Genomic DNA, 109,619 nt, shown 5'->3' with positions numbered 1-109,619 from the left:
AGCCCTGGCCGGACATCGACAGCTCCGAGTAGAGGATGCCCGGCAGCCGCAGCAGGTCTGTGGCCACACCTGGCGGGCAGTCGGCCTCGATGTCGAGGACGAGTAGCCCGTCAGTCTGGGCTTGGAGGTAGAAGGCGGTGTTCGCGGCGTTCGGTATCGCCGCGGTGAGTTCGTCGAGAGTGAGCAGGCAGGTCTCGTCCAGGGCGAAGGCTCCGCGTAGTGGGCCGGCGTGCTTGCAGCTGGACATGCAGCCGTCGAGCAGGTGCCGTACGTCGATCGGGGCCTTGCGCTTCGGTGGCTTGGTGGGATCGCCGGGGGTCTCTTCTCCGATCTGTCCGGAGATGGTCCACCGACAGGCACTGGCGAGAGTGCGGATCGCGGGGTTGCCGTAGAACTGCGGGAACCAGGCATGAGGGTCGGCTGGAGTCATCGTGGGACGCACGCTCTCGATCAGGGAAGTCAGGAGGAGAAGAGAAAGACAGGACCCCCGTACTGCACGGATGCGAGTACGGGGGTCTCATCGATGGTCAGCGTGGATCAGCCCTGGTAGGTAATCCCCGCCTGCTGGGCCGGGCCGGAGCCGTTCCAGAGGCCGGTAGCCCCGGGCGAGCCCACGGCCGAACCGGCGTCCTTGAGGGAGGCATTCTCGGCCTCAAGACGCGCGAGCTTCTGCTCCAGGGTCTCCTGCTGGGCAGGAGCCGGAGCGGCGACAGGAGCGGGAGCAACGGCGACGGTCGCCGGGGCGGTCTGAACCGGAGACTGCGCGGCCAGGGCCACAGGTGCGGACGCCGGCTGCGGGGCCGGGAAGGACAGGCCGTCCTCCACCTCGGTCGCCACCGGGACGGCGGCGGCAGGGGCAGCACTGGCAGGAGCGGCCTGGACCGGGCGAGGCGTGCCGTTGAGCACGATGCCACGCGCAGCCAATACAGCCTGGTCGACGCCGAAGGCGTTGTAGTAGCGAGGCGCCTCGTGGACGATCACCTGGTCGAGGGCCAGGCCGCGGTTGTTGAAGTCCTTCGGCTTGTAGACACGCAGCACGAGCGTGACGTCGAGGCCCTGCGCGAGCTCCCGGCCGGTTTCGTCCTGGTCGTAGGTGCCGTCACCGGCCGCGGACGGAATCGCGATGATCGGCAGGTTTGAACCCTTGGAGTCGATCGAGTAGTTGGGGCCGGTCTCCGGTCGCAACGTGGAGTTGTAGCGGCGCTCGGAGACGAACTGCTCCTCGATGGTGGGGTTGTTCGGGTCGGCGAACTGGACTTCGGCGTTGGTGATCGTCGCGGTGGTGTGCGGCCTGCCGACGGGGCTCATCCCGTTCTTCACCTTGCGCTGGTCGCTGGCGGCGAGTTCCTCCCCCTGGATGACGCGGGCGAGCACGGCGAAGGCGAGCTGCCCGCGGATGAAGACGCTGGTGTTCTCGGTGAGCTTACTGGCGGAAACGGTGTAGTTGGCCATGGTGGTGCGGTTCCTTCGTTCGGTCTGACGGTCGGCGGTTCAGGGGCTCAGGGGTTCATTGGCGTCCTATCGGACAGGATCCTGACTGCCATCAAATCCCTTATTCTATCAACTTCGATTCGGCTATGAGTAGAATGTTGATGTCGGACAGAATGGATGCGCGCGCTATTCGCAGAGGAGTTGGGGCAGGGATGACGGCTACGATTCAGAGGCCAGTGGGGACGGCGTTGCAGCCGTCGGCGCAGACGAGAGCAGCTGGCGGGAGTCACGCCGGCCCGATGGGCTTCGGCAACGGACCCGTCATCGCCGCCAGCGTCATGGTGGGCGGAGCGGCTCTCTTCGCCGGATGGGGCCTGATGCAGCTCGCGACGTCCGACGGCGGCTTCATCCAGGCGCTGCAGGGCAATCACGCCCCGGTCGAGGCACTGGGGGATCCCGGCGAGAAGAACGCCGGAGGCGGCAGCGCCCAGCAACCGAGCGAGGGCGGCTCGGGGAAGCAGGACGAGAGCGGGGCGAGTCAGGATCCGACGCCCGGTCGCGGCGACGAGGACAAGCCCAACGGATCAGGTGCACCGACCGAGGCAATGCCCGCGCCGAAGGCGAAGCCCTACACCATCAAGCCGGGCGACACGCTCACGGCGGTGTCGGGGAGGACGGGGGTGCCGATCGGCATTCTGGTCGAGACGAACAAGATCCAGAATCCGGATCTCATCTACGCGGGGGCTTCGCTGCTCATCCCGCCGGTGTGACGCCCCAGCACGGTGGGACTGCCGGGTACCGAGCCTGATTCGATGCCCTGATCGCCAGGAGGAGGCGGTCGGGGCATCGTCGTCTTCTCAGGCGGTGTTCTCAACCGGTTCGGGCTGCGCAAGCGCGTCCTCCTCCACGGCGTGGCTCATCAGGTGCCACATCTCGTTGCAGATGTTCTCGGCGGTGACCGCGCCGTCGACGAGGTCTCCGTCGCCGGTGCCGTCGACGAGCAGATTCCTGATCCGGTCCGCGACAGCGGCACGGAACTGCGTGCGGCGTTCCGTGTCGGCTCGGATGTACTCGTCGGTCGCGATCCAGCCGTTCCCGTCGCGTGTGGTGAAGTGTTGTACGACCTCGTCGATGCTCAGCTCGGCCATCGTTGTTCCTTTCGTGGTCCTGTGTGGTCCGGCCGGCGCCACCCAGTCGCCATTCGAGGTCGGGGGAAGGTTCCGGATGTCCAGCCAGTGGTTCACATCCTGGTCGGCGCTGCCGTTTGCTTCTTTGTGCAGGGTCAGAAGTACGATCCGCCCGGTAGGGACAAGGGTCGTGATCTGGAACTCGGCCGGGTCTAGACGCTGGACGACGCGGTAGGGACTTCCCTCAGGGGCCTGGCAGATCGTGGTCTCGTCGCAGTCGACGTCTGCGCCGCGGTCGACGCTGGGACGGTCGCTGTGGAACTTGACCGTGAGGTCCTCCATGCCCAGCGGTTTGCTCATGGCTGCTGCTCCTGGAAGTCGACGGTGCCGAAGACGAACTGCGTGACCTTGTAGAGCTCACCGCGAGGCGTCACCCGGGACCGGCGTGAGCCGGTCCACGGCCTGTCTCCCCACAAAGCACTCGGCCGGGGTTCGACACCCGGATCAGCTGTGCTGATCCTCTCCCCTGTTGCGAAAATGCGGCACTGTAACAGCGTCAGAGATCAGACGACCCCACCGGCAGCCTGGCCGGCGGGGTCGTCTGAGGTACGAGGTCGTGCTCTCTCACGCCGCATCAGTTTCATCGGACTCACCCCGGCCAAACAGGAATCCGCGGACCTCGCCGTTCTTCATCATGTCCTGCAGATGCGCCAGGAACACCGCGCGCTGCGTGGCCCGGCGATCGGCCAAGGGCTCGTACGCGCGCAGTACCTTCAGGTTGACGACCCAGCCGTTCTCGCGAGAGATGGCCTGGTCAAGCTGAGAGTCCGGCGCGACGTCCATGCCGGTGAAGTCGTGGTCGAACTCGGGCGTGATGTCGAGGTGTTGATTCGGCTCGTCGATGTAGAGCGTGTCGACGCCGACCTGCTGGCCGGCCTTGTCGAATGCCACGAGGAACACACGGTCTGCCCTGGTGGTGTTGTCGACGTGGACCGCTGCAACGTTTGTGTCACCGATGAAGTTCGTCTGCGCGAACCGCTCGTACACACGGGTACGAGCCTCATGGCACCACATGATGCGCCGGGCTTCGTCGAAGCCTTTGAACTCGTCAGAGCTGGACGCTTCTGGGTGGGAGTCGATCATCGGTGCGCTCCTTCATATGTGAGATCCGGAAGGTTTGCGTTGCCAGGGGGCGTATCGGCTACGACACATGCCTCGAAGCAGCGAGCCTCAACCGTTCCTATTTGCGGCACGGCAGGAGCAGCTGCTGGCAGCTCGCCTCGTTCCTGCCGCGCGCCGCTCACCAGGGGAGGGCAATTCCTCCCCTGGTGGAAGGCCCGCCACGGGCCTGGTAGTTCGCGACCACCTCGAACGACGCCGACGACCGCTCGCGGATGCACGCCGCCGGGCCCGTCTGCGTCGGGGTTCTGAATGCAGATCGGCCTTGGGATACGGATCGGCATTTCCGCGAATCCGCGTCTACCTGCTGACACGGCAGTACGCCGTTCCAGCGGACTCTTCAGGTGCCCCACGTTCATGTGGTTCACCACGCTGGAACGGGGGACCTGTGCAGGTGCGTGAAGCGGAGTTGCAGAGCTATGCGGGGCCTTGCCGTGAATCGGGTCTTCTGGGGTGTCGCGACGCGGCATACGTGGGTTCTTCGTCCGGCCGGAAACAGTGATCCGGACCGGGGGCATGCTCCACGTAGACGCATGAAAGGCTCGCCCGAAACTCTGCACTGAAGTGCACCAGAAGAACTCGCGGCCCGCCAGGCGCATCACGCACGCGTTGGCGCGCCTGGTCGCTGCTGTTGACTTCACCTTCGCTTCTTCCCCCCGTCGGTGCAGTACCTGCCCCAAAACGCGCAAACCGCAGGTCACGCGGTGTACGCCGACCGCCCAGTTCGTCCGCCATCGCGTTCGACTCGGCGGGCCACGACGGATCCGCGACCCATCGGGCGCCCAGGTTGAGATACTTCCGTGATCTTGCCTTGCACGCCCGAGCGCGTCAACTAAAATATACAGATACGAGCCCCCGACAGACCGAAAGACCGGTACGTGGTTGTGTGTAGTCAGCAGGTCGGCTTCCGGGCCACGTCTGGAAGCCGCCGCCGGTGGTGAGCCGCAGCCATCCCTCGCTGGCCGAGAAGCTGAAGGCCCTCATGACCAGCCGTCGGGGCGCCAACGGCCGCCCTCACACGTCCCGCTCGCTGTCAACTTCCGTGGATGAACTGCCGGGTGAGCACGCCTCGGTGTCTCATGCCGCCATCGCCAATCTGGCCAAGGGTTCCCAGGACAACCCGACGGTGAACACGATCATGGCCCTGTGCGAGGCCTTGGGCGGCGTCCCGCCGGCCTATCTACTGCCGCACGACAGCTACGTAGACCTCGAGGCTCTGGAGGCCTTCGAGAATCCCCAGGCACGCCGCGTACTGTCGCTGCTGCAGGGACTTCCGCAAAGCGAACTGCGCAACGTCATCGCGGACCTGGAACGGCGGCGGGCGGATCTCGGCCTGCAGCAGGTGGGCAACAGCGAGAGTGCCAAGGCAACGGTCAAGCGCCAACGCCGGCGGGGTAGAAATGAGGCTGCACAATACGCGGCCGATGCACTGGAGGGGCTGTAAGTGGACGGCATAGTCTTCGGGACATGCACAGTGGCTGGGGTTTTGGTCACTGCACTCTGTACGCGGAGAGCCGTGGGTAATCCACGGATCTCCACCTGGTCCATCGCCATCGCCTTCGGGGTGTGCACGGTGGGCGTCCTGTTCGCCGTCCCCGTGGTCGCCGCGGCGGCCGAGGACGCCACGAGCATCGCCAACGTCGGAAAGCTCGTGGCCCACGTGTGCGCCATCCTGTGGTGTGCGGCGCTGCAGGTCACGATGGTGGACCTGGCCTACCGGCCCGAGTACCTGAAGTCCGCGATGTTCCAGCGAGGCTTCGCCGCCATGGTCGAGCTCGCGATCATGGTGCCGCTGTTCCTGGCAACGAACCGTCCCGACGTCGAGTTCACGACGGCTCACGTCGACGACCCGAAGATCGCCGCATACTTGCTCATCTACCTCTCGTACGTTCTGATCACCTGTGGTGAGCTCGCCTTCATGTGCGGCCGAACGGCCCGCCGCAATTGGGGCATCAGGCCGTGGAGCGGCGCCGGTTTCGCCCTGTCGTCGATGGCTGCGACCCTAGGCATGGCATACGCCTTCTGCAAAGGGTCCTACATCATCTTCTTCACCCTCAACGACCCCTGGCCTCTGAAGATCGAAGAGACCGTGAGCCCAGCACTCAGCGGAATGGCCGTCATCTTCCTCTTCGCGGGCCTCACACTCCCCATGGTCGGTGTCTTGCGTCAGCACCTTCGCCAGAAGAAGGCCCTGGCCGCCGACTAGAACTGGCGGGTCGCCTCCGGCGATCAAGTCGCGCCCAGCCGGCCCGCCCTTCTCTGAGCACAAGGCAACGTGAACCGCCCCGGGTTCGGTAGAGATCTCAGTTTGGGGTTGTGACCTGGGGTTTCGTGGTTGTCAGGTAGTAGTTGGTCTCGTATTCGGCGGGTGGGACGTGGCCTATCTCACCGTGCAGGCGCCGGTGGCAGTACCAGTCGACCCACTCGACCGTGGCCAGCTCGACCTGGGAGAGGGTCTTCCAGGGCCGCTGTGGCTTGATCAACTCGGTTTTGAACCAGGGCGGCTTCAAGTTCCGTGGATGCGCCGAGGTGTTGGGGTAGCGGCTGGTGGGGGCGGATAGCGGTGCAGGCACGGGCTTCGTGATCATCGTGGTGTCTTACGCCCGTTGATCATGAGGTGCCCGTGCCTGCCGTTGTATCTTCCCCCATCCCCGCCGCCCTGCTGAAGCTGGGTCCGCTGGACGCCGACCGGGTTGCTGACGTGCGCCCGTACTTCGATGCGGTGCCGGATCCGCGCTCGCGGCGCGGACGCTGGTACGCACTCACGGCGGTGTTGCTGATGTGCGCGGCCGCGGTGGTGGCGGGAGCCAGGAACCTCGACGAGCTCGCCGAGTGGGGCGAACGCGCCTCGTGCACGCTGCTGTTGGCCATCGGTATCCGCGGTCATCCGCTGGGATGGCGGCGCACGCCGTCGGCGGCGACGATCGGGCGTGTGCTGGGGGCCGTTGACGGTGACGCCCTGGACCAGGCGGTCGGTGCCTACCTCGCTGACAGGCACCGTGTCGCCGCCGCGTCGGCCGATGCGGCCGGGCCACCGCGGACCATCGCGGTGGACGGCAAGGCCCTCAAGGGCTCCGCCCGCCTGAGTGCTCCCCGCCGGCATCTGCTCTCGGCGGTCACCCACGACCGCGTCGCCACCCTCGCCCAGGTCGAGGTCGGCGCGAAGACGAACGAAACCAGACACTTCAAACCGTTGCTCGCGCCCCTCGACCTGGCCGGCACGGTAGTCACCTTCGATGCCCTGCACTCGGTCAAGGCCAACATCACCTGGCTGGTCGAGACGAAGAAGGCCCACTACATCGCCGTGATCAAACCCAACCAGCCGACCGTCTATGCCCAGTTGGACGACCTGAACTGGTCGGCCGTGGACATCCAGCACACCGCCTCCACCACCGGGCACGGCCGGCGCGAGTCCCGCTCGATCAAGACCCTCGCCATCAACGACAACCTCGGCGGCATCGCCTTCCCGCACGCCAGACTCGCGCTGCGCGTCCACCGCCGCCGCCAACAGACCGGCAAGAAGCAGACCCGCGAAACCGTCTACGCCGTCACCAGCCTCGACGCCCACCAGAGCAGCCCGGCCGAGCTGGCCGCCGCGATCCGCGGGCACTGGTCCATCGAGGCCCTGCACCACATCCGCGACCGCACCTTCGCCGAGGACTCCTCCACCGTCCATACCGGCTCGACACCCCGCGCGATGGCCGCCCTCCGCAACCTCGCCATCGGCACGCTGAAGATCCTCGGAGCTGACAACATCGCCAAGACCACCCGCACCATCCGCCATCAACCCACGCAAGCACTCCAGATCCTGGGCATCCTCAGCAACCCGGACCCTCACGGAACTTGATCAAGCCCTGGTTTTGAACAGGCCGATCGTCGATTCCATGAGGGCGTTGTCGTATGCGTCGCCGATGGAGCCGATCGAGGCCGCGATGCCGGCTGCGTCCAGGTGCTCGGCCAGCTTGAAGCTGGTGTACTGACCGGATTCAACCAGTCGTTGCAACACCAGCTTGTTGAATCAACTGTAGCTGCTTGTTGAACGCCTCTGCGGGTGTCTTCCAACCGAGCGTCTTGCGGGGTCTGCTGTTGAGAGCGTGAGCAACGGCCTCGACTTCCTCGGGGGACCATCTCGAGAGATCGGTGCCTTTCGGGAAGTACTGGCGCAGGAGCCCGTTGGTGTTCTCGTTCGTGCCACGCTGCCATGGACTATGCGGATCGGCGAAGAACACCGGAATGCCCGTCTCAACTTTGAATTGCGCATGGGCCGACATCTCCTTGCCGCGATCCCAGGTCAGCGACCGTGCCAGCTGTTCGGGCAGCGTCGACATCGTATTGGCGAGGGCGGTCTTCATCGTGATCGCCCCATAACCGGCCAGCGCGGGACCGTTCTTGACCGATTGCTTGTGCCGGTAGCCTTCCTCGCGCGGCAGGTGAACCAGCATCGTGAATCGAGTCGACCGCTCGACGACAGTGCCGATCGCGGACCGCTCCAGCCCGATGATCAGTCGGGTAGCGGGGACGCATTGCTGCGTCCCCGCCCCCTCAGAACCGTGCAAGCAGCTTTCACCGCACACGGCTCAAGCAAGCCCCAAAGGCTCGCCGGCAGGCAGAAGTGCTGGATCTGTCATCTCGGCGGCCCCATTCCGCCGTTGACAATGGGTGTGGAGGAGACGGAGTCGTTGACCGTCCGGCGTCCTGCCATCCGGTAACGCGATGTATTGCTTGGAGATCGCCTTCCGGATGACCGCCCGCCACGTTTCCCATTCCTGCGGGCTTTGTGGCGGGTGGTCGGCGTGCAGCAGGAGTCCTCCGCAGATCGGGCAACGGCCGTTTTGTGTCTGAAGTAGACGCACGGTCATAGCGTCGATTGGTAGAGGGGTTCCCTTGCGTCGCCGTTGAGCCCAATAGAATTCCAGGGCAGGGTCGTCCGGGGACGACTTCCCCTTGACCAACTGGTGCCGGACTATCTTCGTCCAGGAGAACTTGAGCAGGTAGGCGCCGCTGTCGCGGTCACCGAACACCCACCGGTCGTTCCTGGATCTGTTGAACCGGCCGAAGTACTTGTCGGATATCCAGCGCTTCGGCTTGTTCGGGTGGCTGTGCTTGGCCCACTTGTAAGCGAGCTTCCACATGTGATTGTCCAGCGCCGTGAAGATCTCGCTGGACACCACCGTCCGGTAATAGGCCGACCAACCCCGCACGATCGGGTTGATCTTCTTGAGTACCGCACCGGCGTTGGCCCCTCGCAGGGCCACCATTTCGGTGCTGAGCCGTTCCCGTATCCGTCTCTGAGCCGCCTTGCTCGGCTTGATCAGCAGTTTGCCGTGATAGCGGCGGACGTTGAATCCCAGGAAGTCGAATCCGCTCTCCGCGTGGACGATTCGTGTCTTGTCCTCGTGGAAGGCGAGTCCTCTGGGCGTCAGCCATGCAGCCAGCCGTTTCTTGACCTGCTCGGCCTGTTCGCGGCTGGTGCACATCGCGACGAAATCATCTGCGTATCTCACCAGCACGGGGCTGCCGCTTTGTGCACTCCCGGCATCTCTGCCGGTGGTGTAATAGCGGACCCCTGCGGCTTCCTCCATTCCGTGAAGGGCCACGTTGAAGAGCAACGGGCTGATCACCCCACCTTGCGGAGTTCCCTCCTCGGTCGGAGCGAACCGGCCGCGATCCACGACCCCGGCCTTCAGCCACTGCCGGACCAGTCCCCGGGCGGGGAAGGTGCCGAGAGCGGCCATGAGCCGGGCGTGGTCGATGCGGTCGAATGCCGCCGTCAGGTCCGCGTCGAGTACCCACGCACGCTGCGGGTTCTTCCCGTTGAGCGTGGAGTAGATGGCCCCGATCGCGTCGTGACAGCCGCGGCCGGGCCGGAAACCGTACGACTTCGGCTCGAACCGCGCTTCCCACTCGGGTTCCAGTGCTCCCAATGCCACGGCTTGCAGGCACCGGTCAACAATCACGGGAATTCCGAGTCCGCGCTTCTTCGTGGTCCCCGGTTTGGGGATGAACACCCGCTTGACGGGCTTGGGAATCCACGGTCGGGCTTGGTGCTGAACCCAGTGGGCCAATGCGGCCTTGGACTGGGATAGCAGCACCACCTTTCCGTCGACTCCCGCCGTCGCGCGTCCCGCGTTGATCTCTGTGACCCGCCGCACGCTCAGGAGCGTGTTGGAGCGGGACCGGAGCATCAGCTTCTGCAGATTGCGGACCTTCTTCAGATCCCCTACCTGCGATGCCGTGAAGATTCTCTGTCGCAGACGCCGTACGTCTTCCTCGATCCGCCGCCAGTCAATCGACGCCCAGTCCAAGTCTTCGCCCTCGGGTCCGTTCACCGGAACAGAAGCAGCCGGAGGGGCCGGGGCCGGTCCGTCCGCTATCTGTATGGTGTCCAACTTGCCCCTCGGTTCCGTCGTCTTTGTCCAGTGATTCTGCACAGGCTCACCCGGCCCACGTCAGCACCCTTTCGGGTCCGGGCAGAGCACCCGTATCCGGACGGTTATGCGGGGCGACCGGCGGAGAGTCCGATCGTCTACCCCGGGTTCCCGCTTCCTTTCGGCTTCCGGCATTTGCTTCTTGGGCCGTCCTGTTCCCGCTGGGGAGTTGAGCCTTCCTTACGGTCGGCTGACCGAGCCAAAGCGGCCCGGACCCTAACGGGGTTTCCACGTTCCACACGAATGAGATACGACCGGGGTGGGTGCTCCCTTTACCCCGAGGCGGCGGTGTCCACCTGGCCGGAGTGACCTCTACCGGCCAGCGCCTGCCGCTTCTCAACGGCTAGCCATGCACCCCACTTACGCATTCCATCGGCGGGGCTTGGGATCACGAGGCATCATCGGGAGTTCATGTACTTCACCCGTCCGGTCTTCCCCTTGCCGGTATCTCCCGGATGGAACGGGAGTCCTTGGGCTTTCCCCTGAGCTTCGCACCACGCCGTTACCGGCATCGCACGTCAAGGGCGGGGACGGGTCATACGGACACGGACCCGTGACTGCACCTACAGCTTCTTCAACTGCCTCTCCAATCGGTCAGTCCACTCAAATTCGTGCAACTTCGTGTCGCACGGTCGCCTTCCCAGTGGCCGGGAACAGCACGGTCCTCGGCCTCGGCGGGCCGTTCGCTGATGAGTGCTTCGGGCGTCACGTGCGCCCAGGTCTTGCGGCGCGAGCGAGCACGCGGGGCGCGCAACGCTCGGCCCGTGCGAAGGCACAGGATCAGCTCCCGCTTCAGCGCCCCGCGGCCTTGGATGTAGAGCGCCTGGTAGATCGCCTCGTGGCTGATGCGCATGGACTCATCTTCCGGGAAATCAAGCTTGATCCGGTGCGCGATCTGCTCCGGACTCCATGCCTGCACCCAGGCGCGGTCCTTGCGGTGGGGCTTGTTCCGGCCCGTCCACGCACCCGTCGCCGGCCCTGCGACCGCCTTTGCGTCGGGCGTGCTGATCTGTCCGGACAGTCGCTCCTGGACGTAGGCGTGCAAGCGCGGATTGGCCACCAGCTTCGCCGTTTTCGGGCGGCGCGCGGTCATGTCAGATTTCCACTGCGCGACCGATGCCCGGTAGTCGAGCTTCCCGCTCCGGGTGGCTGCGTTGCGTCGCAGCTCGCGGGAAATCGTCCCCGGATCTCGTCCGACGTGCCGGGCGATTTCGCGTACGCCCTTTCCCTGGGCTTTCAGGAGGGCGATCTCCTCCCGCTCAGCGAACGACAGATATCTGCCCGAATGCGGCTTCGGATCGAATGGTCGCATGCCGCCACATTGTCGATACCAGCGGTTTGCCACTGCCGGCGCCACGCCGATAATCCCAGCCGCTTCCTCAGCGAGAAGACCATCGGCGATCGCGTCCCAGAACGCCGCCTCGATGTGACGCTGGTACTTCGGATGTCCCGGAGACCTCAACTTCGGGCGCACCGCCCGATCGGCTGCCTGCTGACGACGAACCATCCCACACCTCGCTGGTCACGAGGTGTTGCGACGACCGCTTGAATCCGCCCTGGCTGCCCGCATCGCTGTGATGTATCAACTCGCCTGGAATGTACGGGTGATCATCGCGGTCGCGCTGCCACAGTGCCATCTCCAGTGCGTCCAGGACGAGCCTGGTTTCCTTCGATGTCGCGGCGGACCAGCCGACGATGCGGCGGGAGAAGGTGTCCACGACGAAGGCGACGTAGACGACGCCGGCCCAGGTGGCGATGTGGGTGAAGTCGGCGACCCAGCAGCGGTTCGGAGCGGTCGCGACGAAGTCGCGGTCCACCAGGTCCGGGGCCCGCTCGGCGGCCGGATCCACGAGCGTGGTGATGACCTTCTTGCCCCGGACGGCGCCGGCGATGCCGAGGTCGCGCATCAGGCGTTCGACAGTGCAGCGGGCCACCTCGTGGCCCTGTCGGTTCAGTTCCCGCCAGATCTTCCTGGCCCCGTAAACCCGGTAGTTGGTGGTGAACACCTCGTGGATCAGGGCCTTGAGTTCCGTGTCGCGCACGGATCGCGCCGATGGTTCGGCGAGGCGTTTATGGTGGGCGTAGTAGGTGGAGGGGGCGATCTTGCAGTCGTGCTCGGTGAGCGTTCTGCAGATCGGCTCGACACCGCCGAAGCGGTCCCGGTGCTCGTCGATGAACGCTACGAGCGTGTGTGTGGCCGGTCGAGCTCGGCCGCGAAGAAACTCGCCGCCGCCTTCAGGATCTCGTTCGCCCGCTTCAGCTCGGCGACCTCCTTCTTCAGCGCCTTGAGCTGGGCCGATTCCTCCGTCGTCGTCCCCGGCCGTGTCCCCGCGTCGATCTCGTGCCGCTTGATCCAGTTCCGCAGCGTCTCGCGGGAGCCGATACCGAGCTTCTCCGCGACCGCCTGCAGGGCGGCCGTCTCGGTCGGGTAGTCGCCGCGCACCTCGGCGGCCATGCGCACCGCACGACGGCGGAGCTCAAGCGGATAACGGGAAGGTCGTGCCATGACTCGATCCTTTCATGAAATCGAGTCTCTATTCGACACGGGGCGGTTCAACGAGATCGTCCCGCCCCGCTTGTCTCTCTCACCGCGACGGCAGCGTGGCCCGGTAGCTCACGGGCAGCTCGATTAGTCCGCGGGCACGCAGCGATGGCCGCCAGTGAACTTCCCCCTGGGTCAGCTCGAGCACGTCGAATCGGGCCAAGAGTGCTGCGACGGCAATCTCTGTCTCCACTCGTGCCAGAGGCGCGCCCAGGCAGTAGTGGATGCCATGACCGAGAGCCATGTGGCCTGCGGCGTCGCGGTCGAGGTCCAAGCGGTCCGGGTCTGCGAAGCGATCCGGATCACGGTTGGCGGCGGCCAGAGACAGCAGAACTGTTTCGCCGGCGGGAATCTCTACATCGCCAATCGTGACGTCCTCCCTCGGAAACCGTCGGATGGCGAGCAGCGCCGGCCCCTCGTAGCGGGCGAACTCCTCGACGGCAACGGGGATACGCGTCGGATCTTGCCGCAGCGCTTGCATCTGGTCGGAATGCTGCAGGAGCGCCAGGACCGCGTTGCCGATGAGCTGGACCGTGTTCTCGTATCCGGCAAACAAGATGAGGAAGGCCAGGGACATCAGCTCGTCCTCCGTGAGCTGCTCGCCCTCCCCATCCCGGACGGCGATCAAATCGGAGAGAAGGTCGTCCGCCGGCTGGCGCCGCTTGTGGTCCAGGAGGTCTCCGAGGAATCGCAACATGGCCACGATGGCTTCCTTGGCAGCCTGCGGGCGGCTTGGATCTGGGGCGATCAGGGCGTCCGTCCAGGAACGGAAGTCTGGCCGGTGACTCTCGGGGACGCCCAGGAGTTCACAGATGACGGTGATCGGCAGAGGTGCCGCGTAGGCAGAGATCAAGTCCGTGGTGCCGTGCGGGCCCAAGGCGTCGAGGAGCCGGTTGGTGGTGTCCCGGATCGGCGCGCGCAGCTGGTTGATCCGACGCGGGGTAAAGGCCCTGCCGACAAGACGACGCAGGCGGGTGTGATCGGGCGGGTCCATGTTGAGGAGGTTCGCGTCCAGGGCCGGCGGCAACGAAAGACCGCGGTAGCAGCCCTCCCGTGCATTCGTCTTGTCCAGCGAGAGCCGCGGGTCGGCAAGGGCAGCGCGCACATCGTCGTACCGAGTGACCAGCCACGCTGGCTGCCCGTCCATTCCCTTGATGCGGTGTACCGGAGAGGAGGTGCGCAGTCGCTCGTAGACGTCGTACGGGTGGGTGATCAAATCGTCCGCAAGATCCATGCGGACACCCTAGGGGGCGTTCCTCTACGCCAGTTGCCGGGCTCGGCATTTGAGGCGTCAACGAACCTGGGCTGTGGGTCTCTGCCGGCATTCACATCCCGCGGCAGCGGCTGGCCGGTAGCCCGGCATCGTACGTCGACGGTCTCTCGGGCACCCTTCGCGGTCGTAGTCCGTTCACTGGGCGTGTGCCTGACCGGCGGTCGATACCGCGCCGTGCCTCCAGCGAACGGTCACGTCGATGGTGAGACCTGCGGCGTACGCGGGGCGAGCAGGCTGAAGGACGCGGGTGGCAGGTCCAGGCGCGGGCCCGCGTCGTATCCGGTGTACTGGCCTCCGCAGGAGCAGAAGCTGCCGACGTAAGCGAAGCAGTGTCGGAAGTGCCTCCCGTGCGGGTGGCCGGGCATGGGGTCCATCGGTTCGTCCTTCCGGAGCGGGTGCGGTTGCGGGGTATGGCTGGTGAGCGGCCCGGGGGTCGGGGCAGCGGCTGCTATAGGGCAGTACCGCGCACGGTCGGCCTGATCAGGTGATGCGCTGGATGTGGGCGAAGACCAGCGGCCCGGGGCCGTCGCGGTCGAAGTCGCGCTCGCCGGTGTGGACTCGACGAACCGGTACGTCCCCGGGGTGACGTCGACGATCGTGTCGCTCCAGCCGCGCGTGCCAGGGGCGCCGCCGCGGGACTTCCAGTCCTCGAAGTCGGCGATGGAGTAGGCCCACAGGTCGGTGACGATGACGGCCAGGCGGGTCCGCTCGTTGAGGTCGGCGGTGTTCGTCTCGGGGTCGCCCGGGGTGGCGTCCTCCTCGTCCTCGTTCTCGTCGTCGATGTTGGCGATGACGTAGGTGTCCGTGCCGATGCGGTACAGGCTTGGGCACGAGTTGCCCACGGGGCCGTAGGCGCAGCCGGCGGCGGCCATGGCCTTGATGGCCTGGGCCTGTCCCAGGGCGGAATTGTAGGAGGCGAACGTGGAGTCGTCCCAGTTGTAGATGGGGCGCAGGTCGTCGGTGACGAGGAGCTTTCCTGAGGGGACGCGGAGCGTGATCTCGGTGGTGAAGCCGTCCGAGTAGGGGCAGGGGTTCGTGACCTGGAGGACCTTGTCGGCGACGGTGTAGGAGGGCCGTTCGTCGCAGATCGCGCACCGCCAGGCGACGCGCGAGACCTGCGGGTGTCCGGAGAGGAAGTACACCTCGGCCTCGGGCTTGTCACCGAGCGCCAGACGGTGGCCGTTCTCTTCCAGGGGCAGGATCTCGGGCTTGGTGATCTCGGGCAGGGACGAGGGCAGGGACGAGGGCGGGGTGATCTCGTGGTCCATAGAGGGCTCCTGTTGGGGCTGCTGGGTCGGTGAGCAGGGCGGGAAGAGGGCTGGCCTGGGCGCGACCCTGTCGGCGGGTGCGCTGGCTACCAGGCCAGCTCAGTCGCCGCTGTCGAAGATGAAGGTGTCGACGCGCAGCCAGGTGAGGATCGCAGCGATGAGGGCGATGCCGGCGGCGAGGGCGGTGTCGTGGCTGAGGAGGTAGGTCACGGCACCGGACAGGGCGCCCAGGACGAGACCAAGCAGGAAGCGGTTCATGCGGTTCTCCTTCGGACGGGGTGCGGCCCGGTCCGGCTGGGGGACGGTGCTGTCAGGTGCTGTTCTTCGCGGCTTCCTTGGGGAGACGTTCACCGCTGTGGCACAGTCGCAGGTCGGGGTTGAGGTGGTTGCGCAGGGCCCCGGGCCCTCGGCGGAGAAGCGAATAGGGCCCGTCTCTGGGACCCGGCGGAGTCACGAGGCGGGCTGTGTCGTGTGGTCTGTCAGTGCTCGCGTGGGTCGGCCGGCGTGGGAACGGTAGGGGTTGCGGTGGGCTGCTGAGCGCGCAGCGGTTGCACGGCTGGCCTGTTGCGGCGGGCGGTCAGCTCCTGCTCCCAGTGCAGTAGGGCGTTCCCGTAGTCGCGGACGCGGTCGCGGTGGTCTTCGGAGAGCTGCTCAAGGGTGATCCACCTGTTGGGCGGGGTGTTCCTGGGGCCGGTCTTGTAGACGGCGTCGGCGGGTGCCTCTTCGGCCTTCGCTTCCTGGCACCGGTTCTCGATGAAGGCAGCGTCGAAGGACGCGATGCTGACGTACCAGGCCCAGACGAACGGGTATCCGTGCCACTGGGCGGGACTGCGGGGCTTCGTCATTTCCCCGCCGGTCGGCGTATTCAGTTGGGGATGGTCGGTCACGGCTTCTAGGTGCCTTTCTGATGACGGGATGGTGCCGCACTATTCGACAGCGGGACGGCATGCGGAGGCGGAGGCGGAACTGGACTCGGCAGCCTCGTACTGGCGCCTGAGTTCGGACAGCGGCAGTGGGTAAGCCTCGCCTTTACGGCGCTGCCTGAGTATCGAGACCGGCTTACCCAACAGGTCTCGCATGCCCTGCTCCTGGGCCTCAGCGAACGCGAAGCGCTCCGGCTGGACTTTCAGGGTGAGTTTCCACTGTTTCTGGCCGGCCCGGACGCAAAGTCCGCCGCAGTTGTTGTGCTCGTAGCCAAGCTCGTACAGTAGAGGCGGCTCGATGCCGTGCCACCGCGAGAGGTCCATGAGCCGGGCTTTGGACTCCTCTTTGCTCAACTCCGGCTCCCACCGGTTGCACAGTGGGAATCGGACCTGCCACGGCTTCCAGTTCTGTGCGATGGCACGGGCGCGTTCCCGGTCGCGCTTGGTCTTTTCGATGCCGATGTAGACGAGGGAATCGCTGACGGGGGCGTGCGCCCTCATCCACTTCCGGCACGGGATCTGCTTCAAGTACTTCGTGCAGGGAGCAATCCTGTCGTTGCCGAGGAACCGCTTGTCGCGGAACAGCTCCCACGGATTGCGGCCGTCGGCGACCTTCGTCAGGGGCACTCCGAGCAGGCGGGACGTATCGTCGGCGAAGCGCCAGAGATCCGAGGATTCAGCCCGCGTATCCGCAATCAGCAGGGTCATGTTGGTCGTGCCGTGCTTCTCCGCGACGCGAAGGGCGACGCCGAAGCTGCCGAGGCCACCACTGAACTGAACGACGTGCTGCGTCATGTGTGGTTCCTGTCATCGGGGCGGATGTTCGGTACATCCAGCCGGCACCGTCCGGTGCCTCTCTGGTCAGCTCGTGGACCAGCCTGGTAGAGCCTCCAGACGGTGGCGGCGGTCCTCGGGCTGCTTCCCCTCCCGGATCAGCTTCTTCTGCTGGAGCATCCACCGGTAGATGACAATGCCGTTGATCGACTGGTCGAAGGGCACCTTGATATCGCCGTGCTCGGCCGCCCAGGCAGCGAGAATCTCGAAGCTCACTTCCCACTGAGCGGCAATGCCATCCCAGATCCACTCGGGGCGGTCTTCCAGAGCCTTGGTGTGAGCCTGGGGCAGGATGCCTTTGCGGTACTCCGAGCGCTTTCTGCCGACGGTGTGACCCAGTGCGAAGGAGGTGCCGTTCTTCTCCACCTTGTACGTCTGCGGGATGCGGGCATGCCCGTGTTGGGCGATGAACTCGTCAAGATGCTGAAGGAACGCTTCAAACTTGGCGTCGTGCGCGTGCCACATCCAATTCGGAAGCGCCTCGTAGTAGGCAATCTCCGCGGCGTCCATCTGGCCTGCCCTGTATCGGTTGCGCGCCAGCGTGACGAAGTTGTCCAGCCGGTAGCCGGTCTTCGGCACTGCATGGCCTCGTGGCACGCGGGCATGGCCGTACTCAGCGACGAATCGCTCCAGTTCGGTGCGGCCGAGTTCGCGCTTGAACTCGGCAAGCCGCCATGTCCATCCGGGTTGTGCCTCCAAGAGCGCTGCGCGCTTGGGTAGGAGTTTGCCAGCGGCGTACAGGCTCCGCTGACGAGCCGCCCAGTTCTCCAGGCTTCCGGACTCGGTGGAGGTGGGAACAGCCGTGTGGCCGTGCGTTGCGGCGTATCGCTCCAGCAGCCCGTAGAAGTGGTACCAGTCCTCGGTCGTGTTCTCCAGAACATGTACGCCCAGGGCCGCCACGAAACTGGCATCGATGTTCGTGCTCCCATAGATCTTCACCTTCTCCGGCAACACGGCCCGGGCGACGCCCGTGTTCTCGGCCACGTCACTGCTGAGGCGCCGCCGCGCGGTGGTCAACGCGGCGTCCATGCGCTCGTCCTGGTCACGGAGGGTCGCCAGGACCCGCCACACATGCCGGAAGGCGCTGGCTTCCAGGACGGCCTGCGGGCTCTCGCCGGGGGCGACGTAGACGGGGAGGAGGATCAGCGCTGGGCGATCGTGATCGGGGTGGAGGCGCAGAGCACGTCCGACGGCCTGCACGATGTCGGTCTGCGACGACTTCGGGTCTACCAGGCAGATCCCATCGACGCGGCTGACGTCCACGCCCTCGGTCAGGGTACGGACGTTGTTCAAGACGACTCGGCGGCCGCTCGCGGGGCTGGCGAGCATCGCCAGCTGGGAGTTGCGGGTGGCTGCCGGGGTCCTGCCGTCCATGTGCAGGGAAGTGATCCGCACGTTGGCCGATGTCGCGCCGATCTTCCCGAGGGTCGCCGAGAAGGCCTTCGAGCGGGCTACGCGACTGTGGAAGGCGATGATCTGCCTTAGGTCGTGCTCGTGCATGGCCCGCGACAGCGCGATCTGGGCGGCCACCGTCGCCGCGTCGCTGGACCTGGAGCTTGCGTGTGAGCCGCCGTCCTGGGCGAGCAGGGTCGCGTGGACGTCCTGATCCGAAACCAGGACGATGGCAACTTCGTAGTCGGCAAGCAGTTTCCGCTGGATGGCGCTCCCGAAGGAAAGCTCGTAAACGCGCTTCCCGTACAGCTCTTCGTCGTCCATCGATATGATGTCCGTCGTACCGTCGGAGCCCTCGTGGATACGGGTGGTCGCAGTCAGCGAAAGGCGGAAAACCGCGGGGATCCGCGCATTGTCGAGAACAGCGGAATAGGCCTTTCCTGCCCGGCCGGCAGTGTGGTGAGCCTCATCCAGTACGACGAGATCAATCGGCGGCAACGCGTGCAGCGCATACGCCTCAGCTATTCTCCCCACTGAATGGTAAGTGGAGATCAGAAGGCGCATCCGCGTGGACTGGCGCGGGGCAAGGAAAGCGGCGATCCGCCCTGGCTCAACCGTGACCGGGGCAGCGGCACCACCCACAGCGGAATCCGAGCAGACGATCAGGGCATTCAGGCCGTCGGGGAAATGCGAGGCCCAGCCCCGGTATATCTGTTCGGCAAGAGCGAGGGTCGGCACGGTCACCAGGACCGTGTTCGCTATGCGCGCGTTGGCCGTTTCACGCGCTACAAGGGACTTGCCTGTCCCACAGGCCATAACGACCAGTGCCCGGCCTTCGGAGGTCTCACGAATGGCCCGCAGCGCTTCTTCCTGATGCGGGCGCGGGATCATTCGAGAATCGCTCTTGCGGCCATGCGCTGGTGCACTGCGGTCATTCACATCGGCTCCGTCGGTGATTGCGATGGGGAAGTTGAGGGGGCCGGTGATGCGTGAGGCCCGGTACAAGGGGCGTACTCCCGCGAATTTCGAAGCGCCGCGATACTCGAACCGGTCATGAACCAAGGAGGTGGGGGCGAGGAGCGTCCTTGGACGTAGAGCTCTATGCCGTCGCCAGTGCTCTGGTTCGTAATCCAGACACCATCATTGCTGACGGTCCAGGCGTCGCCGAAGGCCCACATACATATCTGGTCAATGCGGGACTCGGGCGGCCTCATCGACTCCCGGTGTTGCAGTCAACCCTCCTTGGGGTGTTCATAAACGGGCTGAACCGTGTCCAGATCGACTACCTGGCCGACACGAAGGGTGTTCAGTCCGCGAAGCATCGCGATCAATTCCTTACGCTCCGCGATACCCGCGGGGCTCAGGGGCCGGCCGTCCTGTCTGAAGTCGCCCTCTTCGAGGAGCTGCTCCAGTGAGATCTTCCACTCGTTGACCTGGTACTGCGTGATCTTCTGCATGCGAGCCATGAGTCGGTCCCTCCTCAAAAGGGCGTGATGTGGGTTGGATGTCATGCGTGATGGTGGAGTTAGGCGCGGGGGTTCAGTGCCATGTGCCGGCGCAGGCTCTGCCCTGCACCGGCGAGGACGTCAGTGACCTCCTTAGGAAACGTCACGTAGACGAAATTGAGGGATGTCACCTTGTCGAGCAGAAGCATCAAGGCTTCGTGGCGCTGGATGCCCCGGCTCATGAGGTAGAACAGCTCCTCTTCGTCGAGCGCCGGCTGCCCTCCGAGCGAGTTGAGGGTCGCGTCGGGATCCGACGCGAGCTCCATGGGCCGCTCGGCCACGACGTACTCGTGGGGCCAGAGGTGCAGGTCGCCTCCAGGCGTGGCGATGACAGCCTGCTTCGGCGCGATGCTCGCGCCGTCTATCCTGATCGCCCCCGAGTTCAGCTCGTGGGGGCGGGCTCGCCACATGCTGAGGGGCGGGATCCGGAAGCGCGACATGAGCTCGGTGCACGGCTCCTCGACCACGATGATCCAAGCCCCCTCGTCGGGGATCTGTTTGCCATCGTGCTCGGGGTAGTACATCGACGGCTCGGAGCCCATGGAAGCGGCGATCTCCCAGCCGTCGTCGACGGCGGCGCGCTGTCGCTCTGCGTCCCAGGCCAGCCCTTCGGACGTGAACTTGGTGCGACGGACGTCGGCGTACTTCTTCGGAGGGTGAGGGCGCATGAGCGTTGCGCTCCTTTGTCGGTGTCAGGGGATCTGTTCGGGCGTGTACAGCCGGACGTCGACGTTCTAAAGCGCCGTTCCGAGGACTCTCAGGTGGCCGCCGGGCCGTCGCCGGCGCGCTTCTTGCGGGCCGAGCGCCTGGGGGTGACGGGGGGCATGCGGATGCCCTACTTTCTTGATCGTGGGTTCGAACTGGTCACTCGTAAGATCAGCGGGACCCAGGGGCTCCGGGTATGGCTGTCATGTGGTAGCCGTCCGATGGCTGGAAAGGCTTGGCCGCCCGGAGCCCCGCGACGACTCGACCGCCAATTGGGAGATGCGACGCGATCGCCTTTCTGACTCGCGTGGGAGGGGCAGCGGCATGTGGAGGCGCGGTGCGCAGCTAGGGCACGACGACGATGGCTCCCTCGTCGAGCACAGCGCGGATCTGGTCGATGCGCGCTACTAGTCGGTCTCCGTCGTCGGCTCAGCGCGAGAATCGGCAGCATGCTGCTGCACATGAGTGGGCTGGGCGGAGGTCCCCCTCTTCTTCGGCGGCACACCGGCGTCCATCGAGATGGTGACGGCGCGTGCGGTGCTGCCGCTGTCGTCGTCCATGTCAGGGACCAGCTCGCAGAGGTAGTGGCCGGCTTCGATGTCGAGTGCTTCGTCGAACTTCCAACCGGTGATGTATGCGGTTCCGTTGGAGTTGAGCCCACGGACTTCGTAGACGTGCTCGCCGGTCTCGTTGTCGGCGCAACGCTGCAGCATGAGCTTGCGGGCGTCCCGGTCGACAAGGACGATGAGCTTCATCGTTGGCATGTTTCCCGGCCAGCGAGCACCGGCGTGGCCGGGCGTGGGACGGAGCCAGTCCCGTGTGCCCGCGGACAGGGTGATCTGCGAGCGTCCGTTCTCGCTGTGGAGCACGGTGAGCTTCGCTGGTCGCTGCTTGCGCCGCGGCTGGCCCAGGTCGGGGCGATAGATCTCGAAGGGCATGATTGCGGTCCTTTCACAGGCCGGTCAGGAGGGTGTGCCTGGGCCAGCCGACGAGGTGGTGGCACAGACGCGCGATGCAGTCGGCATAGCCCTCGCGACGGCGAAGCCGCTCGTCTTGGCCGCCAGCCGGTCTTCCCACGAGGGGTAGGTCTGGCGGGTGGTGCCCCTGTAGGCCTGCATCAGCGAGCCTCCTTGGTGTCTGGTTGGCGGCCGAGGCGTGTCCCAGCTGGTGCATGGATGGGTCTCATCAGTGTCTTGCTCGGGGCTTCGGCGATCAGCGTCGTCTTCGCGTCCGGCCGGTGGCAGCAAGGCGTCTCCTCATGGACCCCACCGGAACCCGGGGATGCCCATGACGAGACGCCGACGTATCAACGGGGAACAAGCCGGGTACACGAACACCCGGCCTGTTCCGGTATCGGTCCCGCACCCGGGTCGGCTATGCCGACCCAGGCCCCCGAGGTCAGCGCCCGTACGGACCGGACAAGGCCAGGTGAGATGGAGGCAAGAGCTCGTGAGGCGGGACCGGGGCCATCTACCGGTCGTCGTTGTCCCGTCCCGTTGCGAATTGCCGCTGAGCGAGCCCCTGACCTGCGCAGAGGCAAAGTGCGGCGGACGCTGGAGCGGGCCGATACCCACAACACGTTGTCGCTCAGGTCGACTTCCTCGGCCGAGTCCCGCTTGATGTTGTCGCTGAGTCGCGAATGCCCACACCGCCCCTGACCTGCGGCGCTATCACGGAGAGGGGCGCTGCCGTCCTGGCGAGCGGTAAGACACCGTGGGACGGAACGGCGAACGCGGCAAAGTGCAGTGGGACAGCGACAAGATGCGCCGGGACGGGACATGAAATCTTCAGAGCCACCTGTCCCGTCTCATTCGATCTTGCCGCCGGGTGACGGCCTGACCTGCTGAGATGCAACGTTGATTGAGACACCGGGGCCCTGTCGTCTCACTTGACGTTGTCGGCCAGCCGCGTTTCCAGAGCCGGCGCCCGCCGGGCGGCAACTCGCTGACCTGGGCTGTCTCATCTGACCTTGTCCCTGACGTACGAACCGAACAAGGTCGGGTGAGACAGAGGCAAAATCTCGTGAGACGGGACACCACCCGACAGGTGCGTTCGGCCTCCGCCGAACCCTGATTCCGGATACCCTCCCCTTAGCCGGAATCAGACCGGAAGCGGTTCTCAACTACCCGCGCCAGCGGGCTTCCGGCGCACACAACGAGTTCGTCAGGACGGTCCGAGAGTGCTGGGGGAGAAGATGACGCAGGAGATCCGGCACCCCGAGGTGCCCTGGGCGCCCGTCCACGTGACGGCGGGGCATCTGCGGGCGCTCACCCCGCTGGTCTCCGAGGCGGACCGGGACCGCTCCGTGCTCGTCGCCGACCGCGCCGGGAACCTGACCGTCGTCACCCCGGACGCCGCAGCGGCCGGCTGTCTCGCGGGCGAGATGCGGCTGCTGGCCACCCGCGCTGACCTCCTCGACGCCGGCCTCACCGAGTCCTGGCGGGCAGGCCGACTCACCGGTCCGGTCGTCGCGGTATGCACCGCCGAGGCTGCCTCCCTCAACGCCGCCGACCAGGACGCCGCATGAGCGCCCGTCAGCCCGCACACGGCGCGGCGCCCACGGGGAGGCCCGCCATGAGGCGAACCGTCCGCGCGGGCCAGGTCCTGCGGGATCTCGCCCGCGACATGATCGACCGGGACCGGCGCCTGCGGGTTCTGGCCCTCGGCGGCACCACGGGCCGCAAGCCGTTCATTCAGATCGCCGCCCTGGCTTCGCCGTCGAAATTCGAGCTCGTCGAGGAGGCGGACGAGGTCACCGCGGACCCGCGGTACGCCGTGCTGCTGGCCGCGATCACCGCGGTGTACGGCCCCCACGCGACCCCGGCCGACTACGCGCGCGCCGCCTTTCACGCCCTGCCCTCCCCTGCCGTGGCGGCGCCGTGAGCGCGCCACCGCCGCCGTACAGCACCGACTCCGAGCGCGACCGGCAGGTCCGTGCCCGGCTCACCGAGCTTGGCATGGTCGCCGGCATTCCGCTGGAGGAGATATTGCAGCAGCTCGCCAAGGCGAGCGCCTTCGGTGTGGACCTCCCGGCCGACCTCGCGGCGTTGCTCCCTGAGGCCCCCGGGCCGTGCCCCTCGCGAGTCGTACGCCAACGCCCCGGCGACGAGGAATGGGGCGTCGAGACCCTCGTCCACCCGGATCCGGCGGCGCAGCCGCGCCCGTGCAGCGGTGAGAAGGTCTGCCCCTGGCGCCGCGACGCACCCATCGGGCAGTTCCCGCCCGAGGTGTACGTGCACTCCGCGCCCGGCAACCGGCTCACCGGTCTCTCCGGCCGGTTCGGCTGCCACTCCAGTACGGCGGCGCGGCCGCTGCTGTGCGCGGGCTGGCTGCTGGCCGGCGCCGACGGCAACGCCGAGGTCCTGGCGATGATGGACGCCGGCGCCCTGGCTCGCCCCGAGCTGTCCGCCGGCGTCGAGCTGTACGACTCCTACGCCGAGATGGCCGCCGCCAACGGTGTCGACCCCGACCTTCCGGCGCTTCACGCCCGCCCGGCCCCGGCCCAGGACCCCGCCGACCTCGTTCCGTTGCAACGCTTCATCGACGACTACTACGCCGAAGACGACGCGCGGGCCGCCGGATGGACCGGCGCGCTGACTACGCAGCTGAAGCGGTCGATGCCTCTGGACGCCCTCCTCGGCCTGGTGCTCGCCGCCGACGAGAAGGTGCTGGAGCTGCAGCTCCTTCGGGTTTCCGTCGGCCACCGGGGGCAGGGGCACGCGACTCGCGTCCTGGCCCGGCTGTGCGCCGAGGCCGATGCCCGCGGCCTGACCGTGGTGTGCACGCCGACCGACGAGTACGGCGCCGACCGTCCCCGGCTGGAGGCCCTGTACCGGCGCTTCGGCTTCACGCCCGTCGCCCAGGAGCACCGGCTGAGCGCCCACAGCTGGCAGCGCCCGCCTCACACGACGACCATCCGCACGACGCCGCACCAGGAGCCGTAGCCCATGACCTCGACCGACCTCGCACCCGCCACCGGGCGCGCACCGACCGTACGTCACCGTGGCGAGCCGGACATCCTCAGCCCTTCCGGCGCCCGGATCACGGCCTCGGCCGCCCGCAAACTCATCGAGTCGGTGCCGCGCAACTCCCGCGACGCCCGTACGACCCGCTGGCTCTCCTACAGCCAGTGGTGTGACGCCTACGGCTGGGGGAACTCCGAGGGCAACGCGCTTGTCTCCTACCTCTCCGACCTGGGCGACCGCGGTCACCCCTCGAAGACCCTGGAAGCTCACTTCGGCACCCTGCGCGCCTTGCGCGCCGTCCAGGGCACCCCGGTCGCGGATGCCGAGGTCAAGGCGTGCCTCGCCATCATCCGCCACCGTGCGGGGGAGGAGGCCGACGATCCGCTGGTCGAGCCCGGCCCCTTGCAGGCCGACGGCGTCGACCTCGACGAGCTGCGCCTGATGGTCCGCACCCTGGACCGCACGACGGTGCGCGGCAAGCGCGACGCCGCCACGCTGATCGTCGACTGGTGGATGGCCGGCCGCGCCAGCGAGCCCGCCCGGTTCAACCTGCACGACGTCAAAATCACCACGGTCAAGGTGAAGGGCAAGGACGGCGCGAAGGTGTCCCGCAGGGCCCTGATCATCAAGATCCGCCGGTCCAAGGCCGACCAGGGGGCGCGCGGCCAGGAGGTGCGTGTCCTCGCCCAGGGCGACCAGGAGATCTGCCCGGTCCACGCCGCGCTGGAGTGGCTCGACGTCCTGGCCGACGACGGACAGCTCACCCCCGGCCCGTTCCTGCGCCGCATCGACAAGCACGGGAACATCGGCGCGAAGGCCGCCGGCCGCCACACCAAGGACCCGCTCCGTCGCGGCGGCATCACCGCCGACACGGTCAACAACATCATCAAGGCCGCCGCCAAGGCCGCCGAGCTCACCCCTATGCCCACTCCCGCCGAGCTCGCCGACGAGGCCCGGGCCAAGGCGGAGGCCTTCGAGGCGGCCGCGGCGGCGGAGACCGCCGAGGAAGCCAACGCGGTCATCAAGGCGTGGCGCACGGCCAAGCGGGCCGCCCGCGCCACCGTACGCCGTATCACCGGCCACTCGATGCGCCGCGGCTGCATCCAGGCCCTGCTCGACGCCGGCAACCCTCCCGAGGTCGTGGCCGTCCACTCCCGCCACTCGCCCCGCAGCGCCGCCTTCGACGCCTACCGCAACAAGCAGCTCAGCTGGGCCCAGAACCCCACCGCCACCCTAGGCCTGGCGGCCTGACCGGGAACTCTCCTGAGTCTGGTGCCGGTCGGGGAGGTCGCGGAGTTCCCGCAGCGGTCCGTGCTCGCGGTCTCCGGTGTACCACCAGCGTTCGGCGAGCTCGCGCACCTCGGCGAGTGTGGTCTTGGCGTCGTCCCGCTCATCCTCGACGGTGTCGCGTTGACGCGGAGGGCCTGGAGGACACGGCGACGTTCTCCGCGAGCTCGGCCTCGGCCTTCTCAGCGCGAGCGCGCTGTTCATCGGTGTAGGTCTCCAGCGTGGCGGCGAGTCCGACCATGCAGTCGGTGTGGTCGGACACCCTCGTCAGATGTCGCCGGTGATGGTGTCGAGTTTGGCCGGTCCAGGAAGGGTTCGGCCGTGGTCATCGGTCTCCGTTCAGGGCGCGGGCCAGCGCGAGGGCATAGGGGTTGATGACGCCTTCGTCGTCGCCGTCGGCCTGGTCGTCGAGGAGTTCGGCGATGGCGCGGCAGGTCTTGGGACTCATGAGGGCGGCGAGTTCTCCGGAGGGTCCGCCGAGGCCGTTGCGGACGCCGTTGGCGTACCAGTTGGGCCGGTCGGTGAGGGCGGATCGCCAGGCGGGGTTGGTGTCGATGTCGGCCTCGGCGGCGTCTGTGTGCTGGCGGAGCGTCTGGGAGGCAGCCCGGAGTTCGGCGGCGGGAGTAGTCATCGGGTGTGCTCCGGGGGGTGGTGTGGGTGTCGGAGTCCAGTCGTAGAGCCGACCGTGCGGGTCGCGAGTAGCGGTGAGCTGGGAGCCGGGGAGCTGGGCGAGGCTCGTGTGGAGGGTGACCGCGATGTCGGCTGTTCGGTAGCACTCGGGGCCGATGGAGGTGGTGACGATGGCGAGGTCGCCGGTCAGGCGGTCGATGATAACGGGGGCGCGGCGGGTCACGCGGTGTCTCCGGGGTTGGTGTGGGCATCGAGGGCTGCGTGGACGCGGGCGACGGCGTCGCGGCGGCCGGCCATGGCGTAGGGGTTCAGGCCGGTGGTCTCGCTGTTGAGGGCGGCGAGTTCGGTGCGCACGGCGTTGAGGGCGGCCCCGGCCCGCTCGGCACGCTGCTTCTCCTCGCGCCACTGGCGGTTGCGGAGGCGGATCTGCGCCCACAGGTTCTGAATCTGGGTGGGGTCGGCGCCGCTCGCGCGGAGACCACTGTGGAGAACGCGGAGTTCGGTCTCGGCGATCTTGGCCCGGCTGCGCTGCTTCTTGGCGCTCCGCTCGGCTTTCTCGGAGCGCTTGCCGATGAGCCTGGTGAGGTGCGCTGCTGCGGTGACCGCCTCTTCGGCATCCTGCTCGGCCTCCTCGACGCGCTTCCGCAGTTGATCCACCTCGGCAGCGGGGTGGACGTGGGGTTCAGCGGCGGGCGGCGTGAGGTCGTCGCGGAGTGCCTGGACCCGCTCGGGTTCCAGCTCCAGCCAGTACGGCTGACGGTTGGGTCCGGAGAGGCAGACGATGGTGGTGTCGTCGTCGCCGTGGAGGACGTCGCCGTGACCCCAGCGGAGCGGGACCGGGTCGTCGGCGGTGGTCGGGTCCGGCCCACCGGAGGTCTGACCGGTGGCCTGACGGGCGGCTCGGTCGTGGCGCCCCTCGGCGACGGCGGCGCTGAGCGTCTCCTCGGCGGTGCGCAGGATGCCCATGAAGGCGTGGGTGGCGGCGAAGGATTCAGGGTCGGTCTTGAGGTCGTCGATGAGGTCGGATATCTCGTTGTCGTGGATCTCGACGTGGATGCGGCGCTGGCCGTCGATGCGGTTCATGTAGATGCGGTCCATGGCGGATCTCCGGGGTGTGGGGCCGCCCGGGCGACGGGGTGGCCCACGAGGGCGAAAGTCAGGTGTTGTCGGCCATCTGCCGCAGGTCTGCGGCCACGACGACGAGGACGTCCGCGTCCGGCAGGTCACCGTCAGGCGCTTGACCGCCCTGTTCAACCCAGGCATCGGTGAGGGCACCGATGGGTCCGGCGAGGTTGGCGAGGGTGTAGCTGAGGTCCAGCAGCACCTCGCGGAGGGAGCTGGTGTCGCGCAAGTTGTCGATTTCGGCGAGCGCCTGGGAGGTGATCTGGAGCGTGTGGGCCTCGTTGGCACCGAGGTGGTTCAGGTCGGTCATGGTGTTCAGCCCCTGGCGTTGGGCCCGCCCCGTGGCCGAGCAGGGGGCGGGGCTGGGGGCTGGTCCAGCCGCTGCTGGCGAGTGCCGCCCGTAGTCCGTCGCGGATCGAGGCGTCAGGGCAGTGATCGTCTTCATGAGGAAGTCTTCTTCTTGATCACGCGTGCTTGGTGAGCGATCGCCGCAGCGACGGCCCGGCTGTGGGCCGGGCCGTCCGTCGTCGGGTGGGTGTGGGTTAGACCCTCTCGGCAGCCCAGAGGTCGTTGAGGTCCTCGCGAATCTCTTCCTCCAGGGCGGCGAGAAGCGCCTGCTCGGCGTTGCAGTCCCCGGAGACTGCCTCGATGAGGTCGTCCTGGACCTGCTGCTTGCCAGCGAGCACCGAGGGCATTCGCTCGTCCTGCGTGCCCTTGGCGATGAGCCGGTGGATGGTCACAGGCTTCGTCTGGCCCGTGCGGAAGAGCCGGCCGTTGGTCTGCAGGTAGTGCTCGAGTGAGAACGGCAGCGTGTACCAGATCATCGTCGAGCCACCGTGCTGCAGGTTCAGGCCATGCCCCGCGGCGGCAGGGTGCAGCAACATCACCGGGATCTGCTTGGCATTCCACCGGCGGATCATGTCGCGCGAGCCGTCGAAGGCCTGTGCGTCGACGCCGGCCTTCCGGAGCCGCGTGAGCAGCTGCTCCTTGTCGGACTTGAAGTGATAGGCGATGAGCACGGGCTCGCCGCCGTTGTTCCGCACCAGGTACTCGGTCATCTCGATCTTCTTGTCGTGGATGACCTCGTACCGGCCCTTCGTGGTCGGGTCGTCAGGATCCGCGGTGTAGAGCGTGCCCGAGGCGAACTGCATCAGCTTGCTCGTCAGCACCGCCTGGTTCGCGGCAACGATCGATTCGACGCTCTGCGTCAGCTTCCCGTCGTCGTCGGTGTAGGTCTGCACGATGTCCAGGACCAGGTCGCGCTTGAAGTCCTTGTAGGCCTGGAGCAGGTCCGGCGGGAGCGTGACATTGACGTCCTGGATGCTGAGCGCCGGGAGCTGCAGGCTCGTGTTCTGCGCGCTCATCACCAGGTGCGAGATGGCCTGATGGATCTCAGCCTCGGCGTTTGCCGTGGGGATCCACTTCGCCGGCGTCGTGGTGCCGGGCACCATCTTCGGCGTGAACCAGCGGTTGCGGTACGCGGTGATGTTCTGACCCAGCGTCTGGCCCTGGTCGAGCAGGTAGACCTGGCTCCACAAGTCGTGGAGACCGTTAGGGCTGGGCGTTCCCGTCAGCTCGATGAGTCGTTTCACGGCCGGCCGCACCGTTGCCAGAGCCAGGAAGCGCTGCGAGTCGTGCGACTTGAAACCCTGGGACTCGTCGATGATGACCGTCTGGAAGGGCCAGATGATGGTGTTGTGGCCGTTGATGTTCTGGACCGGCAGCTGATCGACCAGACCGAAGCGGCACTGAGCGCAGCCTGCGCCGGAACAGGTTCGGCAGTCATAGGCTTCCCACGTCACCAGGGTCGACTTGAGCAACTCCTGAATCCAGGCGTGGATCTTGGCCTTGGCGGGAACCCGGTTGTTGGCGTTGCCGGCGACCAGAGCACGGTACTCGTCGATCAGTTCGTCTCGGCCCAGTGGCCCCCGGGTCTGGAGCAGACCCAGGATCGCTGTCGCCTCCGGTGAGATGGTCGGGGCAGGCACTGCACCCGGCACTGGCGTGATCAGCTTCGTCTCCTGGGACGGCTGAGTCAGCAGCTCCTGGTTGATGAAGTACATCGTCGGCGGATCCGTGACGACCTCCTGGAAGCGCCTCAGGCGCCTGGCCTTGGAGAGCTTCCTGTCGTTCTCGTCGACGATGAGCGACTTCGTCCGGATGGGGAAGCCCCACTTCTCGATCTCGTCGATCCAGGTGGAGCGGGCGATCGCCACGGGTGCTATGACGAGGATGTGACCCATCGGGCGGATCGTCTGCAGGACACTGAGGGTCGTGAGCGTCTTGCCGGCCCCGACGCCGAGCCACGCGCCGGCGAAGGGATGGTCAACGAGGAAGTCGTGGATCTGCTGCTGATGCGGCATCAGCGAGATCGGGGACGGAGCAGTAGCCGTAGTCATGTCGCTGGTCATCCCTTCTCTTCGAGTGAGTAGTCAGGCATGGAATGCCTCATGAATGAGGGCGAGTCGGGCATGGGCCTCGTCGGCTCTCTGTATTTGCTGCGCGACCTCGGTCTCCAGCTCGGCGACCCTCGCTTCGAGCTGCGTGACGCGCGGGTCGGGCCCGAGGGCTTTTCGCACGCGTTGCAGCACTGACACCGGGTCGACAGGCTGCTCGGCTGCGCCAACCGGTGCTGTCTGGTGCGCGGATGCTGGCTTTTCGCGTTTCGCTTTCTGCGGAGCCTCGGGCGTGGTGTCGGAGGCGGTTCTGGTTGCGGGAACCGACGCGGCACGATCGCGGTGGACTCGCCGATGCGACACCAGAGCAGCCGCAGTGCTGAAGGGCCGTCGGCAGACCTCGTATCTGAAATCCCGTGCCTGGGGCGTGGGTTCGGCCTCCATCTCGGCTTCAGCCGCGCATGATCTCGAATAGTGGCTGATCGAACTCGTCGAAGGTCACCTTCAGCGACGCATCCGCGGGAAGGCTGCCGTCTTGGGCGTCGAACCAGGCGGCAAAGGTGGTGCTGTGCTGGATGAACGCCTGGGCCACCGTGATCTCTTGGGCCGGTCTGGGTCCCTGAGTGGAGTCCGATGATGGAACTTCAGCATGGTGCTCGGCCATGAGCCGGCGCATGTCGGCCCTGGCGTTCTGCGCCGTGCGGTTCTGCGAGGTCAGGTTGGGCGGAACCGAGGCTGTGCCCCCGGTGTTGTTGTGCAGGATGCAGTGACCCTTGGAGGAGATCCGTCCAACGCAGCCGATATCCATGGCCGCGAGGATGAGGCTCTTGGCTTCCTGGTCGAAGGTGGGGAGGTCGGCCCGGGTGAGCCGGCGGAACGACGGGGCCTTGAACCCGTTGGTCTTCGTGCTGCGGTTCCTCATCAGAACCCAAGCTCGCCGTTCTTGACTCTCTGCTCGATCCGGTACGAGGTGGTCTCGGCAGCCAGGAGATTGAACACAACGGCGGCGGCGTGATCCTCGTCGGTCTCGCCAGTGAGCCGCTGCATGAAGTGGCGGAATGCGCTGGCCTTCATGCGCTCCAGTTGAGCAACGGAATCGGCCTTCTCCCAGTTACAGGAGATGCGTTTCTGCACCCCTCGCTCCATGAGCGCGGCGCAGTGGGTGAACAGCGGCTCACCGAAGGGGACGGTCTCCGAGCCGAGCAGGTCGAACTGGGGCCGGCAGGTGTCGGGCCCGCGCAGCATCCCGGAGGAGAGCTCGCCTCGATGGCCGGAGTCTTTGGTCCCATACCGTGGCTGCTGGGCCGCAGCTATGCATTTGTAGGTCATGGTGCTGCTCTCTGTTGGTCGGATGCGGTCTTGAGGAGGTGCGCGATGAAGACGTCGACGCTCGGCTTGTCGTCGACGACGTGGACCTCGGCCCCGTGGCGGCGCAGCTTGGCGTGCGTGAGCTGTTGCAGCTTCCGCAGCTGGCCGCCGGGGCGCTTGACTTCGACGAACACGGTGCCGCGGGGGGCGACGACGATCCGGTCGGGCACTCCCCCGCGGGCTGGTGAGACGAATTTCAGGCACAGGAAGCCATGTGCTCGGCACTGGCTGAGGAGGTAGTCCTCGATGGTGCTCTCGCGCTTGCGAGCCATCAGCGTGGTGCCGTCTCGTCCGAGGAGACCGTCGGCACGCCGTACCTCAGCTCACAGGGCTCGACGAGGCGGAAGCCCGCGGAGTGCTTGTGCATCCGGGAGACGCTGATGGTCGAGCGCCTTGTGCCGTAGTGGGCCCGGACTCGGGCCCTGCCGCTTTTGACGAACTCGACGACGACGCGGCGCTGGTTCTGCCGGGTGTCGAGGTCCTCCCAGATCTGGCCCCGGCGGACCAGGATGCCCTCGCGGGTCGTGTTCTTCTCCTGCTGGGCCTGGGCGTCGTCGTCCTGGGCGGAGGTGTCGGTCGGCACGGCATCGGACGGAAGTGTGGACTGGGGCATGACGCCTCTCAACTCTCTTGTCGTGACAAGCCAGACTCGTTTTTCATCTCAATTATGACTCGAAGTCAATGGCCTATTAGGGTCCATTCGCCAATCACTATGGAAAGCCACAGGGTGCCGGGCTGCGTCGTGTCGACACGGCCCGGCACCCTGTGGTCCGGTGGTGGTGAAGGCGCCGATCAGGCGGCGTTTCTCCAGTTCTTGGTGAACGTCTCGTCGAGCATCCGGGTGTAGATGTCGAGATCGAGCGCCCCGATGAGCTGCTCGTTCCGGGCGGTCGGCAGCGCGCGGAGGTCGTCGTTGACGACGATCACCGACCAGCTCGGATCAATGCCGTTGATCCGGCGGATCACGACGTCCTGGTCATCGGGCAGCAGCGTGAGGCCGTCGGAGGCGCTGGCCTCGCTGCGGTTCTTCGCCCACCCGTGGTGGCGCAGGATCTCAAGCGCGATCGGGTCACGTCGCACCCCGGCGCTGCCGGACTCGCGCCGCTTGCTCTGGCTGGCCGGGTTCACCTTCCATGCGCCGGCGTTGTGCAGGCTCACGGCACCATCGGTGCCGTCGTGGACGATGAAGACCCGGTTGACCATTTGCAGTGCCCGCGGGTTCACCAGCTGCGCATCGCCATCCTCGTTGCCGTCACGGTCGGGCCCGGCGCTGACCGGATCGGCGGCGAACGGGTAGGTGATTGACCCACGCGAAGCGGCGAGGACGTTCTGGAACAGCAGCAGCGTCCGCACTGGGTCGGCCGGGTCGATCGCCTCCTCGATCACCTTCCGGCCCAGCACGGGATCGAACGGCTCGGCGAGAGCCTCCTCTCCCCTGTCGGCGACGGTCTGCAGGTAGCGGGCCAGGGCGAAGTCGATCACGGCTGGGTGGGCCAGCGACTTCGTCGGGGTAGGACCCGCGTGGCAGGCCAGCGTCCCGCCGGAGGCGGTGATAATCGCGCTGTCGGCGACGCTCCGGTCCTCACTGGGCGACTCCAGCTCGAGCCGGTTGTTCGAGTCCTTGCTGATGAGGAACATCAACTCCGGTTCGATGTCGATGCCGATGGCGGCCTGCTGCTCGGCGAGCACTCGGTTGTTGGCGGTCTCATCGAAGCCGTTCTCGCCGCCGACGACGGAGTAAAGGCCGTCGGTGTTCGTCGAGATGATCCGCGCGCCGGCCAGCGTCTGGGCCTGTCCGATCCGCCAGCTGAACAGCTGGCCGATGATCCGCATCGAGATGGTGCGGTTGTTCATCCTGATCGGCGTCCGGTGCGCGGCGTCAGCAGCTCCAGAGGCTGAGTTGAGGATCAGCTTCGTGCCGTTGCGCAAGGTCGCGAGCCGGGCCTTTTCCTCGGCGGAGATCCCCGGCTTCTTCATCTCGAAGCCCAGGCGTTCCTTCTCGAAGAAGATCGTCGTGTAGCGGTCCTCGCCCAGCTCGGGATTGTAGAACGCCCTCATGTTGCGCAGCAGGTTCGGGTAGTAGCTCGTGAAGTCCTCGTGGATGACGAGGCCTGCAGAGGTCCGTGCGAACTTCGGGTGCAGCTTGGTGGACTTGTCGGCCTTCGCGGTGAACAGCGCGGGCGCCTTCCTCGCCGGCTCTTCGCGATAGACGGCCTTGACCGCCGAGGTGACGGCCAGGACTACCTTGCCATCGAGCACGGTTCCGTCGGCCAGGCGTACGTGCATCGCCTCGGTGTCCGGACGCTGAGTATCCAGCAGCTGGGCCGGATCCGGCACTTGGGCCTGCGCACGCGCGAGCTGCTCGGCCTGGTCCAGGTCGTCCTTCCTCGGCTTGCGGTACTTCACCTTCTTCGGGTCCGAGCCCAGCAGCACGAGCCGCTTGTCGACGGTCGTGCCGTCGGGCAGCGCGAGCAGGTTGTGCTGGCGCTTGGCCTCGGCGACGAAGTCCTTCGCGTCCGGGTAGAAGAGCTTGGCGAGGCCGATCATGGCTGCCTGTTCTCGGTGCTCGAAGAAGTCGGCGTCGAAGACTGCCATGTCCGCTTCCGCGCCGTGGATGCCCCCCGTGCTGAACGTGGCGAAGCACGACGACGGAGAGGCGTCACGGTGGAAGTAGGGCACGTTGTTCGGCGTCTTCGGCAGCTCGCGCAAGGACTTGGCCGGGAGGTCGAACAGGTCGCGGTACTCCTCGGAGTCGTTGAAGTTCTGCCCCTCGATCGAGCGGTAGTAGTTGACGACCTGTATGAACTGGCGGTGCGCCTTCGCTTGTGCTGGCGTCGCGGCTGGGTCCTTGGCAGGGTCGGGCGCCACGTTCTCCTCGAAGAAGCGCACGCACTCGTCGAGCACGTTGACCTGGGGGATGCCCTGCTCCTCGGCCACCTCCTTGGCCGGATAGAGGAACGACACCGCCTCGATGTCGTTCAGCGAGGTGTACGGCGCGAGAATGCGGCCGACGAACTTCGCCGAGGACGAGTCGATGGTCAGGCGGTCCCGGCGCACCGAGCCGTTCTTGGCGTAGACGGTCTCGGAGTACTGCGCCAGCAGGCCCGCCTTGAGGTCGAAGTTGCTGGCGTAGGCCGGGTGCTGGAAGAGCTGAGCCAGGCCCAGGCAGTCGGAGACGTTGTAGGCCAGCAGCTCGTAGAGATCCTCGATCGCGGCGATCGAGGTGTCGTGGCTGAGCTTGTCGGACTCCTTGATCTGGCGGCCGAGCATCCCGAGCAGGCGCTTGAGGCTCACCTTGGTCTGCAGCTCGTTGAGACGGGCGACGTCCAGGTGCCGGCCCGAGTGCATCATGGCGCGGCGAATCTTGGCGGCCGGGCCGTCCCAGCCGAGGTAGCCAGGCATGTACTCAATGTGCTCGTTGAACAGCTTGTCGTTGTGCTCGCGCATCTCGCGCGCGGTGGTCGGCTGGACAAGACGACCGGAGTGCGGAGCCGGGAAGGTCTCCATCAGGTACAACGCGAGCATGGTCATGTCGTAGTTCAGCGAGTTGTACCCGGCCAGGAACGGGTGCTTCAGCGGGTCGTACTCGGGATCCGTGTCGCAGACCGGGCGCAGGCTCGCCGGATAGGACGAGACCTCGCTGCGGTCGTTGACCTGGTCCGCGTTCGAGAGACCCATCAACTCGGCGAGGCGGAGGTTGCCCCGCTCGCCACGCAGGTTCCACAGCTCGACGCTCACCGCGGGCAGGCCCGGATTGGAGCGCACCACAGCTTCATAGAGCGCCTGCGGGTCCACAGCGTCGGAGAGCTGCTGGTCGTCGGCGAGGAAGAAGATCTCCAAGTCGTCGACGGCTCTGCCGGGCCGCGGGGTATAGGCGCACAGAGTGAAGACGTCCGACAACGACTCGATGTCATAGAAGGTGAAACGCGCCTTCGAGGCCGTGACGGGTGTTCGCTGTGTGGTCATGGTGGAGATCTCCTTTCGTCGGTCCGACCATCACGGCCGGTGTCTGGGGAGGATGCGCGCGCGGCCTCAGAGGGAGTCGCGAGGAGAGCGCCGGCGCGGGGCACCCATGCGCCGGGACGCCTCACTCATGAGCCGGGCCTTCTCCACGGGATCCGTTGTGATCTATGAGCAGATGGTGCGGTTGCTGATCCGCTGCTCGCGCGCGACGTCGGACATCGCCGTGCCCATTAGGCGGCCCTGGCCGCAGGCGAGTTCGAGTACGGCCGGGGCGAGTTGGCCGAGTGCGCCAGACGTTGTAGCCATGGACGCATCAGTCTTGTTCGTCAGCGGTGTCCTCGGTCGAGGCGGACGCGCCCGTCTGCCGGAGCAGTCCGCGATAGTTGGCCTGCAGCATCGGCTGGGATTTCTTCTTCGGGTCACTACCGGTGTAGCTCGGGTGCATCCACTTCTTCAGCTCGTACTCGGCGATCAGTACCTCGGGGGCGTGCATCATCTGGCCGGGCCGGATCTTGCGGTTCTTGTCCGGGCAGTGCCACAGGGCATCCGGCCGGACAATCGCCACGAGGTCGGTGATGAACTGCTTGTTGCTCACCGGCGAGCCCGACGGCGAGACGTCGGCGAACCAGGCCTTGTACAGGTCGTAGAGAAACGTGAACGGTGCCAGGTCCCAGACCAGCCGCCCGCGGAACTCTTCCCAGAAGGCGCGCACGGGGTCGTTGACCTCCTTGTACTCCGCCAGGACCGCCTTGGTCGCCACGGGCTCGGAGAGCTGGTAGTAGTCCCCCGGAGATGACGCACCGGCGCGGTTGACCGCGTACCAGAAGACGTACTCCAGAACCTCACGACGCTGGAGGTAGTCGTCCTTGATGTACTTCTTCTCGGCTCCGGTGAAGCTCTTGGTGAAGGGCACGAAGAGCTGCCGGCGGTAGAACGACTCGGACTTGTCCTTCACGCGCGGGAACTCGTTCAGGCACTGGACCATGAAGCCGAAGAACTGGTAGGCGATCGGCATCCGGTACTTGCGGTTGATCTGGATGACGTCGTTGGTCACGATCGCCTTCAGATTGGCCGCCTTGTCGATGAAGGTGCCGACATCGTTCTCGTCGACGATGATCGCATTGGCGCGCACCAGCGGTTCGAGCGCGAAGTCCTTGCCGAAGTCCGAGAGCGGAATCGAGGTATGCGCGCCGCTGCCGACGAGGTTGCGCATGAGCGCGCAGAGCGTGCCCTTACCGTTGTTGCCCTGCTCGGAGTAGAACCAGGCGGTCTTGCCCCAGCGCACATGCGGCCGAATGACTGCGCCGATGATCTCCCAGATCAAGTCGGCGAGGCCCTCGTCACCGACCTGGTCAAAGAGCTCTGCGATCCAGGCGACGACTTCCCAATCTCCGTCCTCGGGGTGCGTGATGACCTGCTGCGGAGCGTCGTCCACGTAGTCGACGTCGTTCTTGGTCAGCAGCACGATGGCGGGGTCGAAGGGGTGAACCTGCTTGGGCTCGAAGTGGAAGTCCTTGCCGAAGATCGTGACATCCAGCGGCTCGGTGCCGTAGAAGACGATGCCGTTGCGCGCGGCGATGAAGTCGCGGTTCGTGCTCTGGTGCCGTCTCGGGCTGTCTTCGCGCAGGACGGCCAGGACCTCGGCGAACTCCTTGAGGGTCAGCTGGGTGTTGTACATGCGCGCCGTGGTGCGGATGTTGTCCTCGCTGGTGGTGTATGTCCCACGTGCGCGGCCCGCGGCCTGGTACATCGCCAGCAGGTCGTACTCGCGGTCGGTGTCCTTGGCGTTGGGCGCGATCCGAATCACGTGGTGCAGGCGCAGGAGGATCTGCGCGACCTGCCAGTACGTCAGATACCGCGGCAGGGGGAGCTTCTCGGCGGCCGTTGCCCCCTTGACGTTCTCGGCCTTGATGACGCCGCCCACGATCGCCAGCAGCTCCTTCTCCAGAATGCGAGGCGCCGGGGGATCGGTCGGGTCGATCTGGTCGAGGTAGGCGGCGGTGATGTAGGTGACGATCTCGTTCTGCGGAGCCATGTCATCGCGGTTCGAGAAGTACCCCATGACGCTGGCCAGGACGTCGGCGACGGGGTTGGTGCGCGGTCCGGGGCTGGAACCGGCGGTAGGTACGGATGTGAGGGCATCAGGAGACGTCATGTTGCTGCTTTCTCGATCATGATCGAGTTCCTGCCGGCGATGAGTGGGAAGCCGATTGGACTCGTAATCGAATGGAACGTGATCTTGACCTTATGCCATCCTGCCATCCTTTCGCAACGATTGAACCACTAGTCGATAAGGGAGTTGACTGGCGTCCTGAATGTTGGTGGCGGATGATCTAAAGGGCTGCTAGCAGGGACTGGAGAGGGCGCGCGCAACCGCCGCGGCCATGCCACACGCGTCGCAAGCCTGGACGGGACACGAGAAGCCAGTGACTCCGTGAGGGCACGCGCCCGACAGAGTCACTGGCTCCTTGTGCTCGACCACGCACCCGCGGGCGGCGTGAGCCGCCCGGCCTGCGGTCGAGGTTCGGAGGAGTTCTTCCGACCGGTCGAGAGCCGACTGCCACCGGAGCATCGACTGGACGCCCCCCCCCCCAGGAGGATCCCGAGAGTCACATACCCCCTACACGTATCCGTAGCGTGTACCACTTGACGTGGTACACCTGTTTTCCCAGGTCAGAGTAGTAATTTCGCGAACCCAAGAGCAGCCTGTACCACGTGGCATTTTCTACGTGGTACAGGCGTTTGCCCAGGTCAGACCGGGTCTATATACCCCCCGTACCACTTGTACCAAGAAGTGGAGACTAGATACACGCGCATAAGAGGGCAGACTGGCGAGCTGGAGATGGAGCTGCCTAGACCACTCCGGAATGCGTCCCCTATGTAAACGCTCAAAAAGACGTGGTACTCGTGGTACATCGACGGGAAACGCTGGTTGACCAGAGAAAACGCCGTACCACGCCGACGCTTCCACGTGGTACACCCGTTGCGGGAAAGGGCCTCGCGGCGCAGGTGTTTGCCCAGGTCAGACGCGGTTTTCAGGTGCGTACCACGTCTCCTGGTACACATGGCAGCTCGATGCGCCCCCGGCGACCAGGTCGAGGCGGACTTTTGCGCTGAGCCGCGTGCGGCTCCCAGGCGGCGCGTCCTCCGTGCGCGAGTCAGAACTCTGTCCGAGTCGTTCGTCCATGAGACCCCACTGGAAGCGAGATGGCATTGGACTGACATTCGGTTCTCATTGCGTGCGATCCACGACAACTGCTATCGTTCACGGCAGGTGATCGATGTTGCACTGGAACGTGAAACAGAGAGGCCGGAGGGCATCCCCGTGGGAAGGGAGCTCTCCGGCCTCTTTGCATGTGCTGCTGAGTGCGAGGCGTGGTTGGCGCGAACCACCCAGGAGTAGCCGTGCTTCAGCCTCGCCGGCGTCCCGCATTGGGGGACTCGGGACTGCGGCTACGGGATCGCTCGTCTGCTTCGACGACGTAGAGGATCTCGTAGGAAATCGTGGTGTTGAGGTTGAGCCGGTTCTTGCTCTGGCTCTTCTCCATCGTGATCTTGCGGAAGCCGCGAACAGCCTCAGCGCGATCGAAGAACCGGCGCAGCCTCGCGTTCACACGCTCACGGGCCTGTTCGGCCGTGATGCCCATGTCGGAGACGACGAAGACGTGCGTGTGACCGCGATCGAAGGTGGGCTTCTCACCGGTGTCGAGGTCCAGACGGATCTTCGCACGGCTGATGTCGAGGGCGTCGGGGCGGACGAGCTTTCCTCGTGAGTCGTACGTGCAGGTGCTGACCATAGCCACGATGAGATCCTCTCCTCTCCCGATGAGTATGACTGAATAGTTACTTTCAGTCACACCCCCGGTGGCCGGATCACCCCGGTCACCACGAGCATGCCCGCCGTACGAGGGACCGCCGGCTGAAAGGCCGCCAGGTCCCGCACAGAGGGCACCATCGTTCTTCAGAAGAGGCTGAGGACCTCGCTCACTGCATCGCGGACTCGCCTCCCGCGCCCTGGACTGCGCCCGGCGCAGTCCCGCCGGCGACCCGCCGGTAGAGCCCCAAGGCACAACCAGCGAAGGCCAGGAATAGGAACACCGCGGAGACGGGGTTCGCCAGAGCGCCGAGCGCCTGTGCTGGGACAAGAGCGGCAGCGAGGTTGAAGCCCAGGTGCAGGAGCACGCAGGGCCACAGCACGCGCGTGCGTTCGTAGACCAGGGCCAGGAGCACCGCCAATGGCAGAGTCGAGGCGAACTGCACGGCGCTGCCGTGCACCAGGCCGAACACCACCGCGGTGACCAGCGTGGAGACGAGGATGCTCACCCGCTTGCGCAGCAACGGGTAGATCAGCCCTCGGAACAGGAACTCCTCCCCGGCAGGGGCCGCGACCAGGGTGAGTAGAAGAGTTGCCACAGCCCCGGCCGCGTGCCTGGTTTGGTTCGAGGCGTCGAAGCCGACGGACCCGGCCGCGAAGTAGATCCACAAGGCCAGCGACTGCCCGGCGAGGAAGGCCAGGACCGCACAGCCGACGACGGTCCAACCGAAGCCTGGGATCTCCGGCCTCGGCCGCGGGGCCGGCGCATGCGCGAGCCACCGGGGCCGCTGGATCCTCATCGAACCGACCAGGACGAGGACGAACATGCCCAGGACGGTGGTCGCGACGATCGGCTCTCCGATGAGTAGGACTGCGAAGGTGCCGAGGCCGAGGTAGACCGCGACGGCGACGAACGGCACGAGGACGCACCACCCGATGTTGAGAAGACGCGAAGTGATCGGTGAAGTCGTCAAGGTCTCCTCCTCTACCGGTCTCAAGCAGCCGTGGTGATCTGCTCGTTGATGACGGCCTGGACGCGGGTGTCACCGCGGAAGGTGTTCAGCTGCAGCGTCGCCGTGAAGCGCAGCGTGCCGAGTTCGGTGCGGCTTGCGCGCCGCACGAAGCTCTGGATCACGTCGAACTTCTCCTCGGCAACGTTCCACCACAGGCAGGACAGGCCGGACCGGGTGACCAGGCGCAGGTGCTGCGATTCGGATCCGATCCGGTCCACGCGCAGTCCCAGGGGCTCGATCGCGATCTCGACGACCGGCGCGGTGAAGCCGTGCCCGAAGGGCTTGAGCCCCTCGGTCCGGCGCACCAGCTCGAACAACGGCTGCAGGTCCTCGAGGCCGGCGTCGCAGTCGGCGTCCGGACCGAGTACGAGATCACCGTTCGGGCCATCGGTACTGACGGCGAGCCGGGCTACCTGAGTGGCCTCCTGCAGCACGGCGACGAGGTCACCGAGCTTCTCGGCCTTCGCGATGCGGACGCCGCAGGCCTGCTGGTGCCCGATGGCGCTGAGACCGTCGTGCGGTTCCAGGCTGGTGATGATGTCGAACCACCCCGGCGCGCGACCGGAGCCGCTGACGACATCGTCGGGACTGGCGGGGCGGTTGAGAACGACGACCGGGTGACCGTTGATCTCCATCATCCGGTTGGCCAGCAGCCCGCACATGCCCGGGTAGGCGTCCGAGAAGTACACCCACGGGGCCAGAGGCTGGTCCCGGGCAGTGAGTTCTTCCATGTGCTCGATGACCAGCTGCTTGCGCAGCTCGTTGCCCTCGATCACCTGGTGGGCGGCCTTGAGCTTGACGTCGGCACCGTCGGCGGTGAACACCGCGAAGCACGGCTCAAGCGAGGCCCCCGTGCGGCGTGGGCTGTTCATCGCCGGGGCGAGGTAGAAGCCGAAGAAGCCCTCGTCGAGGTCGTCGACGTCTCGGATCTTGCCGACCTGGGCGAAGGCCTTGAGCGTGATCGCGAAGCCCTCGAAGGCCCGTAGGAAGGCCGGGTGGTGCGGCTCGGTGCGCAGCAGCTGCATCAGGATCGACTGCTCGACGTCGATGGCATCGGGGTCAGCGTCGAACCCACCCCAGGGATTGGGGATCGTCTTCGGCGCGGCGACGCGCAGCAGACGGGCAATCGAGATCGCATCGCGCACCAGCTGGCGGTTCTCGTACAGCACGGGCATGACGTCGGAGACGGTGCCGAGGCCGGCGAACAGACGCAGCAGGTGGATCTCCCAGAGCTTCTCGGGCCGGTGTACGCGGGTGTATGCCTGGATCACCTGGTAGAGCACGTGGGCACCGCAGATCCCGGTGTGGGCGTAGGTCTCGTTGATCCGGCACGGGTCGACGGTGATGTCCGCGGTCGAGCCCGGCGCCAGCTCCTCGTGGTGATCGGTCACCAGCGTCGTCCAGCCCAGGGCACGCGCGGCGGCGATGCCGCGGTGGGAGTTCACTCCCCCGTCGCAGGTGAGCAGGACCCGGGTGTCAGGCCACTTCGCCTGGATCTCGGCGATGTCCTCGGGCGCGAGCTCGTGGCCGCGGCGGTAGTCGGGCAGGTGCAGCTCAACGTCGAAGCCGAGCTCGGACAGGCCGGCGTAGCCGAGGACACCGGAGGAGATACCGTCCATGTCGAAGTCGGGGGCGATGGTGATCTTCTTGCCCGTGGTCCGGGCGTCATGAAGGGCCTCGACCATCTCGGCCAGGTCCAGGAGCTCGTCGTGCTCTGTGGACTCGATCTCCTTCAGGTACTGATCCGACCACCCCCTGCGCTGGCACAGCAGCTCGAAGAGGTCGGCGTCCTCGTCGGTGAGTGAAGGGTCGTCGAGGGTCTGGAGCATGGACATGGTGGGAACCTCTCGATCTGGGTTGCTGGTCGGTGGAGAACGGGGCATGCGAAACCCCTGACGTTGCTGTGATTTTAGCAGTGCGATTCACCATTCCTGCTCGATTAGCAGCGTTTCGAGTCCCATTCGGGTTCCAAATGGGACGCTTATCTCGAATAGTCGCGACAGACTTTCCAAGGTCCTTGCGTATCAGCTACTGTCGCTGGTATGGCCATTCGAAGCATTGTCGAGTCAGATCTCAGTGGTAAGCCGGATGCGGCTACCGTGACCTTCGGCCTGGGTGACACCTGGTACGAAGTCGACCTCACCCCTGAGGAGCAGAAGGGCCTTGAGGATGCGCTGAAGTCGTATCTGAAGGTCAGCCGGAAAGCCGGGAAGGCGGCGCCCAAGAAGCGAGTCGTACCCGAGACGACTCCCGATGAGCGTGACAAGATCCGCGAGTGGGCCAAGAAGGAGGGCTACGACTTCGCAGATCGCGGGCGCATCCCGAAGACGGTCATGAAGGCCTATGACGAGGCGCACGGCATCGATCGGAGCAAGTAGCGCTGAGCCTGGTGTTCGCCTCCCGGCCGACTCCTCTCATCCGTCCTTGAAGGGCCCTGCGGTGTGCTGCAGGGCCCTTCGTGCGTCTCAGAACGGCGGCGGCGACGGATGGATCACGTTGGTCGTCTTGATCCCCGCGGCTCGCGCGCGAGACCTGCAGTGGATGGCGCCGTGCGAGAAGTGCCCCGGCGTATGCGGCATGAGCTGCTCCTGGTCTCGCTGCGGGCATCCGGGCTTCCGGCAGAGGTCGAGGAAGGCCGTGCACAGCACCTGAGCCCCGGCCTCGCGAAAGACTTGGGCGGCGTCCACCATCTCCTGGTTGCGCTGGAAGCCGGCTGTTCTCCCAGGGGTCGACCAGTCGGCGGGGAAGGTGATGATCTCGCAGCCTGCGTCCCGCCACAGCAGCTCGGCTATGGCGTCGGCACCCTTGGGGCAGTGCCCCGAGAGGAGCACCGGCCGGGTGACGTTCTTGGGACCCCAGTCGCGCCAGGCATCGTTGAACGTCTCACGCATGCTCTTCTCGTCGTTCCAGCTGCGGGAACCGGTGACGAGGACGACGTGCGAGAACGATTCTGGAATCATTTCAGCAATCATTCGAGTCTCCTCTCCGTGTGACTCGGTGGTCTCCACAGCTGGAGTCGAGAGCTGTGGCCATGATGTCCGGGCAGGCGTGGGGTCTGCGTGTCGCTGGCTCATATCGGTCGGCTGGTACTGGGCTCAATGATGGCCAGGTCCTTCCCCCGGTGGAGCTCGACGCGGATCTGATCGTCGTTACACATCGGCATGAGGTGGACGGTGTACATCCCGTCATCGCTGTGGGAGACGTGCACTGTGACGACCGTGCTGTCTTCGTCGGTGAAGTCGACGTCGCCGATGTCCTCGGCATCGCCGGAGCGCATCACCTCGGCTACAGCTTCGCTGTTCGACTGCCACAACTTCGGCTCACAGCGGGCTTCGGTGGCGTAGGGCGAGGGTTCGGGCTGGACTGCGTCATGGTGGTGCTTCCTCGTGGACTCGGGTGCGGGTGGCGACCATCGAGTGCGGACCCCGGTGGGGTCCGTGTGATCTCGATGTTCGACCCAGCTCCCGTGCCAGCTGTGCTGGCTGACGACTCAGAGGATCTGGCTGGCGTGGGTTCCCGGATGGATCGCATAGCGAGCCGTCGCACGGGTCGTCACTTCTCGCCTGAGCCGGGCGCGCAGCGCCAGGTGATCCACCACTGCTGCACCCTTTGCCGCCGTCCACATCTGTGGACAACTGGAGCGGGGCAGTGGCGGGGCTTCCTTTCTCAAGCGCAGCGCTGGGCATAGCCGGAGGGAGCGCCAGCGACCGACGGACCGGTGAGCGAAGCGAACGGTGGAACCCGTCGGCTATGCCGACTAACACGTCCTCGGAGCACAGCAGAGAGGCCGAGCGGAGCGAGGGTCCGCAGGACACGTGTTATCAGGTTCCCTTATGCCCTTTTGCTTCCTTGTCGTCGTCCTCGCCGTTCCACGGCTGGAGCGTTAGCGGAAGCCTGGAACATCAGGGGAAACGGTCCGTACCCTCATGACCCGTACCCCTCCCCCCTTTCCGCGCAGCGGGGGTACGGGTCTGGCTGTTTCGCCTGGTCATCGCACCTTTTGGATGTACCTCTGTTTCGACGTCCGTGATAAGGCCGTACCCCCACACTGATCCGTCCTCGTGAGGCACAAGCGAGGCGGGGGGTACGGATCTGCTCCTGACGGGGCGCAGCCCCGGTTGATCGCCCTGCTGCCGCAGGCGGCACAGTCTTCGCCGCGTAGCGGATCCGTCCTCTCGCGACACCGTCGCTCAGGCTGTGGATAACGCTCTGCTCCACCGCTCGCCGCGGCGGCGCAGCCGGCCTCGCCCCATCGCGTTGTGCTGGCTGGCCGCCTGGAACCCGGGCGAGCAGGGCGCTGGGTGCACCAACGTGACTCGACCGTGCCCGGTCCGTTGCTCCGGTGCTGCCGCGGCAGCGTGCCAGGACCTCACGCACCGCGTCCGAGGCGGGCGTTCGGCACTACCTTGTCGACGCACGTTCTGGCCCCGGGCTGTGTTCCGTTTCGCGCTTGCGCGGCGAGCCCGGGGTGGTCCTTCGTGGACGCATCAAAAGAAGAGAGGCCCGACTGCTGCGACCAGCTGCCCATCGGGCACAGCGAGCAGCTCAAGCGTCATCGGGCCGCTGTCGTCTCCCTCCAGGGGCTGCTTCCGCGGCAAATGTCTCTACTCTTCCTCTACCCCACGGGCCTTTGCTGCGGAAGCAAGTCGTTCCTCGCACGCTCGTGGGTGCGGGGACCTACTCCCCCCTTCGCTCCCTCTCCCTCTGCTCTGCTCTGCGCGACTATGACAGCCCGACGACGCCCCTGTACCGACCGTCGCACCAGCGCTGTACCAGCACCGCGCCGACGGCTCGCCGGCGGCTGTGCTGATCTCGCTCCACCGGCGTTCCGTGGCTGCGCTGCTGTGCCCGACGGGCTTCGGCAGGGGGCAAAGACAGGCTTTTCGGCCCCATGAAACAGCAATGAAACAGCGTCTCCCTCACGTCTCCGAGGTGACTCATCGGGGCACATAGGGACGCGACTGGGACACGCACAAGACACCGATTGCCGCCCTTGTGTCTCTCAGAATCCCGCGCGCGTCCTCACGGTGTCTCGCGCGCGCTCCAACAGTGCCGCTCTGGTGTCGCACACAGCGCCCTCGGAGGACACATTCATGTAGGGGTGCCGGGCAGCGTCTCTCAGGAGGCACAGTTGGGACACCGACGGGTCCTTATGCGTACCCCCATGCGGCTTCCCCGGGACGGCGCCGTGACCCCAGGTGTCGCGCAGGTGTCCCGGGTGAGCACTTGCCGCGTCGCAGGTGGGGCTCAGGAGCGCATGGTGCCGGCGGCTTGCACGCGGTCGCCCCAGGCGGGGGCGCTGCGGTGTCTCGTAGGTGTCCCTGCCAGCACTCGATAGGGACATCATTGGCACCGACTCGCGTACCGAATGGGACTTGCATAGGACTCGATAGGAACACTAGGGTGGACTCATGTTGATTCGCATTCGAGAGGAAACGCGAAGGGCGGTGAGCCCATGTGACAGAGCGAGAGGCATCCGACGACCGACCGAATGAAGTGCAAGAGCGAGTGGCAGGGCGAGGTGAGCGCAATGGCGAATCAGCCGGGTGAACCTCGCAAGGTTCGCTGGACCGTGCCTGCTGCCGATACCTCGGTGATCGAGTGGCTCAATGAGCAGGCGGACATCTCTCAGTCGATTCGACTGCTCATTCGGGAGTCCATTCAGCGTGACGGGTACATCGACGTCTTCTACAAGCCCGTCGATCAGCTGCCGCGTCGCGGCCGGCCACCGCTGGAGATCGCCGAGCAGCGCGAGGACGACGAAGCGACAGCCGAGCGCCGTCCGGCCGCCTGGCCGGTTCAGCCGCAGCCCGTGGTCACCGACCAGGCCAACACCGTCGTCGAGACCGCAGCACCAGTACCGGAAGCCCAGCCCGAGCCGGTTCCCGCACCACTTGAGACGGCTGAGGATCCCGCCCCCAGCCCGGCGCCCGAGCAGCCGAAGCAGGCATCCATCGACGAAATCATGGCGAGCACTCGGCGCTGAGTGACGCGGTGACTCTCACTTTCCAGGCAGACAACACAGACACCGAGGGACCGAATTCATGAGCACAAACACCACCGACATCATCACTCTCACCGGCGGCATCGACGTCGGCAACGGCTATGTCAAGGGCGTCATCCAGAACACGAAGCAGGAGACCTTCGACGAGATCGATCTGCCCAGCGCGGTCGTCTCGACTTCCCGTACCTCGCCGAAGGTGCCGCTCCCCGACGCGGATGCGGCCTCCGTGATGGCCGGCGACTTCTACAACCAGATCGACTGCTCGCTCACCACTCCCCTGGTGGCGGCGTCGGACCGCCGGATCTTCGGCCGGGCGGCGCTGAGCGTGCGCGGCTCGAAGTTCACCGAGTTCGAGGTGCTGGGCAAGCACTCCAAAGCCGATCAGGAGCTGAGCAAGGTCCTGGTCCTGGGTGTCTTCGCCGCGAAGGCCCTGCGCGACTACGTCCGCGAGAACGGCGCGCTGCCCGATCACGAGCTGCGCGTGCAGGTGCGCGCCGGCCTGGCGCTGCCGATCTCCGAGTTCGTCGCGCGCCGCCACGCCTACGCCGCCGAGTTCATCGGCCTGCTGGGCAGCTCCGACCCCGCGGTACACCTGGTGACGCTCAAGAACTTCAGCACCCCGGTCTCGGTGCGCCTGCAGTTTGTCGACGTCCAGGTGATGGCCGAGGGCGCCTCCGCACAGTTCGCCATCACCGACAAGGGGGAGCCGCTCGCCCAGGCGCTGCTGGACGATCTGCGCACCCGTGACGCGTCCATCGTCGAGGGCGTCTCTGCTTCTGATCTGGTGGCGGTCCAGCACACCATCGGCGTCGACGTCGGCGAAGGCACCGTGAACTTCCCGGTCTTCACCGACGGGCGATTCAACCCCGAGGCGGCCGCCACGCTCGACGAGGGCTACGGCACCGCGCTCATGAACGCCATGGAGCGCATGAGCGAGTCCGACGCCACGCTGCAGTTCTCCTCGCGCAAGCAGCTGGCGGACTTCCTCCACGCGGAGCCGTCCGTGCTGGTCAAGAACCGTCATCAGCGTGCCGCCGGCTTCGTCGAGGACGAAGCTGGCTACCTGGTCGACGAGATCGCCTCCTCCTTCGGCGATGTTCTCTCGCAGGCCGGCGCGACGACTGAAGTCGTTTACGTCTACGGCGGCGGCTCGGGTCCGATCAAGCACCTGCTGCACCCGGCGCTGCTGAAGGCCGCAGGCGACGTGCCCGTGCTCTACCTCGACTCGAGCTATTCGCGGCATCTGAACCGCGAGGGCCTGTACATCGCGGCTCGCCACGTCGAGCAGCAGGCCCTCGCCGCGAAGCCCGCGGGCAAGCGCAGTAAGGAGGTGGCCTGATGTGTGAAGCACTGGACGCGACCTCGAAGGCTGAAGCTGCCGAGATCAGCAGCCGGATCGAACTGTCGGACGAGATCGTGCTCGGTCTTCTCCACGAGGGGATCAAGAGCGAGTACTGCCAGTCCGAGCCGCTGCGCCTGGGCGGAATGCTCTACCCCGATGCAACGGGTGCGTTGATCTCGAACGAGGCAATCCACCAGTCGTTCGAGCGCTGCTACGCCCTGCTGCGCGAGCACGGGGACGCTGCGTCTCCGCCGGTTCTGATTCGAGAGCAGGCCCGGCGGAAGCTGCTCGGGTTGGATGAAGAGCTTCCGGGCTCCGCCGCGGTCCTCACGGTCGACTCGAAGAGCAGCATCGAGCCGGGGGTATGAGCGGCTACCGCGAGATTGTGAAGTTGCTGGCGGCGAGCACCGGCGCGAAACGGATGAGCGAAGTCTTCGACAACTTCGTCGAGATGGCGGCGCTGGCTCTACGCAACGCCGTGGACGTCCGCGGGAGCGAGTCCTGGGAAGCCCGCGAAGGGCAGTACCTCCAGATCGCCGGCGGCTACAGCAGAACAGAGCTGGACCGCTTCGTGCACGCCCTGGCGCTGGTGACCACAGAGATGGAACGCGATCCCTGTGACGTGCTTGGCCGCCTCTACATGGAGTTGGAGCTCGGCAACGAGCGGCTCGGCCAGTACTACACGCCCTACGACATCGCCCAGCTGATGGCCGAGATGCAGATCGGCTCGATAGTCGAGCAGGTGAGCACTCGCGGATTCGCGGATCTGTACGAGCCCACCTGCGGCGCGGGCGCATTCATCGTCGCCCTGTCGCAGGCGATGCTGGACCACGGCCTGAATCCGCAGACGCAGCTGCACGTGACGGCGGAGGACATAGCGCCGCAGGCCATGCACATGATCTACGTCCATCTGACGCTGCTGCACATCCCCACGGTGGTGCGTCGTCGCGACATCCTCACGCTGGAGACGTTCGACGCGTGGCCCACTCCCGCTCATGTCCTGGGCAACTGGAGCCAGAAGCTCAGGGTGGCCCGGGCGGTCAATGGATCACGGCGGCTGATCAGCGTGTCACCTCAGGAGACCACCGAAAAGCCCGCTGCTGCTCTGGATGTGCAGCGATGACGATCATGCAAGAACGAACCAATCCCTCTGGCATCGAGAGCGACGACGCCCCGGCCGCGCAGCCGCCTGCCGGTCCTCCTCCACTAGGGCCGCCCATGAGCACCGACCCGCGCACCGACGCCGCCCGCCAGCACGCCGCCCCGGCCACCGGCCTCGGCTCCACGAGCGTCGGCGAGCAGGCGGTTGACCCCTACGTACGGCACGAAGCTGCCGACTCCGGACACAGCGAGGCTCTCGCCCCCGCGGATCAGAAGATGGCAGCCGAGTCGTGCCCGGCGTGCCAGCGCAACGAAGTACGCGCAGGACGCTGTGGCGGATGCGACGCCGCCGTCGGTGCCGAAGCGGCGGCGGCCGCGGTGACGGGCATGCCCCGCAACGCGGGTGTTCTCGTGCGCGAAGCAGACCAGCTGGGCTGGAACGTGCACGCGGAGCGCCGCTGGACGGGCCGCCTGTGGGTGCGTGTCCTGGTGATCTCCGGGCTCGTGATGGTGCGCGCCGGAGTGGAGGAGACAGGGCACGTCTGCGCGTGGAACGAGGCGACGGGCAAGTTCGTGGTGTCTGCCTCGACCGGCGGGTTCAAGGCGGTACGCGAGGCCATCAAGGCCGCACGCGTCGTCTCGCGTGAGCACGAAGCCACGGGTCGTACGGTGTGGGGCCGGGACGCCGCGGAATGGCTCCGGCAGATGGACGACGCCGTGGCCAAGGTGAGTACCGCCCTGTGCGACGCGCGGGACGCGTTCAACGCCCTCGACGGTTCCACGCCCACGGGCGCGCGGGCGGTAGACCTCGCCTCCGCCGCCTACGCGGAAGCCAAGACGGCGGAGCGGGCGGCCACCGACGCCGTGAAGGCGGCACGGGCGTGGCTGGCCGAGACCAACGGCGATGACGCGCGCGGGTGCGCGTCGTGGCGGCGTGCGGTCGTGTTGGCCGGGCAGCACGTCAAGGAAGCCGGGGAGGCGATCGCCGACGCCGCGGCGCGCGCGGAGCGGGAGGCGCTTGCCGCTCTCATCATCGAGGAGGCGCAGGAGCGGCTGAACGTCCAGGAGGTCCGTTGGCGCGGGCGGCTGGCCGAGTCGGGCGGCGAGGCGTCGGCGGCGGGGTACGGCGGACTCATCGGGATGTTCGAGGTCCCCTCGCGAGACTGGTGTGCCTGGTTCGACGGCTATACCGACTACGACGGCGTCAGGCACGATGGCCACGGCGATCCGTCGCTGTCATTCGTGGCGCAGAAGGACGCCTGGGCGAAGTCCAAGCGTCGCAGCCAGTCGGTGTATTACCCGGCGCGGTACACCTCCGCAGCACTGATCGCCGGTGACCGGGCCGATGCCGCCGCCGTGGCGTTCACGCTCGCCGTGGTCGACCGGATCGAGGGAAGCGGCGCTGAGAGGCTGCGGCAGGCGGCGGCCGCCGTACGGAAGAACCCCCAGGGGTTCGGGACGGGCAACGAGCGCAAGCACCTGGCCAGCTGGGCGAGGTACCCGCACAGCAGCTTCGGGGAGCCGACCCGCGTGGCCGAATACGCCCACGCGGAGTGGGCCACGCTGGAGAACGCGGTGGCCGCGTACAAGGGCGTCCAGGACCTCGAACGCGCTCTGCACTGGGACATCCACTACGCCGTCGAGCGGGAGAACGCCCGCACGGATGCGTCTCGTTCCGGGCAGGCCGGGCTCGATGAGGCACGTGCGGACCTGGAGAAGTCCGGCAAGACGGCAGAAGCATGGGCGACAGCAGTGGAACGGCTGACGGCGGCCCGCGTCCGTGTGCACGATGCGGTGGTCCTGGCCTCGGGTGACGTGGAACGAGCGCAGGAGTGCGCAGGCCGGGTCCGGGAAGGGGACGCGCTGGCTGGGGACGTGTGGTCGGCCGTCCGCTCGTGCGAGGAGGCGTACGACGCCGTGGCTCGTGCGAAGCGGGACGCCGCCCACTACACCGAGTCAGCGCAGACCTACCGCGATGCGGGTGTGCTGGCTGACTATGTGGCCGAGTGCGCGCGCCTGGAGGATGCCGCCGTCCGCGCCGAGGCCGGCCGTGAGGAAACGTTGAACCTGTACGGCTGCGCGTTCACGGACGCTGCGACAGCAGTGGAGAACCGGCATGAGGGCGGGCTCCGGTAGTGGCCACGTCAGGTTCGGCGGGGGCCAACCTCACAGCCCGCAAAGCTGTCACCATGCTCGCCGCACCCGCCGCCGCAGAGGTGGAGAACAACGGCGCGGACCGGTGGCTCGATGTGAGCAACGCCCGAACCGAACTGCCGCGTATGGGCTGGTGCACAGGGTTGGCCGACGTGCTGGCTGCCACGTACTCGGGTGACCTGCACGCGGACACGTCCGGGATCGTCCGCCGCCGTGAGGGCCAGGGTCGCCGCGTTCGGGCCAACGTGGTCGAGCTCCTGGCATCCGGTGGCTACATCCGCGCCGGTCGACGTGGCCCGGTCACGATCACCCCGGACGGCGTCACCGCGCACCGTTGGTGCTCCGCCGCACCCGATCTGCTGCACGTGGACCATCGGGCCGCCTACTGGGCGCGGGTGCGTGCACACCACACCGGTCGGACCAGCAAGCAGTCGGCGCGGGACCGGGCCCGGCGCCTTGTTCCGCTGCCGTACGGGGAGGAGGGGAAGCGCCGTCGCGCCGCGCAGATGCGACAGATCGAGCAGTGGGCCAAGGAAATGCAGGCCACACGGGAGCGGCTTGCGGCGGAACAGGCGAAGGAGGATGCGCAGGCCGAGCAGGACCGCGCGGCCGCATGGGCGCGGATCCAGCAGGAGGCCGAGGAGCGGCAGGCAGTGGAGGATGACCGCCGCGATGAAGGTCTCGTCATGTCTGAGCACGGCCCCCAGGAGATCGTCACGGGAACGGGCCTGCGGCGGGTCACGGTGACGCGAGTCGGCTCGGGCCTCTGGAACGCGGTGGTCCGGGGAGCTGTCTACGAGGTGTCGAAGGAAGGAGGCGAGGCCTGGCCCTGGCTGGTCATCGCGCCGAACGACACGCGCATCGGCGTCTGTTCGGTGATCAATGACGCGCCGTACGCAGCCAGCGTCCGGGACATCGTCCGCACCCACGCCGACACCTCGGAGCGCCGCGAGAAGTTTCCCGAGTGGCCGCACGCCTGCGCCGTCGCTGAGCCCGAGGGAACCGGACCAGGTAGGTCGGCGGCGACCGACGGCACCTCCGGCGTAGGGCAGCCCGCCAAGGAGCCGGAGCCGAAAGGCTTCAAGGATGCTGCCCGCGCGGTGACCGCTGTTGGCCCTTCATCGCCCGTCGGCCCGCCCGCCGTCGGAAAGGCGTACAGCAGCGCCGCCCGCGCGCGGGCGGTCGCTCTGGACCTGGTCGGATCCAGGTGGGTGGCCGAGTGCGACCGGCATGGCCCCGTCCCTATGGGGCTGAGCAAGTTGGGTGACGCAGTGGCAGACATCGCCGCCGCCTACGTCTACGACATCGAGCAGGATGCGGCCGACGCCGCCCGCGCCCACTTGGACGCGCACGCTCGGGAGGACGCCGACGTGATGGCCCCGGAGGACATCGATGCTGCTCAGGCGCTGAACTTGTCCCGCCACCAGTGGCGGACGCTGGGGTGGATACGTGACGGCAAGGTACGCGAGACCTCCGACGGCTTCAGTGTCTATGACATCAGCCCCGACCGCGCCGACGTCTCCAAGAGGATCAGGAAGACCCTGGTGCCGCGCCTGTGGGCGGCCGGGTTCGTGAAGGTGTTCGCCATCGCCCCTGGCGTCCGCGAGTTCGGTCTCACCGACAAGGGAGCACGCGCGTTGCGTCTGTGGTCCACCGCACTGCGCGTAAGCGCCGTTTCGGAACCGGAGAAGGACACCCGGCACGCGGCCGTGAAGAGCTCCCGCTATCGGTGGCTGTCCGCTGGGGAAACCTGGACCGGCGAGCAGGAGAAGGCTCAGGCCGCAGCGGATGCGGACCAGGCCGCCAACAAGCAGGCCGCCGCGCTGCGGGCAGCTGAGGAGATAGCGGCAGCCGAGCGGGCCGCCATCCCCACCGTTGACGAGCTGACCTTGCTGGAGGCGCTGAACGCTGACGGTTTGGACGCAGGGGCGGCCGCGGTGCTCTCGGCCGCCTACATCGGCCACGTGGTCATCCGTCACCGTCCCGGAGCCACCTCGGCACGTCTTGACGAGGGCCCGGGCCGGGGCGACCGGCGTGTGACGCGCACCTACAACGTCAACGAAGTCGAGAAGCCGATCACGTCGGCAGCTGACGAAGCCGTGGGGGCGGTCGTCGCGAACCTCACCGACGCCGCGGCCGAGAAGTGGCATGCGCTGTGCACTTGGGTTGATACGCGCCGCGGGGTGCACCGGCTCGACCTGGCCGCCGCCATCGACGCCGGCGCGACGGTGCTCGTAACGCTCGCCGAGCAGGAGACAGCTGAGGCGGCGGGCGCCGCGGAGTGAAAGCGGATCGCTCCTGCCGCGGCCCCGGTTGTCGTCAGTCGTTCCGTGTACGCAGTCGCCCCGACTTCCCACTGCTCGACGCGGGACTTCTCGGCAGTGTTGTCGTCTCCGAGCGTGGTACGGGTGTCGCACGGCCACATCTCGTCGTCGGCGACGCAGTGGTCCGAGTCGTCGTGCTTCCGGTGCAGAGCGAAGACGGCCTCATGCTGCTTCTCCAGCTCGGCGACCCGGACCCTCAACCGGTCGCGTTCGTCAACCATCGCGTACATGTCCGCAACCCGCTGGTGTAGCGTCTTCCGTTCCGTCGGCGACAGCATGTTGACCTCGGTGGAGGCAATCACTGCGAACGTGTCCGCACGCTCGGCCTGGGCCGGAGTTATCGGGAAGCTGGTCATCGTGTGCCTTCGTGGGCGTCAAGATTGAGTACCTGCCGGAGTGCCTCGGTGAACTCGTTCACCGTGTGCGGGACGTCGTCCGGGTCGAGGAGGGTTGTCTCCATTACGACCAGGGCGGTGTCACCGTCCGGCCGCCAAGCGGTCACCCCCCGGGTCCCCCACTCGGGTTCCGGGATCTCGGTGACAGTGATCAGGGCGGCCCCGACCGGGGTGATGTCGAGCAGGCAGTCCAACCGGTTGGGCGGGATGACGGCGAGAAGCGGGTGCGGGGTCATCGGGTGACTCCCGTGTCGAGGTGTTCGAAGAACTCCCAGGTCACGTCAGCCCCAGTGCTGTCGAAGACGGCGATGTCCCAGGCGTCCTCGGTCACACCCAGTCGGTGGAGGCGGGGCGCCCACAGGTTCATGTCGACGGACGTGCCGTCGACCGCGTGCGGCCCGTCCGCGTCGTCCCAACGCAGCGTGTACGGCCTCTGGTCGGTTATTGGGGACCTCCCGGGGGGGGCGGGGTGGGCAGGTCGTCCCACCCGAGGTCGACCCCGTCGTCGTAGTCGGAGAGGAGCGGCAGGTCTCGGTTCACGTAGGCCCGGCGGCGCTCGGCGGCGCGCTGCTCGTCGATCTCGTACTGGATCTCAGCGGACATCGGGGGCTCCTTATGGGTGAGGCGGCGTGCAGGGCGCTTCCCTGCATTGCGTTCGCTGTTCTTGACCTTCCAGCGGGCCACGCCGTGCCCCTCTCGACCAGGACCCTGGGACGCGAAGGCGGTGTCCACCGGGTCGGCGACGCAGAACAGGTGCCGGTTCTCCGCCGTGGCCTCAGCCCGGGCGCTTGGTGGCATGCGCGACGGTGTATGCGTCAGCGCGGGCGACCAGCTCGTCGAACGGGACGTCCAAGCGCTCCATGCCGGCGGCAGTCACGACGTCGCCTCGGCCGAGCACGGGTCGACGTGCGTGAGATTGATGGCCGCGCCGTGGCCGTCGACCCACACGACAGCGGTGTGCCCACCGAGGACTTCGGCCTTGCTCCGGGTCCGGGTGACGAGCCGCTCGCCCTGCGGGTCGTCCTCAGGGCGGCACCCGGGGTACGCGACAACTGGAGCGCCCACCGGATACAAGGAGTTCCATCCGGCCGCGACCATAGCGAGCAGTGCCGGGCTGGAGGCCGGGGGGCCGTTGTCCGCGTACGGGACCGACAGGTAACGGGGAACGGGCTCCTCATAGGAGTCGTCGCCCACGGCGGGGGCGGTCTGGTCCTCGGCGGGCCACGCCACCGGCAGACCCAGCGACTGCGCCAGTTGACGCCGCGCCTCCGCGTGACCCGTCCACCGGTAATAATCGTGCTCGCCGCCCTCGACGAACGACCGCAGGTTGCTGACGTACCCTGCGCGCTCTGCGCAGAACTGGGTGGCCTTCTCGGCCAGCGCCTCCAGTTCGGCTACGTTCGGCAGTACGAACTCGATCGCTCGGGCCTGCCACACGTGCACCGGCTCCCGGTAGTCATCACCGCGCGGGGTAATCGCGCCCGGGTCCGAGATCGCGAACGCGATTCGGCGGTTCAGTGGCAGGCTCATCAGCGGGCCGCCGAAGAGGACCACCTTGCGGGCAGCCATTCGAGCTCGGAGATCAGCGAGACGCTTTGTGCGCTCTTCTCGCGTCAGGTTCGTCATGGGGTTCGTGTCACCCGCAGCAGGTGTGGAATTCTGGGGCACGGAGTCCGCCTTTCATCAGGAACAGATGGGGGGTGCATCTCGCGGGCGTTTCGGAGCGAACTCGCAGCTGGCCGGCACGACCCCTTCGAGCCCTCCTTGTCGACGACCACGCCGAGCGACGCCGCGATCTGCCAGAGGAAGTACCGGCGAGCCTCGTGTGGATCGGTTCAGTGCACGGCGTGATGCGACGTGTAGGCGCCGGCCGGCATCGTGTTCAGTAATCGTTCGTCTCGACCAGGTCCCCACAGGTCACAGGGGCCACCAGCTCGTAGCTCATGCCTTCGCCTCCCTACTGACCGACTGACCGGTCTCGGATGCTGATACTCAGTTCGCGCGGACGGTGACCACCAACTCGTCCACGGGCAGCCGACGAAGATGGCATCGGCCTCCCGGCGGACTGTCGGTGCGACGGCAGAACGCGAAGCCGGTGTAATAGCCGACCGGACCGTGTTCCCGGTCGATGTCTTCCAACTCCTCGACCAGGTACTCACGACCCCGCCAGCGGATGAGGTCTCCGGCGGTCACGAAGTTCACGGCCCACATATCGACGGCCAGACGCCGCAGGCCCGGGTCACAGATGTGCTCGGGGTGGAGGTAGGTGCCGATGGCGGAGGGGTGGACCGATCCGATTGACCAGCGAGTCGACCAACTTGGGGATCGCTTTCGCGCTGTCTTTCTGCAGAAGTTGGACCTCGACCATGACGACCCTGCCCGCCTTGATGCCTGCTTGGTCCTCCTCGACAAGGTCTGACGCCCTGTCGCGATCGTCGTCCGGTCCCTGCGGCTCGCGCTGCTTGACAATGCGAAGGCTCAACACAGGCCAGCGGTGACGGGTCACCTCGTCACCCCCTGCTGCTCACGCCACTGGGCGTACAGCTCCGCGGCCGCGGCCGGAACCAGCCACGGGAAGCAATCGGCCCACTCCCGGTAGGTCTCGCCGTCGGACTTCGCGTAGGAGGAGTCGCCGGCCAACCCGGTGATCAGCTCGGGGTTCTCGGTCAGCTCGGCGACGGTCTGCTGACCGATGCGCCCGTGGAGCATGACCTGGTGTCCGAGGGCAGCTACTTCGTCGTCGTTGAAGCACGCCGCGCACAGCCGTACCCGCTGGCCGCTGACCTTGTGGACGATCATGACTTCAGCGCTCTTGCAGGAACCCGCCCCGCAGCGCAGGCATGTGAACCAGTCTCCGTTCGGGGCGTCCCGGTGAATTTCTCCCCACTCTCGGACTATCTCGAAATCGTCGAGAGCCAGGGTGACCTGGGTGAGGGGCCCAGCCACCCGCTTTTGTGATGGTGGCCCAGTTCGACGTAGGCGGAGTGCGGCTTGACCGGTCGCCCTCGGTAGAAGCCACCGTTGGCCTTCCGGAACTGGGTGATCCTGCCGTAGTGATGCTCGGCTGTCTCACTTTTCGTCGTGACGACGACGCGCACCAGGTCGCCCACTCCGAACGGGCGCCGGTGTGCTTCCACGGCCTGGTGCCACTTCTCCTCGCTTTCGGCTATGTACCCGTATCCGGGGCCGAGGTCGCGGAAGGCGTCCTGCATGATCCCGGCGACATTGTAGGAGTTCGGGTTGCGTCCCTCCCTTTCCAATGTCGCGATGATCGCTTCACGCGCGGTACGCCTGCTTCCGTATCTGCTCACAGGCAGCTCTCCTAAATCAGTTCGCACTTTCTCGCCGCATTTTTTGCATATGAGGCAAGAGCCTAGATACCGTCCGGAATGATGTTGAGCAGCACCAAATGGCCGCCGGATAACTCGGGAATTGCCTTTCTCTCGATCACCACCAATGCCGGAACAGGTAGTTGCCGCGCAGCAGCTCGCCGCGGCGGATGAGGTCGCCGAGAACCAGTCTCAACGACGGAGAGAAGGCGCGATCGGCGAAGAACCGGTTCTCGAACACGGCGTTCTCGAGGTCTTGGGTCGGTGGCGGGTTAGCCTCGACGGTGGCTGGTGTGTTCTCGTCGGCGACGCGGATGCTCAGCCAGTACTCCAGCTCAGTCATGCCGGTCTTGAGGACGCTCTCGCCGGTGCGGGAGTCCCGGCCCAGATACATCTCGGCGTCGTCGAGGTCTCCGAGTGCCTGCCGGTAGTCTTCGTCGGAGGCGAACTCGTAGAGCTTCACGCTGTCATTGCCAATGTGCTCGTCGTCCTGCTGGCATCCGCGCAGCGAGCTGTACGGTTTACCGTAGACGCGCTCGGCGATGGCTTCGATCGGGATGTATCCGTTTTCGATGGTTGCATGATCGGCATGTGGCTCCAGCATGTAAATGCTGCGGAGCGTGTACTCGAATGCATCGGGCATGACGGGAGCCTCCTATGGGTGGTTCAGTGGTGGTTACAGGAAGGAGCGCATAGGACTCACTGACCGTCCGCAGGCGCAGATTCAGCCGCAAACTACTCAAGTCAGCACCGTCACGCCGAATAGTCTGGTGGGCCATCTCATTGACAGCCGTTCGCTCCGACGTATGCCAATTCGACGTACTCCCCCGGCATTTCCGGTCAGCAAGAGAAGGACCTCGGCCTGATGCGGGAACACCAGGCCGAGGTCCCGTAGAGACTTGGGCTCAGTGATTCTTGTGAGGCAGTCGCAGCCCGCCCATACCCAGAGCATCCGAGTAGAAGCTGACTTCCATGGCGCTTAGCCCGTCGACGACCTGCTGAGCCGCTTCGCCGAGCTCACGCACGGCGTCACGGTTGTACTTCCCGAGGATCTGCTCCACGCCATGCGACTGCGAGATCTGCAGGTTCAGACGCACGCGGCCGTCGGCTTCGCAGACCGCGGCGAACACATCCAGTTCCAGCTCGCCGGCGTATCCGCCGATGCAGTTGTTGAGCATCGCACCCCAGCGGGAGAGTGTCTCGGCATCTCGGGCGACGACGAGCTTCAGACCGGGGGCTGCTTCCCGACCATCCAACAGTGCGGCCGTCTGCAGTGCCCACGCATGGCGCTGGGTCTGCCTCGCGATCCGCTCGAGGCGTCGGGCTTCCTCGCGTTCGTAGCGCTCACGATCGTGGGCAGCCATCAGCTCGCGCCGACGGTCCCGGATCAGACGCAACGCCTGCGCGCGGAACGTCTCGTCCTTCCAGAGGCCCCAGTCGGCGACCTGGGCCGTGCCCTCGGGAAGCAGTCGGACTTCCCGGTTGTAGTCCTCCATCTCTCGAAGGGCACAGATCTCCTCGACCGTGACGCGCTGGGCCGCACGGCCCCGGGGGTTCTGCCAGCGCTCGATTGCGGGCAGGTCCCGGACCAGGTGTTCGAGGTCACGGGAGCCACGGACCCGGCGCTGCCCGCGGGCGGCGATGATTCCTGGAAGGAGGTCGAGGTCACGGGTGACGGCCAGACGGTGAGCCGTGCAGTCGGCTGCATCGGCCAGCGTGCGCCGCGCCTGGTGGACGGGTTCCTTGAGGATCCGTCGCAGCACGGGCTGCGGAGTCCGGCGCAGGATCGAGCGAATGCCTCGCTGCTGCAGGTATGTGAGCGACCGTTGACGCATCTCCCTTCGGCCGTCGGTTGCTTTCGTGGTGCGCATGGCGTCGATAAGCCAGTCCACGGGCACCAACCCGCGAAAGAGGGCGAACCAGCCCAGGGTGCTGATGTCCAGACGTTCCACCTCGCGGGCCAGCGGCCGGCGGTAGGCGCGCACGCCGAAGAGGTTCTTCGCGACCTGCGCAGGGTCGTGGGCATCGAGGTAGGGAAGGTAGGCGGAGGTCGGCCGATCCAACCGGCCGTCCTTAAGCAGCGGGAAGCGGTCGTTCCAGTTCGGCAGTTCGCCGATGTGTTCGCGGATCGCGGCGATCGCCCTGTCCACAGCGTCGCCGACTCGCTCGGGCTCCGGTCCTTCGAGCCTGCGGGCCTGCGGGTTGCTGCGCATCCAGCTCTGCAGTGTCCAGGACAGTCCTTGGATCCAGGACTCGACCATGGTCTCGGAGAAGACATGGCGGGTGGTGGATTTGCCGGTGCGGCGGTCGATCTCGCGCAGGACGACGAGGTCCTTCTTCGTGCGGGCCATCGCCGTGAGCTTCTCGGAGGTCCAGTAGTGGAATGCCTTGCCCGAGGCGCGCATGCGGTGCACGCGCCTGTAGAGCGAGACGGCGACGGACGTCCGGCCGTCAGGTAGAGCTCGCGCCAGGATCCTCAGACTCATCCCGGAGATCGCGCCTTCGACTGCGGCGACACCCTGCTCGGCGAGGGCGTCGTCGACATACTTGATGTAGAGCAGGGTGTGCTCGGTGCGCTCGGGCATGGCGATCTCCCCCGGAAGATGTGATGGATTCGGCAGTGAGACCCCCGGCGCTGCTTTGCAGCGGAGCGCCTGGCTCACGGCTGTACTCCTGGCGTGGACGTGATCTTTCGAAGGCCAGACCGGATCAGCTCCGCTGATCAGGCAGAAAAAGAGAGACCCCCGCCGGCTGAGCGTCATGCCCAGCCGATGGGGGTCTGCGGAATTCACCTGCCGACGCCCGGAGGTGAGCCCCAGTCGGCTACGGCTGGATGCTGCCGTCCGGCACGAGGAACGCGATCCGGTCTTGGCACAGCTGCTGGCCGCCGTTCGAGAAGAGGCCACTCAGGCTTCCTGCGTCCGTGCCTTCCTGGTCGGGTCCGATCTTCAGCCAACCCCTGGCGTGCGGATCGCCGGTGTAGCTCGGCTTCGACGCATCGATGGGCTTGACCGTGCAGCGCAGCCGCTCAAGGCGTGGCGTCCGGTCTGCCTCATGTTGATCGATGATCCGGATCTCGATGTCGTTGGTGAAAGTCAGACGGCGCCAGAGGAACTGCGGCCGCACGCTTTGTTCCTTCACCGACACGCTCTTGGGCACGACGACGCCGCGGTCTTCGATGGTCGTGTAATCGTAGGTGCCGGTGTTCGGATCCTCTGTCGTAAGGGTTGCCTTGTAGTACGAGCCGTCGGCGCGCTTGACGAGCTTCTGCACAGGGTCCGCGACGTAGACGATCTTCGTGTTCGCCATGGCAGCGCGCTCTTGGGCGTCTTGCTCCTTGACGTGGTTGAGCCAGAGGAACACGCCCGCGGCCAGGGCGGCAACTATCGCGATCGCGATCGCCCAGCTACGCAGGCGGTGATGTCGACGTAAGGGTGTGTTGTACATGGTGCTGGGTCCCTCTCGTTCTGGGCGTAGTGCGGTGATGTCGACAGCGCTGCGCGCGCAGGCGTTTGGCGAAGAAGCCGGCCTGGGCGGTGAAGTGGCCTTGCTGCAGCTCATAGAGCTCGGGACCGACGCCGGGTTGGGCGTGAGGCGGCGCGGCCGTGGGGGCCGCGCACGCTGTGCCCGCGCAGGCCCGGGTACTCCGTGGCCCGCAGCCACCGGCGCGCGCCGACCGCTTGTCGCATGCTGGCCGTGTGACTCCGGACCAACCGGCCGCGCCGCGGTGATCGTGGCAGTCATGGTGCCGCCGCTCAGTAGTCCTTGCGGGCCGCCGCGCGGGACTGTGCTTCGGCGTCACGGTCGGGGATGGTGGCGAGGAGTTCGCCAGGGTTGTCGGCCCTGTCGAGGGACTTGGTACGGGCCGGGTCGGCGTACAGGGTCCACACGTCGCCGCCCATACGGGGCCAATAGGAGAGCTGCCAGAACCGGCGGTTGGCGTAGCTGATCTGCCAGGAACGTGGGCCGGACGGATGCGCGCTCACACCGGCCGGAAGGTCCGGCAGTTCCGGCGCGGTACCGAACGCGCGGTCTATGTAGGCGAGGTGTTCGGCGGTCGGCACGATGGCGACGCGCACCGTGTGCGGCCACCGGTGCCCGTCGGACAGCATCGGCGCCCACTCGTTCCACTGCGCCTCGCTCGTCGCGCTGCCGGCGTACGGCGCCCAGGTCGCGCCGCGCGCGTAGTTGAAGCCAAGCCGCATCAGGTGCCACCCGGCGGCGATCTTCAGTCCTTCCGTGTTCGCGCCGTCGGTGATGGCGTCCAGGTAGATCCCGGCCGGGTCGTTCTCCCGACCGGCTGGGCCGCGCTCCGTGAGCGGGATCATGTGGCGTTCCGCCGTGCTGCCCTCGGCGGTCATCAGCCGCAGCGTGGCGCCCCCACCGGCGAGCGGGTACGCCATCCGGATTTCCGCGACGGTCGGCAGGGCGGAGAGCCGGCTTGCACGCATGCGTACAAGCCGCTCGTCCATGGTGGCCGACACCTGGGTACGCTCGTTGCCCTCGGCGGCCTTCTCCCGCTCGTGGGCAACCGCGCCGACCGCCAGCGCGAGCGCGCCCTTACGGGTGGTGCTGTGGCTGCCGACCCGCCGCCGCTCGCCGCCGACTTCACGCACCATCCAAACCAACTCCGCGTTCCTGGTCACCTGGTACGCGGCATAGGTGCGCGGTGGAAACCGGCGGCCGTTGAGCGTCTCACCGGGAAGGTCGAACAGCCAGCCGTCTACTCCGTATTCGGTGCCCTCCGGCGCACGGCCGTTGGTCGGGGTGTACCGGAGATAGGAGCGGGTGACGATCTCCCGAACGATGCTGCGGGCCGTGGTGGTGGTCATGGTTTGGGGTTCCTTCCCGAGTGCTGCCGTGGTTTCCGCACGCCGGTCGGCGTGCGGTCAGTGCCCCCGCACCGCCTCGAACAGTGAGGGACCGCCAAAGGGCGCGGATCCGGAGGCGCCGTGGCGTTAGAACGGAGGGCAGCAGAGGTGACCGGCGCACACGTGCGCGTCGGCCTCGGCCTCTTCGGCGGCGCGCTTGTGCTCGTACTCGGCCGCGCGCTTCTCGGCTCGTGCCACACACGGCGCGTTGTCGCACCGGCTGTGACCGGTGATCCCGTCCGTGGACCGGTCATAGTGGGTGATCAGGCCGGAGTCTTCGCACGAGGCGCACAGCGGTTCCGGGGCGTGCAGGGTCTCGCCGGACACGCATGACAACGGGGCCAGGGTGGTGGCGAGGTCGATCTTCCGGCCTCGGGCAATCTCGGCGTCCGGGACGTCGATGCGGAATCCGCCGGCCGGGTAGTCCGGGTGGTCGGAGAACACCACGGCGCACATCCAGGTGCCGGAGTGGAGCTTGCGTGGCAGCGGCTCCTCCTCGACACCCTCAGGCAGAGCGTCCTTCCGGAACTCGATCGGCACCACGACGACGCGGTAGGCCTGGTCTGTGCGCGGCTGCTGCCAGGGCAGTTCGACGAGCAGGTCCTTGGGCCACTCGTCGATGGTCACGGGCAGAGTTGACAGGTAGTGGTTCAGCGAGCCTTCGGGGGCCTGGGCCAGCCGGGTCCGCTCCTGCTCTTCGGTCTCGATGAAGCCGATGCGGCTGAGGAAACTCATGATGGTCAGTGCTCCTTGGTCAGTGCTTGTGATGGGGGTGGGCCGCCGGCATGGGTTCGAAAGAAGACGAGCTCGTCGAGATCGCGGCGCACGCCGTAGATGCGTGCAGCCTCCAGATCGGTGAGCTCCTGGTGAACGCGGCCGTCCGGCTTCGTCATCAGCCAGCGGAGGAACACCCCGTCGTCGTCAGTGCCGTTCCGGGGTACGGATGCTGGAGTGCAAGGGCCAGCACAGGACAGCCCCGAGCGCTCCGGCACCGCAGATAACCCAAGTCGCGGTGATGCCCCCGCCGTGGCTGAGGGACCACGCGGCGAGGAGAGGCGCGGCGATGACGGCCAGCGCGAGGTTGCTGCCCCACAGGCCGGCGTACCGTCCGTGTGCTCCAGGTGGGGCAAGACGGCTGACAAGATCTCCTGCTGCGATGAAGAGGATGATCTCCCCGGGTACAGCAGCGGCAGCGGCAAGGCAGTAGCCGCTCCTGGAGTCGGCCAGGCCGGCGAGGCCCATGCCGATGCCGAGGAGGAGGGAGCTGGCGGCGAGCAAGCCGGTCATGGGGCCGCCGTGTGCAGCGCGTCTGCTGAGCCAAGGGGTCAAGAAGGGGGAGAGAAGGAGTACGGCGGCTGCATTTGCCACCTGCGTCCACCCGTACGCGGTCGCGTCGAGGCCGTCCGAGCTCATAAGCATTGGCAGTGCCGTGAAGACACTGCCGGCGCAGGTGAGAGCACAGAGGCTGGCCAGGGAGAGCAACCACAGGCGGCTGTCACGCAGGGCGTGGGAGTAGCTCGGACTGCTGCGGTCCATGCCCGGGCCGGCGCTTCGACTCCGGGGTGGGGGCGGGAGCAGAAACACCGCAGCGAGCCCGAACAATGCGCAGGCGCAGGCGTTGATCCAGAACAGCGTCGGCAGTCCTGCTGTGGCAGCAAGGTACCCACCGAGTGATCCAGTGAGCGCGGCTCCGATGTTGACGCAGAAGTGACGCCACCCGCTCACGAGTACCTGCTGCGCTTTGGTGGGAAAGGTGTCGTCGATGAGTGCCGTGATCACCGGCCGTGCTGCGTCATACACCACTCCGGTGAGGAATGACGATACGAGGAGTGCCACTGGAGACTGCACTTCAGCAAGCACCGGCAGTGTCAAGGTAGCTGTTCCCATGGCGTAGCCGAGCGTCGCGCGTGGGCCGAATCGGTCGGACAGCCATCCGCACCCGACCTGTCCTACGAGCCAGCCGGCGCCGAAGCTGGCCACGATCCAGCCGGTCATATGGGCGGAGAAGCCGAGGTTGTTGGCGTGGTAGGGGAGGAAAGGGTAGGCGAAGCCGAAGGCGCGGATGGTGAAGGTTCCGATGAATGCCGCCCAGATGATGGGCGGCCAGCGGCGCGCCTTGACATCGGGGTCGGGGGCGGTCTGCGGCGTAGCAACGGTAGAAGGCACTGGTGCTCCATCTGTGGTCAGGTTCCCTCTGGGGGTGTGGTCGCGCCTAGGCCGAGATCAGGTCCGCGGAAGGCGGATGGAGTTCGCGACCAAGGCGGCGGTGTCGGCGGCTGTCGCAAGCACCGGACGATGGGTGAGCCGACGACGACGCCAGCCACGAAAGGGGCGATCTGCTCGGTGCGATCGGCACGCAGGTCGCGCACGGCGACCCGGTCGCCGACGAGTAGCAGGCGCACGCCCTTGCTGCCGAACAGCAGGTGGCGTCCGGTGGAGCGGCAGAGGACATGGGGAGTTTCCGGGGGTGCGCCCTTGGCCGTCTCGGCGAAGAGCATGGTCTCCTTCGAGATCGCAGCCGGAGGGAAGGAGGAGCCGCTCAGCGTGTCTCGCTGTAGCCGCACTCGGAGCACGTGTGCGTGACCTTCTTGGCCTTTTTGCTGGCGCGGACGCCGCAGGCGTTCGATTCCATGTCGATGGCGCAGTTCGGGCAGTTCATGGCTCGGCTCCTGGCATGACGAGGATGCTCTTCAACGCCAGATCCGGATCAGCTCCGCTGATCCCTTGGACTCACTGCCTTCACGGGGCGAGTAAGGCGAGCCACGAAGAAGAAAAAACACAGCACCCCGGCGCCGCAGCTGCCCGAAGGCAGAGGGCGCACCGGGGTGCTGGGGAAGTTGGAGCCGCGGAGATCTCCAGGGACGCGCCGCAGGGATCATCTGCAGCACTCAGGAATCGAACCTGTTCCGCGGTCGGTCTGCACGGTGTGCCCACTGGTGCACGCCGAGGATCAGTCAGCGCACTGCGGATTCGAACCGCTCCGTGCAGAAGTCTGTGGTGGGTCTGTTGCCGATCGCCCGGATCAGCTGTGCTGATGACTCAAGAACAGTCGAGGTTTGGCCGGCAGTGGGGTCAGATCCGGTCGAGGGCGTCGAAGAGCAGGTCGCGCCAGCGGGCGCCCCCGGAGGGGGCGGGTTTACGAGCGGTGGGCGGCGGTGTTGGGGCACGCAGCGTGGTCGAGCGTTCCCTTGCCCCGGCAGACGGGACAGCGGGTGTTGAGCATGTCCAGCAGCAGCGCGTTGAGGGCCTGGACGGTCGCGGCGTGGGTGCGCTGGTCGCGGTCGTGCCCGATCGCGGCGGCCTCCAGCATCCTGCGGGCGAAGAGGTCGATGGCATCGCGGACGCCTCCGACGCTGCCCAGGTCCAGGGCGGCGATCGCGGTGTTTACGTGCCGCTGGTGGGGGCGGCGGGCGGGGACTGTCGGGGTGGTGGTGCTCAACACTTTCTCCTATCCAGGCAAGTTGGGTGGATGGTGCCGGGGGTGGGAGAGTCCCTCTGTCTCCGCCGAATGGACCTCGCTCGGCCTGCTCGGCTGCATCAGTACCCGTATCCCCCTAGCCTTCAGGACCACAACCAGGTCCGAAGGCCGACCCCACGCAGGCCCCGAATTAGCCAACAGCATCGGTGCCAGTGCCGGGGGCCACGTCGGAGTCATGCGATGTGATCGCGCAGGGGAAGGTCGGGCCGGACGCGGCGCAGGTCGTCAGAGGTGTTGCGGTGGGAGTCGCTGGCGACGTTCACGAAGCGTGCCCCGCACCCTGTCCCGGGCCTGGGCGTCCAACCCGAGATGTCGGTGTGGCGGAGCGCGTCCGAGAGAGTGGGCCTGTCGCAGTGGCCGCAGCGGGACTCGAAGGCACCGATGTAGAGGGTGGCGGTGGTCTCTTCTCGCTTGCCGGTGAGGTTGATACGAACTCGGGACTTGGGCATGTGCTGCTCCTTCGTGTGATGAAGGTGATGGGGCCCGTTCTGTGAGCTCGACCAGGACCGCCTGGAGGGTTGAAGTTGTGTAGACCGTTAAGCGGTCGGAAAGGGCAGCTGCTCGTCCACGGCGCTGGCGCGCGCGACGGCCGGAGCGGCAACCTCGACCGGGGCGGGAGCCTGGGCCTGCAGGTCCTGGTTCCGGGCCTCGGCGTTCTGCACGCGCTCGTTCAGGCGGGCCTGGGTCACAGAGCGCGGCTCCAGGAAGGTGATGTCCTCGGAGATCACCTTCAGGTCGAAGACCTGCTCGCCGCCCCTGGAGTACCGGTCCATGCGGAGCGTGTAGCCGACGGCGACGAGGTCACCCTTGTGGATGTTGGCGTAGGGGCCCAAACCCTGGGTCTGTGCGCGAACGAAGGCCTCAACGGGCACGGCGTCCGAGTCACGCTGGTTCTGCGCGTTGGTGTAGGCGCGGTCGGTGAAGACCGTGAAGAGGACCTTCTTGGAACCGTCCTTGTTCTCGAAGACCTTGGGGTCGTTCGCGAGGCGGCCGATGAGCTGTCCGTTGTTGCGGGGGTTCGACATGAGTTCTTCTCCTCGAATACAGCACAGCGCCCGGATCGATGTCGTCGTCCGCGCGCAGTTGGGTGGGTTGGGCTGAGATATTCAGGTGTCTGTCATGCCACCATCCGGATTGGCTTCGCCAATCAGATGATTTTCTCTTTCAATGCTCCATCCGAATCAGCTGCGCTGATTCGGATGCTTCGTCATTCCGAGTCCCGAATCGGCTTCGCCGATCAGACTCACGTTCTTCGCTGATTTACCGGTCACTCCTGACCAGACCCCGGCGTGATGTCCCCCAGCCCGGCCTTCACTTGGTCTGCTTTAGCGGTGTCGCCCCTCTTCCAACTGAAGCCCCGGCCGTGTGGGGTTACCGCTGCTTGGCGCGGTGCTTGTGGTTGGCCTCCTGCACGCGGACGCTCAGGTGGGCGACGGTGTGGCGGACGTCGTCGACGACCTCGGCAAGGACCCTTTCCAGGGCTTCCCTCATGCTGTCGGCGTCGCGCTCGTTCGCGAGGGCTCCGACCGTGGCCACGTCGACGCCGCAAAGCGTCACGGTGCCTTCCATCACGACCTCGTCGGGGTCGTACTCGTGCTCGTAGTAGTCCTGGACGTCCTCGGGCATGGCACGGCGCACCTGGACCTCGACGGTGAAGCCCTCGTGCAGGAAACGGGCCCGGCCCTCGAGATCGAGCCGGAAGCCCGGATCGGCCGGCGCGCCAAGCTGACACAGGTCCATACAGAGTCCTCCGGTTGCGGTGGTGGTCGTGGCCTGTCGGCATGGGGCCGGGCGCGGCAAGGCCGTACAGGGAGCAGCCGATGGGCCGCAGGTGGTCAGTAGTCCCAGATCGGGCCGTAGTGGTGCTGATGAACGTCGATGGCTTCGTGGAGGTCGGCCTGGGTGAAACCGCACGTCTCGGCCGAGAGCGTGCCGCTGGAGAAATCGATGGAGATCTCCAGCAGGACGCCCAGCAGCTCATTGAGCTCGCTCGGAGGCAGGGTCAGGGTGTGGCGCGGGCTGCCGGGGAAGAGCTGGGCGGTGACGAGGTAGGCCAGGGGGTGCCAGGCCGGATCCGGCCGGCCAAGGAGGTCGGCGCACAGGTGACGGGCGATCGCGGTGGGTAGGGTGACGATCGGCGCGGCAAGCATCACGTTCGGCCTGTTGCGGTAGCGGGCCACAGTGCGCGCCTTCGGTGGTGGTCCAGCCGGACCAGGACGTCGGACGGTCATGAGGGCCCCTACGAGGAACGGCCCGAGGAACTCAGGGGTGGGAGTCCCTACAGCGTCACCTGCACTTCGTAGGCCGTCGAGCGGTAAGGCCCAACGGTGAGCGCGTGCACGGGCGTCACCAGACCTGCCTGCGCCAGGCGAGCCGTCAGGCCAGAGTGCTCGGACCAGTCCTTGATGAAGACGTTCCCGGGCTCGGGCGTGAGACCGTAGCTCTGCAGGCTGATCGAGATGGGCTCGGCGGGACCCTCGGTGTTTTCGAGTTCCAGCACACGGTTCTCGTCGTCGTGCACGAGCGCTCCCGTCAGCTCGATGCAGCCGAAATCGACGGTGACGTCGTGCTTCACGGTGGTCGTGGACTCAGCCATGGTGGTCTCGCTCTTCTCGTGATGTGGATTGTGGACGCCGACGGGCGCGATCAGCTGATGCCTTCGCTTCACATGCCTCTGTGGGGACGAGCGGTAAGGCGGGGCGCGACAGGCTGTTGGCGGTTCGCGGTCACGGCTGATCCCCCTGGAGTACGGCGCGCAGCGGTCGGCCAGGTCGGTGTCCTGCCCCTCCAGCAGCGCCAGGGCCCGCTCGATGCGCTGCTCGTCTGTCTCGCTGTAGGAGGGGAGGTCCTGGTCGTCGTTCTCGTCGCCGGTGCCGTAGGTGCGGCGGGTGCAGTCGGGGCCGTGCAGTGCCAGACCTCCTCGCCCTCGACCTCGATCCGCTCCGTCACGGTCGAGCAGTCCGGGCACGGCGGCGGAGTGACGGACGTCAAGGGCGGCTCCCGTCGTCGGCGGGCAGCTCGTCGAGCAGGGCGGCGCCGCCTGTTCCACCTGCGAGCCCGGTGCCCCGGCAGTGCCCGCAGTAGCCGGTGCCGTCGGAGTGGGCGTCGCGGAAGGTGTCCAGCTCGCCGCGCACGAGGGCGGTCACCCAGTCGAGCTGTCCGGGTTCGATGGGGACCTGGTGCTGCTCGCCGGTCGCCGGGTTGGTAACCGTGACGGACACGGGGGCGGTGCCCTCAGGGTCAGTCGGGTATCCGTCGGCCAGCTCGGCGAGCGCCTGGCCGAAGTCGGCGGCGGCCGCGGTGGCCTTGGCACTCACTGCTTCGGCTTCTGTTCGCTGGGCGATCTCTTCATCGAGCAGGTACGCCTCGCCCCACGGGTTCGGCTCCACGACGGGGCGGCCGTGCCTGATATCGCGCAGCCGTTCGCGTCGGCGGTCCTGGACGTAGCCGCGGCAGTGCAGGGCGTCGTGCTGGGAGGTGGGCCAGTTCGAGGCGGTTGCGCACCACCCGCAGTGCGGCGTGAGGGTCAGGCGGCGCCGGATGGCGAGGGCGAGCAGAGTGGTGGCGCAGCCGAGCAGCGTGCCGATCGCGAGCATCACGTGGTGTCTCCGTCCGTCGTGGTGGTGTTGGCAGCGAGGAAGACGCCGGCCGGCGGCGGCCTCTTCGCTCGTGTCGTACGGGAGGTCCTCGGGTGCCTCCTGGACCTTGCGGTTCGCGGCGGTGGCGATTCACCACCAGCACGGGTTCACAGCCTCGGTGCTGACCGGGTGGGGCCAGTGCTTGCGTGCGCCCTGGCGGGTCATGCCCCAGGCGGCGCCAAGGTCGGGGTTCGCGCCGTGCATTCCGGCGTTGGTCGCGAAGTTGTTGGCGAGGCGCTCGGTCTCGACCTTGACCTACCGCAGGGCCCACGAAGCGATCGCACCCGTGGGCGAGGGGGATGCCGATGCCCCTCCAGATCTACTTCCGGATCGACTTCGTCGATCCAGATCAGTCACCGGCCAGCGCCCGCTCGCGATAGAGCTCGCTGATCCGGGCAACGGCTCCAGCTGGAGGTTCGTAGACCGGCGGCAGCTTGCTGATCGCGATGTCGAGGTCTTGGGCATCCGGCAACAGCGCGGGCCGCGGCATCGCTGCTCCGCCGTCGGTGCTCAGGTGAAGCTCGATCGCGCGCTCGATACGCCTGTTGCGGGTCAGCACTCTGCTGATGCCGTTGACCTTGTCGAGACCCAGGTCGAAGACCACCGCCCGATTGAGTGCCCGGCGCATGCGGTCTTCGACGGTGCAGTGCGCGTTCAGATCGATGGTGGTGTCCTTGTGTCCGAGCAGCACCGCGTCGAAGACGCTCTCAATACTGTCCGGGAGCTGCCAGCCGGGGAGATGCCCGAAGGTGCCGTCCGTCTCGCGGTCGTCGACCTCGAGTAGGCGGTTCCAGTCGTCGCGCCGGCGCTTCCACTCGTCCTTCCGGACCTCCTTCGGTCGGTCAGCCTGGTTCTGGTAGTGGTAGTCGACGAAGAAGGGCCGGCCGTCGGCTTCGAGAGCCATGAGTGCGTCGGCGTACGCGCGGCTCCCGGCGAGGGGGTACGCCAGCCGGCGCGTGCCGTAGCCGTCATCGACCTGGCCGAAGACGATGCTGAAGCGCAGCGGGTCGTGGAACGTCACGCGGCTATCGAGCCCAGCCTGCTCGTCGAGCCAGAGCTTGCGGGCCCGGTAGACGAGGTAGTTGTGCAGGGGGCCGCCCATGTCGCGTTCGCGTACCTCGGCGTCGTCAACGACGCGGGCGACGTTCCTGGCGATGATGGGTACAGCCAGCTCGCGGAAGACCTCGCGCATGCGCTTGGAGATCACGCGGGTGAGTTCGAAGAACTCGGGCGCATGCGCGGTCAGCCGAATCCCGTCGTACAGCTTGATGCTCATCGGGTTTCCGTTCTCGGGATGCTCCTTGAGCTGTCAAGCAGCTGGAGCAAGGTCGTTATAGGTGACTTGCGCGATCGGTGTGCTGGTCAGGGCGTGGTAGACCTCGCGGGCGACGAGTCGCTTGAGGCAGCGCATGATGTCCTTCTTGGACAGCCCACCCTTGGTGCGGCGTTCGACGTAGACGCGGATGCGTTCGTCGAAGCGCATCCGGACCAGCACGATGGTGTGCAGCGCATTGTTCGCGGCCCGGTCACGTCGCGGTTGAGGCGGTGACGGCGGGTGCGGCCGAAGGAGGCCGAGATCGGAGCGACACCGGCGAGGTGCGTGAACACCCCCTCGGACCACATGCGTTCGGGGTCGCCCCCGGCCGAGGCAAGCAGCTGGCCGGCTGTCTCGGTGCCGACGCCGAACAACTCCAGCAGCGTGAGGGCCGCCTGCTTGACCGGCGGGCCGATCGGGGCGTTCAGCTCGGCCGATCTGGGAGTCCAGGGTCTGGTGGCGGCGGGCGGTCCGCAGGACCCGCACCGCCTCGACCACGCCGTCCCGGAGATTCGGTCTGCCGATGGCCCGGGTGGGCAGCACGGCCGTCGCGGTGGCGTAGGTGTCCATCGGGTCGGGCTTGCCCTTCAACCGCCGCGTCTTGCGGTCCTGACGGTCCCGTCCACGACGGTGACACCGGTGGTAGCCAGCACCCGGGCAAGCTCGACACCGTAGGCGCCGGAGTCCCCCGACCACACGGCGCCGGGGGTGACGGAAGCAGGCGGCGTCAGCTCTCTTCGCTGAAATCGATCAGGTGGGTGCGGATCGCGCCCATCGGGTCCGGCGCCTGCGCCCGCGGGCGTACCGGCTCGCCGGGTACGGGCGGGATCGGTTCGACGGTGAGGATGTCGCCGTGCTGCGTGCCGGCCTTCTCGTTCAGCGCGGTGTGGATCTTCGTGCGCAGTTCGATCGGGTTCATGCTGCTCCTCCTCGTTGTCGTGTCCGTGTCTCAGTCCTGCTGGATCTCTTCGGTCTCCTCGACGCTCAGGAAGTACGCGGGCAGCGTGTCGAGGCCCTTGGTGTGGGCGTGGAACATGCGGTGGGTGCCGTCGATGAGGAGCTGGTTGACGTCGTCGCCGAACTTGACCAGGGCGATGATCACGGGCTTGGCCAGGTCGGTACTCATCGCGTGCTCGTAGTTGAAGTGCCGCTGGTCGGGTCCGAAGATCGGGCACCAGGACGCTCCGGCGTAGTCGGGGCGCAGCCGGTCGAGCTGGTAGACGGCAGCCCAGCCGGGGACCTCGGTGGGTATGGTCACGCGGGGCTCGGCGGCAATGATCTCCTCGGCCTTGTTGATGTTGAAGACCCACTTGCCGAAGGTGAAGCGCTGGATCTCGGTGGGCACGGTGGTCTCCTTGCTGGCGGTGGTGGGCGTGGTGGTCGGGATGTAGAGGCGGCGACCGTCGATGCGGCAGCGCGAGGTGAAGCCGGTGATGTGCGCGGTCTTGTTCGGGTAGAGCGGCTCGGGGCCGTCCTCGCGCTGGCAGGCCCAGTCGTTGATGTCGTCGGCGGCGTTGTCGGCCTTCGCGAAGTCGTCGAAGATGACACCCATGTGGCGCCGGACGTTTTCGGTCTGCCGCGGGGTGATCGAGACGGCAACGACGAAGTTGTCCAGCGTCTCGTGCTCAGTCAGGGTGTACAAGGTCATGGTTAGTTCTCCGGTCGGTAGGCGTGGCCTGCGGAGTAGTTGGCGAGCCAGCCCTCGATGGTGGAACGCAGGTGGGTGTTCTCGTGGGCGTAGTAATCGCGGAAGTCGCGGATACGCCCGGCGAGCGCCCGTTCCACAGAAACGTTGTTCCAGTCGATCTCGGCGATCTGTCCGAACGTTGCGTGGAACGGACGGGACAGCTCGACCGGCTAGGACGGGGGCGCCATGAGCTTGTTGATCTCGTCGGCGTTGTGCCGCATCCATGTGTCTGCGTCGAGGGTGATCGCTTGGATCAGTGCGTCCCGGAACTCTGCGGCGGTCTTCTCGTGGGGCATGAGCGGGGTGAGGCCGATGAGCCCCTCGTAGTCGGATGGGACCAGGCATCCGGTACGGGGGGCGTAGCCGACGCTGATCTCCCACATGTGGGCGCGGTGGATGACCATGCTCAGGTTGTCGGGGGTGATCTCGGGGATGCCGATTCGGGTCAGCATCCGAGCCATGTACAGACGGGTGCTGTGTGCGGTGGTGTCGTCCACGGGTGCTCCTTCTGGGTTCAGGTGGTCGGACGGCCGCCGTAGAAGCCGCCGAGGGTGGGGTCGGTGTTGTGCTTGGCCATCAGGTCGTAGAAGGCACCCTGGGCACGCTCCATCACCTCGATCTCGCCGGCTGGCGCGCCGTGGATGGCCTCGACCGTGACGTTGTCGTCGCTGCCCTCGTTGTCGAAGTCCTCGATCGCGAGGTACGCCTGGTCGGTGCCGACGTGGAAGTGGTCGAGCCAGATGTAGGTGGTGATGCGGTAGGCGCCGCGGCCGTCGTGGTGGTTGGGGAGGCTGATCTTGGTGTTGAGCTGCTCGAACAGCCTCGGGAGCGCCATCTCGTCGTTGTAGGTCTCGGGGCCGGAGCGGTGCTTGCTGTTGTGGTGGGCCGGGTCGATGGAGGCGATCTCCAGCGTGGGCGGGGTGGTGTCGAAGAGGATCAGGTCGACGTTCGTGCGGACCAGGTAGTGGGAGTTGTTGTCGGGTTCCTCGGTCACGGTTCCTCGTAGGTGATTGGCCGGGCATCCACCGCCACGCCCCCGAAGGGGCGGACGGAAGCTGTCCGGTCAGCCGCGGAGCTGCCGCTTCGCCTGGTAGACCGCGCGGGCCGCGAGCGCGATCTCGTTGTGCGCGCCGGCCTTGACGTCCGTGAAGTCCTCGTCGTCCTCGTCCCAGGACAGGAGGGCGTCCTCCCAGGAGAAGACAGCCGCGTCGAGTTCGATCTCGGCCAGGGCGAGCTGCTCGCGCGGGTCGGTGGGCTTTTCGGGCAGCACGACCCAGCCGCGCTCCTCGCACCACACGCCGCGGGTCGCGTAGTCGGACAGTCGGCCGTCGAACGGGCCGTGCACCGCGTTGGGGAAGTCCGTCTTGGGAGTCAGAGACGGGCCGTAGATCTCGACCTCGCCGGTCTTGATCTGCTCCCGGGTGACCGTGGTGGGCATCGGCTTGTCAGGCACGGTGCCGTCGGGCTCGGGCAGCCAGATGACCTTCGAGCCGTCACGGCGGATGACGTCGTAGGCGAGCATCCCGAGCATGTCGGGCTGCCCGGGGCGGCGGATCATGACGATCATCCGGTTCGGGAAGATCACGTGCCATTCGCGCGGTGTGGTCGTGTTCATTGTGGTGGCGTCCCTTCTTGACGGGTCAGGCGTGGGCGGCGGTGATCACGGGGCAGGGCTCGTCGTCGCAGTTCTCGCAGGATTCGCACTTCTCCCATTCGCTCGTGCAGTCGTGGCTGGTGTGCGCGAAGGTGGAGGCGAACTCGGCGCGGACCGCGGCGGGAAGGCTGGGGTCGTTCGCCTGCTGCCACATAGAGCACGCCCAGGTGTGGTCCTCACCGGACCGGCCGCCGTCGATGGTGTGCTTGTGGATGTTGTGCAGCAGCGGGTATGCGATCTTGACGCCGTCGATGAACAGCTCCGTGTCGGGGTTGCCGTCGGAGTCGAGGTACGTGATGACGTCGGTCCGCGGCAGCCCGGTCCCGATCTTCGGCAGCAGATCCTCCTGGCCGGTGTCGACCGGGCCGAGGCGGCGGATCGCGTCGGTGTAGTCGGTCGGGTCGACGGGCTCGTTGCCACACTGGCCGCATTCGGTCTCGACACCCTGCTCCAGGCCGAGATTTCCGATGCTCACCGTGCCGTCTTCCATCACGTCGAGGTAGGCGAGTAGGGAAATCTCTACTGTCCCTTCGCAGCCGGGCGTTGTGCATTTCATCTTGTTCATGGATTTCTCCTAGGAACTGAAAAGGGCCGACAGCTCCGCACCGGAGCCATCGGCCGGTGGATCGCTACGTCAAAAAGGTGAGGTAAACGATGCGCTCTGGTGTCCCTCTGCTGGCCTACTTGAGGCCCTTCTCCTTGAGAACCAGCTCGGCCAGCTCCATCGCCACGCCGGGGTCGTCCCACGAGCCGGGCTGCCCCGCCTCCCCGGACTGGGTGGAGATCAGCAGCGCCAGGTCCGCGGCGTCGGGCTTGCAGTTGATCTCGCGGAATGCGGCTACCGGCGCGGTCTTCTCGCAGTCGGCACACTTGAACGTGAACGTGCTTGGCGAGAACGTCTTGAAGTCCGGGTTGTCGCCGACACTCTCGCCGGTGTTCGACAGGCGGTGCCCGTATTCCGCCAGGTACTTCTCCCGGATCGGCCTGGTGAACTCGCCCGCGCTGTCGCGGAGGATCAGGTTGTCGCCGTCGGTGCGAATGTAGGTGAGGGTGTAGTTCAGGCTCGGGATGGTGAACTCCTGGCCCGGCTCCACAGTCTGGCCGGTCTCACCGATGTGAATGGTCATGCGGAACTCCTTCTAGGCATAACAAAAGCGGCCCACCAGAATTGGTAAGCCGCCGAGTCGTTGTGGTGTGCTTGGTTCTACCGCTCGTCTTCGTGGCAGAGCCCGTTGTCGATCAGGTACGTCTTGTCGGCAGCGAGCTGCCGGATCTTCTCGATATAGCTGGAGCTCGTCCTGGCCCGCGCCGCGGCTGCGTCCGTGATAATCCTCATTACGGACTGCCACTCTTCTGCGCTGCCTTCTTCCTGGTACGACTTCTGTATTCGTTTGAGCAGGCGGTAGGAACGCACGAGATCCTGGGCCAGGTCGCTCGGTGCGGGAAGCGGCATGTGGTGGAGGCTGCTCCACGGCGTGGTGAGCAGTGCGGCCGAGCCGACTACGGCGATCTTCATCGGTCAGGGATTCCTCTTGAAGATGAGGACGCGCCCGTTCCCCTGGATGAAGACCTCGTCCTCCCTGAGTACGTACTCCTTGAAGAACTTCTCGACGTACAGCTCGTTCATCGCGGCCCTTTCAGTTGAAGCGGGTGAGGGACGCGTACGACGTCTCGGCCTCGACCCGAACGTTGTGGGCGAGCTGCCTGTCGAACTGTACGTCCGTCAGCCTCTTCGTGCCGTCGATCGCGGCCACGCCGACGTTCTCGCGGACTTCCTCAACCGTTGTGAACCGCTGCTCGTCGGCGCCAGCGTCCCAGCGGGAGCACCGGACGGCGTCCTCCCACATCCGGATGCGGACCCACGCCTTCCCGGTGTTCCGCGCGGTTATCTTCTCGATGCCGACGATCCGCAGCATCTTCGCCAGGTACTCCTTCACGTCGCTCATCGGTGCCCCTCCTCCTCGATGATCGCGGCCAGCGTCAGGACGGCCCACTGCTTCGTGACGTTCTCCACTCCGAGCTTGGAGTTCGGGTAGCCTTCGCGCGGGTTCGGCATGTTCTCGCGGATCGTCATGCTGCCGATACGCGAGCCGTCGCTGAGTATGAACCGGTGGCCGTCGAACTCGGCGTACTCGCAGGCCTCGGTCGACTCGCAGTTGCAGACGCTCGTGATGCTGTCGGGAAAGACGTTGTTGGCCGCGAGGCTGTTCTCGTAGTACTTCGTGGCGAGTTTGGTGCGGATCTCGCCGAACACCCACAGTGACGCGTTGTGGTGATCGGCGTACTCCTCCAGCAGGACCACGTCCGTCCTCCGTTCCGCGGTCTCACCCTGGTCCACGCCGCCTCGGGGCTCGCGGTGCCACCAGACCACCTCAACCGTTCGAGCCAGATTCACTCGGACTCCCCCTTGCTCTTGATCCACTTGTCGGCCCGCTGATCGAGCCACTCGATCACGTCCTGGTCGCCAGCCTGCTCCTGGGGCGGAGCACCCAGAGGTACTCGTTGTCCGGGAGCGGCTTGCCGAGATCCGGGCTGTAGACGTAGGCGTAAGGGTGGCCCTGCCAGGTGAAGTTCCATCGCGTGCCGTCCACGTCGGTCCGCTGCGCGTGCCAGGGGCGGTCGCCGAGGTGACGCTCGTAGCCGCCCAGGTCCTTCCATTCCTCCACGCGGCCGTCACGCCAGCCGGTGCGCATGGCCTTGTAGATCCACTCCTTCCAGTTCCCGACGATGCACTCCTTGCCGTACAGCGGCCGGTGCTTCTGCACCCAGTCGGTGCGCGCGCGGTCGAAGTCCTTGGAGGCGCCGGTGACGCCGAGAGTCTCGAAGACGGCCAGCTCCCAGCCGTCACAGCGGCGCATCAGCCAGCCCGTGGTCAGTCGGGTGAGGGTGCGGCCGGAGGCCGCCAGCTCTATCACCGGCTTCCAGTCGTTCTGCTCGGCCGGGCTCATCTCGATGTGTGTGCCACCCGTGTAGCGGAACTCCATCGCGCCCATCGACCAGCCCCAGGACCGGCTCGACCAGGGGTACTTGTTGTAGTCCCGCAGCCCGGCAGCGACGTGCCGGCCACGGAAGAAGTCGTCGCACATGGCCTCGAACGCCTCCCGTGTGCGCGGCACGAAGTGCACGGACGGGTCGTAGGTACCGTCATTGAAGAAGTTCTTGATCCGCAAGTCTGGCTCGCGGATGTCGAACCGGTCGGAGTAAGTGCCCCACGGAACGCTCGGGCCGGGGCGGATCATCACCTGCATCCATCCGTCCCAGCGAAACGTTATGTCGGCGTCAGGGTGGTAGTACTCGAAAATCGGGTGTGTCAAGGAAACCTCCTCGTCGGTTTCTACGCGGGAATGCGCAAAAGGCCCCGCCCCGGGATCGAACCAGAACCGCACCCACATTCACCGTGCGTACGGGGCGCCACACTCAGTTGCGGCGGATCTACTGGGGCCACTCGTGGTCGTAGAGGAACTGCCCGGCCCATTCCTTGAACTGGAACCCAGGGATGCGGGAGGCGCTCTCGCCTCGGTCGGGCTGGGCCACCCACGTTGTGGTGCCGTCCGCGAGCCGGTGTTGCCACACGTATCCGTGGACCTCGTCGTGGTCGGTGACTCCGAGGACGAGGACCGGACGTGTAGCTGCCGGTGGCGTTCGATGAACTCGATGTTCTCAGCGAGCATCACGCCTCCGCGCTGGGGTAGATGCGGTGCTGGTGGATGCGGAGGCCAACCGGCCCCCAGACCCCGGCGAGTTCCTGCACCGACTCGGTGGACACCAGCTGCTGCGGTGTCCACCCGATCACGTCGCGGAACGTTCCCTCCGCACTCCACAGGCGTATGTAGTGCTCGCCGCGCGTCCACGTCGCGAACGGGCGGGAGCCCGACTCGTTCACCAGGTTGTGGAACTGGAAGGACACCGTTCGGGTGCCCTTGCCCTCGGTGTTATCGATCACCTCGACCTGCGGGTAGAGCCGCTGCTTGAGCCAATGATCGCTGTAGGCCAGGGCCTGCTCCCGGATCTCTCCGGCCAACGCGCTGCCGGCCAGCGTCAGTGCGTAGGTGCACGGGCCGCCGTTCGCGTCGTCAGGCTCCGGGGCGATGCGGAGCAGGCCGCGGCACTGGAGTTCCCAGGTGGTGTCCACCAGCTTGGTGATCGGGTTGGTGTGCTCACGGCGCAGGATCTTGCGCAGGGTGTCGGACTCTACGCGGGAATCCCGGTGGGCACCCGCAACGAGAAGGACCTGGCGCTCCAGCTTCCGCTCGGGCGCCAGGTCCTCAAACCAGTCGAAGTACGGCCCGGCCATCAGGCGCCCACCTCGTTCTCGTTGTCGGGCTCGCGCCACTCGAAAACGCCGGGGCGGATGTACGTCTCCACCAGCTCCCCGGCCTTGATCTGCTCGATCTCGGCCCGCTCCTCGTCGGTGAACTCGCGGTACCGCCAGTTCTTGTCCGACAGCGGCAGTCGCGTGGTGTCGAAGCTCTCACCCTGGCGCCTAACGCCGTGCTCCAGGACAGCCTCGACCTCGACCGCGGGCGCGATCCGCTTGAGCAGGTACGCCTCGCAGTACGCACCCCACCGCTCGACCTTGCCCTCGAACGTGATGTGCTCCATCACGTGCGTCGGCTCGTCATCGCAGAACACGTCGCTGCATGTCACGAGCGTGCGCCGGCTGTTGTAGGTGGGTCCCGAGCCCGTCGTCAGGCCGCAGGGGAGTTTCACACGGTTCTGCATGATCACTTATTCCAGTTCTCGCCGTTGGTGACGGCCTCGACGCATGTCTCGGTCGTGTACTGCTGCTTCCGCTCCATCGCCTCGATGTCAGGCTCCGGCTCAGACTCGGTGGGCTTGTAAAGCCCCAGCTCTCGCATCAGGGCCGCCGTCACCATGGCCTCCTCGGCGATGCCGCCCTCCGCGTTCAGCCGAGTGCCGTCGTCGCAGTTCTCGGTCCTGAGCGTCTTCTCGAAGTCGTCGTGCGCCTTCGCCAGCTCCGCCGTCCTCTCCTGCACCCGCTCGACGTCCACGGGCGGGACCAGCACGGAGCCCGCCGGACCGACGACGAGGCCCAAGTCCCTCCCGTCCGCCTCGCCGGCGGCAAAATGCTTGCCGTCGTCCTCCCCGAGGTATCCGGTCGCCCACGGGTCCATGCTGTGGGTGCTGGCCGTGATGATCAGCAGCCGGTCGCCGGGCATCGGGGTCCGGTCCACGATGGGGCGTCCCGCGTAGGAATAGGTGTTGTCGGTACGCACTCGATTCTCTTCCAATCGCGAAGAAGCCCCCGCACTCATGCACGGGGGCGCTGACAGTCGAGGGGGGATCACGAGCCCTCGGGCTCGTCCGAGATCAGCTCCGCCGAGATACGGCGCCGCTCGCCGCCCATATCGCGGACGATGATGTAGCCGGTGTGCCGGGGGCCGAGGTCGTACGGCTCGGTCTCGGTCTCGATCACCATGCAGAGGGTCACGAGCCGGCCGAACCGCGCCTTCGTCCTGGCCGGCACTTCGAGGGTTGCACCCCACATGTCCGCGGCCCAGAACCGCGTCTCCTCATCGGCGATCTCTTCGAAGTGCGAGTACTCACCGATGACGTCCGGCGGGACCGTGAAGTTAAGCTTGTCGGCGCGAACCGCCCAGCCGCCCTGCGCGTCGTGCTTTTCCAGCCTGATCTCCGCCAGCGCCATACGACCCGCGCGGATTGCGGCGGCATCTTTGGCGTCCAGGTCTTCGAGCCGGTAGCCCCGGAACGCTCCCGGGAGCTGCTGCTCGACCACGATGCGGTACATCACACCTCCAGTGGGAAACGAAAAGGGCCCGACGAAATCGCCGGGCCCTACCTGTCTGTGCTGCTACTTGCCGACAGGCTTCCACAGCGGCTCGTGGAACGGGGTGCGGTCGGCCTCCGTGCGGTACAGCTCCGCCTCGCACGACTCGCACTTGGTCGTGTTGCCGCCGATGAACTCCGAGGCGACCTTGCCCTCGCACACGGGGCACACGTTGTCGGCGAGCTTCCGCCGCGTGTTCTCGACGAGCATGGCGCGTGCCGCGTCGTTCTTCGGGTTGGTGATCGCCTCGCGGCAGCCCAGCAGCCACAGCGCACCTTCGCGCTGGGTGTAGACCGAGCTCGTGGCCTTCTTGTCCCACGTGCTGGGGTCGGCCTCGATCGCGAGGGCCGCCACCCACTTCAGCGGCGAGTCCGGGAACCGCTTCTTCGCGGGAGCGTTCTCGGTGCTCCGGATCACCCCGAGGAAGTCCATCCCCCACCCCGCCTTGTGCCACACCCGGAGTGTCGGGAACTCCGCGTCGACCGTGATGTCCTCGTACTCGAATTCCGCCACGCCTACTCCTCCAATATCGGAGTCGAATTATTACGCGCCCAACGCGGGAGTCGAACCCACGCCTGCACCATGCCGGGCCTCACTGCTCCTGGAGCGTACGTCCCTCGTACACCAGCCGCCGCCCCGACCGCACGTCGTACAGCTTCGCCGCGACGTCGAGTTGCGTCTCGTCACACGTCGCCCGCCCCGCCATCTGGAACGCCTCATCCACCGAATCGGCCTCGAACGTGCTGCACCAGCCGTTGGAGCCGAGCACAGCCGCCTCCCGCTCGATCTGCTCCTCCGACCAGTCCACCCCGATCAGCTCGACCAGAAGATCCCCGCCCCAATCGAACTCACCCAGCACCGTGTACGCCGTCATCCCATCCCCACCCGTCTTCCATCTCGCCGTGCTCCTCGACGCCATCGAACATGCGAACCCCATTCCCCTCGAAGAACGCGTCCCATGCCATGCGCAAGGCCCGCTCGTAGTCGTCACACAGCGGCTCGCACACCCACCAGTCGTCCGGGTGCATGACCTCGTGCCGCGCCGAGATGTCCGCGAGCGCCTCGTCGTCACCGTCCTCGATCTGCTCGTAGTCGGTGATGTGGACCTGGCCGCCGTGATCACGGCCGATGATCACGGCACTCACGCCGAGCCCTCTTCACCAGTCGACAGCATCACGTGCACCGGAGTGCCGTCGGACGCCGTCCACTCCACCGCTCCGTTCTCCGACAGATCCTCCATGACCTCCATCAGCTCGTCCGGATTCAGGTAAACGATGATTGCCACGCTCAGCTCTCCTTCTTTCCCACGTAGTACGCCTGCGGCTCGGTCACTCCGTTGACCACCCGGTACACGTACGCCGAGTCCGTCCCGTTCGTGGACTTGTCCGCGTTTCGCTCCGCCTCCTCCCGATCCCCGATGACCATGGACCCGACGAACCCTCCTGGGTTCGATCCGTACATGTGGTGGGCGCGCGGCGCGAAGTAGCGCACCTCGAATTGCTCCACCTCGACGCCCGGAGTCGGCTTGAACGCCTCGTCCAGGTCCCGCTTCGGCATGTGCGAGCCGCGCGAGATGATCACACACTGCTCCATCCCGTCCTTCGTGGGGCGGCCGGCGTGCTTCCAGTCGGTCTCGAACAGCGACCCCCAGTCCTCCTGCTGCTGCCCCTTCGGCCTGCGCAGCGCCTTCGCACCGCACAACGTGCACTCGCCCGGGTCCATCGCAATCTTGTTGAGCATCAGAATTCCCCCACCGTGTAGCGGCCCGCGAAGACCTGAATTCCGTCGAACTCCGGGATCATGTAGGTGTCGCGCACCGCCCAGCCGTAGCCATAGCGGTGGGCGAGCGCCCTGGCCGCCGCCAACGCCCTGCGCTCCGTCTTGTAGGTCTGGAACGGCCGCTCGACCGTCCACCGCTCACCCAGCGGGGCGTTCGCGCCCCGGGCCTTGAACAGCGTGGAGATCGCTGGCTCGTCCTCGATCGGCACGGCCTGGAACCAGCCCATACCGCCGCGCTCCATCTGGTAGCACTCCTTCTCACGCACGTACCGCACGTCGGCTTGCTGCCCCCGCTCACGGTGATACTTCGCCTCGTCGAGCGCTTCCTCGTACCGACTGGCCACCGTGCCGGAGAGCCGCCGCCCGCCCACATACACGTAGAACTTGCCCCGGGCCGCCGTCCACGAGTGGAAGACGTGCGTGGCGAACACGGAGTCCGACCACATCTCGCCCGTGCCGAAGCTCGTGTAGATCCCGGCCTCACCGGTCGTGATCGGCGCAGAGAACCGGTTGCCGTTGTCGTCGTAGAGCTGAACCGCCCGGCCATCCTCGACAATCTCCGCGCCCATCACCTTGTCGGCGACCTGCATATAGGCGCAGACTTCCGAGAACGGCAGCCGGATGATGAACATCACCCCCGGCACCAGAACCGCTCGCATACCAAAAGCCATGAAATACCTCCCCAAGAAATGTGCCAGCTCACGCAAAAGAGGGACGTTGTGCCTGCGTCCCTCTTTCAGGCTTTGCATTGCACTGACAGATGAGGGCCGTATGCCGAGAATCCGAATCCCGGCGTACGGCGCCTCGTGAGGCACCAGCCCGCCGGGCTTCGCCCGTCAGCCAGTTGACGGCCTGCGCAGGTGATGCGGTTACGGAGTGTTCGTCGGCCGTTCGAACTCACCGGCCAGCACCGCCATGACGAGCCCCAGCATCTCCATGGCCTCCTCGGTGTGCCGGTCGGCGACCGCGTCGTGGTCGTCGTAGTCGTTGCCGAGCAGTGCTCCGTCGGCGTCTTTGTACGGCGCGAGCTCGGCTTCGTGGCGGGCCAGCATGGCTGCATGCGCGTCGATCAGAGCGTGGAGTACGGCCTGGCCGTCCCCTTCGGGGATGTCGGCGGCTTCGGTGAGATCTTGGCCCTGCCACATCGCGGCGCAGTGCAGCCATCCGGCCAGGTTCCGGATGCGCGCGCTGTATGTGCGGTCCCACCGGTGGAAGGGGAGGGCCTGGGCCTCGGTGAGCTGGGTGAGGACTTCGGCGATATCGGCGGGGGCCGCGTCCCGCGGGAGTGCAGCCAGGGGAGTTTTGAACACGGCGTTCCTTGTCATGGTTAGCTGATTTCGAATGTCGGGCGCAGATCACGGAGGGTGGGGCTACTCCCAGAGGCCGGTTACGCACAGGTCGGTGACACTGGGCAGCTCGGACAGGATCGAGTGGAACTCCTGCAGCTCGTACTTCCCCTGGCGCGTGGCCTTGGTCAGCCGCAACCAGAGATCGATCTTCACGGGAAATTCCTCGTGGTCTCGTGTGGCGATGTATCCGGCGTCCATACACGAGTACTGGACTCTGTCGACGACCGTGATCAATTCACCGAAGGCGATCCGGTCTCCTCGCCGGGGAACGGGGAGCTCGCCCGTCTCCCAGGCGAATTCGGCGGGGTGCTCGACCCCGTCGCGTTCGAAGCCGAGGTCGAAAGCCGCGTAGACGCGCACTTCTGTTCTCCTTTTCTGACTGGTCCGGGTAGCGCCCTGCGCACAGCCCGGCTGGGTGGAACGGAATGAAGGAGCGGAAGCCGGCGGACAGGGACCGGTGCATCCGCATCCGTCTCGCCGTCTGCTCTACGGTCGCTCTTCCGCTGGGACTGCAGGATCTGGGGAGGCAGCGGGTCTACGCTTCCTCGCCAGCTCAGTACGTGCTACGCCCAGTCGTCGGCGGTCAGCTCAGTTCCGACCTTGACCGTGTAGGACGACCAGCGCACCACCGTGTCCTGGTCGCCGACGATGTTGTAGAGGATCTGCTTGTAGTGCCCGCCGTCGGGATACTCGTGGTACTCCTCGGCATACTCGCGAGCCAGGTCGATGGTTGGGAACGGGATCTCGACCGGCTCCCCGTGCCAGAAGTGCGTGGTCAGGGTGCCCTTGATCGGCATGATCCGGAACCGCTCGCCCTCCGGCGGCATCTCGCCCTCGTACAACCATCCATCCGTCGACCCCCAGCCGCGCGCCTTGCCCTGGTACTGGGCTTCGGCCTCCTCACGCGTCTCGCACTCCGTGATCGTCGCCTTCCGCCACTCGCTACGGAGGTGGTTGCATGAGTCCGACCAGCCCGGGGTGCGCACGTAGTACGGCTTCGATCTCGGCGTGTATCCCGGCTCCGACTTCTCGCAGCACGGCTCCAGAATGCAGACGGTGAATACGTCCGTCATGAATCCCCTTCCCAGGAAAACAGGACGCGGACCGAACCGCCCGCGCCCAAGGAGTGCGCGGTCAGTCGTTCAGCTTCGTGCGCTTGTCCTCGTGCTGCGCAGCGGAGCTGTCGAGGTCGGCTGCGGGCTCCGCGTCGTGTCCGTCTGCTGGGTGCTCGGCGTGCGCCCACCAACCGCCGGTCTGGCAGGCGATCCACTGGATCATGGTGCGGCAGGTACGGCAGGTGGTGTCGGGGTGGGTGATCTCAGGGGCGTACTCGGTGTCCATGGGGGTCCTTCCGGGCGCGGGGTATCCGAGGGGCGGCGTCGACGTGGCTGCCGGTGATGACTTCAGCTGCAGGCCAGCTCGGTGGCTCGCGACCAACTGCCCATCCGGAAGCGGATGGTGGTGGCCGGCGGAACATCAGACTTCAGATCTGTCGGATCCGTGCGCCAGGCCTCGTAGGCCGCCAGCGTCGTGGATCCCGTTACCAGCAGACACCGACGGATCGCGGCGACGAGCTGTTCCTGGGTCCACTTCGTCGTCGCATCCTGCAGTTGTTCCGGCTGTGCGACCGTGTCGAGTCCCGCGAGTTCTAGCGCGCGGTTCCAGCTGCCGAAGCGGCGCTCGTAGAGCGGAGCAGACGGGTCTGCGTCCCCGCGGCGCTGCTCGAACGTGCGACGTCCGAGGATGCTCTCCCCCTGCGCCAGGCGGATGAGCACGCGGAGAAGCTGCTGGTCGGTATAGACGACCGGGCCTGGCTTCATGGACGCGGGGACGTGCGCAGCATGCATAGTCATGTCCGGTGCTCTCCTTCCGGAAACGGGCGCGCGTCAGAGCGTGGCCACCTGCATGAGCTGTTGGCCGCGGGTGATGGACGCGAGCACCGCGTTGAAGGTCCGAGGGAGCCGACCGCAGCCGGTCGAGTCGCCCATCTCGGTCGCGAAGCACGGCAGTTCCTTGAGCCAGGCTGCGGCCTGCTTGTCGACGTAGACCGGGTTCTCGCCCTCGAAGACGGTCGGCAGCAGGTCTTCTGGCCATCACTCACGTGCAGCGTGAGCGTCAGCAGATCGACGTCGGCGGTGGCCCGATCAGAAGCAAGGGCAGTCATGGCGAGCAGTCCTTCGTGGGAGGAGATGAGAAGCCCACAAACAGCCGCCCGACAGGGGGCCACCCGTAGCCGACACGCGCACGACGTATCGCAGAGCCTTCCGGATCAACTCCGTTGATCCCCAAGCGCCCAACAGACCCGCAGGCACTCTGCGCGCCCGAGTCCCGCTCTGCGCGTCCTCTGCATCCTCTATCTGGCGACATCCTGACTCATCACAGGCCGTCATTCAATAGGCATTCACATAAGATGCACTCAGAGACCAGTCGATCCAATCAGACTGGTCGGCAATAGGAGGGGCGAGGCGAGAAGCGATGAGGACCTCGAGGACGAGGAAGGCTGGACTCTCTGCTGCAGCGTTGGCCGCGGGCGTTGCGCTCGTTGGATGTTCCAGCGGCAACGGCAGAACGGCCAAGGAGACACAGCCAGCGCCTACACCAAGCCCGACTACGAGCACTACCAAGGTCGCCGACAAGGCTCTCGGCGAGGCGCTGGACAAGCTCGCCTTCCAGGGCGCCGGAGGTTCCAGAAAGGACGGCGGAGCCTGCCTAGCTAGCGCAGCACGGAAGGCGGGAATGTCGGAGAAGGCGCTGGCCTACATCGCCAAGGCCGACAGCGACGACATAGGCACAGTCATCGACGGACTGAACAAGGTAAGCGAGGACGATGCCGCACTGCTGGCCTCGCGGTCACTGCGCGGGGACGTCGACGGATGCATCGACAAGGCCGTACTTCCGGACAGCAGCAGCCTCAAGGCTCAGAGCTACGCGCCCCCGAAGGCAGCCGCGAAGCCTATACCTGGCAAGCCGAACCTGAAACCGGCCTACCCGGTCCGCGCGGATCAGCCGGTCAACTCGTCCATCGAGCTCACCAAGGGCCTGGTCTCGATGTTCTCCTCCTACGCCCGGGACGAGAGCCAGAAGAAGACATACGCGGCGGCCGGCCAGTGTCTGTCGACCGTGGTGCAGAACGCGGGCTTCAGCCAGGAGGCGCTGCACTTCTTCGCCGGCGGCGCACCCCTCAGTACCGGGTCGGTCGTCGAACACCTGCCGAACGACAAGGACAAGGCGATCTGGCAGTCCCCGAGGTTCATCCAGGAGCTTGTCGACTGTACGACGAACACGACGCCAACTACCGCGCCCAGCTCCTGAGCTGGCGTCCATCAGACAGACGAAGGACCCGGTGCGACATGTCGCACCGGGTCCCTGCCTTCCCTTCTCGCCGTCACGCGAGGGTGGGGGTGGTCCACAGCAGATGGCCCCGCCCGAGGGGGAAGGAATCGAGCGGGGCCATCTACTGCGGCGATGCCCGCCGGCGAACCGACTGGGAGCGAGCGCGACCCTACTGGTATTCCAACCCTAACGAAAAGAGCGTAGATAGCTTACCAAGTAGCGTTGATAGGGTGACCTGATAGCTCAGTCGAACGAGACAAGGAGAAGCCGCGCATGACCGTCTCACAGGCGCTGGCGAAGACGACGCAGCCCGTGCGCGGCACGAAGAAGAAGCCGCCGGGCGCGACACAGAGCGGCAGTAGTGGCCGCCAGGGCATGTTCGTCCGGCTGAGCTCGGACGACAAGCAGCGCGCGGAGTACTGGGCCGACAAGCGCGGGTTCTCCTCGGTGAACGACTACGTGGTCGAGGCGGTGGTCGAGAAGATCCGGCGCGAGAACCTCGACTACGACCTGCCGACCCTGGAGATCGCGCGGCTCAACGAGCTCGTCGACCAGGTCGCGGCACTGGCGAAGAACTCGGCGAACCTCGAACGTGTCGTCACCACGGGCTTCGACTCGCTGATCGGGCTCACCCGCGGCGACAACTACCTCTTGGACGACGAGGACGGTGAGCTCGTATGAGCCGGGATTTCGCAGAGATGCTGGAGGCGACCACGCCCACCGACGAGGTGATGGAGGTGGACACGTCCTTCCTTGACGCCTACAGGCGCGGCGGGAGCGAGGAGCTCAAGCGTGTCCAGGCCCAGGCGGTACAGCCTGGGCCCGAGGCGGCAACGCCCGAGCCGGATGTGCAGTTCGATGAGGCCGGCGACGTCGACTCTCAACTCGGGGTTGAAGGTCCGCAGGCTGATCTCGACGTGGAAGCCGAAGCGGATCGCCCGAATCTGAAGCCGGATCACGAGCCCGACGCCGACGACTCCGAGCGGGCCAGCGGATCCAATCAGCGCGGTGGTGCCGGCGGCGGACAGAGCACCGCTGACGGGGTGCTCCCGGGCGGTGCGCCGGCAGGCCTTGTGGCTGATGCCGTTCCGGCTCCCGGGGCACAACCGGACGTCGAGGACGCCGCTACAGCCGAAGTCGCTGCTCATGACGTCGTCGCCGCACCGGATGAGCCCCAGCATGCAACGCCCGGATCGCTGCAGCTCACCGACCATCAGGAAGCCGTGCAGAGCGCGGCCTCGAAGGGGGGCTCGGGCAGTACAGCCGAGACCGCCACGCTCCCCCAGTCGGGTTTCCGGCTCGCCGGCGTGCAGAGCCAGCCGCACATCAAGGCGCTGCCCGAGAGCATCATGAACGCACTGCGGGAGCAGCTGCGAGCAGCCGCAGTCCGTGAGCTGGGCGTGAGCGACAGCGCTGCTCGGGAGTTCAGCCGGCGGCTGAGCCAGGGCACGCTGGTGACGGCGTTCCTGCTGGCGCAGCTCGACCTGCACCTTGACGCCGATCCTGCCACCGAGCGCGCCGTCGAGCTCTTCCGCTCCCGCGACCCGCTGCTGGGCAGCGTGGTGGCACGCCTGGCGAACATCGAGGCCGCTGAACGCGAGCGGGACGGGTTGCTGCGCAAGCTGCGCGACGAGCTGGGCGAGGTGCGCCAGACCAGCGCGGTGGTCGAGCAGGCGCTGGCGTACTCCATCGCCGACCGTACGGAGAACTTCCTGCGGGGCTCGCACAACCTCCACGACGCGCCGATCACGCACAAGGAGGCGATCTACTTCCGGGACAAGGCCCGTGAGGCGACCAGGAAGCAGTCGAAGCTTGAACGCGAGCGGGAAGGACGGCCGATTCGATGACCACGACGAGCAAGGAGAAGCTCTTCCCCGCCCGGCAGCGCTGCAAGACGTGCGGTAAGGGTCTGGGTCTCCGCGCGCAGGACCCGGTGCACCTCGGCCTGTACTGCACTCCGCGGTGTGGATCATTCACTAGTCAAGCCCTCTGTCGGAACGGTCGTTGTCGGATTCCAGAACGAGGCGCCGCGAGCCCATCTCGGCACGCTATCGGCTCTGAACTCGTCGAGACGCACCGGATCAGCTGACCGGCTGTGCCTGGGGATGGGCCTCATGCCAGGCGTCCCAGATGTCGCTGCGGAGTCGGCCTCGCGGTAGCACGTCCATGCCCTGGTCCTTGGCCCACCGCCGCACCTCGGCCACCGGCGGTCTCGTCGCGGTTCGTGAGGGCTCTGGTCGGCGGCGCGCGGGGACAACGGGGTGGTAGGCGGGCGGCTGGGGCAGGTTCTCGGGGGTGGTGGCGGTGAAGTCGCGGCGTTCGAGGATGCGGCGCCGCTTGTGGTGCATGCGTTCCAGCCAGGGCACGTCCGCGTCGATGTAGTCGTGCGCCTCGACGTGGGACTTCTTCGACTCGGTGTTGCGCATGATCCGGCCGACCTGCTGGATCACGCGTCCCTTGAAGGAGATCGGGCTGGTGAGGAGGATCAAGCTTGTCGATGGCCAGCAGCACCAGCGGGGTAGTCGTCTCGTCGGTCAGGCGGGCGCGGACGCGGGCCCGTTCGGCCGGCGGCATGCCGCCGTGCAGGAGCAGGGGTTCGATGCCGTGTGTGGCGAGGGCGGTGGCGAGTTGGTGGAGGTGTTCGACGCGGTTGGTCAGGGCCAGGCTGCATCGTCCGCGCCGGGCGGCGTCGGCGATGTCGGCAGCGATCTGGGTGTTGCGGTCGGAGTTCGCGGCGAGTTCGGTGTAGATCGCCTGGAAGGAGGCTCCGTCGTTGCCTGGCTCGTCGGTGGTTAACGGGGTGGGGTGGACGATGAGGTGCTTGGTGAAGGTGCTGGTGTCGGCGATCTCGTGCCGGATGGGTCCGCACTGCAAGGTGATCAGCGGATCCATCTGATCCGCCCGGTATGGGGTTGCCGACAGGCCGATCCAGCGTGGGGCGCGGGCCTTGCGGATCGCGGCTTCGGCGCCCTGTGCGCCCACGGCGTGGCACTCGTCGACGACCACCAGGCCGTAGCCGTTCAGCAGGCCGTCTGGGGCGTCGCGGTGGCTGAGCGTCTGGAGCATGATCAGGTCGACCACGTGGCCGCGGCGGTCCTTGCCCGCTCCCAGGGAACCGACGCGGCCCTCGTCAAGTTCGAGGAATGTGGCCAGGCGGTCCTGCCACTGGGACAGCAGCTCGGAGCGGTTGACGATGATCGCGGTGGGCGTCTCGTGGTGGGCGATCAGCGCGCAGGCCATGACCGTCTTGCCCGAGCCCGGCGGCGCTACGAGCACCCCGCTGGTGTGGTCCGTGACCGCGTCGACCGCGCGGGCCTGCACGTCGGTCAGCTCGCCGGTGAAGCGGGCGTTGATCGGCTCGACGTCCGGGAGTTCGCTGGTGACCGTGAGCGTGCCGCCGGCGACGGCGATGAGCTGGGCCGTTTCATCGCGCAGGCCGCGCGGCAGCTTGATCCAGTCCGGGTCGGTGGCGTCGAAGGAGCAGACTAGGCGCGGGGTGTCCCAGGTGGAGTACCGCTGGCTCTGGCGGCGGTAGAACTCCGGGTTGAACGACGCCGTGTGCTTGAGCGCGGCGACCAAGGCTGTCGGTAGGCCCTTGGTTGAGATCGCGAGCATCGCCGACAAGCGCGCCTCGACGACCTCGGGGGCTTTGCCCAGAGCGCGCCGCCGGGGCTTGGGCGGCGCGACCGGCGCGGTCGCCGACGGGTCCGCCTTGACCTCGCCGAGCTTGCCGACGAGCGCCTCGACTTGGGTCGGGGAGAGCCGCTCGACCTGGGACAGGCGGGCGAACTGGTCGGGGTACAGCTCCCAGGTCTGCGGGTCGCAGAACACCGTGGTGCCCTTGAGTCGGGAAGCCCCCTGCAGCGGGAGCGCGATCAGGTTGCCGAACCGGGCGTTGCCCTTGGCGTTCGTCGGCAGCAGGTCCTGGGCGGGGAAGAGCCGGTCGTAGCTGGACAGCGTCATCTGTCCGCGGACGTCGATCGCCCGGCGCAGCAGCGCCATCCCCAGCGTGCGGGCGGTGACCGCGGCGACGGGGGCGGTGAAGAAGGTCCATACGTGGGCGCCGGCCCCGGAGCGGGAGACCTCGAGCAGGACGGGGACACCGGCGTCGTGGCAGGCGTAGGCGGCCGCGTCGCCGCGCCAGTCGCTGCCGTCCTTGCCGTCGAAGTCGACGGTAAGGAGGCGGCAGGTGTCGTCTGCCAGCAGTGGGTACAGCCCCAGGTGGGTCTCCCGGGCGCCGGGCTCGGGGCGGGAGAGGTGGTTGTAGACGGCTCTGTCGGTCAGCGGCCAGAACACCCGCTCGGCATCGTTCTTGTTCTTTGCGAACGGGTTGTCCTCTGCGGGGCTCCAGCCCGTCCGGCCCGTCTTCGCGCTCACCCACCGGGTGGCGTAGACATCCTCGCGGCCGGCGAACAGGGCCCGGAACAGCGCGATCTTTGCCTCCGTGCCGGAGGTCGCGTCCGCGTACGGCAGCCCGTGCCCGCCTTCCGTAATGACCGGTGCGGGAGGCTCGGGGACCGGTGGCAGCGCCCGCGGCGCGTCGGCTGCGGGAACTCCCGGGCGGCTGCGCAGGCGCAGGTTCTCGGCGCGCACCTCGGCGAGCTCCGCGCGTAGTTCGGCGTTCTCCTCGAGCGCCACATCGAGGCGGATGCGCAGTTCGGCCGGGTCGCTGCAGTCGTACCAGTCCTCCACCCCTCCATGATCCGGATTCCCGTCCGTGGAGAGGCCGTTTTCGCCCAGATCCCCACGGGGCGATCGAGCCGATGGCCTACCCGCCCTGCGCCGGCCCGCCGGCCGCCCAGGCTTGCGCGGCCGCGAGGTTCGGCGCGGTGCCTTCGGGTAGGTACGCGAAGCCGTCCCAGGACTCCAGAACCCGCGGTTCCTCGGGCCGCACGTGGCTGGCCCCGCCGCCGACGGGCCGGTGCCGACGGTAGACGTCCATCGGTGCGCGCCTGCGCCGGTGATACGGGGCGAGCAGATCGTCGGGGTCGATGCTCGGGACCGCACGGGACGGTTGATCCGGCGGTCCTGGGCGGGCGTGCCTACCCACGATCGTGCTGCCTCTCCTCTACTCGTACGACCAGGCCCTACCGGTGGCTTCGGGCCTCTTGCGGTACTCCTCGACGGGGACCGGCTTCACGCCGGGCCGCATGCGGTTCAGCAGCACGAGACCGTCAAGGTGATCGATCTCGTGCGCGATGAGCCGCGCCTCGCCGCGTTCGTAGACCGCAGTCGCCGCACTGCCGTCCGGCGTCACCGTCTCCACCGTGATCCGCAACGGCCGGGGAACCGGGACGCGCACGTCGAAGAGTGACAGGCACCCTTCGAACTTCTCGTCCATCTCCGCGGAGCCGGCGGTGATGACGGGGTTGAGCAGCACGATGGGGTCGGCCCCAGGGCGCTGGATGACCGCTGCGGCCCGACCGATGCCGATCTGTGGGGCGGCCACGCCCAGGCCCTTGCCGGAGAAGTCGTGCGCGCGGCGGATGCGTTCCATAGCGTCGAGGAGTTGGCCGACGACGGTACCCGCGGTCTCCCGCTCGTCAGGGAGTGCAAAGTAGCGAGCCGGCTCACCCAGGATGGGCGCGCCGTATTGAACGACGCCGAGATCGCGCATCTGCTGGCTGGGTCGCACCCGGATCAACTCCTTTTTTGCGGAGGGTCATCGGAAATCTGCCTCAAACACGCTACGAAGCGGCTCACGGCAACCGCGTACACAGCGGCGGGATCACATCGCTCTCGAAGGCAGCAGTCACCAGGCCCTCGGGGACCGTCGACTCGGCCGGCTCGGTCCCCTTCCGTCGCATCATCAGCGACATGTTGAAGATCTCTATCTGCGTGCGAAGCAGACCGGTTGGCACCGGGTGGCCGAGACGCTGTGTGACGCCGTCCTGAAGATCGGTGATGGTCGCCGCCTCCGGTAGTACCTCAGCGATCACATTCACGATTAGGTCGTACCTGGTCATGATCAGGTCGACCTTCCGGGGGTGGACCTCCAGCGAGGTGCCGCATTCGTTGCACCGCACCGTCACCGTGAACCCATCCTTCTCCAGGGCATCGCGCAGCCGGCCTCGAGACTCCGGTTCGTCCATGCCGTACACCACGATCAGGCCGGACCAGTTCTCCGATCGAATTGGCGAACTCGGGGATCTTCAGCTGGTCTATGAGCCGGCTCACTGCTTCGATGACGCGATTAAGGTCCCCGATGTGCACCGGATCCAGTGACCCGTCCCCGCGGACGATGTGATGCGGGTAGCGAGCCGGCCTGTTGAAGAAGTCGACGAGCCATTTGCCGTCCATGCCAGCCTCCGGTTGGTCAAGATCTGCAAGTCATTGTGCGCGGCGGGGCGGTCGAGCAGTGAGGGACAGGGCGTGTGCGCGGACTGCTGGGTCCGTGGCCAGGGCCGCATCGGCGAGGAGGTGGAGGCGCCAGTACAGGTCCAGGCGCTGATGGGCAGCTGGAGCGGCCCCGGGGGCGAGTACGGCCTGCGGCGAGAGCAGGCATAGGCGTACGGCGAGGCGGGCGCGGTCGGAGATCGGGTCACCGAAGGCGGCGAGTTCCCAGTCCAGCAGGAGCTGCAGACCGTCTGTGGTGCGGACGAGGTGTCCGGGTTGGAGGTCGTGGTGGAGCAGGCGCGGCTCGATGTCGAGGTTCACTCGGTCGAGGTCTCGGCGGAGGGCTGCCGCAGCGGTAGCGAGATCGGGTGTTGTGGCCGTGTAGAGGTTCAGGCGGTCGTGGAGGTAGTCGCGCCAGGTGGGGTGGCGGGTGGCTCCGGCGAGACGCCCGAAGTGGGTTCCGCCGATGGCGTGAACTGCGGCGAGCGGGCCGGCGAGGTCATCCAGGAACTGTTCGGCGGGGACAGGCTGGGCCTGGACGGCGCTCTGCGCGGTCCAGGCCGGCTGTCCCTCCACGTCGGCGTGGAGCAGGCGGGGGCTGGGGGCGTGATGGTGGGTGAGGAGTCGGAGGGCGGCGGCTTCGTTGGCGGCACGGGCGGGGTCGCTGTAGTGCTTGAGGACGTACGGCTCGCGTCCGCCGATGTACCAGACGCGGTTTGCCTGGCCGGTGGTGATTTCGGTGGCGCCGTCGGGGACGCGGCCGTCGATCCTCGACACGGCGTCAGGCAATGTCGCCGAGGTAGCGGGTGGGGGGCTCGCCGTGGGTGAGGTCGGCGATCAGGGTGCGCAGGCCGTGGGGCAGCAGGTTGAGGCCGGGCACCTTCTCCAGCTCCACCCATTCCAGTCCGGTCTGCACGTCGTCTTCGGCGTGGCCGCCAAGCTTGTCCGGGTCGCCCTCGGGCCGGCACAGGAAGATCGCTTCCACCCGGTGGTCTTCCGGGGCGCCGCCGTGGTTGGCTCCGATGTACTCGCGCAGCCACAGCAGACGCTCGGGGGTGACGTCCAGGCCGGTCTCCTCGTGGACCTCGCGTCGGACCGTGGTGCCGAGGGTCTCGCCGGGGTGCTGGCCGCCGCCGGGCAGGAAGTAGCAGTCCTGTCCCTCCCAGTGGGCACGCTGGAGCAGGACGCGGCCGTCGTTCAGGACGACGGCCTTGGCCGCGTTGCGGACGGTCGCGGTAACGGGTTCAGCCACGGCAAGCTCCCACGTGTGATCGGGCTTTGGATCGTCAGCGTTCAGTCTTACCGAATCCGAGGTGGCGTCTGGTTGCCTTGGCCCAGATCAGCCGCCAGGGCCCGGCCAGCCGGACGAAGGGCTGGAGGAGGCTGGCGGCTACGAGCGCGATCGGCCGCGCTGCGGTAGAGCGGGGCGGTGGCCCGGTGGTGGCGGGCGGGGTGACGCGGTGGTGCAGGGCCGGTGCCAGGGCGATCAGCCGGGCGGTGGTGATGGGACCGTGCAGCAGGACACCGACTACGGCGAGCCCGGCCCACAGGGGACCGGCCCACCAGGCGCTGGCTACGGCGGCGGTCATCAGTGGGGCGCCGAGGAGCCAGGCGGCTTCGTCCGCCCACTCCCGCAGCATCAGGGCGGTTCTGGCCGGGCGGGAGAGGCCGCTGGGCAGATGGGCGACGGCTCGGGCGTGGCGGTCGGGTCGGGCGGAGGCGGTGAACGCGAGCGCGTGGAGGTTGGTCAGTCCGGTGGTGTCGGTGTAGGGCTCGTCCAGGACCAGGGCGGCGGACGGTGCGAAGTCCGCGCCGAGGAGGGAGAGGCGGTGTCCGGTGCCGAGGTCTTCCATCGGTTCGGGGAAGCCGCCGAGTCGGCGCAGGGCGGGGAGGTGGACGGCCATGCCGCAGCCGACGGCGTAGACCATCGGCCGCAGCCACACCCGGACCGGCTCCGGGAGCCGGGAGCGGGTGAGCCACTGGTGGAGGCGTACGCGGGCGAGTTCGATGCCGAGGGAGCGCCGCAGTTGGTAGACCCACTCCTCGGTCAGCAGCAGGCCAGCTATGCCGCGCGGGAAGGGGCGGCGGGAGAGCAGCGGGAGCCTCTGTTGCTGGATCAGTGCCGGCAACCGGCCGGTAGACGCCCGGTGTTCGGCGGCGGCGTCGGCGAAGGCGGTGAGGGTGGCCCGGTCGGGGACGGCGTCGGCGTCGTATACCAGGGCGAAGGTGTCGTGGTCGTGGGCGTCCTCGCGCCAGCCGAGCGGTCCGAGTACGTCGGGCAGGTGGTCGAGGGCGAAGTTGAGCTGTCCGGGCTTTCGGCCGCCGACGTCGGGCTGGTGCAGGTGGACCAGCGGCAGCTCCTTGAGGTGGCTGGCGGTCAGGGCGGTCACGATGTCGGCGGTGCTCGGCTCGGCGTCGAACAGCTTGGTCAGCACCGCTATACGTTCGCCGCACGGGGTGGCGTTCACGTGCTCGGCGACGGCCTGGCAGCGTGAAGCGGGGAACAGGCCCCGCAGCTGGGCTGCCGTCAGCGTGGGCAGCGCGGCGAGCTCCGGCAGGCGGACGCGGTGCCGGGCGCGGGCGGTGTGTTCGCGTTCGGTGGTGATAACCGCGACGGCCGCGCGGCCGGTGGGGTAGTCGAGGCCGGTGAACGCGGCGATCGACTCTGCGGCGACAGTCTGCTCGCGGAGCATCGGCAGCAACACCACCAGCCACGGCGCTTGTCCGTCCACGTCGGCGGGGCGGTGCGCGCGGGTGGACAGCAGCCACCGCGCGCTCGCCTCGATCGCGAGGGCGGCCCAGACCGCGCGGGCCAGCAGCCCGGTCACGAGAAGCGGCACCACGACGTCCAACCACACCTCGGCGGCGCTCACGCTCCCCCCAACAGCTGATAGACGGCGCGCATGTCGTCGGCGACCCGCGGCCAGGCGAAGGACTCGGCACGCGCGCGGGCGGCCGCACGCCGCGCGGTGTGGGCGGCGGTGCCCAGCTCGGCGAGGAGCTTGTCGGCGGCGTCGGCTGCGTCCGCCGCGTCGCCGGGCGGGAGAAGGACGGCGGCCGGGCCCTGGCCGGTGTAGTGCCGGATGCCGCCGATGTCCGTGACGACGGCCGGGGTACCGCAGGCGAGGGCTTCCAGCAGGGCGTTGTTGGCGCTCGCTCCGGTCAGGGGCAGCAGCAGGAACGCCGCCCGCCGGTACAGGGCGATCAGCTCCTGTTCGCTGATCCCTTCCAGGATGCGGGCGGCCGGGTGCCAGGGGCGCGAGGCGGCCTGCCGGGTGACGACGGTCAGCTCGATGTCCTGGCCGTGGCGGCGGTGCAGGAGATCGTGGACGGCGTCGAGGGTGGTGAAGTCGCGCAGCCACCAGCCGACGGTCAGCACCAACGGCCGGCCCGGCTGCGGCCCGGCGGCGGGGGTGAAGGCGGCGGTGTCGATGCCGTGCGGCACCAGGTGCACCCGCTCAGGCGGGAGCAGGTCGCAGAAGAATGCCTGCTGGTGGGGGTCGAGGACGATGATCTGTTCGGCCTGCGGGGCCAGGGACCGCCACACCTTGATCGGCAGTAGCCGGGCGAGCTGGTCGGGCGGCTGGTGGTAGGTGATGGCGGTCGGGCCGGTGCGGTGGCGGGAGAACCAGAACTGTTCGTCCCCGTACAGGACGTGCGCCGGCTGGCGGGAGGCTAGGACGCGCAGGTCGGTGGCGAAGTGCTCGGCCGGGTAGAACGGCAGCGGGCAGCGGGGGCCGAGTACGCGGTGGGCGGCCGTGAAGGCCCGTCTCGCAATCGGGTGGCGGGGCGGGGTGATGCGGCGGACTTCGGGCAGGTGGTCCAGGAGGCGGTCGTAGCCGCCGTGGGCGGTGTGCCAGGGCACGCGGACGACGGAGGCGATCACGCGCGTCCCCTTCCTGTTGCGGGCAGCAGGCCGAGCCGGCGCAGCTGCGGGGTGATGGCGGCGGGCCGGTCCAGGCGCACCACCGTCAGGCCGGCGGTGCGGTCGGGGTGGAGGCGGGCGGACCAGCGGCGTCGGTGACGGTGGTGGTGCATCGGGCCCCAGCGCAGGATGGAGTCCGCAGCCAGTAGGTGGCGGTAGCTCTCCCGGTTTCCGGCGAACAGCTCCTCGCCGGTGGCGGCCCGGCGCAGCGAGCGGTTGACCAGCCGGGGCAGGCACACGCGCAGCGGCAGATCGAGCCACAGGACCAGCTCGGCGCGGTCCAGGAGCATCTCGGCGACCTCGCCGCCGTAGTTGCCGTCCGCGATCCATGCCGGTCCGGCGAGGCGGTCACGGACGCCCTTGTGGAAGACGGGGGCGTCCAGGGGTGTCCAGTTCGGCCCCCAGAACAGCTCGTCGAGGTCGATGCGGGGAAGACCGGTGTAGACGGAGATCGCTGCGGACAGCGTCGACTTTCCGGAGGCCACCGGCCCGACCACGGCTATACGGCTGGGCGTCACGTAAGCCTCCCCGTCACCGCGTCGGCGATCTTCTCCAGCAGGCCAGGGTTGTGCACGCCGGCCGTGATCGCGAGGACGGGCACCGTGGCGATGAGATGCTCGATGAGGGCGGTGGCCTGTTGGGCCAGGTCGTCCACGGGCCGGGTCCGGACGGCGAACCAGGGCTCGAGCCAGTCCTCGTCGTACGGGGTGCAGCACACGGCGGCAAGGGTGGTGCGAGCCCGCGCGGCGTCAAGGGTGCGGCTGCTCAGGGTCTGGTCGTCGTCGTGGAGGGTGGGGATGACGACGAGCCGCAGGGGTGCTGTCTCCCTCAAGCGGGAGGAGAAGGCGCGGGCGAACTCGTGCGGGGTCAGGGCTGCTTTGCGGGCGCTGCCGAAGGCTACGGGCAGGGTGTGTGAGTTCGGCAGGCCCTCGCGCGGGGCCAGTGTGGACAGGGTGCCCCCGCCGATCCGGACGGAGATCGGCACCCCGGCCACCATCCCTGCGTCGGCGGTCACCAGTGCCCGGTCGGAGGCGATCAGGTCGGCCCCGTGGTGGGCGGCCAGCGCGGTCAGCACGGTGGTCTTGCCCGCCCTGGAGGGAGCGGCGATGAGCACGCCGCGGTCGTCGAGGGCGGCGGCCGCGGCGTGGAAGGAGGTCCAGCCACGGCTCTCGGAGCACCGCAGGACGACCTCGCGGACGACGCGCATCAGATATCGCTCGCCGCGCTCGGCCCCGGGTTTCAGCAGCACCGTCTGCCGGCCCGCCGCGTCCCGGGCGTAGAGGTGGTCGGGAGGTAAGTGCGTGTCGGGGGCGGGCCGCCACCAGGTGACCTCGTCGAGCTGGCAGCGGCGGTACGGCTCGCCGCGGAACGGCACCACGGTCAGCGACGCGGCGCCCGCGACGCTGACCATCCGTTCCTGGAAGAGGGCCGCGTCGTGGCGGACCCGGACTGCCGTCTCCTCCCCGCACGGTGGGGCGAGCTGGTGCTCGGGGACGAAGGCCCGAAGGTACCGCGCTTGGGCGGCGTCGAAGGCGGCGTCGGTTACGACGTGGAAGCGGTGTCCGGCGAACAGCGCCGTGGCCGTCTTCGTGCCGGTCATGACCGGCACCCCACCCGGGCCGCAGACACGGAGAGACCGGAGGGTGCGGAGGCGAGGAGTTCCTCGCGCGTTCCGTTCACCAGCCGGCGGGCGATGTCGATGCCCATCTTGACCGCGTGGTCCATGTTGCCGATCTCGTAGCGCCAGGTCCCGAACCTGCCCCGGGGGTAGATATCGCGGGCTTCCATCCACGGCATCACCTGCGCCAGGACCTCGTCCCGTCCCAGGGTGGGCACCGGGTAGGCGTACGGGATCACCTCGACATGGGCGCTGGCCAGCGGCGCCTGCGCCGGCACCAGGCCGTGACGGCGGAGGGCCTGGTCGCAGGAGCGGACCAGAGCGTCGCGGTCGAGGTCCTGGCCGGGGGTGAGGGAGGTCTCGGTCATCCAGGCGCTGTAGGCGTCCACCGCGGCGCCGGGGACGTTGGCGGGCGCGTACTTGCTGAAGTTCGTGGCCCGGTAGAAGGGCACGTCGGGCTGCGGGAAGTACAGCCACGACCTCGCATCGGTGGTCGGTGTCCGGTAGCCCAGGCCGACCATGGCCACGGTGGTGTGCCGCAGGTTCTGGGCGGCCGTGCGGAGCGGGGCCGGGCAGGTGGTGGTCATGGCGGCGAGCCGGTCCAGCGGTCCGGTGGCCACCAGGCGGTCGTAGCCCATCCTCTCGCCGCCGGCGAGGGTGACGGCGCGGGCCGCTGGATCGACGGCAACCGCGCGGGCCCCGGTGCGCAGGCGGACGGCGCCAATGCGGGCAGCGAGCCGACGCCAGATCTCGCCGGTACCGCCGGACGCGGGAAAGGCGAAGATGGCATTCGGGCCCCACCGGCGCGCGGGTGCTGCGGTGCCGACGAACGCGGCGAGGATCTCCTCGACGTCGACGGGGGCTACCCGCTCGGCCACCCATGCCGAGCCCATGTCCTCAAGCGGTGTCGCCCAGACCTTGGCGTTGTACGGGGCGAAGAAGCGGTCCACCAGGGCCTGGCCGTACACCGTGACCAGCCACGTCGCGAAGTCCGCCGGGGCCGCGGAGTCCCTGCGGGCGTCCGGGCGCGCTGTGAGGAGGTCACGCAGGCAGGCCGCGGCGTCCTTCGGCGGGAGGTGATGGAGGTGCTGCTGGAACGGGTAGGGCATCCACCCGTCGCCGTAGCGGATGTAGGAGGAGCGGTCGTGGTGCAGCAGTTCCTCGTCGGTGAAGAGCTCGGCCAGCAACCGGTCGAACTCACCGAAGTGGGAGAAGACCACGTGGCCGCCCAGGTCCCAGGTGAAGCCGGCCTCATCCACCACGGAGGAGGCGAGCCCTCCCGGCGCGGAGGCAGCCTCCAGCAGCACGAAGTCGCGATGGCCGAGGCGGGCCAGCTCGTCGGCGCAGGCCAGACCGCATGGTCCGGCCCCGAGTATGACGATCCGGCCGCTGTCCGGCATGTACGCGGAGCGGGGCATGGTGCCCTCCTTCGATCGGCAGACAACGTGGACACGTCCAGCCCACGGGCCGGGCGGCGTTGCGGCGGCGTGAAACAGCTCAGGCGTGCGGCAGCAGGATCGCTGCCCGCCGTGGGACGAAGGTTCAGAGAGGCGGGGAGCCGGCCGAGGGCGGCGGCGGTGTCGGGCCGTGCAGCAGGGTGCGCAGCGAGACGGAGCAGGCCGGATCCAGCAGTGCGCGTACGGCGGCCTCCAGCCGGGCGGGATCCGCACCGAGGTGGTCGACGCCGGCACGGGTGAGCTCGTCGGCGAGCCGGCCCTGCAGGAACGCTTCGTAGTGGTGGCGGGCCACCGTGACAGCCAGGGCCTCCACCGATCCGACCTCCTTGCGCCGGATGGTCTGCTTGGGGCCGCTGCCGTAGGTCATCCACATGACCAGATGTCGGGCCGTCTCGTCGTACGCGATCCGGAAGGGCATCTGCTCGGACGGGGTCTCACCCACGGAGGTCTCCTTCGGAGTACGGGAGTCGGCACACGACCTGCTTGCCGACCGGAGTGGGGCGCACGGTCCAGCCGGGTGCCAGGATGTCCACCAGCCCCAGCCCCCGGCCGCCTTCAGACTTGTCGTCGTCGAGCGCGATGGGGCGGCGGCTGGGCAGTCGGTCCCCCATGGGGTCGTGGACCTTCACCGATACGCCGCTTTCCTCGGCGTCGACCTCCACGACCAGGGGGACGTGGTCACCGCAGGCCCGTACTGCGTTCCCGATCAGCTCGGAGGCGACGAGCTGGGCCGCATCACTGATGCCCCCGCCCAGGCCGGCCGCGCAGAGGGTCTTGTCAGCCAGGGCGCGCAGGGACCGCAGGTGGGCGGCCGAGGCGTTCATGTGGACGGCGAACCCGGCTTGACGGACTTGCAGGTAGAACCCGGGCGTTGACGACCCTGTCGATCCTTCCACCAACACGGCTGCCTCCAACCCGCGGCACGAGGCCGCACGGCGCGAGCAACTAGCCCACCGCAACGGCTAGTTGACCGAGTGTGCCCATCGGCTGTCGAGCATCTACCCTTTCGTGGGCAGGCCGCAACCTTTCTGCCTAATCTCGCCAAGCAATCCCGTGAACTGGGTCGTGTTGCTGCCCAGGGCGGTGCGACACTGCGCATATGCCGCACCAGCCTGTTGAGCCCACCGTCCGCCGGCGGCGCCTGGGCCAGACACTGAAGAAGCTCCGCAACGACGCCAGCATGACCCTCGAGGACGCCGCCCTGGCCATGGGCTGGAAGGTGCCCAAGCTCTCCAAGATCGAGAACGCCCGGCAGAACATCCGCCCCGCCGAGGTCACCGCCCTGCTCAAGGCGTACGGCGTCACGGATCCGGAGGTCTTCACCGCACTGGAGAACCTCGCCAAGGACGCGGGCAAGAAGGGCTGGTGGCAAACCTACAGCGGTGTCGTCTCCCCGGCCTACGCGGACTACATCTCGCTGGAGGACGACGCGGAGCACATCCGCGAGTGGGCGCCGCTGGCCATCCCCGGACTGCTGCAGACCGCCGCGTACGCACGCGAGACCATGACCGCGACCAGCGAGACGCGCACGCCGGAGGAGATCGTCGCCCTCGCCGAGGTCCGCCAGGCCCGGCAAGCGGTCCTGACCCGCCCCGGGAACCCGCTGCAGCTGTGGGCGATCATCCACGAAGCCGCCCTGCACACCCGCTTCGAAGTCCGGCCGGCCACCATGCGCGAGCAGCTGCGCAGGCTCCTCGACGTCTCGGAGCTGCCGAACGTCACGGTGCAGCTCATGCCGGTGAACTCCACCGCGCATCCGGGGATGTTCGGCGGCTTCGGCCTCGTCAGCTTCCCCGGCCCCACCCCAGATGTCGTGCTGTTGGAGAACCTCAGCGGAGCTACCTACGTTGAGGGCGACGGTGCGCAACCCTTCGCCCACGCGGTCGAGCGCATCCGCGCCGCGGCTCTGTCGGTGGAGGACACACTCGCACGGATCACCAAGTTGGAAGAAGGGCACCGCAAGTGAGCGAACAGAAGGCGGAGCTGTACGAGTACGACCTCTCCGCCGCCCACTGGCGCAAGGCGAAGGAAAGCGGTCCTGAGCACAACTGCGTCGAGATCACCGACCTCCCCGGAGGTGGCATCGCCGTCCGCGACTCGAAGAACCCACACCTGCAGCCGCTGCGGTACACGGCCACCGAGTGGAGTATGTTCCGGAGGGCCATGGTGAGCGGAGAACTCTGATCAGTGCAGACGGCGGTGGTCTTCCCCCGACCGAACCGGGGGAAGACCACCGCCGCAGCATCTCACCCCCCACTGACAACGCCTCTCCGGCCGTGCAACCGTGCGTTCGATGCGCCCTGCCCGGCGGCCTGGTGGGCCGAGGCAGGCGGCCGGATGCCGGTGAACCGCTTCTCCCAGCTGTGGGCGAGCATCGGCAACCCGTTCACGCCGAGCCATACCGCGAGCGGTTCCAGGCCCTGGGGCGTCTGCCGGAACGCAGCAGCCGCTCCTCCGGATCCAGCCCGTCCAGGGACAGCGTGCTGCTGCCCTCGGCCGTCAGGACGGTCAGCGTACGGGCCTGAGGACTGAACCGCGTGACGATCTTCAGCCTGGCCACCCGCTCGTAGCGGCCCGCCCGCCGCGCGCGGCGGACTGCTTCCGCCCGGGACCCCTCGATCGGGTCCATGTATCCCGTGACGGACTTCAGAACGCCAACGGGAACCCGGTACTCGCGTCCCTCCCGCTTGCCCTTGGCGCAGGCACGCGCCAGGTACGCCCGGGGAAACCGGCCGGCGGCGTCAACGGAGGGCAACTCCACATCCAGCACGCTGCCCCACCCCGCCAGCCGCAGCCCCGTCCCGTACAACCCGTCGACGAACGCGCAGTCCCGGTCTTCATGAGCGCCCCGCCACCCTTCGGCCCTCAGCCCGTCGAAGCCGTAGCCGCGGCACCCGACGTCCCGCCACTGCTCAAAGGCACCCCGCAGCAACCACTTCACTCTCCGGCGAGTTGAGCTGGCTGGGCGCGCGGGGTCACGCCGACCCTGTCCAGCAGGGATGTCGACCGGGTCGGCTGTACCCAGGATGTCGCCGGTCGCCACGGGGTTGATGCAGCCGTAGAGGGGTCCTGCCCACGTGTAGAAGGAGTTCAGCGCCGACCGGTCGGTGTCGAACGACGTGGGCTCGATGCGTTCACCGTTGGAGACGTCAGTGATCCGCCAGAACTTGAAGTCCGTGTAGTCCTCGCCTGCTGCCTCGTCCCATGAGACGCCGAGGGTGTCGAGGAAGCCGAGCCACACCGCGAGCGAGTAGGCGTACCGGCGCCAGGTCGTCGGTTGCTTCGAGACGATCTTGCTCTTGCGGAAGTAGAGGTTGACCCGCGGATCGGGCAGCCGATCGTCTGCCGGGATCAGAAACGGGGTCCGATGGCGCGCGCCGTTCTTCTGGGCCCAAGCCAGGACGTCGCCGACCTTGTCCGCCAAGTCGTCACCCGGCGGGGCCAGAGGTCGCTTCAGGTCGTAGAACTCAACAAGCCAGCCACCACTTTCGACGCCCACTCAGGCCCCCACTGCTCCCCGGAATCCGACAACTGCCGAGAGAGTAGAGAAGCGGGTATGGCCGCGCCGGCCTCGCGGCCCGAGGACGCCCGCGCGGATGCCGGACACAGCGCGAAGGGACGTGGGCCTTCAAGCGCCGCTACCGGAGCGAGCAGGAGATCCCCGCGAAGCTCCGGGAAGACGCGTCGACGAGCTGGTACTGGTGCGAAGAGAGCTGTGGCGCGATCCACGTCGGCCACACGCGCATGGGCGAGCGGGAGAAGTTCCGGATGTTCGAGGACCTGACCGCGGACCTGCCGGATCTGCTGATCAAGCTCAGGGGTCAGGCCACGCGCAAGCACATCGCCGAGGTGGCCGGCGTGCGGCTCATCCGACTGAAGGAGCTGGAGGAAGGTCTGAAGCACCCGGAAGGACTCGAAACTCTCGGCAAGGCACTGCGGGTGTACCGCGTCCGGCTCGGCGTGGCGTTGCCGACTGGGCGGTGACAGCGCTCGACAGATGGCGACCCCGAGAGGCACAGCTTCTCGGGCCTTCTCTTTTTTCGACGAGGGGCGATTGCTCGAACAGCGTGCCGGCGCCGGGCTCTCTCTGCATGCTCCTGCGCCATTCAAAGTCTTTACAGGCTCCTTTCGACTCTCATTCATCCATCCTTTTCGAGTAGGCTCACACTCGTTTCCAAGTGAACGACGAGAGGGAGTCGACATGGTCGCGATCGTGGTCGCGGAGAAGCCGAGTGCAGCAAGGAACATGGCCAGCGCCCTCGGCGGGACGAAGGGCAGCTACAAGGGCACGGCCTACGAGGTGGCGAGCCTGAGGGGTCATCTCTACGAGTTTGCCCAGCCGCACGCGATGGTGGACTCCTCGCTCGCGGACGCCTATCAGACGTGGGACCTGGGCAATCTGCCGTGGAACCCGCAGGATCTTTCGTGGAAGCGCGAGCCGCAGAAGAACGTCGCGGACGTCATCAGGACGCTGCGCAGCGCGCTCGGCCGTGGCGATGAAATCGTCATCGCCACGGACCTGGATCCGTCCGGCGAGGGCGATCTGCTTTTCTGGGAGGCGATCGACGAACTCGGCTTCCATGGCAAGCGGTTCAGCCGCATGGAGTTCACCGACGAGTCGAAGGCCTCGATCCAGAGGGCCTTCGAGCAGCGCCGGCCGGTGAAGTCCATGCAGGCCGAGGGTGACTACCGCAAGGCGATGTACCGCTCGCAGTGGGACTTCCTCTCGATGCAGTTCACCCGTATCGCCACGGCGATGGGCCGCCAGTCCGGTCAGGACCTCGTGCTGCGCCAGGGCCGGCTGAAGTCGGCGATGGTCTCTCTCGTCGGCGTCCAGCAGAAGGCTTATGACGCGTACGTCAGGAAGCCGTTCTTCCAGAACCGCTTCCGCGACGAGAACGACGTCATGTACACGAACCCTGATGAGCCGCGGTTCGACCAGAAGGGCCAGGTGCCGCAGCAGTACGGCCCCTCCCCTGTCGTCCTGGACAGCAAGGCGGGCAAGAAGACCGCGCCGCCGAAGCTGCTGGACCTGGCGTCCCTGTCCTCGATGCTCGTCGGCAAGGGTGTGAAGGCGAACCTGACGCTCTCGACCTACCAGAAGATGTACGAGGACCAGGTCGTCTCGTACCCGCGCACGGAAGACAAGACGATCACGCCCGAGCAGTTCAAGGACCTCGCCCCGCTGGTCGACAAGATCGCTGCCGTGGTCGGCGTCGACGCTGCGCTTCTGACGCACCGCCAGCCCCGGTCCACACACGTGAAGCCCCAGGGCGCGCACGGCGCGAACCGTCCGGGTCCGAAGGTGCCCTCGTCGCTGGACGAGGTCGAGCGCAAGTACGGCAAGGCCGGGCGGTTCATCTACGAGATGCTCGCGAAAAACTACCTGGCCATGCTCGCCGAGGACTACCTCTACGAGCAGCAGAAGGGCCACGTGGAGAAGTACCCGAACTTCGTCGGTATCGCCAACGTGCCCAAGATCCCCGGCTGGAGGGCCGTGTTCGATCCGGACGCCGGCGACGACACGGCTGAAGGCGACGAGAACGAGTTCAGCAAGGGCCTGGGCCAGGTCGCGGAGCCGTTCATCTTCGAGGGCGCGAACAAGCGCCCGGAGTATCCGACGATGAAGTGGCTGATGAAGCAGCTGGAGAAGCGCGACGTGGGCACGGGCGCGACCCGCACCTCGACGTATTCCGAGGTCACCAATGGCAAGGCAAAGTACCCGCTGCTGACGGAGAAGGGCCGGAAGCTCAGGCTCGCGCAGGCCGGCGAGATGAGCTGGCGGCTCCTGCCGGGCACGCGCATCGGCGACCTCGGGCTCACCGAGAAGGTCTACGCCGACATGCGCGACATCGCCGCCGGGACGGCGACCGCCGAGGAGCGCCTGGCCGTCGTCGCCGACTGGGTGCGCGAGGACATTGCCACGATGACGAAGAACGCCGCGTCCATGCGTGCCGAGCTGGGCCTGAAGAAGCAGGTGGCCGCTGCGCGCGCCGAGGGTGTGTGGCAGACCGCTCCGGCCGGGCCGAAGAAGGTCGCCTTCAAGAAGATCTGGTCGGGCCACAAGTTCAGCGATGACGAGGTGACGAAGCTGCTCGCGGGCGAGACGATCTCGTTCTCGGCCACGAGCAACGCGGGCAAGCCCTACACGGCCACCGGTGCGCTCGCCGTCGGCGACTACAAAGGCCGCAAGTACGTCGGGTTCCAACTGGAGGCCCCGGACAGGCCGACGAAGTGGTCCGGCCGGACGTTCACGCCTACGGAGGTCGCCTCGCTCGTGGCGGGCCAGGCGCTGGAGATCGACAACTTCGTGAGCGCGAGGACTGGTAAGACCTTCGGCTGCAAGGTGAGCTGGGACGCCAAGGCTAAGAAGATCGTCCCTGACTTCGGCTCCGGCGACGGGCCGCCTCGGTCCTGGTGCCAGGTGACCTTCACCGATGCACAGCGTAAGGACCTGGCGGCCGGCAAGACCATCCGGGGCACGGGTTTCGTTTCGGCCAATGGCAAGACCTTCGACGCGGAGGTCGCCTGGAAGGAAGAGGGCGGCAAGAAGAAGATCGTCCCGTCGTTCAGCTGACGCCCGAACGAGCACTGACGAGTAGCAGCGGGTCCGGGATCTCGGGGCCCGCTGCTGCCTTTTCACGACAGGGGCAGCATGGGGGTGCGATGGGGACGAGTACTGACATCGTTCAGCTAGGCGATTGACCATGCGGGCAAGTCCGTTACCACACTTAGGGCCGCTAGAGTTCTCGGGTGACGCATGCCCCGCACCGCCACTCGACCGACTGTGGACCCAAACGCTTGACCCCGTGCGACGATGCCCACGACGCCTACTGGCAGCTCGCCGCCTGGACCGCCGAGGGGTCCCCGTACAGGCTGGCCTCCGGCGGTTTCTCCGCCGAGGCCCGCCGTCACTACCGCGCCTACACCACCTCCTGGCTCAACTGGTGCGACCTCGGCGACGGACTCGACCCCTACGCCTGCGCACGGGTCAACATCAGGGTGTGGATCTCTGACGAGCACGAGAGCGCCGCCCTAGCCACCCGGGCCGTGATGGTCTCCGCCGTCACGAGCTTCTACCAGCACCTGCTCGCTCTGGGCGTCGCCGACGGGGTCGACACCGAACTCACCCGGGCCCGCCTCGCCGGGGCCCCCGTGCCGTCCGACCCCAAGCGCACCGGCTTGAGAGGCGACGGCCCGAGGTGGTTGATGCACGCCGCCGACCGTCTGACCGGCCGCGACGCACTGCGCGACCGGGCTCTGATCTACCTACTGCTCAACAGCTACTTCGGGCACGAGAAGCTACGCCCCGGCATGATCCTCGCTCTCGACCTAGAGGGCCGCGTCAACGAGGGCTTCCGAACCAGCTGGAGGGTGCGGCCCAAGAACGCCGAGGACACCGCCCTGACCACTGTCACGGTCAACCGGGACGCCGCCCGCGCGCTGGACGTCTACGTCGGGTGGACCGTCGCCGGGACATTCGAGCCCGACCCGCTCACCGGCCGTGTCATCAGCCCCGCTCACGGCACATATCTCTCTCGGGGTGCGCTGCTGACCGGGTCTTCCAACCGGGCCCGGGGCGCTCGCCTGGCCCGCTCCGACACGATCAACCGGATCGTGCGGGCCGTGGTCGCCTCCCACGAGGGGTTGGCCCCCTACGCGGACGTGCTGAGCGCCGACTTCATCGCCGCGACCCCGGCACCGGGCAAACGCCCCCAGGACGGCGAGGGGGACACCGAGTAGAGAGGGCGAGGCCAGCTGAGACTGAGGGCGCCGGCGGTGCGCTGAGGGGCGAAGTCGTTGGCGGTAAGGGCCTTCACGGCGGCCTCGCGATCGAAAAGGATCCTGCACGACTGGGGGATGGCGGTCTGGGCGCAGGGGGCGACGCAGACTCGGCTGGAGGCGCCCTCGATCAGGGCGCTGCCGGACTCGGCGCAGACCAGCTCGCTGAGGTGACGCGACGTCACTTCAGCGCCCCTGTCCGCCGGCTGCGGAAGTCCTTCCACGCGCCATCCGGCTTCTGGCGAAGATATTCGCCATCTGCAGCGTCAGGATGGCGCTCCGCCCTCCCGGGAGGGCGAGGCTGGAGTACTGGCACTCGCGCAGGTCCCAGTCTGTCCCGGCACCCACCCCATCAACGACCGCGTGGGCGCAGAACACTGTCTCCAGCATGGATTCCTTGCGCCTGGCGCGGTGCCGCCGGGTGCGAGACCGGGCGTCCTTCGGATCGGACCGGGACCTCGGAGTTCGGCGGGGTGAGCCGCTTCGCCCACGGCTAGAACCCGCGGCCGTCATAGCCGGGCGGGGCGGACCTCTCCACCGCCGACTCCCCCCAGGGATGCCCGACACCCCAACAGACGCTCCCACCCGCCCCACCCCTTGACACCGACCCGTCAGAGGGCCCTCGACCAGGACGACCGAGCCGAAGCGCTGGCCTTGCTCGACCTGGGCGACGACGTTCCGCACCGCGAGGCGGTAGCGGTGGGCTGTGCACCTCAGCCCCTGCGGCGCGACTGACCTGTCAGCCATTCGATGACCAGGACCCGCTAGTCCAACTCGCTACACGTCGCCACTCAAGAGTCTTTTACCATCCATTCGAATGGCCTCTCTAAGGTAGGATGTCATCCATGCGCCTCGCATACGAGAGCTTCTGAATAGGCCGATCGATAGCCATTGCGATCGCAGGGGGAGATGAGAGATTCATGGCAAAGCCTTCCTACAAGGTGCCGAGTTCGCTGAACAGGAGCTTCCTCGATCACGAGATCACGCTGGCCAAGGGGGGTTGGGCGGCGAAGCCTTCCCCGATCAAGCAGCTGCTCTTCTTCGGCGGCGGCATCCTCGCCTTGCTGTGGTTCAGCACGTCGACGTTCGTCGCGAGCTCGGGCCCGATCGCCATCACGTTCTTCGTCCTCTGGGGGCTGGCGGCGATCGCCTATTTCGGCGGGCTGATGAAGACGAAGGAGCTACGCATCATGCGGGTGCCGGCCTTCCTGGCGTATCTGCCCCGCAAGGCCCGCCACGTTTTCACCCGTCGTACCTCGAACCCCACGGACTTCTACTCGATCGTCGGCATCGACGGGATCGACGAGGACGGGCTGATCCACTTCTCCGACGGCGGAGAAGGCCGGGTCTACCTGGTCGTCGGCTCGGCGAGCTATCTGCTCTTCGACGAGGACCGGATCGGGATCCTCGACCGGGTCGACTCCTTCTGGCGCAAGGTCGAGACGACCTGCGAGCACAACTTCATCACGACGAAGGAGCCGCAGCGGATCTACCACCAGGTAGCGAACCTGGAGCAACGCAACCAGGCCCTGCAGGTCCGTGACCCCGATCTGATCGAGCTGCAGAACGAGCAGTACGACATCCTCACGCAGCACGTGGGCGGGAAGTTCCCCTCGATTCACCAGTACCTGCTGCTCAAGGGTAAGAACGCCGACGCACTGCGCAAGGGGCACCAGGTCCTCCAGGCCGAGGTCGGCGGCTCCACTCTCATGATCAAGGAAGCCACGATGCTCGACCGCGAGGAGGCCGAGCCGATGCTGCGGGTCTTCTACCAGGGCATCGACGACGAACTGCTCAAACTCAAGGCGTCGCTGAACTGATCAGCCCTCGGCCGACCCACACGACGAGGAACGAACGAAGGACACCACGGTGCTGATGACGAAAGTCCGGGCACAGCTCGGCATCCCGGGGAAGAAACCTGACGAGACAAATGAGACCGCGGAGCTCGTGGTCGATGATCCGCGCCCGGACGGCGCTGCTCAGGCTGAGGGCGTGCAGGACACTGCGGCAGCTGACGGCGTGGCCGATGAGGCCGCCGAGCCGAAGAGGAACTGGTGGCAGCGCCGCCGGGAGGTGAAGCACCTCCAGGGCACGTTCGACGCCTATCCGCATCTGCTCGCGCTGAAGCCGAGGGAGAAGTACCTCTTCCGCTCGGACTACTTCCAGGTCGACGGCTCGGTCGCCTGCATCATGGCGTACTTCCACGACGACGCCTCGCACGACAACTTCGCCGCCTTCTGGGGCATCGATCGGATCCCGGACGGCCTGGACGAGCGGGTCACCGCGGTCGTGCTTGAGCAGGTCAAGCGGATGGACGACAAATGGATCGACTCGTATACGAAGCAGTCGGAGAAGCTGGAACGGCTCGATGCCAACGAGCAGGAGGAGACGGGCACGACCTCCTCCAAGCGCAAGGCCGCGAAGATCTCCGGTGACCTCGGGGTCACGATCGGAGAGCTCCAGGACGGCGCGAGCTACCTCTCCGTGCACAACCGGCTCTTTCTCAAGGCCCCCGACCTGGCGACCCTGGACGACACGATCGACCGGGTCACGCGCCTGTACATCGACCGCTTCGGCACGCTGAAGGCTGCGCCCTATGCCGGCGAGCAGCGCCAGGAGCTCTCGGGCCTGTGGAAGGACAACGAGAAGAAGAAGGGCAAGGGCTTCCACTTCACCTCGACCGAGCTGGCCGGCTCGTACTCGCTGGTGACCAACGGCCTCAACGACAAGGGCGGTGAGTACGTCGGCTACATGGTCGGCGACGTCAACAACAG

Annotated in this window: 124 protein-coding genes and 5 pseudogenes (2 of these 129 only partly in view); 26 read left to right on the top strand and 103 right to left on the bottom strand. The window is 67.1% G+C overall.

The features are described from left to right. Positions 1–430 carry the 5' portion of a hypothetical protein gene (locus tag ACGF2Y_RS01440; protein WP_392942131.1) on the bottom strand. Its footprint begins 617 nt before the window's first position, so only the first 430 of its 1,047 coding nucleotides appear in the window; it begins with the start codon at positions 428–430; its stop codon lies beyond the left edge, outside the window. A gap of 107 nt (positions 431–537) precedes the next feature. Continuing rightward, positions 538–1,452, bottom strand: coding sequence for a hypothetical protein (locus tag ACGF2Y_RS01435; protein WP_392942129.1), 915 nt, complete (start codon positions 1,450–1,452; stop codon positions 538–540). A 278-nt stretch (positions 1,453–1,730) separates the two neighbouring features. On the opposite strand from ACGF2Y_RS01435, the gene ACGF2Y_RS01430 reads away from it, so the two are divergent. Beyond that, positions 1,731–2,201, top strand: coding sequence for a LysM peptidoglycan-binding domain-containing protein (locus tag ACGF2Y_RS01430; RefSeq protein ID WP_392942127.1), 471 nt, complete (start codon positions 1,731–1,733; stop codon positions 2,199–2,201). A gap of 87 nt (positions 2,202–2,288) precedes the next feature. Here ACGF2Y_RS01430 and ACGF2Y_RS01425 read toward each other — a convergent pair whose 3' ends face one another. Next, the gene (locus tag ACGF2Y_RS01425) at positions 2,289–2,900 is read right to left on the bottom strand and encodes a hypothetical protein (protein WP_392942124.1); all 612 of its coding nucleotides are present in this window, start codon (positions 2,898–2,900) and stop codon (positions 2,289–2,291) included. 282 nt (positions 2,901–3,182) lie between these two features. Then, positions 3,183–3,701 carry a hypothetical protein gene (locus ACGF2Y_RS01420; RefSeq protein WP_392942121.1) on the bottom strand — a complete coding sequence of 173 codons (519 nt, stop codon included), beginning with the start codon at positions 3,699–3,701 and terminating at the stop codon, positions 3,183–3,185. Positions 3,702–4,671: 970 nt separating this feature from the next. Between ACGF2Y_RS01420 and ACGF2Y_RS01415 the strand changes: the two genes are divergently transcribed. Both ACGF2Y_RS01415 and ACGF2Y_RS01410 read left to right on the top strand, forming a co-directional pair. Beyond that, positions 4,672–5,181, top strand: a complete 510-nt coding sequence (locus ACGF2Y_RS01415) for a hypothetical protein (RefSeq protein ID WP_392942118.1) — start codon at positions 4,672–4,674, stop codon at positions 5,179–5,181. A 72-nt stretch (positions 5,182–5,253) separates the two neighbouring features. Beyond that, a complete protein-coding gene (locus tag ACGF2Y_RS01410) occupies positions 5,254–5,943 on the top strand; it encodes a hypothetical protein (protein ID WP_392942115.1) in 690 nt (229 codons plus the stop codon). Between the two features lie 97 nt (positions 5,944–6,040). Here the strand turns inward: ACGF2Y_RS01410 and ACGF2Y_RS01405 are convergent, their stop codons facing one another. Further along, a complete protein-coding gene (locus ACGF2Y_RS01405) occupies positions 6,041–6,325 on the bottom strand; it encodes an IS3 family transposase (protein WP_392942112.1) in 285 nt (94 codons plus the stop codon). Between the two features lie 35 nt (positions 6,326–6,360). On the opposite strand from ACGF2Y_RS01405, the gene ACGF2Y_RS01400 reads away from it, so the two are divergent. Next, a complete protein-coding gene (locus tag ACGF2Y_RS01400) occupies positions 6,361–7,584 on the top strand; it encodes an ISAs1 family transposase (protein ID WP_392942109.1) in 1,224 nt (407 codons plus the stop codon). Positions 7,585–7,593: 9 nt separating this feature from the next. Here ACGF2Y_RS01400 and ACGF2Y_RS01395 read toward each other — a convergent pair. The 15 genes and pseudogenes from ACGF2Y_RS01395 to ACGF2Y_RS01325 all read right to left on the bottom strand — a co-directional run. Beyond that, positions 7,594–7,716 (bottom strand): annotated as a pseudogene (locus ACGF2Y_RS01395) (IS3 family transposase); the annotation flags it as partial. A 7-nt stretch (positions 7,717–7,723) separates the two neighbouring features. Then, a pseudogene (locus ACGF2Y_RS01390) lies at positions 7,724–8,242 on the bottom strand (IS30 family transposase); the annotation flags it as partial. Positions 8,243–8,314: 72 nt separating this feature from the next. After that, positions 8,315–10,066 carry a group II intron reverse transcriptase/maturase gene (ltrA, locus tag ACGF2Y_RS01385; protein ID WP_392942107.1) on the bottom strand — a complete coding sequence of 584 codons (1,752 nt, stop codon included), beginning with the start codon at positions 10,064–10,066 and terminating at the stop codon, positions 8,315–8,317. A 730-nt stretch (positions 10,067–10,796) separates the two neighbouring features. After that, positions 10,797–11,477, bottom strand: a pseudogene (locus ACGF2Y_RS01380) (transposase); the annotation flags it as partial. Between the two features lie 67 nt (positions 11,478–11,544). Continuing rightward, positions 11,545–12,339: an IS3 family transposase gene (locus ACGF2Y_RS01375; RefSeq protein ID WP_392942560.1), complete on the bottom strand. Its 795-nt coding sequence runs from the start codon at positions 12,337–12,339 to the stop codon at positions 11,545–11,547. A gap of 5 nt (positions 12,340–12,344) precedes the next feature. Next, entirely contained in the window at positions 12,345–12,671 is a 327-nt protein-coding gene (locus ACGF2Y_RS01370; RefSeq protein ID WP_392942105.1) for a transposase, read from the bottom strand. 79 nt (positions 12,672–12,750) lie between these two features. Then, positions 12,751–13,941, bottom strand: a complete 1,191-nt coding sequence (locus ACGF2Y_RS01365) for a cytochrome P450 (protein ID WP_392942103.1) — start codon at positions 13,939–13,941, stop codon at positions 12,751–12,753. A 230-nt stretch (positions 13,942–14,171) separates the two neighbouring features. Next, positions 14,172–15,248 carry a hypothetical protein gene (locus tag ACGF2Y_RS01360; protein WP_392942100.1) on the bottom strand — a complete coding sequence of 359 codons (1,077 nt, stop codon included), beginning with the start codon at positions 15,246–15,248 and terminating at the stop codon, positions 14,172–14,174. 99 nt (positions 15,249–15,347) lie between these two features. After that, a complete protein-coding gene (locus ACGF2Y_RS01355) occupies positions 15,348–15,506 on the bottom strand; it encodes a hypothetical protein (RefSeq protein WP_392942097.1) in 159 nt (52 codons plus the stop codon). 221 nt (positions 15,507–15,727) lie between these two features. Further along, positions 15,728–16,093 (bottom strand): hypothetical protein, encoded by a 366-nt coding sequence (locus ACGF2Y_RS01350; RefSeq protein WP_392942095.1) that lies wholly within the window; start codon positions 16,091–16,093, stop codon positions 15,728–15,730. 81 nt (positions 16,094–16,174) lie between these two features. Beyond that, on the bottom strand, positions 16,175–16,966 hold the full coding sequence (locus ACGF2Y_RS01345; protein WP_392942093.1) for a hypothetical protein: 792 nt from the start codon (positions 16,964–16,966) through the stop codon (positions 16,175–16,177). Between the two features lie 66 nt (positions 16,967–17,032). Continuing rightward, positions 17,033–19,336 (bottom strand): Helicase associated domain protein, encoded by a 2,304-nt coding sequence (locus ACGF2Y_RS01340; protein WP_392942090.1) that lies wholly within the window; start codon positions 19,334–19,336, stop codon positions 17,033–17,035. 293 nt (positions 19,337–19,629) lie between these two features. Beyond that, positions 19,630–19,863 carry a hypothetical protein gene (locus ACGF2Y_RS01335; protein ID WP_392942087.1) on the bottom strand — a complete coding sequence of 78 codons (234 nt, stop codon included), beginning with the start codon at positions 19,861–19,863 and terminating at the stop codon, positions 19,630–19,632. Positions 19,864–19,922: 59 nt separating this feature from the next. Further along, entirely contained in the window at positions 19,923–20,570 is a 648-nt protein-coding gene (locus tag ACGF2Y_RS01330; protein ID WP_392942084.1) for a hypothetical protein, read from the bottom strand. A 444-nt stretch (positions 20,571–21,014) separates the two neighbouring features. Beyond that, entirely contained in the window at positions 21,015–21,545 is a 531-nt protein-coding gene (locus ACGF2Y_RS01325) for a hypothetical protein (RefSeq protein WP_392942082.1), read from the bottom strand. Between the two features lie 1,256 nt (positions 21,546–22,801). Between ACGF2Y_RS01325 and ACGF2Y_RS01320 the strand changes: the two genes are divergently transcribed. Genes ACGF2Y_RS01320 through ACGF2Y_RS01305 form a run of 4 tightly spaced genes read left to right on the top strand, consistent with a single transcriptional unit; the run spans position 22,802 to position 25,823 of the window. Next, on the top strand, positions 22,802–23,134 hold the full coding sequence (locus tag ACGF2Y_RS01320; protein WP_392942080.1) for a hypothetical protein: 333 nt from the start codon (positions 22,802–22,804) through the stop codon (positions 23,132–23,134). A 47-nt stretch (positions 23,135–23,181) separates the two neighbouring features. Continuing rightward, positions 23,182–23,490 carry a DUF6354 family protein gene (locus tag ACGF2Y_RS01315; RefSeq protein ID WP_392942078.1) on the top strand — a complete coding sequence of 103 codons (309 nt, stop codon included), beginning with the start codon at positions 23,182–23,184 and terminating at the stop codon, positions 23,488–23,490. Then, on the top strand, positions 23,487–24,551 hold the full coding sequence (locus tag ACGF2Y_RS01310; RefSeq protein ID WP_392942075.1) for a DUF6283 family protein: 1,065 nt from the start codon (positions 23,487–23,489) through the stop codon (positions 24,549–24,551). The genes ACGF2Y_RS01315 and ACGF2Y_RS01310 overlap by 4 nt, the downstream gene beginning before the upstream one ends. A 3-nt stretch (positions 24,552–24,554) precedes the next feature. Then, positions 24,555–25,823 carry an integrase gene (locus tag ACGF2Y_RS01305; protein WP_392942073.1) on the top strand — a complete coding sequence of 423 codons (1,269 nt, stop codon included), beginning with the start codon at positions 24,555–24,557 and terminating at the stop codon, positions 25,821–25,823. A 361-nt stretch (positions 25,824–26,184) separates the two neighbouring features. Here ACGF2Y_RS01305 and ACGF2Y_RS01300 read toward each other — a convergent pair whose 3' ends face one another. From ACGF2Y_RS01300 to ACGF2Y_RS01285, 4 genes are all read right to left on the bottom strand, one after another. Next, entirely contained in the window at positions 26,185–26,712 is a 528-nt protein-coding gene (locus ACGF2Y_RS01300) for a hypothetical protein (RefSeq protein ID WP_392942071.1), read from the bottom strand. Beyond that, entirely contained in the window at positions 26,709–27,587 is an 879-nt protein-coding gene (locus ACGF2Y_RS01295) for a hypothetical protein (protein ID WP_392942068.1), read from the bottom strand. Before ACGF2Y_RS01295 ends, ACGF2Y_RS01300 begins: the two co-directional genes overlap by 4 nt. Positions 27,588–27,645: 58 nt before the next feature. Then, positions 27,646–27,921: a hypothetical protein gene (locus ACGF2Y_RS01290; RefSeq protein ID WP_392942065.1), complete on the bottom strand. Its 276-nt coding sequence runs from the start codon at positions 27,919–27,921 to the stop codon at positions 27,646–27,648. Positions 27,922–28,153: 232 nt separating this feature from the next. Beyond that, a complete protein-coding gene (locus ACGF2Y_RS01285) occupies positions 28,154–30,022 on the bottom strand; it encodes an SNF2-related protein (protein WP_392942062.1) in 1,869 nt (622 codons plus the stop codon). A 39-nt stretch (positions 30,023–30,061) separates the two neighbouring features. Here ACGF2Y_RS01285 and ACGF2Y_RS01280 point away from each other — a divergent pair, with 39 nt between their 5' ends. Beyond that, complete coding sequence (locus ACGF2Y_RS01280; RefSeq protein ID WP_392942059.1) at positions 30,062–30,205, top strand: hypothetical protein; 144 nt, start codon at positions 30,062–30,064, stop codon at positions 30,203–30,205. Between the two features lie 253 nt (positions 30,206–30,458). Here ACGF2Y_RS01280 and ACGF2Y_RS01275 read toward each other — a convergent pair whose 3' ends face one another. From ACGF2Y_RS01275 to ACGF2Y_RS01230, 10 genes are all read right to left on the bottom strand, one after another. Next, complete coding sequence (locus ACGF2Y_RS01275; protein ID WP_392942057.1) at positions 30,459–30,929, bottom strand: hypothetical protein; 471 nt, start codon at positions 30,927–30,929, stop codon at positions 30,459–30,461. Next, a complete protein-coding gene (locus ACGF2Y_RS01270) occupies positions 30,929–31,336 on the bottom strand; it encodes a dATP/dGTP diphosphohydrolase domain-containing protein (RefSeq protein WP_392942055.1) in 408 nt (135 codons plus the stop codon). Before ACGF2Y_RS01270 ends, ACGF2Y_RS01275 begins: the two co-directional genes overlap by 1 nt. Beyond that, positions 31,333–31,647 (bottom strand): VRR-NUC domain-containing protein, encoded by a 315-nt coding sequence (locus ACGF2Y_RS01265; protein ID WP_392942052.1) that lies wholly within the window; start codon positions 31,645–31,647, stop codon positions 31,333–31,335. The genes ACGF2Y_RS01270 and ACGF2Y_RS01265 overlap by 4 nt, the downstream gene beginning before the upstream one ends. Further along, complete coding sequence (locus ACGF2Y_RS01260; RefSeq protein WP_392942049.1) at positions 31,647–31,988, bottom strand: hypothetical protein; 342 nt, start codon at positions 31,986–31,988, stop codon at positions 31,647–31,649. Before ACGF2Y_RS01260 ends, ACGF2Y_RS01265 begins: the two co-directional genes overlap by 1 nt. 179 nt (positions 31,989–32,167) lie before the next feature. Next, complete coding sequence (locus ACGF2Y_RS01255) at positions 32,168–35,341, bottom strand: hypothetical protein (protein WP_392942046.1); 3,174 nt, start codon at positions 35,339–35,341, stop codon at positions 32,168–32,170. 162 nt (positions 35,342–35,503) lie between these two features. Continuing rightward, positions 35,504–35,644: a hypothetical protein gene (locus ACGF2Y_RS01250; protein WP_392942043.1), complete on the bottom strand. Its 141-nt coding sequence runs from the start codon at positions 35,642–35,644 to the stop codon at positions 35,504–35,506. A gap of 7 nt (positions 35,645–35,651) precedes the next feature. Beyond that, the gene (locus tag ACGF2Y_RS01245) at positions 35,652–37,493 is read right to left on the bottom strand and encodes a phage/plasmid primase, P4 family (RefSeq protein ID WP_392942040.1); all 1,842 of its coding nucleotides are present in this window, start codon (positions 37,491–37,493) and stop codon (positions 35,652–35,654) included. A 1,255-nt stretch (positions 37,494–38,748) separates the two neighbouring features. Beyond that, complete coding sequence (locus ACGF2Y_RS01240; protein WP_392942038.1) at positions 38,749–39,141, bottom strand: hypothetical protein; 393 nt, start codon at positions 39,139–39,141, stop codon at positions 38,749–38,751. Between the two features lie 181 nt (positions 39,142–39,322). After that, positions 39,323–40,126 (bottom strand): CPBP family intramembrane glutamic endopeptidase, encoded by an 804-nt coding sequence (locus ACGF2Y_RS01235; protein WP_392942036.1) that lies wholly within the window; start codon positions 40,124–40,126, stop codon positions 39,323–39,325. 20 nt (positions 40,127–40,146) lie between these two features. Continuing rightward, positions 40,147–42,000: a DHH family phosphoesterase gene (locus tag ACGF2Y_RS01230; protein ID WP_392942033.1), complete on the bottom strand. Its 1,854-nt coding sequence runs from the start codon at positions 41,998–42,000 to the stop codon at positions 40,147–40,149. 207 nt (positions 42,001–42,207) lie between these two features. On the opposite strand from ACGF2Y_RS01230, the gene ACGF2Y_RS01225 reads away from it, so the two are divergent. Then, positions 42,208–42,543, top strand: coding sequence for an Lsr2 family protein (locus ACGF2Y_RS01225; protein WP_392942030.1), 336 nt, complete (start codon positions 42,208–42,210; stop codon positions 42,541–42,543). Positions 42,544–42,630: 87 nt separating this feature from the next. Here ACGF2Y_RS01225 and ACGF2Y_RS01220 read toward each other — a convergent pair whose 3' ends face one another. Both ACGF2Y_RS01220 and ACGF2Y_RS01215 read right to left on the bottom strand, forming a co-directional pair. After that, positions 42,631–43,125 (bottom strand): SLOG family protein, encoded by a 495-nt coding sequence (locus ACGF2Y_RS01220; RefSeq protein WP_392942027.1) that lies wholly within the window; start codon positions 43,123–43,125, stop codon positions 42,631–42,633. A gap of 110 nt (positions 43,126–43,235) precedes the next feature. After that, positions 43,236–43,478 (bottom strand): hypothetical protein, encoded by a 243-nt coding sequence (locus ACGF2Y_RS01215; protein ID WP_392942024.1) that lies wholly within the window; start codon positions 43,476–43,478, stop codon positions 43,236–43,238. Positions 43,479–45,695: 2,217 nt separating this feature from the next. On the opposite strand from ACGF2Y_RS01215, the gene ACGF2Y_RS01210 reads away from it, so the two are divergent. From ACGF2Y_RS01210 to ACGF2Y_RS01185, 6 genes are all read left to right on the top strand, one after another. Continuing rightward, positions 45,696–46,151, top strand: a complete 456-nt coding sequence (locus ACGF2Y_RS01210; protein ID WP_392942022.1) for a hypothetical protein — start codon at positions 45,696–45,698, stop codon at positions 46,149–46,151. A 58-nt stretch (positions 46,152–46,209) separates the two neighbouring features. After that, positions 46,210–47,508 (top strand): hypothetical protein, encoded by a 1,299-nt coding sequence (locus tag ACGF2Y_RS01205; RefSeq protein ID WP_392942019.1) that lies wholly within the window; start codon positions 46,210–46,212, stop codon positions 47,506–47,508. Then, positions 47,508–47,879: a hypothetical protein gene (locus ACGF2Y_RS01200; RefSeq protein WP_392942017.1), complete on the top strand. Its 372-nt coding sequence runs from the start codon at positions 47,508–47,510 to the stop codon at positions 47,877–47,879. Before ACGF2Y_RS01205 ends, ACGF2Y_RS01200 begins: the two co-directional genes overlap by 1 nt. Further along, on the top strand, positions 47,876–48,634 hold the full coding sequence (locus ACGF2Y_RS01195; protein ID WP_392942014.1) for an N-6 DNA methylase: 759 nt from the start codon (positions 47,876–47,878) through the stop codon (positions 48,632–48,634). The genes ACGF2Y_RS01200 and ACGF2Y_RS01195 overlap by 4 nt, the downstream gene beginning before the upstream one ends. 95 nt (positions 48,635–48,729) lie before the next feature. Then, positions 48,730–50,748 carry a hypothetical protein gene (locus ACGF2Y_RS01190; protein WP_392942012.1) on the top strand — a complete coding sequence of 673 codons (2,019 nt, stop codon included), beginning with the start codon at positions 48,730–48,732 and terminating at the stop codon, positions 50,746–50,748. Positions 50,749–50,801: 53 nt separating this feature from the next. After that, a complete protein-coding gene (locus tag ACGF2Y_RS01185) occupies positions 50,802–53,051 on the top strand; it encodes a hypothetical protein (RefSeq protein ID WP_392942009.1) in 2,250 nt (749 codons plus the stop codon). 391 nt (positions 53,052–53,442) lie between these two features. Here ACGF2Y_RS01185 and ACGF2Y_RS01180 read toward each other — a convergent pair whose 3' ends face one another. The 52 genes and pseudogenes from ACGF2Y_RS01180 to ACGF2Y_RS00925 all read right to left on the bottom strand — a co-directional run bounded on the left by ACGF2Y_RS01180 (position 53,443) and on the right by ACGF2Y_RS00925 (position 84,247). Then, the gene (locus tag ACGF2Y_RS01180) at positions 53,443–53,721 is read right to left on the bottom strand and encodes a hypothetical protein (protein ID WP_392942007.1); all 279 of its coding nucleotides are present in this window, start codon (positions 53,719–53,721) and stop codon (positions 53,443–53,445) included. Continuing rightward, positions 53,718–53,852: a hypothetical protein gene (locus tag ACGF2Y_RS01175; protein ID WP_392942005.1), complete on the bottom strand. Its 135-nt coding sequence runs from the start codon at positions 53,850–53,852 to the stop codon at positions 53,718–53,720. The genes ACGF2Y_RS01180 and ACGF2Y_RS01175 overlap by 4 nt, the downstream gene beginning before the upstream one ends. A gap of 74 nt (positions 53,853–53,926) precedes the next feature. Continuing rightward, on the bottom strand, positions 53,927–54,088 hold the full coding sequence (locus ACGF2Y_RS01170) for a hypothetical protein (protein WP_392942003.1): 162 nt from the start codon (positions 54,086–54,088) through the stop codon (positions 53,927–53,929). A gap of 270 nt (positions 54,089–54,358) precedes the next feature. Further along, positions 54,359–55,054, bottom strand: a complete 696-nt coding sequence (locus ACGF2Y_RS01165; protein WP_392942000.1) for a hypothetical protein — start codon at positions 55,052–55,054, stop codon at positions 54,359–54,361. Between the two features lie 423 nt (positions 55,055–55,477). Next, on the bottom strand, positions 55,478–55,687 hold the full coding sequence (locus ACGF2Y_RS01160) for a hypothetical protein (protein WP_392941997.1): 210 nt from the start codon (positions 55,685–55,687) through the stop codon (positions 55,478–55,480). A 300-nt stretch (positions 55,688–55,987) separates the two neighbouring features. Next, a complete protein-coding gene (locus tag ACGF2Y_RS01155; RefSeq protein ID WP_392941994.1) occupies positions 55,988–56,284 on the bottom strand; it encodes a hypothetical protein in 297 nt (98 codons plus the stop codon). A gap of 95 nt (positions 56,285–56,379) precedes the next feature. Continuing rightward, positions 56,380–56,745 (bottom strand): hypothetical protein, encoded by a 366-nt coding sequence (locus ACGF2Y_RS01150; RefSeq protein ID WP_392941992.1) that lies wholly within the window; start codon positions 56,743–56,745, stop codon positions 56,380–56,382. A gap of 187 nt (positions 56,746–56,932) precedes the next feature. Then, positions 56,933–57,457 (bottom strand): hypothetical protein, encoded by a 525-nt coding sequence (locus tag ACGF2Y_RS01145; RefSeq protein WP_392941989.1) that lies wholly within the window; start codon positions 57,455–57,457, stop codon positions 56,933–56,935. Positions 57,458–57,719: 262 nt separating this feature from the next. Further along, positions 57,720–59,399 (bottom strand): PcfJ domain-containing protein, encoded by a 1,680-nt coding sequence (locus ACGF2Y_RS01140; protein WP_392941987.1) that lies wholly within the window; start codon positions 59,397–59,399, stop codon positions 57,720–57,722. A gap of 238 nt (positions 59,400–59,637) precedes the next feature. Next, positions 59,638–60,261: a hypothetical protein gene (locus tag ACGF2Y_RS01135; protein ID WP_392941984.1), complete on the bottom strand. Its 624-nt coding sequence runs from the start codon at positions 60,259–60,261 to the stop codon at positions 59,638–59,640. A 308-nt stretch (positions 60,262–60,569) separates the two neighbouring features. Continuing rightward, positions 60,570–61,646: a hypothetical protein gene (locus ACGF2Y_RS01130; protein WP_392941981.1), complete on the bottom strand. Its 1,077-nt coding sequence runs from the start codon at positions 61,644–61,646 to the stop codon at positions 60,570–60,572. A gap of 126 nt (positions 61,647–61,772) precedes the next feature. Then, positions 61,773–62,420 carry a hypothetical protein gene (locus ACGF2Y_RS01125; protein ID WP_392941979.1) on the bottom strand — a complete coding sequence of 216 codons (648 nt, stop codon included), beginning with the start codon at positions 62,418–62,420 and terminating at the stop codon, positions 61,773–61,775. Positions 62,421–62,425: 5 nt separating this feature from the next. After that, positions 62,426–62,578, bottom strand: coding sequence for a hypothetical protein (locus ACGF2Y_RS01120; RefSeq protein WP_392941977.1), 153 nt, complete (start codon positions 62,576–62,578; stop codon positions 62,426–62,428). A gap of 28 nt (positions 62,579–62,606) precedes the next feature. After that, positions 62,607–63,851, bottom strand: a complete 1,245-nt coding sequence (locus ACGF2Y_RS01115) for an MFS transporter (RefSeq protein WP_392941974.1) — start codon at positions 63,849–63,851, stop codon at positions 62,607–62,609. Positions 63,852–63,868: 17 nt separating this feature from the next. Continuing rightward, positions 63,869–64,183, bottom strand: coding sequence for a hypothetical protein (locus ACGF2Y_RS01110; RefSeq protein ID WP_392941972.1), 315 nt, complete (start codon positions 64,181–64,183; stop codon positions 63,869–63,871). 638 nt (positions 64,184–64,821) lie between these two features. After that, positions 64,822–65,124, bottom strand: coding sequence for a hypothetical protein (locus tag ACGF2Y_RS01105; protein WP_392941969.1), 303 nt, complete (start codon positions 65,122–65,124; stop codon positions 64,822–64,824). A 212-nt stretch (positions 65,125–65,336) separates the two neighbouring features. Next, positions 65,337–65,612 (bottom strand): hypothetical protein, encoded by a 276-nt coding sequence (locus ACGF2Y_RS01100; protein ID WP_392941967.1) that lies wholly within the window; start codon positions 65,610–65,612, stop codon positions 65,337–65,339. A gap of 87 nt (positions 65,613–65,699) precedes the next feature. Beyond that, positions 65,700–66,188, bottom strand: coding sequence for a single-stranded DNA-binding protein (locus tag ACGF2Y_RS01095; protein WP_392941964.1), 489 nt, complete (start codon positions 66,186–66,188; stop codon positions 65,700–65,702). A gap of 346 nt (positions 66,189–66,534) precedes the next feature. After that, the gene (locus ACGF2Y_RS01090; protein ID WP_392941962.1) at positions 66,535–66,903 is read right to left on the bottom strand and encodes a hypothetical protein; all 369 of its coding nucleotides are present in this window, start codon (positions 66,901–66,903) and stop codon (positions 66,535–66,537) included. Positions 66,904–66,998: 95 nt separating this feature from the next. Beyond that, a complete protein-coding gene (locus ACGF2Y_RS01085; protein WP_392941959.1) occupies positions 66,999–67,343 on the bottom strand; it encodes a hypothetical protein in 345 nt (114 codons plus the stop codon). 98 nt (positions 67,344–67,441) lie between these two features. Next, a complete protein-coding gene (locus ACGF2Y_RS01080; protein ID WP_392941957.1) occupies positions 67,442–68,131 on the bottom strand; it encodes a hypothetical protein in 690 nt (229 codons plus the stop codon). A 19-nt stretch (positions 68,132–68,150) separates the two neighbouring features. Then, complete coding sequence (locus ACGF2Y_RS01075) at positions 68,151–68,762, bottom strand: hypothetical protein (RefSeq protein WP_392941955.1); 612 nt, start codon at positions 68,760–68,762, stop codon at positions 68,151–68,153. 388 nt (positions 68,763–69,150) lie between these two features. Next, complete coding sequence (locus ACGF2Y_RS01070; protein WP_392941954.1) at positions 69,151–70,077, bottom strand: hypothetical protein; 927 nt, start codon at positions 70,075–70,077, stop codon at positions 69,151–69,153. Positions 70,078–70,110: 33 nt separating this feature from the next. Beyond that, positions 70,111–70,284 (bottom strand): hypothetical protein, encoded by a 174-nt coding sequence (locus tag ACGF2Y_RS01065; protein ID WP_392942580.1) that lies wholly within the window; start codon positions 70,282–70,284, stop codon positions 70,111–70,113. A gap of 110 nt (positions 70,285–70,394) precedes the next feature. Further along, positions 70,395–70,490 (bottom strand): annotated as a pseudogene (locus tag ACGF2Y_RS01060) (hypothetical protein); the annotation flags it as partial. Between the two features lie 353 nt (positions 70,491–70,843). After that, positions 70,844–71,035: a hypothetical protein gene (locus tag ACGF2Y_RS01055; RefSeq protein WP_392941951.1), complete on the bottom strand. Its 192-nt coding sequence runs from the start codon at positions 71,033–71,035 to the stop codon at positions 70,844–70,846. A gap of 30 nt (positions 71,036–71,065) precedes the next feature. Continuing rightward, a complete protein-coding gene (locus ACGF2Y_RS01050; RefSeq protein ID WP_392941948.1) occupies positions 71,066–71,764 on the bottom strand; it encodes a hypothetical protein in 699 nt (232 codons plus the stop codon). A 2-nt stretch (positions 71,765–71,766) separates the two neighbouring features. Further along, positions 71,767–71,901: a hypothetical protein gene (locus ACGF2Y_RS01045; RefSeq protein ID WP_392941947.1), complete on the bottom strand. Its 135-nt coding sequence runs from the start codon at positions 71,899–71,901 to the stop codon at positions 71,767–71,769. Positions 71,902–71,973: 72 nt separating this feature from the next. Then, a complete protein-coding gene (locus ACGF2Y_RS01040; RefSeq protein ID WP_392941945.1) occupies positions 71,974–72,300 on the bottom strand; it encodes a hypothetical protein in 327 nt (108 codons plus the stop codon). Positions 72,301–72,317: 17 nt separating this feature from the next. Then, entirely contained in the window at positions 72,318–72,797 is a 480-nt protein-coding gene (locus tag ACGF2Y_RS01035; protein ID WP_392941943.1) for a hypothetical protein, read from the bottom strand. 69 nt (positions 72,798–72,866) lie between these two features. Next, a complete protein-coding gene (locus ACGF2Y_RS01030; protein ID WP_392941941.1) occupies positions 72,867–73,418 on the bottom strand; it encodes a hypothetical protein in 552 nt (183 codons plus the stop codon). A gap of 25 nt (positions 73,419–73,443) precedes the next feature. Then, the gene (locus tag ACGF2Y_RS01025; protein ID WP_392941938.1) at positions 73,444–74,022 is read right to left on the bottom strand and encodes a hypothetical protein; all 579 of its coding nucleotides are present in this window, start codon (positions 74,020–74,022) and stop codon (positions 73,444–73,446) included. 115 nt (positions 74,023–74,137) lie between these two features. Next, positions 74,138–74,584, bottom strand: coding sequence for a hypothetical protein (locus ACGF2Y_RS01020; protein ID WP_392941936.1), 447 nt, complete (start codon positions 74,582–74,584; stop codon positions 74,138–74,140). A gap of 77 nt (positions 74,585–74,661) precedes the next feature. After that, positions 74,662–74,973 (bottom strand): hypothetical protein, encoded by a 312-nt coding sequence (locus ACGF2Y_RS01015; protein ID WP_392941933.1) that lies wholly within the window; start codon positions 74,971–74,973, stop codon positions 74,662–74,664. 121 nt (positions 74,974–75,094) lie between these two features. Then, entirely contained in the window at positions 75,095–75,403 is a 309-nt protein-coding gene (locus ACGF2Y_RS01010) for a hypothetical protein (RefSeq protein ID WP_392941931.1), read from the bottom strand. After that, the gene (locus ACGF2Y_RS01005) at positions 75,400–75,852 is read right to left on the bottom strand and encodes a hypothetical protein (RefSeq protein ID WP_392941929.1); all 453 of its coding nucleotides are present in this window, start codon (positions 75,850–75,852) and stop codon (positions 75,400–75,402) included. The genes ACGF2Y_RS01010 and ACGF2Y_RS01005 overlap by 4 nt, the downstream gene beginning before the upstream one ends. Before the next feature lie 55 nt (positions 75,853–75,907). Further along, the gene (locus tag ACGF2Y_RS01000; protein WP_392941927.1) at positions 75,908–76,771 is read right to left on the bottom strand and encodes a hypothetical protein; all 864 of its coding nucleotides are present in this window, start codon (positions 76,769–76,771) and stop codon (positions 75,908–75,910) included. Positions 76,772–77,127: 356 nt separating this feature from the next. Continuing rightward, a complete protein-coding gene (locus tag ACGF2Y_RS00995) occupies positions 77,128–77,751 on the bottom strand; it encodes a hypothetical protein (RefSeq protein ID WP_392941925.1) in 624 nt (207 codons plus the stop codon). Then, positions 77,751–78,179 (bottom strand): hypothetical protein, encoded by a 429-nt coding sequence (locus ACGF2Y_RS00990; protein WP_392941922.1) that lies wholly within the window; start codon positions 78,177–78,179, stop codon positions 77,751–77,753. The genes ACGF2Y_RS00995 and ACGF2Y_RS00990 overlap by 1 nt, the downstream gene beginning before the upstream one ends. 2 nt (positions 78,180–78,181) lie before the next feature. Then, positions 78,182–78,694 carry a hypothetical protein gene (locus ACGF2Y_RS00985; RefSeq protein WP_392941920.1) on the bottom strand — a complete coding sequence of 171 codons (513 nt, stop codon included), beginning with the start codon at positions 78,692–78,694 and terminating at the stop codon, positions 78,182–78,184. Between the two features lie 68 nt (positions 78,695–78,762). Next, positions 78,763–79,215 carry a hypothetical protein gene (locus ACGF2Y_RS00980; RefSeq protein ID WP_392941918.1) on the bottom strand — a complete coding sequence of 151 codons (453 nt, stop codon included), beginning with the start codon at positions 79,213–79,215 and terminating at the stop codon, positions 78,763–78,765. A gap of 75 nt (positions 79,216–79,290) precedes the next feature. Continuing rightward, the gene (locus ACGF2Y_RS00975; protein ID WP_392941915.1) at positions 79,291–79,779 is read right to left on the bottom strand and encodes a hypothetical protein; all 489 of its coding nucleotides are present in this window, start codon (positions 79,777–79,779) and stop codon (positions 79,291–79,293) included. A 79-nt stretch (positions 79,780–79,858) separates the two neighbouring features. Continuing rightward, the gene (locus tag ACGF2Y_RS00970) at positions 79,859–80,140 is read right to left on the bottom strand and encodes a hypothetical protein (RefSeq protein WP_392941912.1); all 282 of its coding nucleotides are present in this window, start codon (positions 80,138–80,140) and stop codon (positions 79,859–79,861) included. Continuing rightward, positions 80,115–80,411, bottom strand: coding sequence for a hypothetical protein (locus tag ACGF2Y_RS00965; protein ID WP_392941909.1), 297 nt, complete (start codon positions 80,409–80,411; stop codon positions 80,115–80,117). Before ACGF2Y_RS00965 ends, ACGF2Y_RS00970 begins: the two co-directional genes overlap by 26 nt. Next, entirely contained in the window at positions 80,408–80,551 is a 144-nt protein-coding gene (locus tag ACGF2Y_RS00960; RefSeq protein ID WP_392941907.1) for a hypothetical protein, read from the bottom strand. Before ACGF2Y_RS00960 ends, ACGF2Y_RS00965 begins: the two co-directional genes overlap by 4 nt. A gap of 2 nt (positions 80,552–80,553) precedes the next feature. Beyond that, complete coding sequence (locus ACGF2Y_RS00955) at positions 80,554–81,006, bottom strand: hypothetical protein (RefSeq protein ID WP_392941904.1); 453 nt, start codon at positions 81,004–81,006, stop codon at positions 80,554–80,556. Then, a complete protein-coding gene (locus tag ACGF2Y_RS00950; RefSeq protein WP_392941901.1) occupies positions 81,006–81,716 on the bottom strand; it encodes a hypothetical protein in 711 nt (236 codons plus the stop codon). Before ACGF2Y_RS00950 ends, ACGF2Y_RS00955 begins: the two co-directional genes overlap by 1 nt. Positions 81,717–81,914: 198 nt before the next feature. After that, complete coding sequence (locus ACGF2Y_RS00945) at positions 81,915–82,355, bottom strand: hypothetical protein (RefSeq protein ID WP_392941899.1); 441 nt, start codon at positions 82,353–82,355, stop codon at positions 81,915–81,917. A gap of 60 nt (positions 82,356–82,415) precedes the next feature. Next, positions 82,416–82,754: a hypothetical protein gene (locus ACGF2Y_RS00940; protein WP_392941896.1), complete on the bottom strand. Its 339-nt coding sequence runs from the start codon at positions 82,752–82,754 to the stop codon at positions 82,416–82,418. Positions 82,755–82,957: 203 nt separating this feature from the next. Next, entirely contained in the window at positions 82,958–83,467 is a 510-nt protein-coding gene (locus ACGF2Y_RS00935) for a hypothetical protein (RefSeq protein WP_392941894.1), read from the bottom strand. Between the two features lie 61 nt (positions 83,468–83,528). Next, complete coding sequence (locus tag ACGF2Y_RS00930) at positions 83,529–83,735, bottom strand: hypothetical protein (RefSeq protein ID WP_392941891.1); 207 nt, start codon at positions 83,733–83,735, stop codon at positions 83,529–83,531. 62 nt (positions 83,736–83,797) lie between these two features. Next, complete coding sequence (locus tag ACGF2Y_RS00925) at positions 83,798–84,247, bottom strand: homing endonuclease associated repeat-containing protein (protein ID WP_392941889.1); 450 nt, start codon at positions 84,245–84,247, stop codon at positions 83,798–83,800. Between the two features lie 883 nt (positions 84,248–85,130). On the opposite strand from ACGF2Y_RS00925, the gene ACGF2Y_RS00920 reads away from it, so the two are divergent. The 3 genes from ACGF2Y_RS00920 to ACGF2Y_RS00910 all read left to right on the top strand — a co-directional run bounded on the left by ACGF2Y_RS00920 (position 85,131) and on the right by ACGF2Y_RS00910 (position 87,574). Continuing rightward, positions 85,131–85,706 (top strand): hypothetical protein, encoded by a 576-nt coding sequence (locus ACGF2Y_RS00920; RefSeq protein ID WP_392941886.1) that lies wholly within the window; start codon positions 85,131–85,133, stop codon positions 85,704–85,706. 294 nt (positions 85,707–86,000) lie between these two features. Continuing rightward, entirely contained in the window at positions 86,001–86,408 is a 408-nt protein-coding gene (locus ACGF2Y_RS00915; protein WP_392941884.1) for a hypothetical protein, read from the top strand. Then, a complete protein-coding gene (locus ACGF2Y_RS00910) occupies positions 86,405–87,574 on the top strand; it encodes a hypothetical protein (RefSeq protein WP_392941882.1) in 1,170 nt (389 codons plus the stop codon). The genes ACGF2Y_RS00915 and ACGF2Y_RS00910 overlap by 4 nt, the downstream gene beginning before the upstream one ends. 234 nt (positions 87,575–87,808) lie before the next feature. Here the strand turns inward: ACGF2Y_RS00910 and ACGF2Y_RS00905 are convergent, their stop codons facing one another. The 14 genes and pseudogenes from ACGF2Y_RS00905 to ACGF2Y_RS00840 form a co-directional block, all read right to left on the bottom strand. Continuing rightward, on the bottom strand, positions 87,809–88,075 hold the full coding sequence (locus ACGF2Y_RS00905; RefSeq protein ID WP_392941879.1) for a histone-like nucleoid-structuring protein Lsr2: 267 nt from the start codon (positions 88,073–88,075) through the stop codon (positions 87,809–87,811). A 565-nt stretch (positions 88,076–88,640) separates the two neighbouring features. Then, positions 88,641–90,320: pseudogene (locus ACGF2Y_RS00900) on the bottom strand (DEAD/DEAH box helicase family protein); the annotation flags it as partial. Between the two features lie 175 nt (positions 90,321–90,495). Beyond that, entirely contained in the window at positions 90,496–90,669 is a 174-nt protein-coding gene (locus ACGF2Y_RS00895) for a DUF6087 family protein (protein ID WP_392941876.1), read from the bottom strand. 126 nt (positions 90,670–90,795) lie between these two features. Then, the gene (locus tag ACGF2Y_RS00890) at positions 90,796–91,344 is read right to left on the bottom strand and encodes a peptide deformylase (RefSeq protein ID WP_392941873.1); all 549 of its coding nucleotides are present in this window, start codon (positions 91,342–91,344) and stop codon (positions 90,796–90,798) included. Between the two features lie 82 nt (positions 91,345–91,426). Beyond that, a complete protein-coding gene (locus tag ACGF2Y_RS00885; protein ID WP_392941870.1) occupies positions 91,427–91,819 on the bottom strand; it encodes a hypothetical protein in 393 nt (130 codons plus the stop codon). Between the two features lie 238 nt (positions 91,820–92,057). Next, on the bottom strand, positions 92,058–92,840 hold the full coding sequence (locus ACGF2Y_RS00880; RefSeq protein WP_392941868.1) for a phosphotransferase family protein: 783 nt from the start codon (positions 92,838–92,840) through the stop codon (positions 92,058–92,060). Between the two features lie 4 nt (positions 92,841–92,844). Then, complete coding sequence (locus ACGF2Y_RS00875) at positions 92,845–93,315, bottom strand: NUDIX domain-containing protein (RefSeq protein ID WP_392941866.1); 471 nt, start codon at positions 93,313–93,315, stop codon at positions 92,845–92,847. A gap of 34 nt (positions 93,316–93,349) precedes the next feature. Next, on the bottom strand, positions 93,350–94,936 hold the full coding sequence (locus ACGF2Y_RS00870; RefSeq protein ID WP_392941864.1) for a hypothetical protein: 1,587 nt from the start codon (positions 94,934–94,936) through the stop codon (positions 93,350–93,352). Continuing rightward, positions 94,933–95,949: a glycosyltransferase family 4 protein gene (locus ACGF2Y_RS00865; protein ID WP_392941861.1), complete on the bottom strand. Its 1,017-nt coding sequence runs from the start codon at positions 95,947–95,949 to the stop codon at positions 94,933–94,935. Before ACGF2Y_RS00865 ends, ACGF2Y_RS00870 begins: the two co-directional genes overlap by 4 nt. Continuing rightward, a complete protein-coding gene (locus ACGF2Y_RS00860) occupies positions 95,946–96,506 on the bottom strand; it encodes a hypothetical protein (RefSeq protein WP_392941858.1) in 561 nt (186 codons plus the stop codon). The genes ACGF2Y_RS00865 and ACGF2Y_RS00860 overlap by 4 nt, the downstream gene beginning before the upstream one ends. Further along, positions 96,503–97,588 carry a hypothetical protein gene (locus ACGF2Y_RS00855; RefSeq protein ID WP_392941856.1) on the bottom strand — a complete coding sequence of 362 codons (1,086 nt, stop codon included), beginning with the start codon at positions 97,586–97,588 and terminating at the stop codon, positions 96,503–96,505. Before ACGF2Y_RS00855 ends, ACGF2Y_RS00860 begins: the two co-directional genes overlap by 4 nt. Beyond that, positions 97,585–99,024 carry a protoporphyrinogen/coproporphyrinogen oxidase gene (locus tag ACGF2Y_RS00850; RefSeq protein WP_392941853.1) on the bottom strand — a complete coding sequence of 480 codons (1,440 nt, stop codon included), beginning with the start codon at positions 99,022–99,024 and terminating at the stop codon, positions 97,585–97,587. The genes ACGF2Y_RS00855 and ACGF2Y_RS00850 overlap by 4 nt, the downstream gene beginning before the upstream one ends. Before the next feature lie 124 nt (positions 99,025–99,148). Beyond that, positions 99,149–99,505, bottom strand: a complete 357-nt coding sequence (locus tag ACGF2Y_RS00845; RefSeq protein ID WP_392941850.1) for a hypothetical protein — start codon at positions 99,503–99,505, stop codon at positions 99,149–99,151. Next, the gene (locus ACGF2Y_RS00840) at positions 99,498–99,887 is read right to left on the bottom strand and encodes an ATP-binding protein (protein WP_392941848.1); all 390 of its coding nucleotides are present in this window, start codon (positions 99,885–99,887) and stop codon (positions 99,498–99,500) included. The genes ACGF2Y_RS00845 and ACGF2Y_RS00840 overlap by 8 nt, the downstream gene beginning before the upstream one ends. Positions 99,888–100,162: 275 nt before the next feature. On the opposite strand from ACGF2Y_RS00840, the gene ACGF2Y_RS00835 reads away from it, so the two are divergent. Together ACGF2Y_RS00835 and ACGF2Y_RS00830 are read left to right on the top strand one after the other, a co-directional pair. Then, a complete protein-coding gene (locus ACGF2Y_RS00835; RefSeq protein WP_392941845.1) occupies positions 100,163–101,029 on the top strand; it encodes a helix-turn-helix domain-containing protein in 867 nt (288 codons plus the stop codon). Beyond that, positions 101,026–101,247 carry a DUF397 domain-containing protein gene (locus ACGF2Y_RS00830; RefSeq protein ID WP_392941843.1) on the top strand — a complete coding sequence of 74 codons (222 nt, stop codon included), beginning with the start codon at positions 101,026–101,028 and terminating at the stop codon, positions 101,245–101,247. The genes ACGF2Y_RS00835 and ACGF2Y_RS00830 overlap by 4 nt, the downstream gene beginning before the upstream one ends. Positions 101,248–101,449: 202 nt before the next feature. Here ACGF2Y_RS00830 and ACGF2Y_RS00825 read toward each other — a convergent pair whose 3' ends face one another. Next, a complete protein-coding gene (locus ACGF2Y_RS00825; protein ID WP_392941840.1) occupies positions 101,450–102,562 on the bottom strand; it encodes a hypothetical protein in 1,113 nt (370 codons plus the stop codon). Positions 102,563–102,831: 269 nt separating this feature from the next. Between ACGF2Y_RS00825 and ACGF2Y_RS00820 the strand changes: the two genes are divergently transcribed. The 5 genes from ACGF2Y_RS00820 to ACGF2Y_RS00800 form a co-directional block, all read left to right on the top strand. After that, positions 102,832–103,047, top strand: coding sequence for a hypothetical protein (locus tag ACGF2Y_RS00820; RefSeq protein WP_392941837.1), 216 nt, complete (start codon positions 102,832–102,834; stop codon positions 103,045–103,047). A 217-nt stretch (positions 103,048–103,264) separates the two neighbouring features. After that, complete coding sequence (locus ACGF2Y_RS00815; RefSeq protein ID WP_392941835.1) at positions 103,265–105,640, top strand: DNA topoisomerase; 2,376 nt, start codon at positions 103,265–103,267, stop codon at positions 105,638–105,640. 224 nt (positions 105,641–105,864) lie between these two features. Next, positions 105,865–106,806: a hypothetical protein gene (locus tag ACGF2Y_RS00810; RefSeq protein WP_392941832.1), complete on the top strand. Its 942-nt coding sequence runs from the start codon at positions 105,865–105,867 to the stop codon at positions 106,804–106,806. A gap of 959 nt (positions 106,807–107,765) precedes the next feature. Continuing rightward, complete coding sequence (locus tag ACGF2Y_RS00805) at positions 107,766–108,665, top strand: hypothetical protein (RefSeq protein ID WP_392941829.1); 900 nt, start codon at positions 107,766–107,768, stop codon at positions 108,663–108,665. 172 nt (positions 108,666–108,837) lie between these two features. Further along, positions 108,838–109,619: the start of a hypothetical protein gene (locus ACGF2Y_RS00800; protein ID WP_392941826.1), read on the top strand. The gene runs 1,393 nt beyond the window's last position; only the first 782 of its 2,175 coding nucleotides appear in the window; the start codon lies at positions 108,838–108,840; its stop codon lies off the right edge, out of view.

It is taken from the genome of Streptomyces sp. NPDC048142, assembly GCF_043202835.1.
In the GTDB taxonomy this organism is placed as follows: Bacteria; Actinomycetota; Actinomycetes; order Streptomycetales; family Streptomycetaceae; genus Streptomyces.
Note: the sequence above shows the minus strand (reverse complement) of the source record. Positions and strands in the feature narration are given on the sequence as shown.

What these genes read in the sequence shown, in the direction of transcription:
- ACGF2Y_RS01430 (WP_392942127.1), top strand. Translation starts at nt 1,731, where the DNA reads ATGGGCTTCGGCAACGGACCCGTCATCGCCGCCAGCGTCATGGTGGGC.
- ACGF2Y_RS01020 (WP_392941936.1), bottom strand. Translation starts at nt 74,584, where the DNA reads ATGACCATTCACATCGGTGAGACCGGCCAGACTGTGGAGCCGGGCCAG.
- ACGF2Y_RS01295 (WP_392942068.1), bottom strand. Translation starts at nt 27,587, where the DNA reads ATGGACCGCATCTACATGAACCGCATCGACGGCCAGCGCCGCATCCAC.
- ACGF2Y_RS01180 (WP_392942007.1), bottom strand. Translation starts at nt 53,721, where the DNA reads ATGACCCCGCACCCGCTTCTCGCCGTCATCCCGCCCAACCGGTTGGAC.
- ACGF2Y_RS01320 (WP_392942080.1), top strand. Translation starts at nt 22,802, where the DNA reads ATGACGCAGGAGATCCGGCACCCCGAGGTGCCCTGGGCGCCCGTCCAC.
- ACGF2Y_RS00805 (WP_392941829.1), top strand. Translation starts at nt 107,766, where the DNA reads ATGGCAAAGCCTTCCTACAAGGTGCCGAGTTCGCTGAACAGGAGCTTC.
- ACGF2Y_RS01265 (WP_392942052.1), bottom strand. Translation starts at nt 31,647, where the DNA reads ATGGCTCGCAAGCGCGAGAGCACCATCGAGGACTACCTCCTCAGCCAG.
- ACGF2Y_RS00850 (WP_392941853.1), bottom strand. Translation starts at nt 99,024, where the DNA reads ATGCCCCGCTCCGCGTACATGCCGGACAGCGGCCGGATCGTCATACTC.
- ACGF2Y_RS01280 (WP_392942059.1), top strand. Translation starts at nt 30,062, where the DNA reads ATGAATGAGGGCGAGTCGGGCATGGGCCTCGTCGGCTCTCTGTATTTG.
- ACGF2Y_RS01405 (WP_392942112.1), bottom strand. Translation starts at nt 6,325, where the DNA reads ATGATCACGAAGCCCGTGCCTGCACCGCTATCCGCCCCCACCAGCCGC.
- ACGF2Y_RS01425 (WP_392942124.1), bottom strand. Translation starts at nt 2,900, where the DNA reads ATGGAGGACCTCACGGTCAAGTTCCACAGCGACCGTCCCAGCGTCGAC.
- ACGF2Y_RS01095 (WP_392941964.1), bottom strand. Translation starts at nt 66,188, where the DNA reads ATGTCGAACCCCCGCAACAACGGACAGCTCATCGGCCGCCTCGCGAAC.
- ACGF2Y_RS01230 (WP_392942033.1), bottom strand. Translation starts at nt 42,000, where the DNA reads ATGTCCATGCTCCAGACCCTCGACGACCCTTCACTCACCGACGAGGAC.
- ACGF2Y_RS01185 (WP_392942009.1), top strand. Translation starts at nt 50,802, where the DNA reads ATGCTCGCCGCACCCGCCGCCGCAGAGGTGGAGAACAACGGCGCGGAC.
- ACGF2Y_RS01365 (WP_392942103.1), bottom strand. Translation starts at nt 13,941, where the DNA reads ATGGATCTTGCGGACGATTTGATCACCCACCCGTACGACGTCTACGAG.
- ACGF2Y_RS01110 (WP_392941972.1), bottom strand. Translation starts at nt 64,183, where the DNA reads ATGCTCTTCGCCGAGACGGCCAAGGGCGCACCCCCGGAAACTCCCCAT.
- ACGF2Y_RS01355 (WP_392942097.1), bottom strand. Translation starts at nt 15,506, where the DNA reads ATGAACCGCTTCCTGCTTGGTCTCGTCCTGGGCGCCCTGTCCGGTGCC.
- ACGF2Y_RS00920 (WP_392941886.1), top strand. Translation starts at nt 85,131, where the DNA reads ATGTCGGAGAAGGCGCTGGCCTACATCGCCAAGGCCGACAGCGACGAC.
- ACGF2Y_RS01360 (WP_392942100.1), bottom strand. Translation starts at nt 15,248, where the DNA reads ATGGACCACGAGATCACCCCGCCCTCGTCCCTGCCCTCGTCCCTGCCC.
- ACGF2Y_RS01335 (WP_392942087.1), bottom strand. Translation starts at nt 19,863, where the DNA reads ATGGCTCGCATGCAGAAGATCACGCAGTACCAGGTCAACGAGTGGAAG.
- ACGF2Y_RS01025 (WP_392941938.1), bottom strand. Translation starts at nt 74,022, where the DNA reads ATGAACAAGATGAAATGCACAACGCCCGGCTGCGAAGGGACAGTAGAG.
- ACGF2Y_RS01270 (WP_392942055.1), bottom strand. Translation starts at nt 31,336, where the DNA reads ATGACCTACAAATGCATAGCTGCGGCCCAGCAGCCACGGTATGGGACC.
- ACGF2Y_RS00970 (WP_392941912.1), bottom strand. Translation starts at nt 80,140, where the DNA reads ATGACGGCGTACACGGTGCTGGGTGAGTTCGATTGGGGCGGGGATCTT.
- ACGF2Y_RS01165 (WP_392942000.1), bottom strand. Translation starts at nt 55,054, where the DNA reads ATGGCTGCCCGCAAGGTGGTCCTCTTCGGCGGCCCGCTGATGAGCCTG.
- ACGF2Y_RS01130 (WP_392941981.1), bottom strand. Translation starts at nt 61,646, where the DNA reads ATGACCACCACCACGGCCCGCAGCATCGTTCGGGAGATCGTCACCCGC.
- ACGF2Y_RS00905 (WP_392941879.1), bottom strand. Translation starts at nt 88,075, where the DNA reads ATGCACCACAAGCGGCGCCGCATCCTCGAACGCCGCGACTTCACCGCC.
- ACGF2Y_RS01315 (WP_392942078.1), top strand. Translation starts at nt 23,182, where the DNA reads ATGAGGCGAACCGTCCGCGCGGGCCAGGTCCTGCGGGATCTCGCCCGC.
- ACGF2Y_RS00840 (WP_392941848.1), bottom strand. Translation starts at nt 99,887, where the DNA reads ATGAACGCCTCGGCCGCCCACCTGCGGTCCCTGCGCGCCCTGGCTGAC.
- ACGF2Y_RS01135 (WP_392941984.1), bottom strand. Translation starts at nt 60,261, where the DNA reads ATGTACAACACACCCTTACGTCGACATCACCGCCTGCGTAGCTGGGCG.
- ACGF2Y_RS00910 (WP_392941882.1), top strand. Translation starts at nt 86,405, where the DNA reads ATGAGCCGGGATTTCGCAGAGATGCTGGAGGCGACCACGCCCACCGAC.
- ACGF2Y_RS01175 (WP_392942005.1), bottom strand. Translation starts at nt 53,852, where the DNA reads ATGAACCTGTGGGCGCCCCGCCTCCACCGACTGGGTGTGACCGAGGAC.
- ACGF2Y_RS01030 (WP_392941941.1), bottom strand. Translation starts at nt 73,418, where the DNA reads ATGAACACGACCACACCGCGCGAATGGCACGTGATCTTCCCGAACCGG.
- ACGF2Y_RS01170 (WP_392942003.1), bottom strand. Translation starts at nt 54,088, where the DNA reads ATGTCCGCTGAGATCCAGTACGAGATCGACGAGCAGCGCGCCGCCGAG.
- ACGF2Y_RS01370 (WP_392942105.1), bottom strand. Translation starts at nt 12,671, where the DNA reads ATGGCACGACCTTCCCGTTATCCGCTTGAGCTCCGCCGTCGTGCGGTG.
- ACGF2Y_RS01275 (WP_392942057.1), bottom strand. Translation starts at nt 30,929, where the DNA reads ATGAGGAACCGCAGCACGAAGACCAACGGGTTCAAGGCCCCGTCGTTC.
- ACGF2Y_RS00915 (WP_392941884.1), top strand. Translation starts at nt 86,001, where the DNA reads ATGACCGTCTCACAGGCGCTGGCGAAGACGACGCAGCCCGTGCGCGGC.
- ACGF2Y_RS01205 (WP_392942019.1), top strand. Translation starts at nt 46,210, where the DNA reads ATGAGCACAAACACCACCGACATCATCACTCTCACCGGCGGCATCGAC.
- ACGF2Y_RS01435 (WP_392942129.1), bottom strand. Translation starts at nt 1,452, where the DNA reads ATGGCCAACTACACCGTTTCCGCCAGTAAGCTCACCGAGAACACCAGC.
- ACGF2Y_RS01200 (WP_392942017.1), top strand. Translation starts at nt 47,508, where the DNA reads ATGTGTGAAGCACTGGACGCGACCTCGAAGGCTGAAGCTGCCGAGATC.
- ACGF2Y_RS01220 (WP_392942027.1), bottom strand. Translation starts at nt 43,125, where the DNA reads ATGATTCCAGAATCGTTCTCGCACGTCGTCCTCGTCACCGGTTCCCGC.
- ACGF2Y_RS01015 (WP_392941933.1), bottom strand. Translation starts at nt 74,973, where the DNA reads ATGAAGATCGCCGTAGTCGGCTCGGCCGCACTGCTCACCACGCCGTGG.
- ACGF2Y_RS01050 (WP_392941948.1), bottom strand. Translation starts at nt 71,764, where the DNA reads ATGACCTTGTACACCCTGACTGAGCACGAGACGCTGGACAACTTCGTC.
- ACGF2Y_RS01255 (WP_392942046.1), bottom strand. Translation starts at nt 35,341, where the DNA reads ATGACCACACAGCGAACACCCGTCACGGCCTCGAAGGCGCGTTTCACC.
- ACGF2Y_RS01195 (WP_392942014.1), top strand. Translation starts at nt 47,876, where the DNA reads ATGAGCGGCTACCGCGAGATTGTGAAGTTGCTGGCGGCGAGCACCGGC.
- ACGF2Y_RS01330 (WP_392942084.1), bottom strand. Translation starts at nt 20,570, where the DNA reads ATGCGCCCTCACCCTCCGAAGAAGTACGCCGACGTCCGTCGCACCAAG.
- ACGF2Y_RS01420 (WP_392942121.1), bottom strand. Translation starts at nt 3,701, where the DNA reads ATGATCGACTCCCACCCAGAAGCGTCCAGCTCTGACGAGTTCAAAGGC.
- ACGF2Y_RS01140 (WP_392941987.1), bottom strand. Translation starts at nt 59,399, where the DNA reads ATGCCCGAGCGCACCGAGCACACCCTGCTCTACATCAAGTATGTCGAC.
- ACGF2Y_RS01120 (WP_392941977.1), bottom strand. Translation starts at nt 62,578, where the DNA reads ATGACGAAGCCGGACGGCCGCGTTCACCAGGAGCTCACCGATCTGGAG.
- ACGF2Y_RS01325 (WP_392942082.1), bottom strand. Translation starts at nt 21,545, where the DNA reads ATGCCCTTCGAGATCTATCGCCCCGACCTGGGCCAGCCGCGGCGCAAG.
- ACGF2Y_RS01250 (WP_392942043.1), bottom strand. Translation starts at nt 35,644, where the DNA reads ATGGCTACAACGTCTGGCGCACTCGGCCAACTCGCCCCGGCCGTACTC.
- ACGF2Y_RS01010 (WP_392941931.1), bottom strand. Translation starts at nt 75,403, where the DNA reads ATGAGCGACGTGAAGGAGTACCTGGCGAAGATGCTGCGGATCGTCGGC.
- ACGF2Y_RS00935 (WP_392941894.1), bottom strand. Translation starts at nt 83,467, where the DNA reads ATGACGGACGTATTCACCGTCTGCATTCTGGAGCCGTGCTGCGAGAAG.
- ACGF2Y_RS00855 (WP_392941856.1), bottom strand. Translation starts at nt 97,588, where the DNA reads ATGACCGGCACGAAGACGGCCACGGCGCTGTTCGCCGGACACCGCTTC.
- ACGF2Y_RS00890 (WP_392941873.1), bottom strand. Translation starts at nt 91,344, where the DNA reads ATGCGCGATCTCGGCGTCGTTCAATACGGCGCGCCCATCCTGGGTGAG.
- ACGF2Y_RS01245 (WP_392942040.1), bottom strand. Translation starts at nt 37,493, where the DNA reads ATGACGTCTCCTGATGCCCTCACATCCGTACCTACCGCCGGTTCCAGC.
- ACGF2Y_RS01055 (WP_392941951.1), bottom strand. Translation starts at nt 71,035, where the DNA reads ATGAACCCGATCGAACTGCGCACGAAGATCCACACCGCGCTGAACGAG.
- ACGF2Y_RS01155 (WP_392941994.1), bottom strand. Translation starts at nt 56,284, where the DNA reads ATGATCGTCCACAAGGTCAGCGGCCAGCGGGTACGGCTGTGCGCGGCG.
- ACGF2Y_RS00995 (WP_392941925.1), bottom strand. Translation starts at nt 77,751, where the DNA reads ATGGCCGGGCCGTACTTCGACTGGTTTGAGGACCTGGCGCCCGAGCGG.
- ACGF2Y_RS00955 (WP_392941904.1), bottom strand. Translation starts at nt 81,006, where the DNA reads ATGCTCAACAAGATTGCGATGGACCCGGGCGAGTGCACGTTGTGCGGT.
- ACGF2Y_RS00950 (WP_392941901.1), bottom strand. Translation starts at nt 81,716, where the DNA reads ATGGCTTTTGGTATGCGAGCGGTTCTGGTGCCGGGGGTGATGTTCATC.
- ACGF2Y_RS01260 (WP_392942049.1), bottom strand. Translation starts at nt 31,988, where the DNA reads ATGCCCCAGTCCACACTTCCGTCCGATGCCGTGCCGACCGACACCTCC.
- ACGF2Y_RS01100 (WP_392941967.1), bottom strand. Translation starts at nt 65,612, where the DNA reads ATGCCCAAGTCCCGAGTTCGTATCAACCTCACCGGCAAGCGAGAAGAG.
- ACGF2Y_RS01145 (WP_392941989.1), bottom strand. Translation starts at nt 57,457, where the DNA reads ATGCCCGATGCATTCGAGTACACGCTCCGCAGCATTTACATGCTGGAG.
- ACGF2Y_RS00895 (WP_392941876.1), bottom strand. Translation starts at nt 90,669, where the DNA reads ATGGACGTCTACCGTCGGCACCGGCCCGTCGGCGGCGGGGCCAGCCAC.
- ACGF2Y_RS01065 (WP_392942580.1), bottom strand. Translation starts at nt 70,284, where the DNA reads ATGCGCTTCGACGAACGCATCCGCGTCTACGTCGAACGCCGCACCAAG.
- ACGF2Y_RS00990 (WP_392941922.1), bottom strand. Translation starts at nt 78,179, where the DNA reads ATGCAGAACCGTGTGAAACTCCCCTGCGGCCTGACGACGGGCTCGGGA.
- ACGF2Y_RS01210 (WP_392942022.1), top strand. Translation starts at nt 45,696, where the DNA reads ATGGCGAATCAGCCGGGTGAACCTCGCAAGGTTCGCTGGACCGTGCCT.
- ACGF2Y_RS01345 (WP_392942093.1), bottom strand. Translation starts at nt 16,966, where the DNA reads ATGACGCAGCACGTCGTTCAGTTCAGTGGTGGCCTCGGCAGCTTCGGC.
- ACGF2Y_RS01190 (WP_392942012.1), top strand. Translation starts at nt 48,730, where the DNA reads ATGAGCACCGACCCGCGCACCGACGCCGCCCGCCAGCACGCCGCCCCG.
- ACGF2Y_RS01290 (WP_392942065.1), bottom strand. Translation starts at nt 27,921, where the DNA reads ATGACCGACCTGAACCACCTCGGTGCCAACGAGGCCCACACGCTCCAG.
- ACGF2Y_RS00815 (WP_392941835.1), top strand. Translation starts at nt 103,265, where the DNA reads ATGGTCGCGATCGTGGTCGCGGAGAAGCCGAGTGCAGCAAGGAACATG.
- ACGF2Y_RS01305 (WP_392942073.1), top strand. Translation starts at nt 24,555, where the DNA reads ATGACCTCGACCGACCTCGCACCCGCCACCGGGCGCGCACCGACCGTA.
- ACGF2Y_RS01225 (WP_392942030.1), top strand. Translation starts at nt 42,208, where the DNA reads ATGGCCATTCGAAGCATTGTCGAGTCAGATCTCAGTGGTAAGCCGGAT.
- ACGF2Y_RS01350 (WP_392942095.1), bottom strand. Translation starts at nt 16,093, where the DNA reads ATGACGAAGCCCCGCAGTCCCGCCCAGTGGCACGGATACCCGTTCGTC.
- ACGF2Y_RS01090 (WP_392941962.1), bottom strand. Translation starts at nt 66,903, where the DNA reads ATGGACCTGTGTCAGCTTGGCGCGCCGGCCGATCCGGGCTTCCGGCTC.
- ACGF2Y_RS00925 (WP_392941889.1), bottom strand. Translation starts at nt 84,247, where the DNA reads ATGACTATGCATGCTGCGCACGTCCCCGCGTCCATGAAGCCAGGCCCG.
- ACGF2Y_RS00930 (WP_392941891.1), bottom strand. Translation starts at nt 83,735, where the DNA reads ATGGACACCGAGTACGCCCCTGAGATCACCCACCCCGACACCACCTGC.
- ACGF2Y_RS01285 (WP_392942062.1), bottom strand. Translation starts at nt 30,022, where the DNA reads ATGACCAGCGACATGACTACGGCTACTGCTCCGTCCCCGATCTCGCTG.
- ACGF2Y_RS00885 (WP_392941870.1), bottom strand. Translation starts at nt 91,819, where the DNA reads ATGGACGAACCGGAGTCTCGAGGCCGGCTGCGCGATGCCCTGGAGAAG.
- ACGF2Y_RS01070 (WP_392941954.1), bottom strand. Translation starts at nt 70,077, where the DNA reads ATGAGCATCAAGCTGTACGACGGGATTCGGCTGACCGCGCATGCGCCC.
- ACGF2Y_RS00820 (WP_392941837.1), top strand. Translation starts at nt 102,832, where the DNA reads ATGTTCGAGGACCTGACCGCGGACCTGCCGGATCTGCTGATCAAGCTC.
- ACGF2Y_RS01125 (WP_392941979.1), bottom strand. Translation starts at nt 62,420, where the DNA reads ATGAGTTTCCTCAGCCGCATCGGCTTCATCGAGACCGAAGAGCAGGAG.
- ACGF2Y_RS00835 (WP_392941845.1), top strand. Translation starts at nt 100,163, where the DNA reads ATGCCGCACCAGCCTGTTGAGCCCACCGTCCGCCGGCGGCGCCTGGGC.